This window comes from Streptomyces sp. NPDC102462 (assembly GCF_044765425.1).
In the GTDB taxonomy this organism is placed as follows: domain Bacteria; phylum Actinomycetota; class Actinomycetes; order Streptomycetales; family Streptomycetaceae; genus Streptomyces.
This window is the reverse complement of sequence record NZ_JBIWKB010000017.1, coordinates 15,140-129,064: the sequence shown is the minus strand read 5'-3', so window position 1 is coordinate 129,064 and position 113,925 is coordinate 15,140. Positions and strand designations below refer to the sequence as shown.

General features: G+C 73.0%; 104 protein-coding genes, 1 pseudogene and 1 riboswitch (1 of these 106 running past the window's edge). Of the genes and pseudogenes, 51 read left to right on the top strand and 54 right to left on the bottom strand.

The genetic code is table 11. The features are described 5' to 3' along the window. Positions 1-428, top strand: partial view of a hypothetical protein gene (locus tag ACIRFL_RS17310; RefSeq protein ID WP_404029192.1) — the end only. It extends 1,000 nt beyond the left edge of the window; only the last 428 of its 1,428 coding nucleotides appear in the window; the start codon falls outside the window, past its left edge; it ends in the stop codon at positions 426-428. A 204-nt stretch (positions 429-632) separates the two neighbouring features. Continuing rightward, the gene (locus ACIRFL_RS17305; RefSeq protein WP_404029190.1) at positions 633-2,075 is read left to right on the top strand and encodes an alkaline phosphatase PhoX; all 1,443 of its coding nucleotides are present in this window, start codon (positions 633-635) and stop codon (positions 2,073-2,075) included. Between the two features lie 134 nt (positions 2,076-2,209). Here ACIRFL_RS17305 and ACIRFL_RS17300 read toward each other — a convergent pair whose 3' ends face one another. From ACIRFL_RS17300 to ACIRFL_RS17270, 7 genes are all read right to left on the bottom strand, one after another. Then, entirely contained in the window at positions 2,210-3,394 is a 1,185-nt protein-coding gene (locus ACIRFL_RS17300) for a TerD family protein (RefSeq protein WP_404029241.1), read from the bottom strand. A gap of 188 nt (positions 3,395-3,582) precedes the next feature. Beyond that, on the bottom strand, positions 3,583-4,572 hold the full coding sequence (locus tag ACIRFL_RS17295; protein ID WP_404029188.1) for a zinc-dependent alcohol dehydrogenase family protein: 990 nt from the start codon (positions 4,570-4,572) through the stop codon (positions 3,583-3,585). After that, a complete protein-coding gene (locus ACIRFL_RS17290; protein ID WP_404029186.1) occupies positions 4,569-5,414 on the bottom strand; it encodes a carbohydrate ABC transporter permease in 846 nt (281 codons plus the stop codon). The genes ACIRFL_RS17295 and ACIRFL_RS17290 overlap by 4 nt, the downstream gene beginning before the upstream one ends. Beyond that, complete coding sequence (locus ACIRFL_RS17285) at positions 5,411-6,349, bottom strand: carbohydrate ABC transporter permease (protein ID WP_404029184.1); 939 nt, start codon at positions 6,347-6,349, stop codon at positions 5,411-5,413. The genes ACIRFL_RS17290 and ACIRFL_RS17285 overlap by 4 nt, the downstream gene beginning before the upstream one ends. Beyond that, positions 6,346-7,716 (bottom strand): ABC transporter substrate-binding protein, encoded by a 1,371-nt coding sequence (locus ACIRFL_RS17280; RefSeq protein WP_404029183.1) that lies wholly within the window; start codon positions 7,714-7,716, stop codon positions 6,346-6,348. The genes ACIRFL_RS17285 and ACIRFL_RS17280 overlap by 4 nt, the downstream gene beginning before the upstream one ends. A gap of 101 nt (positions 7,717-7,817) precedes the next feature. Then, positions 7,818-8,588 (bottom strand): DeoR/GlpR family DNA-binding transcription regulator, encoded by a 771-nt coding sequence (locus ACIRFL_RS17275; RefSeq protein WP_404029181.1) that lies wholly within the window; start codon positions 8,586-8,588, stop codon positions 7,818-7,820. 311 nt (positions 8,589-8,899) lie between these two features. After that, the gene (locus tag ACIRFL_RS17270; RefSeq protein WP_404029179.1) at positions 8,900-9,709 is read right to left on the bottom strand and encodes an NAD-dependent epimerase/dehydratase family protein; all 810 of its coding nucleotides are present in this window, start codon (positions 9,707-9,709) and stop codon (positions 8,900-8,902) included. Between the two features lie 231 nt (positions 9,710-9,940). Here ACIRFL_RS17270 and ACIRFL_RS17265 point away from each other — a divergent pair, with 231 nt between their 5' ends. Next, entirely contained in the window at positions 9,941-10,879 is a 939-nt protein-coding gene (locus ACIRFL_RS17265; RefSeq protein ID WP_404029178.1) for a 5-dehydro-4-deoxyglucarate dehydratase, read from the top strand. Further along, positions 10,876-12,039: a hypothetical protein gene (locus ACIRFL_RS17260; protein WP_404029176.1), complete on the top strand. Its 1,164-nt coding sequence runs from the start codon at positions 10,876-10,878 to the stop codon at positions 12,037-12,039. The genes ACIRFL_RS17265 and ACIRFL_RS17260 overlap by 4 nt, the downstream gene beginning before the upstream one ends. An 85-nt stretch (positions 12,040-12,124) precedes the next feature. Here ACIRFL_RS17260 and ACIRFL_RS17255 read toward each other — a convergent pair. Beyond that, positions 12,125-13,356, bottom strand: a pseudogene (locus ACIRFL_RS17255) (MFS transporter). Between the two features lie 171 nt (positions 13,357-13,527). On the opposite strand from ACIRFL_RS17255, the gene ACIRFL_RS17250 reads away from it, so the two are divergent. The 12 genes from ACIRFL_RS17250 to ACIRFL_RS17195 all read left to right on the top strand — a co-directional run bounded on the left by ACIRFL_RS17250 (position 13,528) and on the right by ACIRFL_RS17195 (position 28,138). After that, the gene (locus tag ACIRFL_RS17250; RefSeq protein WP_404029174.1) at positions 13,528-14,121 is read left to right on the top strand and encodes a TIGR03086 family metal-binding protein; all 594 of its coding nucleotides are present in this window, start codon (positions 13,528-13,530) and stop codon (positions 14,119-14,121) included. A gap of 970 nt (positions 14,122-15,091) precedes the next feature. Next, entirely contained in the window at positions 15,092-15,865 is a 774-nt protein-coding gene (locus tag ACIRFL_RS17245) for a GntR family transcriptional regulator (protein ID WP_404029173.1), read from the top strand. Beyond that, the gene (locus tag ACIRFL_RS17240; RefSeq protein ID WP_404029171.1) at positions 15,862-16,770 is read left to right on the top strand and encodes a dihydrodipicolinate synthase family protein; all 909 of its coding nucleotides are present in this window, start codon (positions 15,862-15,864) and stop codon (positions 16,768-16,770) included. Before ACIRFL_RS17245 ends, ACIRFL_RS17240 begins: the two co-directional genes overlap by 4 nt. Beyond that, complete coding sequence (araD, locus tag ACIRFL_RS17235) at positions 16,767-18,503, top strand: L-arabinonate dehydratase (protein ID WP_404029240.1); 1,737 nt, start codon at positions 16,767-16,769, stop codon at positions 18,501-18,503. Before ACIRFL_RS17240 ends, araD begins: the two co-directional genes overlap by 4 nt. Before the next feature lie 103 nt (positions 18,504-18,606). After that, complete coding sequence (locus tag ACIRFL_RS17230) at positions 18,607-19,542, top strand: carbohydrate ABC transporter permease (RefSeq protein ID WP_404029169.1); 936 nt, start codon at positions 18,607-18,609, stop codon at positions 19,540-19,542. Next, positions 19,539-20,423, top strand: coding sequence for a carbohydrate ABC transporter permease (locus tag ACIRFL_RS17225; RefSeq protein ID WP_404029167.1), 885 nt, complete (start codon positions 19,539-19,541; stop codon positions 20,421-20,423). The genes ACIRFL_RS17230 and ACIRFL_RS17225 overlap by 4 nt, the downstream gene beginning before the upstream one ends. Next, a complete protein-coding gene (locus ACIRFL_RS17220) occupies positions 20,420-21,568 on the top strand; it encodes a Gfo/Idh/MocA family protein (RefSeq protein WP_404029165.1) in 1,149 nt (382 codons plus the stop codon). The genes ACIRFL_RS17225 and ACIRFL_RS17220 overlap by 4 nt, the downstream gene beginning before the upstream one ends. Further along, positions 21,565-22,410, top strand: a complete 846-nt coding sequence (locus ACIRFL_RS17215) for a PmoA family protein (RefSeq protein WP_404029163.1) — start codon at positions 21,565-21,567, stop codon at positions 22,408-22,410. Before ACIRFL_RS17220 ends, ACIRFL_RS17215 begins: the two co-directional genes overlap by 4 nt. Continuing rightward, a complete protein-coding gene (locus ACIRFL_RS17210) occupies positions 22,407-23,969 on the top strand; it encodes a family 43 glycosylhydrolase (RefSeq protein WP_404029162.1) in 1,563 nt (520 codons plus the stop codon). The genes ACIRFL_RS17215 and ACIRFL_RS17210 overlap by 4 nt, the downstream gene beginning before the upstream one ends. A gap of 107 nt (positions 23,970-24,076) precedes the next feature. After that, positions 24,077-25,414 carry an ABC transporter substrate-binding protein gene (locus ACIRFL_RS17205; RefSeq protein WP_404029160.1) on the top strand — a complete coding sequence of 446 codons (1,338 nt, stop codon included), beginning with the start codon at positions 24,077-24,079 and terminating at the stop codon, positions 25,412-25,414. Between the two features lie 195 nt (positions 25,415-25,609). Then, positions 25,610-26,929: a polysaccharide lyase family 1 protein gene (locus ACIRFL_RS17200; protein ID WP_404029158.1), complete on the top strand. Its 1,320-nt coding sequence runs from the start codon at positions 25,610-25,612 to the stop codon at positions 26,927-26,929. Between the two features lie 75 nt (positions 26,930-27,004). Next, the gene (locus ACIRFL_RS17195) at positions 27,005-28,138 is read left to right on the top strand and encodes a pectinesterase family protein (RefSeq protein WP_404029156.1); all 1,134 of its coding nucleotides are present in this window, start codon (positions 27,005-27,007) and stop codon (positions 28,136-28,138) included. A gap of 42 nt (positions 28,139-28,180) precedes the next feature. Here the strand turns inward: ACIRFL_RS17195 and ACIRFL_RS17190 are convergent, their stop codons facing one another. The 3 genes from ACIRFL_RS17190 to ACIRFL_RS17180 all read right to left on the bottom strand — a co-directional run bounded on the left by ACIRFL_RS17190 (position 28,181) and on the right by ACIRFL_RS17180 (position 30,065). Then, positions 28,181-28,606, bottom strand: a complete 426-nt coding sequence (locus ACIRFL_RS17190) for a hypothetical protein (protein ID WP_404029154.1) — start codon at positions 28,604-28,606, stop codon at positions 28,181-28,183. A gap of 134 nt (positions 28,607-28,740) precedes the next feature. Next, a complete protein-coding gene (locus ACIRFL_RS17185) occupies positions 28,741-29,466 on the bottom strand; it encodes a hypothetical protein (protein WP_404029153.1) in 726 nt (241 codons plus the stop codon). Next, positions 29,463-30,065: a SigE family RNA polymerase sigma factor gene (locus ACIRFL_RS17180; protein ID WP_404029151.1), complete on the bottom strand. Its 603-nt coding sequence runs from the start codon at positions 30,063-30,065 to the stop codon at positions 29,463-29,465. Before ACIRFL_RS17180 ends, ACIRFL_RS17185 begins: the two co-directional genes overlap by 4 nt. Before the next feature lie 211 nt (positions 30,066-30,276). Here ACIRFL_RS17180 and ACIRFL_RS17175 point away from each other — a divergent pair, with 211 nt between their 5' ends. Next, a complete protein-coding gene (locus ACIRFL_RS17175) occupies positions 30,277-31,728 on the top strand; it encodes an NCS2 family permease (RefSeq protein WP_404029150.1) in 1,452 nt (483 codons plus the stop codon). Between the two features lie 102 nt (positions 31,729-31,830). On the opposite strand, the gene ACIRFL_RS17170 is transcribed toward ACIRFL_RS17175, so the two are convergent. The 5 genes from ACIRFL_RS17170 to ACIRFL_RS17150 all read right to left on the bottom strand — a co-directional run bounded on the left by ACIRFL_RS17170 (position 31,831) and on the right by ACIRFL_RS17150 (position 37,192). Continuing rightward, positions 31,831-33,288 (bottom strand): peptidoglycan D,D-transpeptidase FtsI family protein, encoded by a 1,458-nt coding sequence (locus ACIRFL_RS17170; RefSeq protein ID WP_404029148.1) that lies wholly within the window; start codon positions 33,286-33,288, stop codon positions 31,831-31,833. A gap of 53 nt (positions 33,289-33,341) precedes the next feature. Then, complete coding sequence (locus ACIRFL_RS17165; RefSeq protein WP_404029146.1) at positions 33,342-34,055, bottom strand: response regulator; 714 nt, start codon at positions 34,053-34,055, stop codon at positions 33,342-33,344. After that, on the bottom strand, positions 34,052-35,302 hold the full coding sequence (locus tag ACIRFL_RS17160) for a sensor histidine kinase (protein ID WP_404029145.1): 1,251 nt from the start codon (positions 35,300-35,302) through the stop codon (positions 34,052-34,054). Before ACIRFL_RS17160 ends, ACIRFL_RS17165 begins: the two co-directional genes overlap by 4 nt. After that, positions 35,299-36,330, bottom strand: a complete 1,032-nt coding sequence (locus ACIRFL_RS17155) for a hypothetical protein (RefSeq protein ID WP_404029143.1) — start codon at positions 36,328-36,330, stop codon at positions 35,299-35,301. Before ACIRFL_RS17155 ends, ACIRFL_RS17160 begins: the two co-directional genes overlap by 4 nt. An 88-nt stretch (positions 36,331-36,418) precedes the next feature. Continuing rightward, the gene (locus ACIRFL_RS17150) at positions 36,419-37,192 is read right to left on the bottom strand and encodes an IclR family transcriptional regulator (protein WP_404029141.1); all 774 of its coding nucleotides are present in this window, start codon (positions 37,190-37,192) and stop codon (positions 36,419-36,421) included. A 120-nt stretch (positions 37,193-37,312) separates the two neighbouring features. On the opposite strand from ACIRFL_RS17150, the gene ACIRFL_RS17145 reads away from it, so the two are divergent. From ACIRFL_RS17145 to ACIRFL_RS17130, 4 genes are all read left to right on the top strand, one after another. Continuing rightward, positions 37,313-38,842, top strand: coding sequence for an aldehyde dehydrogenase (NADP(+)) (locus ACIRFL_RS17145; RefSeq protein WP_404029140.1), 1,530 nt, complete (start codon positions 37,313-37,315; stop codon positions 38,840-38,842). Between the two features lie 205 nt (positions 38,843-39,047). Beyond that, on the top strand, positions 39,048-39,656 hold the full coding sequence (locus tag ACIRFL_RS17140; RefSeq protein WP_404029138.1) for a DUF1349 domain-containing protein: 609 nt from the start codon (positions 39,048-39,050) through the stop codon (positions 39,654-39,656). A gap of 144 nt (positions 39,657-39,800) precedes the next feature. Then, entirely contained in the window at positions 39,801-40,517 is a 717-nt protein-coding gene (locus tag ACIRFL_RS17135; protein WP_404029136.1) for a DsbA family oxidoreductase, read from the top strand. Between the two features lie 97 nt (positions 40,518-40,614). Then, positions 40,615-41,667, top strand: a complete 1,053-nt coding sequence (locus tag ACIRFL_RS17130) for an aminotransferase class V-fold PLP-dependent enzyme (RefSeq protein WP_404029134.1) — start codon at positions 40,615-40,617, stop codon at positions 41,665-41,667. Positions 41,668-41,692: 25 nt separating this feature from the next. Here the strand turns inward: ACIRFL_RS17130 and thpD are convergent, their stop codons facing one another. From thpD to ACIRFL_RS17105, 5 genes are all read right to left on the bottom strand, one after another. Further along, positions 41,693-42,577 carry an ectoine hydroxylase gene (thpD, locus tag ACIRFL_RS17125; RefSeq protein WP_404029132.1) on the bottom strand — a complete coding sequence of 295 codons (885 nt, stop codon included), beginning with the start codon at positions 42,575-42,577 and terminating at the stop codon, positions 41,693-41,695. Positions 42,578-42,581: 4 nt separating this feature from the next. After that, the gene (locus ACIRFL_RS17120) at positions 42,582-42,986 is read right to left on the bottom strand and encodes an ectoine synthase (RefSeq protein ID WP_404029130.1); all 405 of its coding nucleotides are present in this window, start codon (positions 42,984-42,986) and stop codon (positions 42,582-42,584) included. A gap of 98 nt (positions 42,987-43,084) precedes the next feature. Continuing rightward, positions 43,085-44,356 carry a diaminobutyrate--2-oxoglutarate transaminase gene (gene ectB / locus ACIRFL_RS17115; protein WP_404029128.1) on the bottom strand — a complete coding sequence of 424 codons (1,272 nt, stop codon included), beginning with the start codon at positions 44,354-44,356 and terminating at the stop codon, positions 43,085-43,087. A 12-nt stretch (positions 44,357-44,368) separates the two neighbouring features. Next, entirely contained in the window at positions 44,369-44,887 is a 519-nt protein-coding gene (gene ectA, locus ACIRFL_RS17110) for a diaminobutyrate acetyltransferase (protein ID WP_404029126.1), read from the bottom strand. 301 nt (positions 44,888-45,188) lie between these two features. Beyond that, complete coding sequence (locus ACIRFL_RS17105; protein ID WP_404029238.1) at positions 45,189-46,289, bottom strand: pyridoxal-phosphate-dependent aminotransferase family protein; 1,101 nt, start codon at positions 46,287-46,289, stop codon at positions 45,189-45,191. Between the two features lie 201 nt (positions 46,290-46,490). Here ACIRFL_RS17105 and ACIRFL_RS17100 point away from each other — a divergent pair, with 201 nt between their 5' ends. The 5 genes from ACIRFL_RS17100 (at position 46,491) to ACIRFL_RS17080 (ending at position 51,153) form a co-directional block, all read left to right on the top strand. Beyond that, positions 46,491-47,342, top strand: a complete 852-nt coding sequence (locus tag ACIRFL_RS17100; RefSeq protein ID WP_404029124.1) for a transporter substrate-binding domain-containing protein — start codon at positions 46,491-46,493, stop codon at positions 47,340-47,342. Next, entirely contained in the window at positions 47,339-48,175 is an 837-nt protein-coding gene (locus ACIRFL_RS17095) for an amino acid ABC transporter permease (protein ID WP_404029122.1), read from the top strand. Before ACIRFL_RS17100 ends, ACIRFL_RS17095 begins: the two co-directional genes overlap by 4 nt. Further along, complete coding sequence (locus tag ACIRFL_RS17090; RefSeq protein WP_404029121.1) at positions 48,172-48,963, top strand: amino acid ABC transporter ATP-binding protein; 792 nt, start codon at positions 48,172-48,174, stop codon at positions 48,961-48,963. Before ACIRFL_RS17095 ends, ACIRFL_RS17090 begins: the two co-directional genes overlap by 4 nt. A 21-nt stretch (positions 48,964-48,984) precedes the next feature. Continuing rightward, positions 48,985-50,076 carry an amidohydrolase family protein gene (locus ACIRFL_RS17085; RefSeq protein WP_404029119.1) on the top strand — a complete coding sequence of 364 codons (1,092 nt, stop codon included), beginning with the start codon at positions 48,985-48,987 and terminating at the stop codon, positions 50,074-50,076. A 150-nt stretch (positions 50,077-50,226) separates the two neighbouring features. Then, entirely contained in the window at positions 50,227-51,153 is a 927-nt protein-coding gene (locus ACIRFL_RS17080; protein WP_404029117.1) for an SCO1860 family LAETG-anchored protein, read from the top strand. A 216-nt stretch (positions 51,154-51,369) separates the two neighbouring features. Here ACIRFL_RS17080 and cobC read toward each other — a convergent pair whose 3' ends face one another. Genes cobC through cobM form a run of 6 tightly spaced genes read right to left on the bottom strand, consistent with a single transcriptional unit; the run spans position 51,370 to position 57,744 of the window. Then, positions 51,370-52,485 (bottom strand): Rv2231c family pyridoxal phosphate-dependent protein CobC, encoded by a 1,116-nt coding sequence (gene cobC / locus ACIRFL_RS17075; protein ID WP_404029115.1) that lies wholly within the window; start codon positions 52,483-52,485, stop codon positions 51,370-51,372. Continuing rightward, a complete protein-coding gene (locus tag ACIRFL_RS17070; RefSeq protein ID WP_404029113.1) occupies positions 52,475-53,413 on the bottom strand; it encodes a sirohydrochlorin chelatase in 939 nt (312 codons plus the stop codon). Before ACIRFL_RS17070 ends, cobC begins: the two co-directional genes overlap by 11 nt. Continuing rightward, positions 53,410-54,000, bottom strand: coding sequence for a precorrin-8X methylmutase (locus ACIRFL_RS17065; protein ID WP_404029111.1), 591 nt, complete (start codon positions 53,998-54,000; stop codon positions 53,410-53,412). The genes ACIRFL_RS17070 and ACIRFL_RS17065 overlap by 4 nt, the downstream gene beginning before the upstream one ends. After that, positions 53,997-55,691 carry a precorrin-3B C(17)-methyltransferase gene (cobJ, locus tag ACIRFL_RS17060; protein ID WP_404029109.1) on the bottom strand — a complete coding sequence of 565 codons (1,695 nt, stop codon included), beginning with the start codon at positions 55,689-55,691 and terminating at the stop codon, positions 53,997-53,999. The genes ACIRFL_RS17065 and cobJ overlap by 4 nt, the downstream gene beginning before the upstream one ends. Then, positions 55,688-56,920 (bottom strand): precorrin-6y C5,15-methyltransferase (decarboxylating) subunit CbiE, encoded by a 1,233-nt coding sequence (cbiE, locus tag ACIRFL_RS17055; RefSeq protein WP_404029236.1) that lies wholly within the window; start codon positions 56,918-56,920, stop codon positions 55,688-55,690. The genes cobJ and cbiE overlap by 4 nt, the downstream gene beginning before the upstream one ends. A 5-nt stretch (positions 56,921-56,925) precedes the next feature. Further along, positions 56,926-57,744 carry a precorrin-4 C(11)-methyltransferase gene (gene cobM, locus ACIRFL_RS17050; protein ID WP_404029108.1) on the bottom strand — a complete coding sequence of 273 codons (819 nt, stop codon included), beginning with the start codon at positions 57,742-57,744 and terminating at the stop codon, positions 56,926-56,928. Positions 57,745-57,839: 95 nt separating this feature from the next. Here cobM and ACIRFL_RS17045 point away from each other — a divergent pair, with 95 nt between their 5' ends. Continuing rightward, complete coding sequence (locus ACIRFL_RS17045) at positions 57,840-58,784, top strand: ZIP family metal transporter (protein WP_404029107.1); 945 nt, start codon at positions 57,840-57,842, stop codon at positions 58,782-58,784. Between the two features lie 17 nt (positions 58,785-58,801). Here the strand turns inward: ACIRFL_RS17045 and cobI are convergent, their stop codons facing one another. The 9 genes from cobI to ACIRFL_RS17000 all read right to left on the bottom strand — a co-directional run bounded on the left by cobI (position 58,802) and on the right by ACIRFL_RS17000 (position 71,940). Continuing rightward, positions 58,802-59,533 (bottom strand): precorrin-2 C(20)-methyltransferase, encoded by a 732-nt coding sequence (gene cobI / locus ACIRFL_RS17040; protein WP_404029105.1) that lies wholly within the window; start codon positions 59,531-59,533, stop codon positions 58,802-58,804. Next, positions 59,530-60,900: a cobyrinate a,c-diamide synthase gene (locus ACIRFL_RS17035; protein WP_404029103.1), complete on the bottom strand. Its 1,371-nt coding sequence runs from the start codon at positions 60,898-60,900 to the stop codon at positions 59,530-59,532. Before ACIRFL_RS17035 ends, cobI begins: the two co-directional genes overlap by 4 nt. Further along, complete coding sequence (cobO, locus tag ACIRFL_RS17030; protein WP_404029101.1) at positions 60,900-61,514, bottom strand: cob(I)yrinic acid a,c-diamide adenosyltransferase; 615 nt, start codon at positions 61,512-61,514, stop codon at positions 60,900-60,902. The genes ACIRFL_RS17035 and cobO overlap by 1 nt, the downstream gene beginning before the upstream one ends. Continuing rightward, positions 61,514-63,511: a putative cobaltochelatase gene (locus ACIRFL_RS17025; protein WP_404029099.1), complete on the bottom strand. Its 1,998-nt coding sequence runs from the start codon at positions 63,509-63,511 to the stop codon at positions 61,514-61,516. The genes cobO and ACIRFL_RS17025 overlap by 1 nt, the downstream gene beginning before the upstream one ends. A 169-nt stretch (positions 63,512-63,680) precedes the next feature. Then, the gene (gene cobN, locus ACIRFL_RS17020; protein ID WP_404029098.1) at positions 63,681-67,331 is read right to left on the bottom strand and encodes a cobaltochelatase subunit CobN; all 3,651 of its coding nucleotides are present in this window, start codon (positions 67,329-67,331) and stop codon (positions 63,681-63,683) included. Continuing rightward, positions 67,328-68,839, bottom strand: a complete 1,512-nt coding sequence (locus tag ACIRFL_RS17015) for a cobyric acid synthase (protein ID WP_404029096.1) — start codon at positions 68,837-68,839, stop codon at positions 67,328-67,330. The genes cobN and ACIRFL_RS17015 overlap by 4 nt, the downstream gene beginning before the upstream one ends. Then, a complete protein-coding gene (locus ACIRFL_RS17010) occupies positions 68,836-69,777 on the bottom strand; it encodes a cobalamin biosynthesis protein (protein WP_404029094.1) in 942 nt (313 codons plus the stop codon). The genes ACIRFL_RS17015 and ACIRFL_RS17010 overlap by 4 nt, the downstream gene beginning before the upstream one ends. 120 nt (positions 69,778-69,897) lie before the next feature. Further along, positions 69,898-69,971: riboswitch (cobalamin riboswitch) on the bottom strand. A 444-nt stretch (positions 69,972-70,415) separates the two neighbouring features. Next, a complete protein-coding gene (locus tag ACIRFL_RS17005; protein ID WP_404029093.1) occupies positions 70,416-70,637 on the bottom strand; it encodes a hypothetical protein in 222 nt (73 codons plus the stop codon). Between the two features lie 46 nt (positions 70,638-70,683). Beyond that, a complete protein-coding gene (locus ACIRFL_RS17000) occupies positions 70,684-71,940 on the bottom strand; it encodes an anion permease (RefSeq protein WP_404029091.1) in 1,257 nt (418 codons plus the stop codon). A gap of 160 nt (positions 71,941-72,100) precedes the next feature. On the opposite strand from ACIRFL_RS17000, the gene ACIRFL_RS16995 reads away from it, so the two are divergent. From ACIRFL_RS16995 to ACIRFL_RS16985, 3 genes are all read left to right on the top strand, one after another. Next, positions 72,101-72,748 carry a class II aldolase/adducin family protein gene (locus ACIRFL_RS16995; protein WP_404029089.1) on the top strand — a complete coding sequence of 216 codons (648 nt, stop codon included), beginning with the start codon at positions 72,101-72,103 and terminating at the stop codon, positions 72,746-72,748. 201 nt (positions 72,749-72,949) lie between these two features. Beyond that, the gene (locus tag ACIRFL_RS16990) at positions 72,950-74,077 is read left to right on the top strand and encodes an alpha/beta hydrolase (protein WP_404029087.1); all 1,128 of its coding nucleotides are present in this window, start codon (positions 72,950-72,952) and stop codon (positions 74,075-74,077) included. A 137-nt stretch (positions 74,078-74,214) separates the two neighbouring features. Continuing rightward, positions 74,215-75,654 (top strand): hypothetical protein, encoded by a 1,440-nt coding sequence (locus tag ACIRFL_RS16985; protein WP_404029085.1) that lies wholly within the window; start codon positions 74,215-74,217, stop codon positions 75,652-75,654. A gap of 16 nt (positions 75,655-75,670) precedes the next feature. Here ACIRFL_RS16985 and ACIRFL_RS16980 read toward each other — a convergent pair whose 3' ends face one another. Next, the gene (locus ACIRFL_RS16980; RefSeq protein WP_388717680.1) at positions 75,671-76,084 is read right to left on the bottom strand and encodes a VOC family protein; all 414 of its coding nucleotides are present in this window, start codon (positions 76,082-76,084) and stop codon (positions 75,671-75,673) included. A 1,156-nt stretch (positions 76,085-77,240) separates the two neighbouring features. Between ACIRFL_RS16980 and ACIRFL_RS16975 the strand changes: the two genes are divergently transcribed. From ACIRFL_RS16975 to ACIRFL_RS16960, 4 genes are all read left to right on the top strand, one after another. After that, positions 77,241-77,885 carry a hypothetical protein gene (locus ACIRFL_RS16975; protein ID WP_404029083.1) on the top strand — a complete coding sequence of 215 codons (645 nt, stop codon included), beginning with the start codon at positions 77,241-77,243 and terminating at the stop codon, positions 77,883-77,885. A gap of 92 nt (positions 77,886-77,977) precedes the next feature. Next, a complete protein-coding gene (gene abc-f / locus ACIRFL_RS16970; protein WP_404029081.1) occupies positions 77,978-79,576 on the top strand; it encodes a ribosomal protection-like ABC-F family protein in 1,599 nt (532 codons plus the stop codon). A 335-nt stretch (positions 79,577-79,911) separates the two neighbouring features. Beyond that, positions 79,912-80,133 carry a helix-turn-helix domain-containing protein gene (locus ACIRFL_RS16965; RefSeq protein WP_004002281.1) on the top strand — a complete coding sequence of 74 codons (222 nt, stop codon included), beginning with the start codon at positions 79,912-79,914 and terminating at the stop codon, positions 80,131-80,133. 163 nt (positions 80,134-80,296) lie between these two features. Then, entirely contained in the window at positions 80,297-81,100 is an 804-nt protein-coding gene (locus tag ACIRFL_RS16960) for an enoyl-CoA hydratase/isomerase family protein (RefSeq protein ID WP_404029079.1), read from the top strand. Between the two features lie 258 nt (positions 81,101-81,358). Here the strand turns inward: ACIRFL_RS16960 and ACIRFL_RS16955 are convergent, their stop codons facing one another. Next, positions 81,359-82,204, bottom strand: coding sequence for a nucleopolyhedrovirus P10 family protein (locus tag ACIRFL_RS16955; protein WP_404029077.1), 846 nt, complete (start codon positions 82,202-82,204; stop codon positions 81,359-81,361). Positions 82,205-82,291: 87 nt separating this feature from the next. On the opposite strand from ACIRFL_RS16955, the gene ACIRFL_RS16950 reads away from it, so the two are divergent. From ACIRFL_RS16950 to amaP, 5 genes are read left to right on the top strand one after another with little or no spacing between them, the layout of a single operon-like run. Continuing rightward, the gene (locus ACIRFL_RS16950) at positions 82,292-82,777 is read left to right on the top strand and encodes an Asp23/Gls24 family envelope stress response protein (RefSeq protein ID WP_404029075.1); all 486 of its coding nucleotides are present in this window, start codon (positions 82,292-82,294) and stop codon (positions 82,775-82,777) included. A gap of 50 nt (positions 82,778-82,827) precedes the next feature. Then, positions 82,828-83,022: a hypothetical protein gene (locus ACIRFL_RS16945; protein WP_404029073.1), complete on the top strand. Its 195-nt coding sequence runs from the start codon at positions 82,828-82,830 to the stop codon at positions 83,020-83,022. Continuing rightward, positions 83,019-83,450: an Asp23/Gls24 family envelope stress response protein gene (locus tag ACIRFL_RS16940; RefSeq protein ID WP_404029071.1), complete on the top strand. Its 432-nt coding sequence runs from the start codon at positions 83,019-83,021 to the stop codon at positions 83,448-83,450. The genes ACIRFL_RS16945 and ACIRFL_RS16940 overlap by 4 nt, the downstream gene beginning before the upstream one ends. After that, positions 83,447-84,124: a DUF6286 domain-containing protein gene (locus ACIRFL_RS16935; RefSeq protein ID WP_404029069.1), complete on the top strand. Its 678-nt coding sequence runs from the start codon at positions 83,447-83,449 to the stop codon at positions 84,122-84,124. Before ACIRFL_RS16940 ends, ACIRFL_RS16935 begins: the two co-directional genes overlap by 4 nt. Beyond that, positions 84,121-84,708: an alkaline shock response membrane anchor protein AmaP gene (gene amaP / locus ACIRFL_RS16930; protein ID WP_404029067.1), complete on the top strand. Its 588-nt coding sequence runs from the start codon at positions 84,121-84,123 to the stop codon at positions 84,706-84,708. Before ACIRFL_RS16935 ends, amaP begins: the two co-directional genes overlap by 4 nt. A gap of 385 nt (positions 84,709-85,093) precedes the next feature. Here the strand turns inward: amaP and ACIRFL_RS16925 are convergent, their stop codons facing one another. From ACIRFL_RS16925 to ACIRFL_RS16905, 5 genes are all read right to left on the bottom strand, one after another. After that, positions 85,094-85,849 (bottom strand): SDR family oxidoreductase, encoded by a 756-nt coding sequence (locus tag ACIRFL_RS16925; protein ID WP_404029065.1) that lies wholly within the window; start codon positions 85,847-85,849, stop codon positions 85,094-85,096. A 5-nt stretch (positions 85,850-85,854) separates the two neighbouring features. Continuing rightward, entirely contained in the window at positions 85,855-87,639 is a 1,785-nt protein-coding gene (locus ACIRFL_RS16920) for a glycoside hydrolase family 15 protein (protein ID WP_404029063.1), read from the bottom strand. A gap of 70 nt (positions 87,640-87,709) precedes the next feature. Beyond that, positions 87,710-88,501 carry an SURF1 family protein gene (locus ACIRFL_RS16915; RefSeq protein WP_404029061.1) on the bottom strand — a complete coding sequence of 264 codons (792 nt, stop codon included), beginning with the start codon at positions 88,499-88,501 and terminating at the stop codon, positions 87,710-87,712. A gap of 49 nt (positions 88,502-88,550) precedes the next feature. Further along, a complete protein-coding gene (locus ACIRFL_RS16910; protein ID WP_404029059.1) occupies positions 88,551-88,784 on the bottom strand; it encodes a hypothetical protein in 234 nt (77 codons plus the stop codon). 178 nt (positions 88,785-88,962) lie between these two features. Next, complete coding sequence (locus tag ACIRFL_RS16905; protein ID WP_404029057.1) at positions 88,963-89,949, bottom strand: DEDDh family exonuclease; 987 nt, start codon at positions 89,947-89,949, stop codon at positions 88,963-88,965. 252 nt (positions 89,950-90,201) lie between these two features. Here ACIRFL_RS16905 and ACIRFL_RS16900 point away from each other — a divergent pair, with 252 nt between their 5' ends. Beyond that, positions 90,202-90,912: a VIT family protein gene (locus ACIRFL_RS16900; protein ID WP_404029055.1), complete on the top strand. Its 711-nt coding sequence runs from the start codon at positions 90,202-90,204 to the stop codon at positions 90,910-90,912. 261 nt (positions 90,913-91,173) lie between these two features. After that, complete coding sequence (locus ACIRFL_RS16895) at positions 91,174-92,217, top strand: zinc-dependent alcohol dehydrogenase family protein (RefSeq protein WP_404029053.1); 1,044 nt, start codon at positions 91,174-91,176, stop codon at positions 92,215-92,217. Between the two features lie 39 nt (positions 92,218-92,256). Here ACIRFL_RS16895 and ACIRFL_RS16890 read toward each other — a convergent pair whose 3' ends face one another. From ACIRFL_RS16890 to ACIRFL_RS16880, 3 genes are all read right to left on the bottom strand, one after another. Then, complete coding sequence (locus tag ACIRFL_RS16890; protein WP_404029051.1) at positions 92,257-93,216, bottom strand: CopD family protein; 960 nt, start codon at positions 93,214-93,216, stop codon at positions 92,257-92,259. A 186-nt stretch (positions 93,217-93,402) separates the two neighbouring features. After that, positions 93,403-94,932: a S8 family peptidase gene (locus tag ACIRFL_RS16885; protein WP_404029049.1), complete on the bottom strand. Its 1,530-nt coding sequence runs from the start codon at positions 94,930-94,932 to the stop codon at positions 93,403-93,405. Between the two features lie 105 nt (positions 94,933-95,037). Continuing rightward, a complete protein-coding gene (locus ACIRFL_RS16880; protein ID WP_404029047.1) occupies positions 95,038-96,579 on the bottom strand; it encodes a S8 family serine peptidase in 1,542 nt (513 codons plus the stop codon). A gap of 247 nt (positions 96,580-96,826) precedes the next feature. Here ACIRFL_RS16880 and ACIRFL_RS16875 point away from each other — a divergent pair, with 247 nt between their 5' ends. From ACIRFL_RS16875 to moaA, 3 genes are all read left to right on the top strand, one after another. After that, positions 96,827-97,183 (top strand): DUF485 domain-containing protein, encoded by a 357-nt coding sequence (locus ACIRFL_RS16875; RefSeq protein ID WP_404029045.1) that lies wholly within the window; start codon positions 96,827-96,829, stop codon positions 97,181-97,183. Beyond that, positions 97,180-98,799, top strand: a complete 1,620-nt coding sequence (locus ACIRFL_RS16870) for a cation acetate symporter (RefSeq protein WP_404029043.1) — start codon at positions 97,180-97,182, stop codon at positions 98,797-98,799. The genes ACIRFL_RS16875 and ACIRFL_RS16870 overlap by 4 nt, the downstream gene beginning before the upstream one ends. Before the next feature lie 160 nt (positions 98,800-98,959). Next, complete coding sequence (gene moaA, locus ACIRFL_RS16865) at positions 98,960-99,949, top strand: GTP 3',8-cyclase MoaA (RefSeq protein ID WP_404029041.1); 990 nt, start codon at positions 98,960-98,962, stop codon at positions 99,947-99,949. Between the two features lie 80 nt (positions 99,950-100,029). On the opposite strand, the gene ACIRFL_RS16860 is transcribed toward moaA, so the two are convergent. Together ACIRFL_RS16860 and ACIRFL_RS16855 are read right to left on the bottom strand one after the other, a co-directional pair. After that, positions 100,030-100,233, bottom strand: a complete 204-nt coding sequence (locus tag ACIRFL_RS16860) for a hypothetical protein (protein ID WP_404029039.1) — start codon at positions 100,231-100,233, stop codon at positions 100,030-100,032. 213 nt (positions 100,234-100,446) lie between these two features. After that, entirely contained in the window at positions 100,447-100,845 is a 399-nt protein-coding gene (locus ACIRFL_RS16855) for a DUF3099 domain-containing protein (RefSeq protein ID WP_404029037.1), read from the bottom strand. Positions 100,846-101,107: 262 nt separating this feature from the next. Between ACIRFL_RS16855 and ACIRFL_RS16850 the strand changes: the two genes are divergently transcribed. After that, complete coding sequence (locus ACIRFL_RS16850) at positions 101,108-101,392, top strand: GlsB/YeaQ/YmgE family stress response membrane protein (RefSeq protein ID WP_404029035.1); 285 nt, start codon at positions 101,108-101,110, stop codon at positions 101,390-101,392. Between the two features lie 94 nt (positions 101,393-101,486). Here the strand turns inward: ACIRFL_RS16850 and tyrS are convergent, their stop codons facing one another. The 3 genes from tyrS to ACIRFL_RS16835 all read right to left on the bottom strand — a co-directional run bounded on the left by tyrS (position 101,487) and on the right by ACIRFL_RS16835 (position 105,770). After that, entirely contained in the window at positions 101,487-102,755 is a 1,269-nt protein-coding gene (tyrS, locus tag ACIRFL_RS16845) for a tyrosine--tRNA ligase (RefSeq protein WP_404029034.1), read from the bottom strand. A gap of 67 nt (positions 102,756-102,822) precedes the next feature. Continuing rightward, positions 102,823-104,217, bottom strand: coding sequence for a metallopeptidase TldD-related protein (locus tag ACIRFL_RS16840; protein ID WP_404029032.1), 1,395 nt, complete (start codon positions 104,215-104,217; stop codon positions 102,823-102,825). Continuing rightward, on the bottom strand, positions 104,214-105,770 hold the full coding sequence (locus tag ACIRFL_RS16835; RefSeq protein ID WP_404029030.1) for a TldD/PmbA family protein: 1,557 nt from the start codon (positions 105,768-105,770) through the stop codon (positions 104,214-104,216). Before ACIRFL_RS16835 ends, ACIRFL_RS16840 begins: the two co-directional genes overlap by 4 nt. Before the next feature lie 239 nt (positions 105,771-106,009). Between ACIRFL_RS16835 and fabG the strand changes: the two genes are divergently transcribed. Together fabG and fabI are read left to right on the top strand one after the other, a co-directional pair. After that, on the top strand, positions 106,010-106,714 hold the full coding sequence (fabG, locus tag ACIRFL_RS16830) for a 3-oxoacyl-[acyl-carrier-protein] reductase (RefSeq protein WP_404029028.1): 705 nt from the start codon (positions 106,010-106,012) through the stop codon (positions 106,712-106,714). Positions 106,715-106,719: 5 nt separating this feature from the next. Beyond that, positions 106,720-107,487: an enoyl-ACP reductase FabI gene (fabI, locus tag ACIRFL_RS16825; RefSeq protein ID WP_404029027.1), complete on the top strand. Its 768-nt coding sequence runs from the start codon at positions 106,720-106,722 to the stop codon at positions 107,485-107,487. Positions 107,488-107,617: 130 nt separating this feature from the next. Here the strand turns inward: fabI and ACIRFL_RS16820 are convergent, their stop codons facing one another. Further along, positions 107,618-108,310, bottom strand: a complete 693-nt coding sequence (locus ACIRFL_RS16820; RefSeq protein ID WP_404029025.1) for a FadR/GntR family transcriptional regulator — start codon at positions 108,308-108,310, stop codon at positions 107,618-107,620. A gap of 82 nt (positions 108,311-108,392) precedes the next feature. Here ACIRFL_RS16820 and ACIRFL_RS16815 point away from each other — a divergent pair, with 82 nt between their 5' ends. From ACIRFL_RS16815 to ACIRFL_RS16800, 4 genes are all read left to right on the top strand, one after another. Continuing rightward, on the top strand, positions 108,393-109,733 hold the full coding sequence (locus ACIRFL_RS16815; protein WP_404029023.1) for a CynX/NimT family MFS transporter: 1,341 nt from the start codon (positions 108,393-108,395) through the stop codon (positions 109,731-109,733). A gap of 657 nt (positions 109,734-110,390) precedes the next feature. Then, positions 110,391-110,507 (top strand): SGM_5486 family transporter-associated protein, encoded by a 117-nt coding sequence (locus tag ACIRFL_RS16810; RefSeq protein WP_388717775.1) that lies wholly within the window; start codon positions 110,391-110,393, stop codon positions 110,505-110,507. 168 nt (positions 110,508-110,675) lie between these two features. Further along, positions 110,676-110,882: a hypothetical protein gene (locus tag ACIRFL_RS16805; RefSeq protein ID WP_404029021.1), complete on the top strand. Its 207-nt coding sequence runs from the start codon at positions 110,676-110,678 to the stop codon at positions 110,880-110,882. Positions 110,883-110,953: 71 nt separating this feature from the next. Next, complete coding sequence (locus tag ACIRFL_RS16800; RefSeq protein ID WP_404029019.1) at positions 110,954-111,472, top strand: SixA phosphatase family protein; 519 nt, start codon at positions 110,954-110,956, stop codon at positions 111,470-111,472. 133 nt (positions 111,473-111,605) lie between these two features. On the opposite strand, the gene serB is transcribed toward ACIRFL_RS16800, so the two are convergent. Together serB and ACIRFL_RS16790 are read right to left on the bottom strand one after the other, a co-directional pair. Then, positions 111,606-112,814, bottom strand: a complete 1,209-nt coding sequence (gene serB, locus ACIRFL_RS16795; RefSeq protein ID WP_404029017.1) for a phosphoserine phosphatase SerB — start codon at positions 112,812-112,814, stop codon at positions 111,606-111,608. A 424-nt stretch (positions 112,815-113,238) separates the two neighbouring features. Then, on the bottom strand, positions 113,239-113,925 hold a 687-nt coding region (locus ACIRFL_RS16790; protein ID WP_404029015.1), incomplete at its 5' end, for a streptophobe family protein.

Sequence of the window (113,925 nt, the reverse complement as noted above, 5' to 3'; positions counted from 1 at the left end):
GCGGCGGTGACGCCGGGGCGCCGCTGCGCAGGCTGCGCTGCCAGCAGGCGCTGTCCCTGGTCGGCAGGGAAGCCGAGCCTGCGCTGCGGGAGGTCCTTGACGACGCCGAACTGGGCGGGCTGGCCCGGGTGTGGCTGAGTGAGCGTGGCATCCCCGGGGTGCCGGCGCCGTCGCAGGACCTGGTGTTCTGGCTCACCATCGACACGGTGGCCGCGCAGCTCGCCGCCGAGGGCAACTCCGAGGAGCTGCGTGGCCTGGTGGAGGGGCTTGCGGCCCAGCACAGCGGGTTCTTCGCGGCGGCATGGCGGGTGGAGCACCCGGCGACCGCGGACGTGCTGGAGGCGATGGGCCGGCTGCACCCCGACAAGAAGATCGCCAAGGAGGCCCGCAAGGCGGCCTTCAAGGCCCGTTCACAACAGGGCACCTGACCCCCTTCCCCGGGGTTTCGGGGGGTCCTTCGAGGTTGCGGGGCCTCCCGGATCGGTGCTCGGCGCGGTGAGGCTTACGGGTTCGGGGAAGCGGGGATCACGAAGTCGCCCGGTGTTCAATCGCCGTTCAGGCGGAGGCGGCAACGTTCCGCGCAGCGCGATCCGCCACCCTCCACGGCATTCCCCACCGTCACAGGAGACAGCATGTCGCTCACCCGCAGGGACTTCGCCAGGACATCCGCGATCACCGGCGCCGGTGTCGCGCTGGCGGGCAGCGTCGGCGCCCTCGCCACCGCCCCCAACGCGCTGGCCGCCACGGACACCGAGAGCGCGGAGGAGGAGAAGGCCACCGGACATCCCGGGGTCGGCTACGGACCGCTCGTCCCCGACCCGAACGGCATCCTCGCGCTGCCCGCCGGCTTCACCTACCGGATCATCACCCACAGCGGCAGGACCAAGCTGGAGTCCGGCGAGTTCACGCCCTCCAACCACGACGGCACCGCCACCTTCGACGGCCCGCGCGGCGCCACCCTCCTCGTCAACAACCACGAACTCAAGGGCCCGCGCACCAAGTGGGAGCACCCCGTCCCGCTCACCGAGGGACTGGTCTACGACCCGGCAGCCTCGGGCGGCTGCACGGTCGTCGAGGTCCGCCGCGACCACGTCGCCGAGTGGGTCGGCATCGCCGGCACCTCCACCAACTGCGCGGGCGGCAGCACGCCGTGGGGCACCTGGCTCACCTGCGAGGAGACCGAGGACAAGGCCGGCCAGAACGGCATGACCAAGGACCACGGCTATGTCTTCGAGGTGGACCCGGCCGACCGCCGCGCCAACCGCGCCCCGCAGCCGATCAAGGCGCTGGGCCGCTACGCGCACGAGGCCGTCGTCGTGGACCCCAAGCGCGGCCACCTCTATCTGACGGAGGACGCGGACGCCCCGAACGGGCTGTTCTACCGCTGGACCCCGCCGGAGGGCTTCCACCACGGCCGGGGCAGGCTGCGTACCCTCGCCGCCGACGCGGGCCGCCTGCAGGCGTTCAAGTGCTTCGACTCCGGCGGCGCGTTCGTCGACGACCTGTCCCGCGCCACGCGGATCGGCACGGTCTACGGCGTCGACTGGGTCGACGTACCCGACCGCGACGCGCGCACCACCTCCGTCCGCAAGCAGTTCAGCACCGGCCAGGTGACCCGCGCCCGCAAGCTGGAAGGCATGTGGTGGGGCGACGGCGGCGCCTACGTCGTCTCCTCCTACGCCCGTGGGGAGAGCCCCGTCCAGCACGACGGCCAGGTCTGGTTCTACGACCCGAAGCGGCGCACGCTCACCCTGAAGGTGCTGCTCGGCGTCAACCCCGACCCTTCCGCCGAGGGCGCCTTCGACGGCCCCGACAACATCACCGTCTCCCCGTACGGCGGCCTCGTCATCGCCGAGGACGGCGACGGCGTCCAGCACCTGTTCGGCGCCACCGACAGCGGCCGCACCTACCCGATCGCCCGCAACGAGCTGAACATCGGCACCGCCGAGGAGCCGGAGTACAGCGAGTTCACCGGCGTCACCTTCTCGCCCGACGGCCGGACCCTGTTCGCCAACATCCAGGAACCCGGCATCATGCTCGCCATCACCGGCCCCTGGAAGCGTCAGAAGCGGTAGTCGGTTCCCTCGCCCGCACGGGGGCGGCCGGGACATCGGCCCACTTCGGCGGCCCGGCCCGTCCTTTGAACGCCCACAGCGCGCCGGCGGGGCGCCCCCGGGGCCGGGGGCGCCCGTGCCGGTGTGTCCCCGCGCTACAGCGCCTGGGCGGCCGGCTTGACCATGTTGCGGACCGTGCGGGCCTTGACGAAGTCGCCCATCGCGGTCATCTCCCACTCGCCGGAGAACTGGCGGATGAGCTTGGCCATCATCACGCCCGTCTGCGGCTCGGCGCCGGTCAGGTCGAAGCGGACCAGTTCCTCGCCGGTCGCGGTGTCCACGAGGCGGCAGTAGGCCTTGGCGACCTCGGTGAACTTCTGGCCGGAGAAGGAGTTCACGGTGAAGACCAGGCCGGAGACCTCCTGCGGGATACGGCCGAGATCGACGACGATCACCTCGTCGTCGCCGCCGCCCTCGCCCGTGAGGTTGTCGCCGGAGTGCTTGATCGCGCCGTTGAGGATGGTCAGCTTGCCGAAGTAGCAGCTGTCGATGTGGTTGCGCTGCGGGCCGTAGGCGATGACCGAGGCGTCCAGGTCGATGTCCTTGCCGCGGAACGCGGGCTCCCAGCCGAGTCCCATCTGCACCCGGGACAGCAGCGGACGGCCGCCCTTGACGAGGGAGACCGTCTGGTTCTTCTGGAGGCTGACCCGGCCCTTGTCCAGGTTGATCTTCCCGGTGCCGGGCGCGGGGGCGGGCGGCGCGGGGGGAGCGGCGGGCATCGGGGGCGCGGCGGGCTGGGCGGCGGGCGGCGGCGGTGCGGACGGCTGGGCGGCCGGTGCCGGTGCCGGTTCCTCCACGGTGACGCCGAAGTCGGTGGCGATGCCGGCGAGTCCGTCGGCGTACCCCTGGCCGACGGCGCGGGCCTTCCACTGGCCGTTGCGCCGGTAGATCTCGACGACCACCAGGGCGGTCTCGGTGCCGAGCTGCGGGGGTGTGAAGGTCGCGAGCACGGTGTTGTCGTCGGCGTTGCGGATCGTCGCCGTCGGTTCGACGCCCTGGAAGGTCTGGCCCGCGGCGTCCGGGCTCGCGGTCACGACGATCTTCTCGATGGCGGGTGGGACGGCGCCGGTGTCGACGATGATCGCGTCGGGTGCCGCGCCGCCGCCCGAGCGGTGGGTCACGCCCGGGCCTGTGGGCTGGTTGTAGAAGATGAAGTCGTCGTCGGAGCGCACCTTGCCGTCGGCGGTGAGCAGCAGGCCCGATACGTCGAGCCGCACCGGGGCGGCGACGTCCACCGTCACACGGGCGGCGGCGAGAGGGATGTTCGAGCCGGGGGTCATAGCTGTCATGCCGGGAGTAACGAGCGAGGGCGCTTTACCGTTCCCTTACCTTGGCGCCCCGCTGGGTGGGCCGCTTTTGCGTCGTTGTTCGCCTGCGGCTCGGTGGGGGCTGGGCGCGCCCGCGCGGCGGAGCCGCACATCGATACAGCCCCGCGCCCCTTTGGGGCGCGGGAGGAGCACGGGGGGTGTCAGGGGACCACCACGATTTTGCGGCCTACTCCTGCCGCGAACTGGGTCAGGGCCTCTGGGTAGCGGGTCAGCGGGATGCGGTCGCTGATGAAGACGTCGGGGTCGAGCACGCCGTTCGCGAACAGTTCCGCCGCCCGCTCGTAGCTGTGCAGCACCGCCATCGAGCCGGTGATGGTGATCTCCTGGTTGTAGATGCGGTACGGGTCGATGGTCACGCGGGTCGCGTAGTCGGCGACCCCGAACTGCAGAAACGTGCCCGCCTTGGCCACCCGGTCCAGGCCGTCCTGGATCGCCGCCGCGTTCCCCGTCGCGTCGATCACGACGTCCCAGCCCTGCGGCCGGTCCAGTTCGTCCGCGTTCGCCGCGGACGCCGAGACACCGAGCCGGCGGGCCGTCTCCAGCCGGGCCGGGTTGAGGTCGACCACGTCCACGCTCGCCGCGCCCGTCCGCTTGGCCAGCTCCAGCATCATCAGGCCCATGGTCCCTGAGCCGTAGATCAGCACATGGGCGGCGAGCCGGGACTGCAGGATGTCGTAGCCGCGCACCGCGCAGGACAGCGGCTCGATCAGGGCCGCGTCCTGGGTGCGTACGTGCTCGGGCAGCTTCACGCAGTTCGCCACCGGCGCCACCGCGTACTGGGCCGCGCCGCCCGCGGTGGTCACGCCGATCGCGGCCCAGCGCTCGCAGAGGTTGTTGTGGCCGCTGCGGCAGTAGCGGCACTCGTAGCAGTACAGCGACGGGTCGACCGCCACCCGGTCGCCGACGGCGACCTCGGTGACCTGGGTGCCCACGCCGACCACCTGGCCCGCGAACTCATGGCCGGGCACGATCGGCAGCTTGGGCGCGAACTCGCCCTGGAGGATGTGCAGATCGGTGCCGCACAGCCCGCAGGCCGCCACCTCGACGACGACCTGGCGAGGCCCTGGCGTCGGGTCGGGGACCTCGGTGACGACGGCGCGGCCCACGGACTCGATGACGGCGGCCTTCATTTCACGGCTCCCAACGACAGGCCCTGGACCAGCTTGTCCTGGGCGGCGAACCCTGCGGCGAGCACCGGCAGGGAGATGACGAGCGACGCGGCGCACACCTTCGCCAGGAACAGGCCCTGGCTGGTGATGAAGCCGGTCAGGAAGACGGGGGCGGTCTCGGCGACCACGCCCGTGAGGACTCGGGCGAACAGCAGCTCGTTCCAGCTGAAGATGAAGCAGATCAGTGCCGTCGCGGCGATGCCGGGCAGGGCGATGGGGGCCACGATCCGGCCGAGCACCGTGGGCAGCCGGGCGCCGTCCACCCGGGCGGCCTCGATCACCGCCACCGGGACCTCGGCGAGGAACGACTGCATCATCCACACCGCGATCGGCAGGTTCATGGCCGTGTAGAGGATGACCAGGAGCCAGATGTTGTCGAGCATCCCGGCGTTCTTCGCGAACAGGTAGATCGGCAGCAGGCCCGCCACGACCGGCAGCATCTTCGTCGACAGGAAGAAGAACAGGACGTCCGTCCACTTCTTCACCGGGCGGATCGACAGCGCGTAGGCCGCCGGGAGCGCCAGCAGCAGCACGCACAGCGTCGAGACCACCGACGCCACCGTGGAGTTGATCAGCGCGGGCCACGGGCTGGCCCCGCCGCCTGTGCCGAAGAACTCGCGGTAGCCGTCCAGGGTCAGGGCGGCGGCGAACGACGGCGGATTGGTCGCCGCGTCCTGTTCGGAGTGGAAGGACGTCAGCGCCATCCAGGCGATGGGCAGGAAGAACAGGATGCCGGCGAGCCAGGCCACCAGGCCCAGGCCGACGCCCCTGCGGCGGCGGGCGGGAACGACTGCGGCGCTCATGCGCGGGACACCTCCTCGCGGAACAGCGACGACACCACGCGCAGCGCGAAGGTCGCGATGATGATCGAGCCGATGACCACCAGGACGCCCGCGGCCGAGGCGAGGCCGTTCTCGTGGGCCTGGTAGAAGCTCTGGTACACGGTGTAGGGCAGGTTGGCGGTGCCCAGGCCGCCGGACGTGATCGTGAAGACCGCGTCGAAGTTCTGGACGATGTAGATCGAGCCCAGCAGGGCGCCGAGTTCGAGGTAGCGGCGCAGATGGGGCAGGGTCAGATGGCGGAAGATCTGCCAGTCGCTCGCCCCGTCCACCCGGGCGGCCTCGATCTGCTGCTGGTCGCGGCTCTGCAGGCCGGCGAGCAGGATCAGCATCATGAACGGCGTCCACTGCCAGACCAGGGCCGCCTCGACGGCGAGCAGCGGGGTGTTGGAGATCCAGTCGGGCTGTGGCCCGCCCACATAGTGCAGCAACCCGTTGAAAAGACCGTATTCAGGGTTGTAGAGCACATGTTTCCAGAGCAGGGCGGCGGCCACGGGCACCACGAGGAACGGTGCGATCAGCAGGGTGCGGACCACACCCCGGCCGCGGAAGCGCCGGTCCAGGAGCAGCGCGAGCGCCAGTCCGAGCACCAGGCTGGCCAGCACCACCGCCACCGTGAGCAGCACGGTCGTCCACACCGAGTGGCGCAGGTCGGCGTCGGTGAGCACCTGCCGGTAGTTGTCGACGCCGGTGAAGTGGCGGGCCTTGGGGTAGAGGGCGTTCCAGTCGAAGAAGGAGATCACCAGCGTGGCCACGAAGGGCAGCTGGGTCACCGCGATCATGAAGATCAGGGCGGGGAGCAGCGGGGCCCGGGTCGCCCAGGCGCGCAGCCGGGCGGGCGGCGGCGCGGCGGCGCGTACGGGTGTCGCTGACATCGGTGCTGTCGTCGTGGCGGTCATCGTCCCTCGTACTCCTTGGCGATCTTCTCGGCGAGTTGCTGGGACTTCTTCAGGGCCGCGTCGACGGACTGGCGTCCGGCGATGGCCGCGCTGATCTCCTGGGAGACCTTGGTGCCGAGGTCGGTGAACTCGGGGATGCCGACGAACTGGATGCCGGGTGCGGGACGCGGCTGCACACCGGGGTCGTTCGGCCGGGCGCTCTCGATGGCGTCCTTCGTCATGTCCTGGAAGGCGGCGGCCTCCTGCCGGTAGGCCGGGTTGGTGTAGGTCGAGGCGCGCTTGCCGGCCGGCACGTTGGACCAGCCGATGGTGTCGCCGACCAGCTGCTCGTACCCCTTGCCGGAGGCCCAGGAGACGAACTTCCAGGCCTTGTCGGGGTTGCGGGAGGCGTTCTGGATGCCCCAGGCCCAGGTGTAGAGCCAGCCGGCGGACTCGGTCTTCTCCACCGGGGCGGGTGCGTAGCCGAGCTTGCCCTTGACCGGGGACTTGTTCGCCTCCAGGAGTCCGGCCGCGGAGGTGGCGTCGTACCACATGGCGACCTTGCCCTGGGTCATGTTGTTCAGGCACTCGGCGAACCCGGACTGGGCGGCGCCGGACTCGCCGTGCTCGCGCACCAGGTCGACATAGAACTTCGTCGCCTTCACGAACTCGGGGGAGTCGAGGTGTGCCTTCCAGTCCTTGTCGAACCAGGTCCCGCCGAAGGTGTTCACCACCGTGGTGAGCGGCGCCATCAGCTCGCCCCAGCCGGGCAGTCCGCGCAGGCAGATGCCCTTCATGCCGGGCCGGGCGCCGTCGGCCTTGGCGGCGAGGTCGGCCACCTGGGTCCAGGTCGGGTGCTCGGGCATCGTCAGGCCCTTCTCGGCGAACACGTCCTTGCGGTACATGAGGAAGGACGACTCGCCGTAGAAGGGCTGACCGTAGAGTTTGCCGTCGTCGCCGGTCAGGGACTGGCGCATCGGCTTGAGGACGTCCTGCTCGTCGTAGGCCGGGTCGTCGGCGACGTAGGAGTCCATCGTGTGCAGCCAGCCGTTGCGGGCGTAGATGGGGATCTCGTAGTTGCTCAGCGTCGCCACGTCGTACTGGCCGGCCTGGTTGGCGAAGTCCTGGCTGATCTTGTCGCGGACGTCGTTCTCGGGCAGCACCGTGAAGTTCACCTTGATGCCGGTCTCCTTGGTGAAGTGCGCGGCGGTGAGCTTCTGCAACTCGGTCATCTGGGGGTTGTTGACCATCAGTACGTTGATGGAGTTGCCGCCGGAACCGGACCCGCCCGCGCCGACCCAGCAGCCGGAGAGCAGCGGGGCGAGCAGCGTCCCTGCGGCGGCCATGGCGAGCGTGACTCGCGGCCTCCGTCGGCTCTGGGTGCGCATGGATCGCTCCTGTGAAGAGGTGGGGACCAAAGAAGACAGGGAGATGCAAGGGGCACCGCCGGGTGCGCGGAATCCCTGGGTAACGCCTGGACATATGTGGTTCAGACCCGGATGACCTGCGGCCCCAGCAGTGAGTACCGGTGGGCCTCGGTCGCCGGGAGCAGGGTGCTCGTCACGATCGCCTCCAGCGTGCCGACATCGGCGAACCGGCAGAAGCTGACCGCGCCGAACTTGGTGTGCGTGCCCGCGAAGACGGTGCGCCGGGCGGCCCGGATCGCCTGCGTCTTGACCTCGCTGACCGCCGGGTCGGGGGTGGTCAGACCGTGCTCGCGGGAGATGCCGTTGGCGCCGATGAAGGCGAGGTCGACCACGAATCCGCTGAGCATCTTCGTGGTCCAGTGGTCGACGGTCGCCAGTGTGCCGGGCCGGACCCGGCCGCCGAGCAGCAGCACCGAGACGTTCTCGGCCTCGGCCAGCGCGCCGGCGACCGGCAGGGAGGCGGTGACCACGGTCAGCGGCCGGTCCACGGGCAGCGACTCGGCGATGAGCTGCGGGGTGAAGCCCTCGTCGACGAACACCGTCTCCGCGTCCCCGAGCAGTTCGGCCGCCGCGGCGGCGATCCGGCGCTTCTCGGGCACATGGCTGGTGGCCCGGAAGGCGAGCGTCGTCTCGAACCCGGCGCTCTCCACGGGATAGGCGCCCCCATGGGTGCGGCGCACCAGGCCGTGGTCCTCCAGGGCGCGCAGATCGCGCCGGATGGTCTCCTTGGCCACGCCCAGCTCGGTGGCGAGCACGGTGACGTCGACGGAGCCTGCCGCCCGAGCGGCCCGCACGATCTCCCGCTGGCGCTCTTCGGCCGTCCTGGCGCTCATCGCTTCACCTGCCTCCACGCTGAGGTGTGCCCGTTCGGGCCCGGTGCGACCCATGGGGGAAGTTGTACAGCGGGTGTGCGGCGCTGACCAGGTCTGTTGCGGGCCCGATGCTGCCCGTGTGTGCCCGATCTCCCTGCGGAGTGCCCGCCGCGGACCTGCGCGGCTGCGCGGGCAGGGGTGAGAACGGGCAGGGTGCCTGCCCGAATGCGCGGGCGGGCGGGCCCGATCGGTGCCCGCCCGCCCGCGTGAACGACGTTTTTCCGCCGCCGCCGGTCCGCTGCCGGTGGCCGCCCCGGCCGCCGCCGGTACCGTCAGTACGGCCAGATCGGCGGGTCGTTCACGAAGTGTCCGCCGAGGTGGGTGTGGGCCGGATCGTCCGGGTCCAGTTCCCCCTGTGCGGCGATCAGCTCGGCGGCGTACGGCTCCGAGTCGTCCTGCGGTGCGTAGCCGAGCGCACGCGCGGACGTCAGGTCCCACCACAGGCGGGTGTTGGCGGACGAGCCGTGCACCACGGTGTGCCCGACGTGCTCGGCGGTCAGGGCCGCGTGCAGCAGCCGTGCCCCGTCGGCCGGGCTCATCCACACCGAGAGCATCCGCACGCTGGTCGGCTCGGGGAAGCAGGAGCCGATGCGGATGGAGACGGTCTCCAGGCCGTGCTTGTCCCAGTAGAGCTGCGCCAGGTCCTCGCCGAAGCACTTGGACAGGCCGTAGAAGGTGTCGGGGCGGCGCGGGGTGTCCACCGGGATCAGCGGGTCGTCGCCGCGCGGGGCGGGCGTGAAACCGACCGCGTGGTTGGAGGAGGCGAACACGATCCGGGGCACGCCCGCCTCGCGGGCCGCCTCGTACAGGTGGTAGGTGCCCTCGATGTTCGCCTTCAGGACCTTCTCGAAGGTCGATTCCAGGGAGATGCCCGCGAGATGGATGATCGCGTCGACGCCCCGCACGGCCTCGCGCAGCGCCTCGGTGTCCGAGAGGTCCGCGGTGATCGCGTCCGGCTCGCCCTCGATCGGGCGCACGTCGAACAGTCGCAGTTCGTAGCCGTAGGCCGGGAGCAACTCCCGCATCAGGGTGCCGAGCCCGCCGGCGGCGCCGGTGAGCAGAACGGTGCGGGGAGCGGGCATCCTCGGTCTCCTCGGGTCAACGTGACTCAACAGCCGCATTCATGGCCAGCATTCACATTCGTGGACACGCTAGGGAGCGGCGGTCCGGCTCGTCAAGTGTGGTGTGTCGTGCGGAAATCCGCTCTCGTGTTGCGGGTTTGCCCGCTTGACCGGCCCCGAGTGCGGCCCTTAGCGTGGATGCGTTCAGAAATATAGACGCTGATCATAAGCATGCACCGTCAGGGAGCGCCCGTGACGTCAGCCCCTCTCGCCGCTCGACTCCGCAACCCCAGTGGGCCGCTGTTCTTCCCCGTCACCCCGTACGGCGCCGACGGCTCCGTGGACCTCGACGTCTACCGCGCGCATGTGCGCCGGGGCGTCCAGGCCGGCGCCGCCGCCGTGTTCGCCTGCTGCGGCACCGGGGAGTTCCACGCGCTGCTGCCCGAGGAGTTCGAGTCCTGCGTACGCGCCGCCGTCGAGGCGGCCGGCGGACGGGTGCCGGTGGTCGCGGGCGCCGGCTACGGCACCGCGCTCGCCACACGGTACGCGCGGCTCGCCCGGGACGCCGGGGCCGACGGGCTGCTCGCCATGCCGCCGTACCTCGTCGTCGCCGGACAGCAGGGCCTGCTGCGGCACTACCGGGAGGTCGCCGCCGCCACCGAACTGCCCCTGATCGTCTACCAGCGCGACAACGCGGTGTTCACCCCGCCCACGGTGGCCGAACTCGCCCGCACGGAGGGCATCATCGGCTTAAAGGACGGCCTCGGCGACCTGGACCTGATGCAGCGCATCGTCAGCACCGTACGCACCGAGGCCCCCGGCGACTTCCTGTACTTCAACGGCCTGCCGACCGCCGAGCAGACCCAGCTCGCCTACCGCGCCCTCGGCATCACCCTCTACTCCTCGGCCGTCTTCTGCTTCGCACCCGAGATCGCCCTCGCCTTCCACCGGGCGCTGCGCGACGGCGACGAGAGCACCGCGCACCGGCTCCTGGACGGCTTCTACCGCCCCTTCGTGGACCTGCGCGCCCAGGGCCGCGGCTACGCCGTCGCCCTCGTCAAGGCGGGCGTGCGGCTGCGCGGCCTCGACGTCGGAGAGGTCCGGCCGCCGCTGCAGGAGCCGAGCGAGGACCACGTCAAACAGCTCGCCCAGGTGATCGAGCGCGGGTACGCGCTGCTGGAGGGCGCATGAAGACCTCGGCGTTCGTCTACCCCTGGGACGTCAACGGCGACCCGGAGGCGCCCGCGCGGCTCGCCCGGCTCGGCGCGGCCCAGGTCACCCTCGCCGCCGCCTACCACTCCACGCGCGCGCTGACCCCCCGCCATCCGCGCCACCGCGTCATCACCGCCGAACACGCCGCCGTGCTCTACCCGCCCGGCGACCGCTGGGCAGGCCGCTCCCCGCGCCCTCACCCGGCCGGCGACTGGGCGCCCGGCGACGCCTACGGCGAGGCCGCCGAGGCGCTGGCCGCGGCCGGCCTGGAGGTGCACACCTGGGTCGTCCTCGCGCACAACTCCCGCCTGGGCGCCGAGCATCCGGACACCTCCGTCGTCAACGCCTACGGCGACCGCTACCCGTGGGCGCCCTGCATCGCACAGCCCGCCACGCGCGCGTACCTCGTCGACCTGGCGGCCGAGGCCGCCGTGCGCCCCGGCGCGCGCGGCACCGAACTGGAGTCCCTGGGCTGGTACGGGCTCGCCCATCTGCACGCCCACGACAAGATCGGCGGGGTGGGGTTCGGCGAGGCCGGGCAGTACCTGATGTCGCTGTGCTTCTGCCCCGACTGCCGCACGGGATACGGCGAACGGGGCCTCGACCCCGACGACCTGGCCGCCCGTGTGCGCACGGCGCTGGAGCCGCTGTGGCGGGGCGCGCCCGACGACGGCGGCTGGGCGGGCGTGGCGAAGCTCCTCGGCGAACTGCGGGCCGCCGCCACGCGCGCGTGGCGCGACGAGACCGCCCGCACGCTCCAGGAGGCGGCCGTCGCCGCCGTCCGCGCCGCCGCGCCCGAGGGCTTCCAGGTGCTGCTGCACGCGGACCCGGTGTCGTACCACTGCGGCGCCAACGCGGGCGTGGACCCCGCGCACATCCTGACCGTCGCGGACGGGGTCGTCGTGCCCTGCACGGGCGGCCCGGGGCTGCTCACGCCCTTCGCGGACCAGCGGCGCACGGACGCCGTGCTCGCGGCCAACTTCACCGTGGTCTCCGGCATGGGCGGCAGCCCCGGCACCCTGGCGACGGACGCGGCCCGCGCCCGAGCGGCAGGCGCCACCGAACTGCGCCTGTACCACGCCGGGTTGGCATCCGACGACGACCTGGCGGCGGTACGGGAGGCGCTGGCGGGGCGGTGAGTGAGCGGCGGGGGCGTCTGGGGCCGCTTCGGGCCGTCGGCGGGGGATGTGGCTCGGGTGGGCGGGTCCGGGAACTGCGGGCGCATCACGCAGGGTTGGTGTCGGACGGGGACTTGGGGCGGTGCGGGAGGCGGTTGCCGGGCGGTGGGCGAGTGACAGGGCCGTCAGGAGCAGCGCCCCGCCGAACAGCGGCAACAGCAGCCGGTGGTCGGCCAGTTCGACCAGGGCGGCACCGGCGGCCAGCCCGATCACATTCGGCGCGAACATCACGGTGTTGGCGGTCGCGGCCGCCCGGCCCAGCAGCGGGCCGGGCGTCGCACGCTGCACCGCGGTGAGCGCGGCGATCAGCACGCACGGCAGCCCCACCCCGGTAGCCACGCTGCTGACCAGTGCCAGCGGCTCGTCGGGCACCGCCCGGGCGGCCACCGCAGGCGCCAGCAGGGCGATGCCGGCCGCCGCGAACCCGCGCTCGCCGAGCCGGCGCAGCGCCGCCCCCGAGACCAGCCCGACCGCCACCGAGCCGGCGCCCTGCGCGGCGTACAGCACGCCCGCGTAGGCGGGGGAGCGGCCGAGGCCGTCCACGACGGCGTACGTCATCGCGCCGGTCAGGGCGGCGAAGAGCATCGTCACGCCGCCCGCACCGACCAGCGCGCGCAGCGCCGGGTGCGCCCACAGGTGCCGCACACCCTCCGCGGTCTGCCCGCGCCAGCCGGCGGCGGGTCGGCCGGGCCGCTGCTCGCCGACGCGCAGCAGGACGCACAGCCCCGCGGCCAGCACGAAGGTGACCGCGTCCAGCAGGGCCACGGCCGCCCCGCCGTACGCCGCGTAGAGACCGGCCCCGGCCAGCGGGGCCACCAGCTTCATGCCCTCGTTTGCGGTCATCCGCAGCCCGTTGAAGTCGCCGAGCAGATCCGGGGCGACGGCCGCGGCGACGAGCGCCGACTCGGCGGCGTCGTGTACGACGCCCGCGGCGCCGTACACGAACAACACCGCGAACAGCAGCCACAGGCCGTCCGGGGAGTCGACGGTGAACAGGGTCAGCAGCAGGCCGGCCAGGAACAGGTTCACGGCGATGAGCAGCGGCTTGCGGCGCACCCGGTCGGCGAGCGTGCCGAGCGCCGGACCCGCAAGGGCCGGCGCCCACATCGCCAGCATGCACAGCGCGGCCAGCCCGTTCGAACCGGTGAGGTCCTTGACCCACACGCCCGACGCCAGCCACAGCGAGGACGTGCCGAAGCCCGACACCACCACCCCCGCCAGATACAGCCCCGCGTTGCGGTCCCGCAGGACGCGCGCCACCGCCCAAGAAGTCTCCATGCTCGTCATGCCTGGCCATCGTGGGTCCAAGGCGGGGGCGCGGGCATCGGGCGGATGCCTTAGAAACCGTGGGCCCGCGGTGTTCGTACGGTTCCGGGGCGTGCGATGAGTTCCGCGGCCGGCGCCGGTCTGCCCTCCGAGTGACCCTTACGCACGACGGGAGAAACCGGCATGACCGGCACGATGGTGGACCTCGGCCCGCAGACGCGCATCCTGGCGCGGCTCGCCGAGGGGGTGACCGACGAACAGCTTTCGGCGCCGACGCCGTGCCCGGACTACACGGTCCGTGACCTGCTCGGGCATGTGCTGGGGCTGGCCACGGCGTTTCGCGACGCGGCCGGCAAGCGGCTCGGCGCCACCACCGACACCGCCCCGGACGCGGCCGTGCCGGACCTCGGCCCCGACTGGCGCACGGAGCTGCCCAAGGCGCTCGCGGAACTCGCCGGGGCCTGGCGCGATCCGGAGGCCTGGACCGGTATGACACGGGCGGGCGGGGTGAACCTGCCCGGCGCCATCGCGGGCGCGGTGGCCGCGGACGAGTTGGTGATCCACGGCTGGGACCTGGCCAGGACCACCGGTCAGCCCTACGCGCCCGACCCGGCCGCACTCCAGGCGTCGTACGGCTTCCTGCTCGCCGCGGCCGAGCACCCGGCCGGGGACAGGGGGCCGTTCGGCCCGGTCGTCCCCGTCCCGGCCGACGCGCCCCTGCTGGACCGAACGGTGGGCCTGAGCGGCCGGGACCCGCACTGGACCCTCCGGGGGTGAAGCGGGGGGCCTGTCCGGCGGTTCCTTCACGGAACCGCCGGTGCGGCCCCGGCACCCGAGGAAGACCCACCCCGCCACCAACCGCGGTGGTGTAGTCGGTTGGGCTGATGAGAGCCGGGGAGCCGGGGGGTCGGTGGGTGCGGGACGCGGCTGCGCCACTCGCCGCGGCGTCGGCGTCGGCGGCGGTGGCCGGGGGCGGTCGTTCACGTGTCGGTTGAGCCGACGCGAGCCGCTGAGCTGTGCGGGCGGTGGGTGCTCGACGCGGCTGTGCCCCACGGCGTGGCGTGAGACCCCTCCTGTGCGTCCGGTGTCGGGGCCGGCCACGGCGGCCGTCCTGGCGCCGCTCACCCATGCCCTCGGTGAGGCGCACACCGCGCCCGACGCGCCGCGTGCCGCACACCTGGACGGCAGGGGTGGCCGGGTGTGCGCCGGACGGGTTGCCGCGAGCCGCCGAGCGGGGAGGCCGGTGGGTGCCGGGCCCGGTGGCTGGTGAGTGAGGCGTGAGGGTGGTAATGGGGGCGAACGCTCCGCGTTTCCGGGCCGGTTGAAGGGGCCGGTCGCCGGTGCTTCTCGGGTGGCGGTGCGTCGTTCGACGGGACGTGGGCCGCGTTCGCTCGGCCCAGTCCGAAGCGGTGCGTGCCGGGGCCGCGTCGGCGGTGTCACGGGCGTCGGGTTCCGCCGGGGTGGGGCGGGTGAACCGACCGTGGCCGGCCCGGAGGCGTGACCAGCCGGCGGTCGGTCGGGTCGTCATCGGCGGGACGGTGTCGCCCTGTATGTGCAGGGTTCGTCGGCCCGCCGGAGGCGTGGTCCCCGGGCGTCGAAAAGTATCGAAAACTCGTCGCGCCGGCCTTCTTCTGTGCGAAGCATTGACGAACCCTGCGCCCCCTCTTACCTTCATCGCGTCGTACTTCGTACGTCATATATGAGACGCGATATGCGAGATCACATACGCGAGATCCGAGAGGCGCGCATGACCTCTGTGCCCATGCCGATCCCGTCCCGTACGCAGTTCGTGCTGGACGCGATCAAACACCGCATCCTCACCGGGCAGTTGACGCCCGGTCAGGCCCTGGTGGAGACCGAGTTGGCCGCGCAGTTCGGGGTGTCCAAGACCCCGGTGCGCGAGGCGCTCAAGACCCTGGCCGGGACCGGACTGGTCGTGATGAGCCAGTACAAGGGCGTCACGGTGCGCATGGTGGACGCGGACATGGCGCGCGAGGTCTACGACGTGCGGCTGCTTCTCGAACCCGAGGCGCTGCGCCGGGCGGTGCGCCGCGGTGCCTCCCTTGAGGAGGCGCGGGACGCCCTGACCCGGGCCGACCGCGCCACGGACACCGCCGAACGCTCCCTCGCCAACCGGGAGTTCCACCGCGCGCTGTACCTGCCGTGCGGCAACCCGCTGCTCGGCCGGATGCTGGACGAGGTCCGCGACCAGGCCGCTCTGGTCTCCGCCGTCGCCTGGGCCACCGACCCCTCCTGGGAGCGGGAGGCGGGCGAGCACCGGGAGATCCTGCGGCTCGCCCTGGCGGGCGACGCGGACGGCGCGGCGGACGCCCTGCGCGCCCATATCGCGTCGTTCGTGCGGCGCGCGTACCCCGACGCGGAGCAGGAACCGACGCAGCACCAGCCACAGGCACGTCAGCGGCAAGAGCCACAGCAACAGGAGACACAGCAACAGGCACGGCAACAACAAGAGCAGGCACGGCAACAGCAACAGGCACGGCAAGAGGAAGGGCAGGAATGAGCGCGAGGTTCGAGGCCCAGCGAGCCGCCCTGGCCGACGTGGTGGCCATCCCGGTGACCCCGTTCGCCGAGGACGGCACCGTCGACCGGGACACCCACCGGGCCCTGCTGCGCCGGCTGCTCGACGGCGGCGTCGTCACCCTGACCCCCAACGGCAACACCGGCGAGTTCTACGCCCTCACCCCCGAAGAGCGCCGCCTGGTCACGCAGTTGACCGTGGACGAGGTCGGCGACCGGGCCGAGATCCTGGTCGGCGTCGGCCATGACGTGCCCTCCGCCGTCGCCTCAGCCCGCGAGGCCCGTGTGCTCGGCGCCTCGATGGTGATGGTCCACCAGCCCGTCCACCCGTATGTGTCGCAGCGCGGCTGGATCGACTACCACCGTGCCATCGCGGAGGCCGTCCCCGAGCTGGGCGTCGTCCCCTACATCCGCAACGCCCAGCTGACCGGCGCCCGGCTCGCCGAACTCGCCGACGCCTGCCCGAACGTGATCGGCGTCAAGTACGCCGTCCCGGACGCCGCCCGCTTCGCCGCCTTCGCCCGGGACGCGGGCCTCGACCGCTTCGTGTGGGTGGCCGGACTCGCCGAGCCCTACGCCCCCTCCTACTTCTCCGCGGGCGCCACCGGCTTCACCTCCGGCCTGGTGAACGTCGCCCCGGCCGTGTCACGGAACATGATCGAAGCGCTGCGCTCGGGGGACTACCCGGCGGCGATGAAGGTGTGGGAGCAGATCCGCCGGTTCGAGGAGTTGCGCGCGGCGAACGGCTCCGCCAACAACGTCACCGTCGTCAAGGAGGCCCTTGCCTCGCTCGGCCTGTGCCGCCGCGACGTCCGCCCGCCCAGCCGGCCGCTGCCCGAGGACGAGCGGGCCGAGGTCGCCGCGATCGTCGCCGGATGGTCGATATGACCGCCGCCCCGCGCAAGGCTCCCGAGGAACTGCGCAGCCACCAGTGGTACGGCACCGACGGGCTGCGCTCCTTCAGCCACCGTGCCCGCACCCGTCAGCTCGGCTATCTGCCCGAGGAGCACCTGGGCAAGCCGGTCATCGCGATCCTCAACACCTGGTCCGACATCAACCCCTGCCATGTGCATCTGCGCGACCGCGCGCAGGCCGTCAAGCGCGGGGTGTGGCAGGCGGGCGGCTTCCCGCTGGAGTTCCCGGTCGCCACCCTGAGCGAGACCTTCCAGAAGCCGACCCCGATGCTGTACCGCAATCTGCTCGCCATGGAGACCGAGGAGCTGCTGCGCTCCTACCCGGTCGACGGCGCGGTGCTGCTGGGCGGCTGCGACAAGTCCACGCCCGCGCTGCTCATGGGCGCCGCGAGCGTCGACCTGCCGACGGTGTTCGTGCCGGCCGGGCCGATGCTGCCCGGTCACTGGCGGGGTGAGGTGCTGGGCTCCGGCACCGACATGTGGAAGTACTGGGACGACAAGCGGGCCGGGCTGATCGGCGACTGCGAGATGTCCGAGCTGGAGAGCGGCCTCGCCCGCTCGCCCGGCCACTGCATGACCATGGGGACGGCGTCCACGCTGACCGCTGCGGCCGAGGCGCTCGGGGTGACGGTGCCGGGCGCGTCCAGCATCCCGGCCGTGGACTCAGGGCACGACCGGATGGCCGCGGCGTCCGGGCTGCGCATCGTCGAACTGGTCCACCGGGACCGCCGGTTGTCGCAGATCCTCACCCGTGCGGCCTTCGAGGACGCGGTCACCACCGTGCTCGGCCTCGGCGGCTCGACCAACGCCGTCATCCATCTGATCGCCATGGCGGGCCGGGCGGGCGTGCGGCTCACCCTGGACGACTTCGACCGCATCGCCCGCACGGTCCCGGTGCTGGCCAACGTGCGGCCCGGCGGACGGACGTACCTCATGGAGGACTTCCACTTCGCGGGCGGGCTGCCCGGCTTCCTCTCCCGCATCCCCGACCTGCTGCACCTGGACCGGCCGACGGTCGCGCACGACACCCTGCGCGCGCAGCTCGCCGGTGCCCGGGTGCACGACGACGACGTGATCAGGCCGCGCGACAACCCGGTCGCGCACGAGGGCGGGGTGGCCGTGCTGCGCGGCAACCTGTGCCCGGACGGTGCCGTCATCAAGCACATCGCCGCCGAGCCGCACCTGCTCAAGCACACCGGTCCCGCGGTCGTCTTCGACGACTACAAGGCCATGCAGCGCACCATCAACGACCCGGCCCTCGGCATCACCGCGGACAGTGTGCTGGTGCTGCGCAACGCGGGGCCCAAGGGCGGCCCCGGGATGCCCGAGTACGGGATGCTGCCCATCCCCGACCACCTGCTCAAGCAGGGGGTGCGGGACATGGTGCGGATCTCCGACGCCCGGATGAGCGGCACGAGTTACGGCGCGTGCGTGCTGCACGTGGCCCCCGAGTCGTATGTCGGCGGTCCGCTGGCGCTGGTGCGTACCGGGGACTCCATCACGCTGGACGTCGAGGCCCGCACCCTGCGGCTCCATGTGTCCGACGAGGAGCTGGAGCGGCGCAGGGCGCGGTGGACACCGCCGCCCGTGCGCTACGAGCGCGGCTACGGCGCGCTCTACAGCGAGCAGATCACCCAGGCCGACACCGGCTGCGACTTCGAGTTCCTGGCCCGAGAGGGCCGGGTGCAGGACCCCTACGCGGGCTAGCCCCGCCCCGCCGCGGTCGCCCGCGGTCCGGACAGCCGAACACCCGGATGGAAAGCGCTTCACCCGAACGCACGTACGAGCCGTACCAGATCGGAGAACAGTCATGGCCCAAGCCGCAGCCGTGGCGAAACCGCCCGCGCCACCCCGGCGGCGCCGTGCCTCCGCGACACCGCGCAGGCTGCCGTACCTGCTGATCGCCCCCGCGGCCCTGCTCATGCTGGGCTTCATCGCCTACCCGGTGATCAGCGTCTTCTACTACAGCCTGCAGAACTACAACCCCACCAAGCCGTGGCGGAACGGTTATGCGGGCTTCGACAACTTCGTCCACGCCTTCACCGACGACCCGCAGTTCTGGCAGACGCTGACCTTCAGCGCCAAGTGGGTCGTCGTGGAGGTCGGGCTCCAACTCCTGTTCGGCCTCGCGCTCGCCCTCATCGTCAACCAGACCTTCGTGGGCCGCTCCCTCGGCCGCGCGCTGGTCTTCTCCCCGTGGGCCGTCTCCGGGGTGCTGACCTCCGCGATCTGGGTGCTGCTCTACAACTCCCAGACGGGCATCACCCGTTACCTCGCCGACCTGGGCATCGGCTCCTACGGCACCAGCTGGCTCTCGGACACCTCGACCGTCTTCCCGGCGGCGGTGATCGCCGACCTGTGGCGCGGCGTCCCCTTCTTCGCGATCCTCATCCTCGCCGACCTCCAGTCCGTCTCGAGGGACCTGTACGAGGCCGCCGAGGTCGACGGCGCGAGCCGGCTCAAGCAGTTCTGGCACATCACCCTGCCGCACCTGAAGGACGCGATCGTCCTGTCCACGCTGCTGCGCGCGGTGTGGGAGTTCAACAACGTCGACCTGCTCTACACCCTCACCGGCGGCGGCCCGGCAGGCGAGACCACCACCCTGCCCCTGTACATCGCCAACACCAGCGTCGACGCCCACAACTTCGGCTACGCGTCCGCCCTCACCACCGTGGCGTTCGTGATCCTGCTCTTCTGCTCGATCGTCTATCTGCGACTGAGCAAGTTCGGAGGTGAGACCAAGTGATCACCGAGATCGCCCCGGCACCCGAACGGGTGGCCGCCGAGCCCGCCAGGCCGCACCGCAGGCGCCGCGCCTGGGACGAGGTCCCGCGCTGGCAGATCTACCTGCCGCTGTCCATATACCTCCTGTTCACCCTGATCCCCTTCTACTGGATCCTGCTGTTCGCCCTGCGCCCGGCCGGCTCGACCTCGCTGGTGCCCTGGCCGATGACCTTCGACCACTTCCAGAAGGTGTGGACCGAGCGCAGCTTCGGCACCTACTTCGCCAACAGCGTGTACGTCGGCATCGCCACCCTGCTGCTGACCACCGTCGTCGCGCTGGCCGGCGGCTACGCCCTCGCCCGGTTCGACTTCCGCCTCAAGCGCGGTTTCATGCTGGCCCTGCTGTGCTCGCAGTTTGTGCCCGGCGCGCTGCTGCTGGTCCCGCTCTTCCAGATCTTCGCCGAGCTGAAGATGATCAACTCACTCGGCAGCGTCATCATCGCCGAGACCGTCTTCCAGCTGCCCCTGTCGATGATCCTGATCAGCGGCTTCATCAGAAACGTGCCGTACTCCCTGGAGGAGGCCGCCTGGGTCGACGGCTGCGGCCGGCTGACCGCCTTCCGGATCGTCGTCCTGCCGCTGCTGCGCCCCGGGCTGATCGCCGTCGGCTCCTTCGCCTTCGTGCACGCCTGGAACCACTTCCTGTTCGCCCTGATGTTCCTGTCCGACCAGGGCAAGCAGACCATCCCCGTCGGCCTCAACACCCTGATGAGCGCGGACAGCGTCGACCTCGGCGCGCTCGCCGCGGGCGGCATCGTCGCCGCCGTCCCCGTCGTCGTCGTGTTCGCGTTCATCCAGAAGTGGCTGATCACGGGCTTCAGCGCGGGGGCGGTGAAGGGATGAGCACGGCCCTGCCGGTGGTCCTGGCGGGCGCCCGCGGCCACGGCCGTCGGCACCTGGACAACATCCGCGGGCTCCAGCAGCGGGGGCTGGTACGGCTGGTGGGCATCTGCGAGTTGACCCCGCTCGCGCCGCACGAGATCCCGGACGGGCTCGGCGCCCCGGCCCAGTCGTCCGACCTCGGCGCCCTGCTCGACGCCACCGGCGCCCGGATCGCCGTCATCTGCACCCCGATCCCCACCCACACGGACCTCGCCCTCACCGCGGCCGTGCGGGGCGTGCACATCCTGCTGGAGAAGCCGCCCGCCCCCTCCTACGCCGAGTTCCGGCGGCTGTCCGACGGGGTCGCCGCGGCCGGGGTCACCTGCCAGATCGGCTTCCAGTCGCTGGGTTCGCTCGCGCTGCCCGCGATCCGCAAGCTGATCGCCGAGGGCGCCGTCGGGGAGGTCGTCGGCGTCGGCGGGGCCGGGGCCTGGGCGCGCGACGAGGCGTACTTCAGGCGGGTGCCCTGGTCCGGCAAGCGGCGCCTGAACGGCGTCGACGTGGCCGACGGCGTGCTCACCAACCCGCTGGCCCATGCCGTGGCCACCGCGCTCGCCCTGCTCGGCACCACGCGCGCCGACGACGTCACCGGCGTCGAGACCGAACTGCTGCGCGCCAACGACATCGAGTCCGACGACACCTCCTGCGTTCGCGTCCGCACCCGGCGCGGCCCGGTCGCCGTGGCCGCGACCCTGTGCGCCGAGCGGCCCGGCGAGCCGTACGTCATGGTGCACGGCGAGCGCGGCCGGATCACCTTCTGGTACAAGCAGGACCGGGTGCTGCTGCAACGGGCGGGCCACGGCCCCGAGGAGACCGAGTACGGCCGCACGGACCTGCTGGAGAACCTCGTCGCCCACCTCACCACCGGGCAGGAGCCGCTGGTCCCGCCGGCCGCGACGGGCGCTTTCATGGAGGTCGTCGAGGCGATCCGGCGGGCCCCCGAACCGGTCGCGCTGCCCGCCGGGGCCTGGCGGTTGCTGCCGGGCGAGAACCGCAGGGTGGTGCCCGGCATCGACGGGCTCGTCGCGGCCTGTGCCGACACCCTCGCCCTCTACTCCGAGCTGGGCGCCCCCTGGGCCCCACCGAAACAGGTGAGCACCCGATGACGACCGACGACACCCTGGTGCTGCGCGTCGCGGGCCGCCCGGTCGGCCGCTACCTCACCCGGCCCGAACTCCCGGCCCGGCTCTCCCCGCGCCCCTTCCTGCACCCCGTCACCACCCTGGCCGGCACGGCGGTCACCGAGCTGAGCCCCGCCGACCACCTCCACCACCTCGGCGTCGGTGTCGCCGTTCCCGACGTCGAGGGGCACAACTTCTGGGGCGGCCGCACCTTCGTCCGCGACCGCGGCCCCACCGAACTCGACAACCACGGCGCCCAGCGCCACATCTCCTTCCAGTTGCGCGACCCCGACGGCTTCGTGGAGGAGCTGCGCTGGGTGGCCGCCGGACGCGAGCTGCTGCGCGAGCGGCGCACCGTCGCCGCCACCGAACTCACGGCCGCCGCCTGGGCGCTGGACTTCACCTTCTCCCTCACCAACGTCACCGCGGACCCGCTGTCCATCGGCAGCCCCGCCACCAACGGACGGCCCGGCGCGGCCTACGGCGGCTTCTTCTGGCGGGCCCGCGCGGCGGACCGCGCGCCCGAGGTCTTCACCGCCGACCGCGTGGGCGAGCCCGAGGTGCACGGCAGGACCGCCGACTGGCTGGCCCTTGCGGGCGAGGACTGGACGCTGGTGTTCGCCGGGGCCACCGCGGACACCCGGCGCGACCCGTGGTTCGTGCGCACCGCCCAGTACCCGGGCGTGGGCTCCTCGCTGGCGCACGCCGAACGGCTGCACGTGCCGCCCGGCGGCACCGCCGTACGGCGCGTCGTCACCGTCGTCGCCGACGGCCGCCTCGGCCGGGACGAGGCCGCGGCACTGGTGCGCAAGGCGGTGAGCCCATGAGCCTGCGCGGCGCCGACCTCGGCGACGGGACCTACCGCAACCCGGTCCTCGACGCCGACTGGTCCGACCCGGACGTCGTCCGCGTCGGCGACGACTACTACCTCACCGCCTCCAGCTTCGGCCGCGCCCCCGGACTGCCGCTGCTGCACTCCCGCGACCTGGTCAACTGGACGCTGGTCGGCCATGCGCTGCCCGCCCTGGAACCGGCCGCGCGGTTCGCCGTGCCGCGCCACGACTGCGGGGTGTGGGCGCCGTCGCTGCGCCACCACGACGACCGCTTCTGGATCTTCTGGGGCGACCCCGACCAGGGCATCTTCCAGGTCAACGCGCCCGAGATCCGCGGCCCCTGGACCGCGCCGCACCTCCTGAAGGAGGGCAAGGGACTGATCGACCCCTGCCCGCTGTGGGACGAGGAGAGCGGCGAGGCCTATCTCGTGCACGCCTGGGCCAGGTCCCGCTCCGGCGTCAAGAACCGGCTCACCGGCCACCGCATGCACCCCGACGGCACCGGCCTGATGGACGAGGGCGAGGTGATCGTCGACGGCGACCGGATCCCCGGCTGGTTCACCTTGGAGGGTCCCAAGCTCTACCGGCACGACGGCTGGTTCTGGATCTTCGCGCCCGCCGGGGGAGTGGCGACGGGCTGGCAGGGCGTCTTCCGGTCCCGCGCGTTCTTCGGGCCGTACGAGGAGCGGTCCGTGCTGGAGCAGGGGGACACCGACGTCAACGGGCCGCACCAGGGCGGCTGGGTGCGCACCCCGTCGGGCGAGGACTGGTTCCTGCACTTCCAGCAGCGCGGCGCGTACGGCCGGGTCGTCCACCTCCAGCCGATGCGCTGGGCCGCCGACGGCTGGCCGGTGCTCGGGGACGACGGCAGCCCGGTCGCCGTCCACCGCAAACCCGCACTGCCGCCCCAGCCGGCCGCCGTGCCCGCCACCGACGACGACTTCCCCGGCGGACGGTACGGGCGGCAGTGGCAGTGGACGGCCAATCCGCGGGACGGCTGGGCCACCCAGCACTCCGGGGACGGGCTCAGGCTGGCCTGTGTCCGCTCGGCCGGCCCGCACGACCTGCGCGCGGTGCCGAACGTCCTCACCCAGCGGCTGCCCGGCTCGCCGTGCGCGGCCGAGGTCGAACTGCGGCTGGACGGCGCGGAGGCGGGCGCGCGGGCCGGACTCGCGGTGCTCGGGGACGCCTACGCCTGGATCGGCCTCGAACGGGACGCGGACGGCACGGCCTGGCTCGTGCACCGGTTCGCCGAGCCGGCCGCGGCGGCGGCACCGGGAACGTTCCCGGCGCGGCGGGAAGGCGAGCGGGACGCCGCCCGGCCGGTCCCGGTGCCCGCGGGACGGGTCCGGCTGCGGATCGAGGCCGGCCCCGGAGCGCGCTGCCGCTTCGTCTACGACGCCGGGGACGGGCCGCGCACCTGGGGGCCCGTGTTCGCCGCCACCCCCTGGCGCTGGGTCGGCGCCCTGCTCGGCCTGTTCGCCCTGGCGCCCGAGGGACCGGGCCCCGCCGGGGCGGCCGTCTTCACGCACTTCCGCATCACCCCGTCCTGAGCCCGTCCGGGCCGGGACACGGCACGACGACCGCCGGCGGCCGCGCGAGCGGACACCCGCCCCGCACCGTCACATCCCCGTTGGATCCAGAAGAAGAGAGCCGATCGATGAAGAAGAGCATCCGCAGAAGCAGGCGCGCCGCCACGGCCGTCGCCCTGGGTTCCGTGCTCGTGCTGACCGCCACCGCCTGCGGCGACGACGGTAGCGGCAGCGCGGGGGACAAGGGCGGTGAGGGCTCGGGCAAGGGCACGATCACCTTCTGGGACAACAACGGCGGTGTGCGCACCGACATCTGGAAGCAGGTCATCGCCGACTTCGAGAAGAAGTACCCGGACATCAAGGTCGAGTACGTGGGCATCCCGGCCGCGAGCGCCCAGTCGAAGTACGACACCGCCATCCAGGGCGGCGGGCTGCCCGACGTCGGCGGGGTGGGCACGGCGATGCTCGCCGAGGTCGCGGTGCAGGGCGCGCTGGAGCCGCTCGACGACCGGATCGCGAAGAGCCCGCTGAACGGCAAGCTGAACGAGGGCCTGCTGGCGATCTCCACGTCGGCGGGCGGCGGTGACACCCTCTACCAGGTGCCGACCTCGGCGAACAACGGCACCCTGTGGTACCGCACCGACCTGTTCGAGCAGGCCGGCCTCGACGCGCCGACCACCTGGTCGAAGTTCTACGACGCGGCGGACAAGCTCACCGACAAGGCCAAGAACCGGTTCGGCTTCACCATCCGCGGCGGCGAGGGCGCCATCGCGCCGGCCCTGGACGCGGTGTACGGCCAGACCGGCATCACCTCGTTCTGGAAGGGCGACAAGACCACCGTCAACGATCCGCGCAACGTGGCCGCCCTGGAGAAGTACGTCGCCCTGTACAAGAAGGTCACCCCGGCCGCCGACGTCAACAACGACTTCACCAAGATGGTCGCCCAGTGGGACAGCGGCACGATCGGCATGCTGAGCCACAACCTGGGCTCCTACCAGGACCATCTCAAGGCGCTGGGCGAGGGGAAGTTCCGCGGCATCCCGAACCCGACGCTGGAGGACGGCACCCGGGTGCAGGTGTCCAACCCGGTCGACGGGCTGAGCCTGTTCAAGTCGAGCAAGAACAAGGCGGCGGCCTGGAAGTTCATCGAGTTCGCGGTGTCGCACGAGGAGAACTCCAAGTTCAACCGGTCCGCGGGCCAGGTCCCGGCGAACACCGACGCGGCCCAGGACGCCTGGATCCAGCAGTCCGAGCCCACGAAGCTGGCGGCGGAGGCGCTGAACGGAACCAACACCAAGATCGTGCAGCTGCCGTACTACCTGCCCGACTGGAACACCATCTCGAAGGCCGACAACGAGCCGAACTTCCAGAAGCTGCTGCTCGGGAAGATGACCGCGAAGGACTTCCTGGACACCCTGGCCGACCAGCTCGACTCGGCGCAGGCCGACTGGAAGCAGAACCACTGAGGTCCCGGTGAATCCCGGCGGCGGGGAGCCGCCGGCGTCCGGCGCGGGCCGGGGCGCGCGGCTCCCCGTGCGCCCCGGCCTTTGCGGCCGGCGACTCCACCGCAGCACCGAAGACCGCCGCCGAGGCCCCGGACACCGGCTGGGACCCGGCGCTCACCCGGCCCGCATCGGACCCGTCACCGAGGAGAACCCACCGTGCGTCACATATGTCATGAACGTGCCATCCGGGCGGCCGTCGCCGTGACCTGCGCCGGCCTCGTGCTCACCGTCACCGGCCCCGCCGCCGCACAGCCCGCCCACCGCGCCGACGCCTCCCGTCAGGTGCTGCCCGCGAACGACGGCTGGGGCGCCCACGGCACCGGCACCACCGGCGGCGCCGCCGCCGACCGCGCACACGTCTACACCGTCACCACCTGGGAGGAGTTCAAGGCCGCCCTGGCCGACGGCGGCAGCGCGCCCAGGATCGTCAAGGTCAAGGGCACCATCGACGCCGACGGCCCGGACTGCACCTCCTTCCAGGCGCCCGGCTACGACCTCGCCACCTACCTGGACACCTACTCCCCGCAGAACTGGGGCCGCGACAGAACCCTGGACGACGAGCCCGCCGACAGCCCCGAGGGGCTGCGCCGCGCCTCCGCCGCCCGCCAGGACGCCTACATCAAGGCGTTCGTCCCGGCCGACACGACCATCGTCGGCATCGGCAAGAACGCCGGCTTCAAGGGCGCCAGCCTGCAGATCAAGGACGTCGACAACGTCATCGTCCGCAATCTGACCTTCGAGAGCCCTCTCGACTGCTTCCCGCAGTGGGACCCCACCGACACCGCCGACGGCAACTGGAACTCCGAGTACGACAGCGCGGTGATCTACGGCTCGACCCATGTGTGGATCGACCACAACACCTTCACCGACGGCGACCACCCCGACAGCACCCACCCGTACTACTACGGCCGGATCTACGAACAGCACGACGGCGAACTGGACATCGTCAAGGGCGCCGACTACGTCACGGCCTCCTGGAACGTCTTCAGGGACCACGACAAGACGATCCTGATCGGCAACAGCGACAGCGCCTCGACCGCCGCGGTCGACCGCGGCCACCTCAAGGTGACCTTCCACCACAACCTGTTCGCGAACCTGGTCGAGCGCGCGCCCCGGGTCCGCTTCGGACAGGTCGACTCCTACAACAACCACTTCGTCGCCGAGGCGGGCTACGGCTACACCTACGGCATCGGCATGGAATCCCAACTCGTCGCCGAACACAACGCGTTCACCCTGGCCGACGGGGTCACGGCGGGGTCCGTCCTGAAGAAGTGGAAGGAGGCGCCGGTCACCGCCGAGGACAACTACGTCAACGGCGTACGGACCGACCTGATCGCCGTCCACAACGCCGAGGTCCCCGGGGAGACCCTGCAGCGCGGCGCGGGCTGGACACCCACCCTGCGCACCGGGATCGACCCGGCCCGGGCCGTGCCCGGCATCGTCGGCCACCGAGCGGGCGCCGGCCGGCTCGGCTGACCCGCAGCGCACGGGCCGGGGCCCCACCGCCCCGGCCCGCCCCGATCAACCGCCGCACCGCGAAGGAGCATCCGCATGCCCTCGCCCCACCCCCCGCCCCCGCTGACCAGAAGGGGCTTCCTGGCCGCCGGAGCCGCGGCGGGCGCGGCGCTCGGCCTCGCCCCGGCACCCGCCCGGGCCGCCGCCGCGCCCCGCCCGTTCGGCCGCCACGGCTCCCCCCGGCACCGCCTCACGCCCCGCACCCTCTACGTCGAGCCGCACGGCCGCGGCGACGTCACCACCGTCAGGGACGCCGTGGCCGCCGCGAGCGGCGACGGCTGGACGCTGGTCATCGCCCCCGGCGTCTACCGCGAGACGGTCACCCTCGACGCCGGCCGCACCGGCGCGACCTGGATCGGCGCCTCGGAGGACCCCCGGGACGTCGTGATCGTCTACGACAACGCGGCCGGCATGCCCAAGCCCGGCGGCGGCACCCACGGCACCACCGGCTCGGCCACCACGACCCTGCAGGCGGACGGCTTCACCGCCCGCTGGATCACCTTCGCCAACGACTGGCTGCGCGCCGAGCACCCGGACATCACCGGGACCCAGGCGGTGGCCGTCAAGGTGCAGGGCGACCGCAGCGCCTTCCTGCACTGCCGCTTCCTCGGCCACCAGGACACCCTGTACGCCGACTCGACGGCGCTCGCCGCCTTCGCCCGCCAGTACTACCGCCACTGCTACATCGAGGGCGACGTGGACTTCGTCTTCGGCCGGGCCACCGCCGTCTACGAGGACTGCCACTTCCGCACCCTGGTCCGCACCGACCTGGCCTCGGCCCCGTACGGCTTCGTCTTCGCGCCGTCCACGGCGGGCGCCAACCCGCGCGGCTTCCTGGTCACCCGCTGCCGGGTCAGCAGCGCGGCACCGGACGGCGCCTACAAACTGGCCCGCCCCTGGGTGCCCAGCTCGGACGTCACCGCCCGCCCGATGCTCACCGTGCGCGACACCCGGCTCGGCCCCGGCATCGACGCGACCGCGCCCTACGCCAGCATGTCGGACGCCTTCCCGTGGCAGGAGCAGCGGTTCGCCGAGTACCGCAACACCGGCCCCGGCGCCGCGGTCGTCGTCCCCGGCAACCGGCCCCAGCTCAGCGACGCCGAGGCCGAGTCGCACACCCCGGCGGGGTATCTCGGCGACTGGCGGCCCTGGGCCGTCCGCCCGCTGTGAACCGGCACGGCCGGCCGCGCACCCTCGAAGCGGCGGACGCGGTCAGGAACCCGGGCCGAACCGGATTCCGCCGTGCACGTCACGGCTCTGCACGAGCGAGGTGACCGTTCCGCTGTTGCTGTTGTGCACGGACCCGGCGGGCGCGCCGAGTTCGCGGACGAGCCCGAGGAGTTCGGGCCGCTCGGCGACGGCGGCCAGCAGGAAGGCGGTCCAGCGGGCGGTGACCCGGTCCCGCGTCTCGCCGTCGTCCGGCCCCTGGCCGTTGTCCGGCCCCTGGCCGTCGTCCGGGTCACCGTCGGCCGTGTGCCGGTGCGCGTCGTCCAGCCGCCGCTCGATCTCGTCCGCCGGCTCGCCGGTCCGCCCGCTCCACCGGGCCGCGAGCCAGGTGCGCACCCGCTCCCATCCGTCGGTCATGATCGCGGCGACCAGCGCCTGGGCCCCCGGTGCCACGATCGGCGTCAGATCCATCGCGGTGTCCCCCTCCGTCCGCTCGGCGGCTCGACGGTCACCGTCGGCGACGGCTCCCGCCAGTGATGGTGTCCGCCGTCCGCAGCCGCCAATCGTGGGACGCTTCTGAGATGCGGCCGTGGCCCGGCGGCTGCCTACGGCCGCGCACGCCCCGGCGCGGCGAAGCCGCCCGTCACGGTCGCGCGGCGCCCGTCGTCCGCCGTGCCGGTGACGGTGTAGCGGTCCCGCCCGGCGTCCCGGCCGCCGCGGTCGTGGTCGTACTGCCCGGCGAAGACCCATGCGCCCGCCGGGACCGTACGCCCCCGTCGGAGCGTCCAGGTGAAGACGAGGAAGCCGTCCCGCTCATGTGCCGTCAGCTCGAAGTCGTCCTCGGGCAGGGTGCGCCAGGCACCGGTGGAGGTCACCCCGCCGGTCTGGGCGACCGCCAGCCGCACGCTGAGGGAGGTCAGCGGCCGCGATGTCCTCAAGGTCACCTCGCTCTGCGCCCAGAACGCGTTGCTGTGCGGGTCGACCGCGCCCTCCGACGACAGCGGGCCGTCCCGCTCGCCGCGCGCCGTGGGCGCCGGGGTCCGCGGGCCCGGGTCCTGCGAGGCCGCGACGGTCCGCCGCGCGGGCGGGGCCTCCCCGGCGAGGGACACCACCCCGTACCCGCACAGGGCGAGCACCCCGGCGACCCCCACGGCGGCACCGACCACCCACCCCCAACCCCCCGCCCGCACCCCGCGGCCCACCGTCTGTGCCCTGCCCCGTTCGATGCGGGCCAGGATGCGTGCGCGGTCCGGGTGATGTGCCTCGGCCGCCGCGCGCAGCCGGGCGCGCACCTCACGCTGCGCCTCCTCGGGCACCTCCCGTCCCGTCATCGGCGCCGTCCTCCGCTCCCGCCGCCGGGCACCCGCAGGGCCGCGGCCGTCTCCGCCCGTGGCGCCGCCCCCAGCGCCGCGGGCATCGCCCGCGGCAACTCCCTCGAGCCCAGCCGCCGCTGGAGTTCGGCCATGCCCTTCGACGTCTGGCTCTTCACCGTACCCACGGAGATGCCGAGGGCGAGCGCGGTCTCCCGCTCCGACAGGTCGAAGGCATGCCGCAGCACCACACACGCCCGTTTCCGGAACGGCAGCCCGCGCAGCGCCTCTTGCACATCGACCACGCCCGGCACGTCCGGGTTCTCGGTGCGCTCCTCGCGGTGCGGCCAGAACAGCGCGATCCGGCGCCGCTCACGGACCGCGCTGCGAATCCGGGTGCGGGCCAGATTGGCGACCACGCCCCGCGCGTACGCCACCGGGTGGTCGGCCGCGCGCACCCGGTCCCAGCGGTGCCACAGCGCGAGCAGCGCATCCGCGGCCAGATCGTCGGCGGCGTCCGGCTCTCCGGTCAACAGGTGGGCCAGACGGGAGAGTTCGGCGTAGTGGCGTTCGAAGAATGCATGGAACTCCGCGGCGTCGTCGTCCGCGACTTGACCCACGGGTCTGTCTCCTCGCAGCGCTTCCCGGCGCCGAACGGCCGTGCGCCGGACGGGACCGGGAACTGTAGCAGCGGTCGTGCGATTCCTCGAACAACGTATGGGCGGCCGAACCCGATTTCCTTAACACGGCGAAAACCTGAGACCGCATCGACGCGGGAACAATCCAGCCAGCATCCGCGCACCGATCACTCAGTCATCGAGGAGCCCGACCATGCCCGAGACGCAGAAGGCGGCCGACCGGTCACCCGCCCCGCCCCCCGGAACCGGCGGCGTCGACCGGTACTTCAGGATCACCGCCCGGGGCTCCACCCTGGGCCGGGAGATACGCGGCGGCTTCGCCACGTTCTTCACCATGGCCTACATCCTCGTGCTGAACCCGATCATCCTGGGCAGCGCCAAGGACAAGTTCGGCCATCAGCTCGACACCGGCCAACTCGTCACCGCCACCGCCCTGGTGGCCTGTGTGATGACCATCGTCATGGGGGTCGGCGGCAACCTCCCGCTCGCCATCGCCGCCGGGCTCGGCCTGAACGCCGTCGTCGCCTTCCAGCTCGCCCCGCTGATGAGCTGGGACGACGCGATGGGTCTCGTCGTCATCGAAGGCGTCGTGATCTGCGTCCTGGTGCTCACCGGACTCCGGGAAGCGATCATGAACGCGATCCCGCAGCAGCTCAAGCAGGCGATCGGCGTCGGCATCGGCCTGTTCATCGCCTTCATCGGCTTCGTCGACGCCGGGTTCGTCAGCCGCGTCCCGGACGTCGCGAACACCACCGTGCCGGTGCAACTGGGCTCCGTCGGGCGGCTGACCGGCTGGCCCGTCCTCGTGTTCTGTCTCGGCGTGCTGCTGACCATCGCGCTGCTCGCGCGCGGGGTGAAGGGCGCGATCCTCATCAGCATCGTCACGATGACCGTCGTCGCGATCGTCATCGACGCCGTCGCCGACATCAAGAGCTGGGGCCTGACCACCCCCAAGGTGCCCGACGAGATCGTCGCCGCCCCCGACTTCGGGCTCTTCGGTCACTTCAGCCTGTTCGGCGGCTTCGCCGAGGCCGGCGTCCTCACCGCCGTACTGCTCGTCTTCACCCTGATCCTGTCGGACTTCTTCGACGCCATGGGCACCATCGTCGGCGTCAGCGCGGAGGCCGGGCTGCTCGACGAGCGGGGCCAGGTGCCGGACATCGGCCGTGTGCTGTTCATCGACGGCGCCGCCGCGGTCGCCGGCGGGATCGGCTCCGCCTCCTCCAACACCGCCTACATCGAGTCGGCGGCGGGCGTCGGTGAGGGCGCCCGCACCGGCTTCGCCAACCTGGTCACCGGCGGACTCTTCGGTCTCGCGCTGTTCCTGACCCCGCTGCTGACCATCGTCCCGCTCCAGGCGGCGGCGCCCGCGCTGATCGCGGTGGGCTTCCTGATGATGACCCACGTCAAGCACATCGAGTGGGACAGGTACGAGATCGCCGTCCCGGCCTTCCTCACCATCGCCGCGATGCCGTTCACGTACTCCATCACCGACGGCATCGGCGCCGGGTTCCTGTCCTACGTCGTCATCAAGACGGTGCTGGGCAGGGCCAGGGAGGTCAACTGGCTGCTGTGGGCCGTCTCCGCACTGTTCCTGGTGTACTTCGCGATCGACCCGGTGGAACAGCTCCTCGGCGTGAAGTGACGCCGGGTACCTCGCGCCCCGCGAGGGGCGCGGGGAACTGCGCGACCAGCCCCCACCGGCCGGCGCCGAACCGACGACCGGACCTCGGCGGCACCACCGCGGTCACCCCTTCAACGCGGCCCGCATCATGGCCTTCGCAACAGGCGCGGCCAACCCGTTGCCGCTGACCTCCGACCGCGCCGCGTCCGACTGCTCGACCATCACCGCGACGGCGACCTGTTTGCCCGATGTGTCGGACATGCCGTAGGAGGTGAACCAGGCGTACGGCGTCTTGCTGTTGTTCTCGCCGTGCTGCGCGGTGCCGGTCTTGCCGCCGACGGTGACGCCCGGTATCCGCGCGTTGGTGCCGGTGCCCTGTTCGACCACCGTCCGCATCGCCGACTGGAGTTGCCCGGCGGTCGCGGAGCTGACGATCCGGGTGCCGTGGGCGCCTTCGTCATAGTTGCGCACCACATCACCGCCGCTGTCGGTGATGCGCGACACCATATGGGGCGAGACCAGTACCCCGTCGTTGGCTATGGCCGCCGACACCATCGCCATCTGCAGCGGGGTCGCGGTCACATCGAACTGGCCGATGCCCGACAGGGCGGTCTGCGCGTCGTCCATGCCAGACGGGTAGACGCTGGTGTAGGCCCGTACCGGCACGTCCAGCCTGTCGTCGTCGAAGCCGAACTTGTCGGCCATCGCCTTCACCTTGTCCTGGCCGAGGTCGACGGCCATCTTCGCGAAGACGTTGTTGCAGGAGTACCGCAGGGCGGTGCGGATCGAGGCGTTCTCGCAGGGCGCTGAGGTGTTCTCGTTGGCGAGGTCCCGTGTGGTGCCGGGCAGCCGGTACGGGTCCGGGCTGTCGGTCGGTTCGTCCACGTTCGCGTACCGCCCGTCCTCCAGCGCCGCCGCCGCGACGACCAGCTTGAACGTCGAGCCCGGCGGCAGCGGCTGGCGCAGCCCGCGGTTGGTCAGCGGCTTGTCGGGGTCGGCGTTGAGCCGTTTCCAGGCGGACCCGGCGGTGTTGGCGTCCGTGAGCGTGCTCGGGTCGTACGACGGGGTCGACACGACCGCGAGGATCCGGCCGGTCTTGGGGTCGATCGCGACGGCGCCGCCCTTCTTGCCGCCGAGCGCATCGTACGCCGCCTTCTGCACGTCCGGGTCGATCGTCGTGACCACGTCGCCCGGGTCGGCCCGCTTGCCCGTGATCGTGTCCATGACGGTCTTGAGCCGGGTGTCGGTGCCGTTGAGCAGGTCCTGGTAGATGCCCTCCAGCTGGGTGGGCGCATAGCTCTGCGAGGCGTAGCCGGTCACCGCGGCGTACAGCGCGCCGTCCTTGTAGGTGCGCTTGTACGCGAGGTCGCCCCCCGAGGTGCGCGCCGAACCGGTGACCGACTCCCCGGCCACGGCGATGTTCCCGAGCGGTGCCGCGTACGTCTGGATCGCGTTGCGCCGGTTGTTCTTGTCGTCCGCGAGGGCCTTGCCGTCGTAGAACTGCACCCAGGTCGCCCGCAGGAGCAGGGCGAGCACGAGCAGCAGCGCGAAGACGGACGCCCGCCTGATCGTCTTGTTCATCCCGGTGACAAGGACGAGGCAACGGTGGGAAACGTTCCCGTTGGCCCGTTTTCTCATCCTGCGCTCAGAAAACCCGCCTCGTACGCGGCGATCACCGCCTGGGTGCGGTCCCGGGTCCCCGTCTTCGCCAGGACCGCCGCCACATGTGTCTTCACCGTGGCGGGCCCCACCCGCATCCGGCGCGCGATCTCCGCGTTGGTCAGCCCGTCGGCCAGATGCCGCAGCACCTCGCGCTCGCGGCCCGTGAGCCTGGCCGCCCAGGCCGGGGGAGCCGGATACGCGCGCGCGTGCTGTGCGGCGAGGCTCCGTACGGCGGACGGGAACAGCAGGCAGTCACTGCGCGCGACCAGCCGCACCGCCTGGACGAGGGTGTCGGCGTCGGCCCGCTTCAGCAGGAACCCGGCGGCCCCGACGCGCAGCGCGTCGTACACATACGCGTCGTTCTCGAAGGTGGTCACGACCACGACGCGAGGCGGCGCGTCGAGCGTGGCCAGGATCCGCTCGGTGGCCCGGATCCCGTCCGTCTCGGGCATCCGCACATCCATCAGCACCACGTCGGGCCGCAGCTCCCGCACCACCGACACGGCCTCGGCGCCGGTCGCCGCCTCGCCGACCACCACCAGGTCCGGTTCGGCGGCGAGGATGGCGCGCAGGGCGGTGCGCACCATGTGCTCGTCGTCCGCGACGACGATACGGATCGACGGCGGTGCGGGCGGCGGTGCCGGCGCGGATGCCGGCGGTGTCGGCGGTGTCGGCGGCGGTGTCATGCGGGTCCCTTCCACGGCAGTCGTACGTGCAGCCGCCACGTCCCGCCGGACGCGCCCGCCCGGCACTCCCCGCCGAGCAGCCGCACCCGGTCGGCGATGCCGCGCAGACCGTGGCCGCCGCCGGGACGGGAGACGCCGGCGGCGCCCAGCGGGTTCTCCACGGTGATCTCCAGCCGTCCGCCGGCGCAGCCGATGCGCACGGCGACCGGTTCCCCCGCCGCATGCCTGAGCGCGTTGCTCAGCCCCTCCTGCACGATCCGGTACGCCTCGCGGGAGACGAGCGGCGGCAGGGCGGCGGGGTCGGTGGTGACGGTGGCCGTCACCCGCTGTCCGCCGGCCCGGGTGCGGCGCACCAGCCCGTCGAGGTCGGCCGCGAGGGTCGGCGCGGGCGCCGTGCCGGGAGTATCGCCGTCCCGCAGCAAACCGAGCACGGCGTCGAGTTCGCCGACGGTGCGCCGGGTGGTGTCCTCGATGGCGGCCAGCGCCTCGCGGACGAACTCCGGGTCGGAGTCCAGGACCCGGCGGGCCGCGCCCGCCTGGAGGGTGACCGCGCTCAGCGCGTGCCCGACGGAGTCGTGCAGCTCGCGCGCGAGCCGGTTGCGCACGGCGAGGTCGGCGGCGCGCGCCTCGGCCGCCGCGAGCCGGTCCTCGGGCGTCGGCCCGAGCAGCGCGGGCGCCCACCGGGCGAGCAGCGTGCCGCACCCGGCGGCGCAGCCCGCGAGCGCGAGCAGCAGGGCGGCACCGGCCGGCGGGCACAGCGGCAACGCCCAGGGCCTGCCGAGGACTTCGGGCAGCCCGAGCCGCGCGTCGCCCAGCACCGCGGGGACGGGCAGCACGATGAGCACCAGCGCCAGCGGCGGCACGGCGAGGGACATCCCGGCGACGATGCCGCCGAACCCGAGGTGCAGCGTGAACCAGGCCGCCGTGCGCCCGCGCGCGGCCGGGGTCCGGGCGGGGCCCTGGTCCAGCGCGTCGGGGGCGAGCCCGCACAGGGCGCGCGCGGCGGCGGCCTCCAGCGGCCGGGCGAGCGGGAACAGCAGCGCGGTGAGCGCGGCGAGCGGCAGCCCCAGCGCGAAGGAGGCGAGCTGCAGCGGCAGTTCGGAGAACACCTGGCGCGAGCCGGTGAGCGGTCCGACGACCACCGCGCCGACGAGGACGTACGGCATGGCGAGCGCGCCGCCCAGGATCAGATGGATCCAGCGGCGGCGCGCGGTTCGGCCGAACACCGACCGGGCGAACTCCCTCACGCCGGTGGCCGCTTCAGGGCCTCGGCGTACCGCTCGGCGCAGAAGTGGGCGCCGAGGGCCGCGACCAGGACGCCGGTGACGAGCTGGCCGGCGTAGGTGAGGTTCATCAGCTGCGTCGGCGGGTCGCCGAGGTCGCCGCCGTCGCCGAGCGGGGCCAGCGACAGCCAGCCGCCCCAGCAGGCCGTGCCGCCCGAACCGAGCCAGGCCAGGGCCAGCGCCGCCGCGACCGGCAGCCTCCGGCCGTGCCGGAAGCCGAGCAGCCGGCCGCCGGTGACGGCGGCGAGCAGAAAGCCGATGGCCACGGCCTCCATCACGAAGAAGTCACTGGTGCGGTGTGCGGCACGGCCGGGGCCGAGCCCCGCGGTGCCGCCCAGCATCCAGAGGAGATGAGTGCCGAGGGGCAGCAGCGCGGCGAGCGCGGCACCCCCGGCGCAGGCCCGCTGCGCCGCCCGGGTGGTCCCGGCCGGCAGGTCGCCCATCCTGCCCCGCCACACCCGGCCCCACCGGTCGCGGGCGTACAGCGCGAACAGCGCGCCCAGCGCGAGCCCCTGCACGATGAACCCGGTGTAGACGACGGCGAAGACCCATGCGTCGAGGAAGGGCCGGCGCCCGGGATCCGCGGGCCCCGCGCCGCCCCCGGCGAGCGCGCCGACGACCAGCTGGAGCGGATAGCCGGCCGTGATCGGCGCGAGCAGTCCGGTGCCGACCCAGACGGGGAACACCGCGGCCCAGGCGGGTGCCGTCCGGGCCCGCGGCCGGGTCAGCACCACCGCGAGCACGATCACGGCCGCGTCCAGCAGCACGCTCAGCGCGTTGGCCACCGCCATGGTGGTGCGGTGCTCCGGCAGCGGGCTCCCCTGCGGTATCCCGGCCCGGCTGCCCGCGAGCCAGGCGGCCTTCAGACCGATGTACGGCACACAGGCCACGATCGCGACGGACCGCAGCAGCCGGCGGCGCGGATCGAGCCGGGGCAGGGTGGCGCGCGGCGCGGGTACGGGCGTGGCGGCGGACGCCGGGGGCGGTGTCATGCGTCCACGCTCCCGCGCGCACCGGTTGCGGCACCTCCTGCGCCGTGACGATCCGCCTCCGCCGCGCGGGGGAGCGGGCCCTCGTCCGTCACAGCCTGCGCGTGGCCAGCGTCAGCCGGTCGCGGGCGTCGAACAGGGCGTCCTTGACCATCTGTTCATGGGCCGGGGTCAGCCGGGCCACCGGCACCGAGCAGCTGATCGCGTCGCGGGCCGGCGTGCGGTAGGGGATGGCGACGCCGAAGCAGCGCAGCCCGAGCGTGTTCTCCTCCCGGTCGACGGCGAAGCCCTGCTCCCGGACCTGGTGCAGCTCCTCGATGAGCTTCTCCCGGTCGGTGAGGGTGTGCTCGGTCAGGGCGGGCAGCGTCTCCGGGAGCAGCTTGCGCACCTGCTCGTCGGTGTGGGTGGCGAGCAGCGCCTTGCCGAGGGACGTGGAGTGCGCGGGCAGCCGGCGGCCCACGCGGGTGAAGGGGCGCAGATAGTGCTGCGACTGACGGGTGGCCAGGTAGACGACGTTCGTGCCGTCGAGACGGGCCAGGTGGATGGTCTCCGTGGTGTCGTCCGACAGGCGGTCCAGCGTGGGGCGGGCCGCGGCCACCACCTCGTCGCCGTCGATGTACGACGTCCCCACGAGCAGGGCCCGCACCCCGATGCCGTAGCGCGTGCCCGTGGCGTCCGTCTCCACCCAGCCCAGCTCCACGAGGGTGCGCAGCAGCATGTACAGGCTGGACTTGGGGTACCCGACGGCCTCCTGGACGGACGCGAGGGAGTGCATACCGGGCCGGCCGGCGAAGTACTCGAGCAATTCAACGGTCCGCACCGCGGACTTGACCTGCGCCCCGCCACCTGTCTCGCCTGCCGACATCGCCCTTGACCCCTTCGTTGGACGGGAAATAGTCTCCAACAGCATATTCATCACCTGAGACGGCGTTCAGTATATCGAACGGCCTGGTGGATGACCCAGATCTTTGTGGAGGGACCCGCGGTGGCAGCAGCACCAGTCTGGAGTGTCGACCCGCGTACCGGGAAGCAGCGTGAACAGGTTGCGGTGGAGGCCACGGCCGAGGAGATCGACGCCGCGGTACGCGCAGCCCACGCGGCGCGCGGCTCCCTGGCCGACCGCACGGTCCGCGCGGCCTTCCTGCGCTCGGCCGCGGCGGGCCTGGACGCGGCCCGGGACCGGCTCGTCGAGGCCGCCGACGCGGAGACCGCGCTCGGCCCGGTCCGGCTGACCGGCGAACTCGCCCGCACCACCTACCAGCTGCGCGCCTTCGCGAAGCTCGTCGACGAGGGCGCCTTCCTCGACGTCATCATCGACCACCCCGACGACACCGCCACCCCGCCCGTGCCGGACCTGCGCCGCATCAAGGTCCCGCTCGGCGTCGTCGCCGTCTACTCGGCGTCCAACTTCCCCTTCGCCTTCTCCGTCGCGGGTGGTGACACCGCGAGCGCGCTGGCCGCGGGCAACCCGGTGGTCGTCAAGGCCCACCCCGACCACCCGGCCCTGTCCGAACTGGTCGCCGACACGCTGCGGCGCGCCGCAGCCGAGCACGGCATCCCGGCGGGCGCCGTCGGCCTGGTGCACGGCTTCGAGGCGGGCATCGAACTGATCAAGCACCCGCTGGTCGCCGCGGCCGGGTTCACCGGTTCGGTGCGCGGCGGCCGTGCCCTGTTCGACGCGGCGGCCGCCCGGCCGGTCCCGATCCCCTTCCACGGCGAGCTGGGCTCCCTGAACCCGGTCGTCGTCACCGAGGCCGCCGCCGCCGAGCGCGCCGAGGCGATCGGCGCCGGCCTCGCCGGTTCCATGACCCTCGGCGTCGGCCAGTTCTGCGTGAAGCCGGGCCTGGTGCTCGCGCCGTCGGGCGCGGCCGGCGACCAGCTGGTGAAGTCCCTGACCGACGCGGTCAGCGACACCGAGGCCGGGGTCCTGCTCGACCACCGCATGCGGGACAACTTCATCGCCGGGGTCGCCGAACGCGCCGGGCTGGACGGCGTGGACTCCCCGGTCACCCCGGGCGCGGGCGGCGCGCACACGGTGAGCGCGGGCTTCCTCACGGTGCCGGCCGCGAAGCTGGCCGAGGCGGGCGCGTACGACCTGCTCCTGGAGGAGTGCTTCGGCCCGGTGACGGTCGTGGCCCGCTACGACGACGAGGCCGAGGTCGGCGCGGTGCTGTCCCGGCTGCCCGGCAACCTCACCGCGACCGTGCAGCTGTCCGCCGAGGAGGCGGCGGGCGCCGGGCGGGGCGCCGAGATCCTGGCCGAGCTGACCCCGCTGGCCGGCCGTGTCCTGGTCAACGGCTGGCCGACGGGGGTCGCGGTGGCGCCCGCCCAGCACCATGGCGGCCCGTACCCGGCGACGACCTCCACCTCGACCTCCGTGGGCGGCACGGCGATCGAGCGCTGGCTGCGGCCGGTCGTCTACCAGAACACCCCCGAGGCCCTGCTCCCGCCGGAGCTGCGGGACGACAACCCGCTGGGGCTGCCCCGCCGGTTCAACGGCGTCCTGGAGCGGTAGCGCTCCGCTGGGTGCGCGGGGGATGTGCCGTGGGTTGTCTGCGGCGCCGTCGTGGCTGAGCGCGCAGTTCCCCGCGCCCCTTCGGGGCGCTGTCGAACTGCGCGAGGAGGCAGTTCCCCCTGCCCCTTCGGGGGCGCGGTCGAGCCGCAGCGTACTTTCCGTGCCTCTGGGGGGAGTGCGGGTGGGGGCCTGCGAGAATTGGGTGATGGACGTGGAACTTCCCGAACTGCCCTTCCCGCTGCGCACCTATGGACCCGACGGGCACTGGTCCTATGAGGACGGCGTGCTCACCGGGTGGGCCGGTCCCCGGCAGGACCGCTTTGTGCCGCCGACCGGGGAGGCCCTGGACCCGGCCTCCGACGCGCCCCGGCTGCTCGGGGCGCCGGAGGGTGACTTCCAGCTGATCGCCCGGGTCACCGTGGGGTTCCGGGCCGCCTTCGACGCCGGTGTGCTCTACGTCCACGTCGGCGACCGGGCCTGGGCCAAGCTCTGCCTGGAGTACTCCCCGGACCTGCCCACCGTCTGCACGGTGGTCACCCGGGGCCACTCCGACGACGCCAACTCCTTCACCGTGGACGGCAGTTCCGTCTGGCTGCGGATCAGCCGCACCGGTCGCGCCTTCGCCTTCCACGCCTCGCGCGACGGCGACCGCTGGACCTTCGTACGGCTGTTCACGCTGGACGGCGAGAAGGAGACGGGCGCCGCCCTGGTCGGCTTTCTGACCCAGTCGCCGATGGGGGAGGGATGCGTCGTGACCTACGACCACATCGAGTTCAGGCCCGCCTGGCCGAGCGACCTGAGGGACGGCAGCTGACGCACGGGCCCGCCCCCGCCCGCACCCGGCCCGGCGGGCTCCGGCCCCGGCCGCCGAGCCGGGGAATGAACCGGACTGCTTGAACGTTCACCCACGGCGCGGGGACCGCCCCCGTGCCGTGGGGACCTGGAGAGAGCCGAGAACATGCGCGTCGAAATCTGGAGCGACATCGCCTGCCCCTGGTGCTACGTGGGCAAGGCCCGCTTCGAGAAGGCGCTCGCGGCCTTCCCGCACCGCGACGGCGTCGAGGTGGTGCACCGCTCCTTCGAGCTGGACCCCGGCCGCGCCAAGGACGACGTCCAGCCCGTGCTGACGATGCTCACCCGCAAGTACGGCATGAGCGAGGCGCAGGCCCAGGCCGGCGAGGACAACCTCGCCGCGCAGGCCGCCGCCGAGGGCCTGGACTACCGCACCCGGGGCCGCGACCACGGCAACACCTTCGACATGCACCGCCTGCTGCACTTCGCCAAGGAGCACGGCCGCCAGGACGAACTGATCCAGATCCTGTACCGGGCCAACTTCGCCGAGGAGCGCTCCCTCTTCAGCGAGGGCGACGAACGGCTGGTGCAGCTGGCCGCCGAGGCCGGACTCGACGCCGACGCGGTCCGCACGGTCCTCGCCGACCCCGACGCCTACGCCGACGAGGTCAGGGCCGACGAACGCGAGGCCGCACAGCTCGGCGCGAACGGGGTGCCGTTCTTCGTCCTCGACCGCAAGTACGGTGTCTCCGGCGCCCAGCCCGCCGAGGTCTTCACCCAGGCGCTCACCCAGGCGTGGGGCGAGCGCTCCCCGCTGAAACTGATCGACCAGGGTGCCGCGGACGCCTGCGGCCCGGACGGGTGCGCGGTGCCGCAGAACTGAGAAACCGCAGGTCGGGGCGGACGTATAAGCGTCGCTAAGGGGAACTGCGTAACCATCCGCAATGGACGGTGACTTCACCGGGCCGCACAGTGGACCCATGGAGACCTTCGAGAGCGTCGTCCGCGCCGAGTTCGCCCCGGGGAACACCTTCCTGAACACCGCGAGCAGCGGGCTGCTGCCGGCCCGGTCCGTCGCCGCGCTGCAGGAGGCGGTGGCGCTCCGGGCCGCGGGCGCCCCGCTTGAGCAGCTGTTCGAGGACGTCGAGCGGGCCCGGGCGTCCTTCGCCCGGCTGGCAGGCGTCCCGGCCCGCCGGGTGGCGGCGGGTCCCTCCGTGGCCGCGCACACCGGCCTCGTCGCCGCCTCGCTGCCCGCCGGTGCCGAAGTCCTCACCGCCGAGGCCGACTTCACCTCCGTGGTGAACCCGTTCCATATGCGCGCCGACCTCAAGGTGCGGACCGTCCCGCTGGAGCGGCTCGCCGACTCCGTCCGGCCGGGCACCGCACTGGTCGCGGTGAGCGCCGCGCAGTCCGCGGACGGCCGGGTCGCCGACCTGCCCGCGCTGCGCGCCGCCGCGGCCACCCACGGCGCCCGCACCTACGTCGACTTCTCGCAGGCGGCCGGCTGGCTGCCGATGGACGCCGACGCGTCCGACTTCACCGTCGCCACCACGTACAAGTGGCTGCTCGGCCCGCACGGCGTGGCCTTCCTCGTCGTACCCGAGGACTTCGGCGCGCTGACGCCGGTGCTGGCCGGCTGGGTCGCGGGGGAGAAACCCTGGGAGAGCTGCTACGGGCCGATCGAGGAACTGGCCCACTCCGCCCGGCGGTTCGACGTGAGCCCGGCCCTGTTCAGCCATGCCGGGCTGCGCGCCTCGCTCGCGCTGATCGAGGAGATCGGCGTGGCCGCCGTGCACGCCCACGACCTGGCCCTCGCCGACCGCTTCCGCGCCGGACTCGCCGGGCTCGGCCGCGAAGCCCTGCCCGCGCCCGGCTCGGCGATCGTCTCCGTGCCGGGGCTCGGCCACCGCCGTGCCGAGCTGGCCCGCGCGGGCATCGAGGTCTCCGACCGCGCGGGCCATCTGCGGGCCTCCTTCCACCTGTACAACACCCCCGCGGACGTCGACCGCCTGCTGGACGTGCTGTCCGGCTGACCCGGCGACCGCCGCCGCGGGCCGCTCAGCGGACCGGGGTGAAGTCCCGGGCGCCGATGAACTCCGGGCGTCGTACGGGCGCCGCGAACGGTTCGACCGCCGTGTTCTCCACGCTGTTGAACACGATGAACACGTTGCTGCGCGGGAACGGGGTGATGTTGTCGCCCGAGCCGTGCATGCAGTTGCAGTCGAACCAGGTCGCGGAGCCCGGCCGGCCCGTGAACAGCCGGATGCCGTGCTCGCCCGCCAGGGCGGTCAGCGCCTCGTCGGACGGGGTGCCCGCGTCCTGCATCTGCAGCGACTTCTTGTAGTTGTCCTCGGGTGTGGCTCCCGCACAGCCGAGGAACGTGCGGTGCGAGCCCGGCATGATCATGAGCCCGCCGTTGGTGTCGTGGTTCTCGGTCAGCGCGATCGACACGGACACCGTCCGCATGCGCGGCAGCCCGTCCTCCGCGTGCCAGGTCTCGAAGTCCGAGTGCCAGTAGAAGCCGCTGGCCCCGAAGCCCGGCTTCACGTTGATCCGGGACTGGTGGACGTACACGTCCGAGCCGAGGATCTGCCGGGCCCGGCCGACCACCCGCTCGTCGCGCACGAGGCCCGCGAACACCTCGCTGATCCGGTGGACCTCGAAGACGGAGCGGATCTCCTTCGACTTCGGTTCCACGATCGAGCGCTCGTCGGCGCGGACCGCCGGGTCGGCGACCAGCCGGTCCAGCTCCCGCCGGTAGCGGGCGACCTCGTCCGCCTCGATCAGCTGCTCGACTGCGAGGAAGCCGTCGCGGTCGTACGCCTGGAGCTCGGCGGCCGAGACGGGACCCGGCGTGTCGGGGGAGCCCCAGACAACGGGGTCCTGGCGGGGTACGGACACCTCGGTGGCGCCGCGGCTGGGGTAGAGGTCGGTGACGGTCATGTGCTCAGACCTCCTCGGGCTCGGTGAGCAGGGGGTAGACGCCGTTCTCGTCGTGGTCCTCCCGCCCGGTCACCGGCGGGTTGAACACGCAGATGCAGCGGAAGTCCTCCTGGACACGGAGCGTGTGCCGCTCGTGCCCGTCGAGGAGGTACATGGTGCCGGGAGTGATCGAGTACGTCTTCCCGGTCTCGTGGTCGGTGAGTTCGGCCGCGCCCTCCACACAGACGACGGCCTCGATGTGGTTGGCGTACCACATCGACGTCTCGGTGCCCGCGTACAGGACGGTCTCGTGGACGGAGAAGCCGACCCGCTCCCGGGCGAGCACGATCCGCTTGCTCTCCCAGGTGCCGGATGCCGACTTCACATGCCGGTCGGTGCCTTCGATCTCCTTGAACGAACGGACGATCACGGTGGTGCACAGCCTCCTTGGTGGATGTGTCGTGGTGCGACGGCGCCGGACGGCGGCGCCGGCCCGTGCCGGGCGGCGCCGTCCGATGCCGGTCGTGGTCAGGCGGTCTCCCGGACGGCACGGGCGAGGATGCTCAGCCCCTCGTCCAGTTCGTCCGGGGTGACGGTGAGCGCGGGCAGCAGCTTGACGACCTCGCTCTCCGGGCCGGACGTCTCGATGAGCAGCCCGAGTTCGAAGGCGCGCCGGGCGACCCGTTCCGCGCGCCCCTTGTCGTGGAACTCCAGGCCCCACACGAGGCCCCGCCCCCGGTGCTCCTTCACATCGGCGCGGTTCTCCTCGGTGACGGCGACCAGCTCCCGCTCGATCCGCTCGCCCCGGGCCCGGGTCTGTTTCTCCATGGCGGAGCCGTCGGCCCAGTAGGTCTCCAGTGCCGCGGTCGCGGTGACGAACGCCGGGTTGTTGCCGCGGAACGTGCCGTTGTGCTCGCCCGGCTCCCAGATGTCCAGCTCGGGCTTGAACAGGCACAGCGCCATCGGCAGTCCATAGCCGCCGATGGACTTCGACACGGTGACGATGTCGGGCACGATGCCGGCCTCCTCGAAGGAGAAGAAGGCGCCGGTGCGGCCGCAGCCCATCTGGATGTCGTCGACGATCAGCAGCATGTCACGACGCGCGCACAACTCGGCCAGCGCGCGCAGCCATTCGGGCCGGGCGACGTTGATGCCGCCCTCGCCCTGCACGGTCTCGACGATCACCGCGGCGGGCTGGTTGAGCCCGGAACCCTGGTCGCCGAGCAGCCGCTCGAACCAGAGGAAGTCGGGGACCTGCCCGTCCAGGTAGTGGTCGAAGGGCATCGGCGTGCCGTGCACCAGCGGGACACCGGCACCGGCCCGTTTGAAGGCGTTGCCGGTGACGGCCAGCGAGCCGAGGGACATGCCGTGGAAGGCGTTGGTGAACGACACGATCGCCTCGCGTCCCTTCACCTTCCGCGCCAGCTTCAGCGCGGACTCGACCGCGTTGGTGCCGGTCGGGCCGGGGAACATGACCTTGTACGGCAGATCCCGCGGGCGCAGTACCAGGTCCTGGAAGGTCTGCAGGAAGGACCGTTTGGCCGTAGTGGACATGTCGAGGCCGTGGGTGACGCCGTCCCGCATCAGATAGTCGATCAACGCCCGTTTGAGTACGGGGTTGTTGTGGCCGTAGTTGAGTGAGCCCGCGCCGGCGAAGAAGTCGAGGTACCGGTGCCCGTCCTCGTCGTACATCAGGCTGCCCTGGGCACGGTCGAAGACGGTGGGCCAGCCGCGGCAGTAGCTGCGCACCTCGGACTCCAGGGTCTCGAAGACGCTCAGGTCGGGCTGGGTGATGGTCACGGTGATCGCTCCTCAGTGCGACGAGTGGGGGGTCAGCGGGCCGATCTGGTACAGGACTTCCGGCTGGTGGGGGCCGTCGGGGAACAGCCCGGAGTCGAACAGCACCTCGCGGGTGACCTGGGCGCCGTGCCGTGCGGCGTACGAGGTGAACAGGCGCTCGGAGGCGGTGTTGCCCGGGGTGATGGTCGTTTCGACGTGGGCGATCCCGTGCCCGGCGCCGAGCCGCGCGGTCAGCCCGTCGAGCAGCGCGGCGGCCACGCCGTGGCCGCGGTGGGCCGCGTCCACCGCGACCTGCCACACGAGCAGGGTCCGCGGGCGCTCCGGCCGCACGTATCCGGTGACGAAGCCGACGGGCGCCCCGTCCGTTCCGCGGGCCACCGCCGAGGTGCCCGCGAAGTCGCGGCACCACAGCAGATAGCTGTACGAGGAGTTCAGATCGAGGGTTCCGGAGTCCTTGGCAATACGCCAGAGAGCGGCTCCGTCCGTCACCGTCGGACGGTCGATGAGCAGGTCTGCTTGTGCGGCAGTCATGCGTATTGAATTTAGCGAGGTGAATTCAGAAATGCACGGTTACGGGTGTGCATCGATTCACAAGCTGGTCCGGTATGGACCGGTTTGACCTGCAACAAAAGGTGCAAATCGCCCCTCGATGTGGAGTGCGTCACACGGACGAAACCTGGACGAAAATCTTCTTGTTTAGCCTTGGAAAAAGCGGGCAGAAGAACTCGGGAAAGCTATCCGAAATAAAGAAACTGAATTGTCTGGATTGTTGAGAATTTCAAACCCCGGCCATATCGCCGACAAGCGCCCGCGGGGCGCCGCCGCGACGGCGTCATCCGCGGGCGGATTCGACGGCGTCCCGGGCGGCCGCCAGATCGACGGTCAGTCCCCGCTCCGCCAGGGCCGCGCCCAGCGCCGCGAGGGAGCCGTGCACCGCCGCCACCGTCGCGTCCGCCCCGTAGTGGTTGACCCGGATCATCTCCTTGGCCAGCGCGCCGCCCCCCGCGGCCAGCGGCAGCGCGGGATCGCTCGCCAGCGCCCGGGCCACCAGCTCGGAGGCGACCACGCCCGGCGGCACCCGCAGGGTCGTGGCCACCGGCGCCGCGTCCGCGGCCTCGTGGACGAACGGCTCCAGGCCTCCGCCCAGCGCCGCAGCCCCCGCCCGCACGGCCCGCGCGGCACCGCGGTGCCGGGCCATCACCGTGTCCAGGCCCACGCTCTCGATCCGCTCCAGACACGCCTGGAGCGCCAGCATCTCCAACTGCGCCGGCGCGTGCGGCAGCGCGGTACGGCCCGCGTCGATCCAGCGCTCCTTCCAGTCGAGCAGGGACAGATAGGAGCGGCGCGGGGCGCCGGGGTTCGCCGCCATCCGGGCCCAGGCCCGCTCGCTCACCGACACCGCCGACACACCCGCCGGGCCGCCCATCGCCTTCTGCGCGCCGATCACGCACAGGTCCACGCCCCAGGCGTCCGGCAGCACCGGTTCGGCCCCGACGGAGGCCACCGCGTCCAGGTAGAACAGCGCGCCGTGCGCCCGGACCACCTCGCCGATCTCCGCGACCGGGTTGGTGTTCCCGGTCGCCGCCTCCGCGTGCACCAGCGAGACGAAGTCGATCTCGGGGTGCTCGGCGAGGGCCGCACGGACCCCGTCCGCGGTGGCCGCCGCGTGGAACGGCGCCGACAGGTCGACCACCTTCGCGCCGCAGTCCCGCAGCCAGTTCCCGAAGGTCTGCCCGTACGGTCCGGTGATCACGTTCAGCGCGGTGGTGCCGGGACCCGCCGTCCCCCGGATCGCGCCCTCCAGCGGCAGCAGCGCCTCGCCCTGCATGATCACGACGTCCTGCCGGGTGCCGAGCAGCCGGGCCACCCGGTCCTCGACGGCGGCGAACCGCGCGGCGGTCAGCGGGGGCAGATCGAGGAAGGGGTGTGTCACGGCGGCGCTCTCTTCGCTCATGGGGGGACCGACCCGACGAGCGTAACCGGCCCCTTTCCAAGAGCGACGACCGGTGACTTCTTAGGTCAAATGCCCCCGCAACCATGGGATCAATTTGGGAGACCCCAAGATATCCTTATAATCAGAAGTCGTCATCGGAAGTCGTATTCCGGAAGTCACACTCCCCCCACAGGAGGTCCCGTGATCACGCTCCCTCGGCGCCGGACCCGCGCCCTGGCCGCCACCGCCGTCGCGGCCGGACTGGCCCTCGTGGCCGGCTGCTCGTCGGGCGACGGCTCCGGCGGCGCGGCCAAGACCGCCGCCGGCGGGGTCGAACTGGTCAAGGCCGGGCAGCTCACCACCTGCACCCGTCTGCCCTACCCGCCCTTCCAGTCCGAGATCGACGGCAAGGTGCAGGGCTTTGACGTCTCCCTGATCGACCTGGTCGCCAAGGACCTGGGCGTCCGCCAGCAGATCCTCGACACGCCCTTCGAGAACTTCAAGACCGGGGCCTTCCTCAACTCCGGGCAGTGCGACCTGGCCGCCGCCGGCATGACCATCACCGCGGAGCGCAAGAAGAACGTCGACTTCTCGGACCCGTACTTCGACGCCACCCAGGCCGTCCTCGTCGACAAGAAGAGCGGCATCACCTCCTTCGCCGACATCAGGGCCAAGGGCGCCAAGCTCGGCGCCCAGGCCCAGACCACCGGCGAGGACTACGCGAAGGGCAAGGGCTACGACCCGGTCTCCTTCGAGTCCTCCGACGCCGTACTCAACGGCCTGCGCACCGGCCAGGTCCGGGCCGTGGTCATCGACTACCCGGTCGTCCAGGGCTGGCTGAAGGACAAGGCCAACGCCGACGCGTTCCAGGTGGTCGACAACCTCGACACCGGCGAGCAGTACGGCTTCACCGTGAAGAAGGGCAACGCCAAGCTGCTCGCCGCCGTCGACAAGGCCATCGCCGACGCCAAGGCGGACGGCACGTACAAGAAGCTGTACGAGCGGTGGATCGGCCCCTACGACGCCTCCGCCGCCTCGCCCGCCGCCTCATGACCGGCCCGGAGCACACCAAGGCCGCACCCCGCAGAAAGGGGCTGACCCGCCGTCAGAAGCGCGGGCTGTCACGGGGCGTCCAGTACGCCGTGTTCACCGCCGCGGTCATCGCCCTCGCGGCCGGCGCCGACTGGGGTCGGCTGCGGAACCAGTTCGCGCAGGCGGACATCGCCCGGCAGATGTTCCCCGACGTCATCACCCTGGCGCTGAAGAACACCGTGCTCTACACCCTGTCCGGCTTCGTCTTCGGACTGGTGCTCGGCATGGTGATCGCCCTCATGCGGCTGTCGTCCGTGGGCCCCTACCGCTGGCTCGCGAGCGTCTACATCGAAGTCTTCCGCGGCCTGCCCGCCCTGCTCATCTTCATCTTCGTCGGCGTCGCCGTGCCGCTCGCCTTCCCCGGCACCGAGATCCCCGGCGGGACGTACGGCAAGGTCGCCCTCGCGCTCGGCCTGGTGTCGGCCGCCTACATGGCGGAGACCATCAGGGCCGGCATCCAGGCCGTGCCCAAGGGACAGATGGAGGCGGCCCGTTCGCTGGGCTTCACGCCCACGCGGGCCATGGTCTCGGTCGTCGTACCGCAGGCGTTCCGCATCATCCTGCCGCCGCTCACCAACGAACTGGTGCTGCTGTTCAAGGACTCCTCACTGGTGCTGTTCCTCGGCGTCACCCTGGAGGAGCGCGAACTGTCCAAGTTCGGCCGGGACCTGGCCAGCCAGACCGCCAACTCGACGCCCATCCTGGTGGCCGGCCTGTGCTACCTGCTCGTCACCATCCCCCTCAGCCTCGTCGTCCGCCGCATGGAATCCAAGGCCCAGGAGGCCGTCCGATGAGCCGGCCCGAGATCCGCCTGCGCGGCCTGCACAAGTCCTTCGGCGACGACGAGGTGCTGCGCGGCATCGACCTGGAGGTCGGCCGGGGCGAGGTCGTCTGCGTCATCGGCCCCTCCGGCTCCGGCAAGTCGACCCTGCTGCGGTGCGTCAACCTGCTGGAGGAGCCGACCCGGGGCCAGGTGTTCGTCGGCGACGTCGAACTCACCGACCCCGACGTCGACATCGACGCCGTGCGCCGCCGTATCGGCATGGTCTTCCAGCAGTTCAACCTGTTCCCGCACCTGACGGTGACCCAGAACCTCACCCTGCCGCAGCGCCGCGTGCTGCGCCGGGACCGGGCGCAGGCCGCGCGAGTCGCCGCCCGGAACCTGGCCAGGGTCGGCCTGTCCGAGAAGGCGGACGCCTACCCCGCGGCCCTCTCCGGCGGCCAGCAGCAGCGCGTCGCCATCGCCCGCGCGCTCGCCATGGGCCCCGAGGTCATGCTGTTCGACGAGCCGACCTCGGCGCTCGACCCGGAACTCGTCGGGGACGTCCTCGCCGTGATGCGCATGCTCGCCGACGACGGCATGACCATGATGGTCGTCACCCACGAGATGACCTTCGCCCGGGAGGTCGCCGACCGGGTCGTCTTCATGGACGGCGGGGTGATCGTCGAGGACGGCACCCCCGACCAGGTCATCGGCGCCCCGCGCCATGAGCGCACCCGCCACTTCCTCGCCCGCCTCCTCGACCCGGCGAGGGCGGACGTCGAACAGGAGCCCCCCGACCGGGTGAGCCACACGGACTGACGGCTCACTAAGGTGCCGTACATGAGCGATGGTGCGGTGCTGCACGTGAAGGGGCGCGTTCTCGTCGGACCGGACGAGGTCCGCGACGAGGTGTGGGTGGTCGGCGGGCGGATCTGCTACGACCGTCCGGCCGGCGCCCGCGAGGTGACGAGCGTGACCGGGTGGGCGCTGCCCGGTCTGGTCGACGCCCACTGCCACGTCGGCCTCGGTACGCGCGGCCCGGTCGACGCGGACGCCGCCGAGAAGCAGGCGCTGACCGACCGGGAGGCCGGCACCCTGCTGGTCCGCGACGCGGGTTCGCCCTCGGACACCCGCTGGATCGACGACCGCGAGGACCTGCCGAGGATCATCAGGGCCGGCCGGCACATCGCCCGCACCCGCCGCTACATCCGCGACTTCGCCCACGAGATCGAGCCGGACGAACTCGTCGCCTACGTCGCCCAGGAGGCGATGCGCGGCGACGGCTGGGTCAAGCTGGTCGGCGACTGGATCGACCGTGACCTCGGCGACCTGGCCGCCTGCTGGCCGCGCGAGGCCGTCGCAGGGGCGATCGCCGAGGCCCACCGCCTCGGCGCCCGGGTCACCGCGCACTGCTTCGCCACCAGTTCCCTGCGCGACCTGGTCGAGGCGGGCATCGACTGCATCGAGCACGCCACCGGGCTGACCGAGGACCTGATCCCGCTGTTCGCCGAGCGCGGCGTGGCGATCGTCCCGACCCTCGTCAACATCGCGACGTTCCCGCAGCTCGCCGCCGGCGGCGAGAGCAAGTACCCCCGCTGGTCGGCGCACATGCGGCGGCTCCACGAGCGGCGCTACGACACGGTGCGCGGCGCCCACGACGCGGGCATCCCGGTGTACGTCGGCACGGACGCCGGCGGTTCGCTGGCGCACGGCCTGGTCGCGGCCGAGGTCGCCGAACTGGTCGCCGCGGGCATCCCGCCCGTCGACGCGCTGTCGGCGACCACATGGGGCGCCCGCGCCTGGCTCGGCCGGCCGGGACTGGCCGAGGGCGCGCCCGCCGACCTGGTCGTGTACGAGGCGGATCCACGGGCGGACGTACGGGTGCTGGCGGCTCCGCGGCGGGTGGTGCTGCGGGGACGGATCGTGGGCTAGGTGAAGGCGGCGAACGCCTGTGTCCTGGGATTCGAATAGCTTCGCGAAAACACCACGAACGGGTGAAGTAACTCAGGATCGCTGACGGTTCACCCACAGTACGTAATTCTGGCCGGGTCCCAAGCTCATCCCAGTGGGGGTCCCACCGCCTTGAACAGCAATGATTTCCGTATGCCCGCACGCCGTCTGGCCGCCGTCGCCGCGGCCACGGCCCTCGCCGCGGGCCCGGCGGCGCTGGCCGGCGCGAGCGCCGCGCACGCGACCACCGACAAGGGGCGCGCCAGTGCCGTCGTCCTGCGTACCGGGCTCGACGTGTCCCTGCTCAACAAGACCGTGAACGTCCCGCTCGCGGTCTCCCTCAACGAGGTGCAGGCACCGCAGAGCGCCGACAAGACGGCGCTGTCCGCCCGGCTCGACGGCGTGGACGGCGGCAAGCCGTTCACCGTGCTCGGCGCGGACGTGGCCTCCGCCAAGGCCACCGTGGCCGACGGCCGCGCCGAGGGTTCCGTCGAACTCGCCCACGCCAAGCTGCACGTGCCCGGCCTGCCCCTGCTCTCCGTCGTCGAGATCGACGCGGTCACCTCCAAGGCGACCTGCGAGGCCGGGAAGCAGCCCACCGCCACCGCCAATGTGCTGGGCGCGGTGACGGTCCTCGGCAAGCGGGTCACGCTCAGCGCGGGCGGCCCGACCAACGTCGAGGTACCCGGGGTCGGCGCGGTACGCCTCGACCTGTCGAAGCGGGAGACCACCTCCCGCACCGCGGCCGCCACCGCGCTCGAACTGAAGGTGTCCGTCAACCCGTTGAACCTGAACGTGGCCGAGGTCGAGGGGACCGTCACCCTCGCCAAGGCGACCTGCGAGGCACCCGACGCACCGGCCAAGCCGAGCGACCCGGCCAAGCCCGCCGACCCGGCGGACCCGGCCAAGCCCGCGTCGGACGTCAAGCCCCAGGGCGCCGCCGAGGCCGACCTCGCGGAGACCGGCGGCAACTCCGCGACGCCGTACATCGCGGGCGGCGCCCTCGCGCTCGTCCTCGCGGGCGGCGGCGCAGTGGCCTTGGCCCGCCGCCGGAACTGACCGTTCGGCGCGCCCGGGGGCCGGCCCGCCTCGGGGCGCACGCGGTACGGCCGATCCCGTCCCGGGCCGGCGGCGACTGCCGCCGCGCGGACGACCGAACCGGCACCACCGAACCGGGACGGGAACCCGAACCGGAGCCGGCCGCCGGGCCCGCCCTCTCGGCGGTCCCGTGAGGGGAGGGGCGGGTCCCGAGGGGGCGGTGCGGGGTCGGTCCGGTCAGTGCGAGGCCGGTGCGGCCAAGTGCGGGGCCGGTCTGGTCGGGCTGTCGGCCGGGGCGGGCAGGGCCGAGTGCAGGGCGCGTAGCAGGCCGTCCGTCGTGGTCCGGTCGCGCACCGCCACCCGGACCCAGTCCGCGCCGAGCCCCGGGAACGTGTCCCCGCGGCGCACGGCGTAGCCGAGGTCGCGCAGCCGCCGCCGTACCCCCGCCGCATCCGCGATGCGGACCAGGACGAACGGGCCCTCGGCCGGCTCGGCCACCCGCACCCCGCGCGCGGCGAACGCGGACAGGCCCGCCACCAGGTGGGCCCGGTCGGCCGCGATGCGATGGGCCGCGTGCGCCGCCTCCGCCAGCGCCCGCGGCGTCACACACGCCCGTGCCGCCGCCAGGGCCGGCGTGGACACCGGCCACAGCGGCTGGGCCCGCGCCAGCTCGGCGACGGTCTCCTCAGCCGCCAGGAGGTAGCCGATGCGCAGCCCGGCCAGGCCCCAGGTCTTCGTCAGGCTGCGCAGCACGACAAGGCCGGGCACATCCGTCCGGCCGGCCAGCGCCTCCCGCTCGCCCGGCACCGCGTCCATGAACGCCTCGTCCACCACCAGCGTCCGCCCGCGACGGGCGAGCCGGACGAGCGTCGCGGCCGGGTGCAGCACCGAGGTGGGATTCGTCGGATTGCCGATCACCACCAGGTCGGCCTCCTCGGGGACGGCCGCCGCGTCCAGCCGGAAACCGTCCTCGGCGCGCAGCAGCACCCGGTCCACCGAGTGCCCCGCGTCCCGCAGTGCCGCCTCCGGCTCCGTGAACTGCGGATGCACCACCACCGGCCGGCGCACCTTCAGGGCGCGGGCGAGCAGCACGAACGCCTCCGCCGCCCCCGCCGTCAGCAGCACCCGGTCCGCCCCGACCCCGTGCCGCGCCGCCACCGCCGCCCGCGCCGCCCGCCCGTCCGGGTAGGCCGCGAGCGCGGTCAGCGACTCGGCGATCCGCTCCCGCAGCCAGTCCGGCGGGGTACCGGTACGGACGTTGACCGCGAGGTCTACCAGCGCCGACCCGTCGTCGCGGACCTCCGCGTCGCCGTGGTGGCGCAGATCGGCTCCGGCGCCGTCCTCAGTGGGCATGGGCGGGCCCGCCGTGATGGTGCCCGCCGTGGTGGTGGCCGCCGTGGTGGTGGCCGTCGTCGTCCGGGTGGAAGTGCGGCTGCTGCGGCAGGCCCACCTTGTCCGCGAAGCCCGGCAGCGCGATCCGGTACACGCACGCGTCGCAGTTCATCCGCACATCGCCCTTGACGGCCTCCGCGTACCGCTCCATCACCAGGTCGAGCAGTTCCGGCTCGGGCCCGATGACATCGGCGCAGCGCACGTCCAGCTCCGGGTGCGCGGCGGCCCAGCCCTCGGCCTGCTGCCGCACCCGCTCCGGCAGGACACCGGTGAACAGGAAGTACGGCAGCACCACGATGCGGCGCGCCCCCAGCCGGGCACACCGGTCGAGGCCGCTCGGCACGTCCGGCGCCGCCAGCGACACGAACGCCGTCTCCACACCCGCGTACCCGCGCCCCTCCCACAGCAGCCGCGCCGCCTTGAACACCTCGGCGTTGGCGTCCGGGTCGGTGGAGCCACGGCCGACCAGCAGCACGGTCACATCGGCCCGGTCGGCGGGCGTGCGGGCGGCGCCGCCGAGCACGTCGTCGAGCCGCCGCTCCAGGACGTCAAGCAGCGCCGGATGCGGGCCCAGCGGGCGGCCGTAGACGTACGAGACACCGGGATGCCGCTCCTTCTCCCGGGCCAGCGCCGCCGGTATGTCGCCCTTGGCGTGTCCCGCGGACACCAGCATCAGCGGCACGGCGGCGAACCGGCGCACGCCCCGCTCCACCAGCGCGGTCACGGCCTCGCCCAGCGGCGGCGGGGACAGCTCGATGAAGCCGCCCGCCACGGGCAGTTCGGGGTGGCGGCGGCCCAACTCCCGCACGAAGGACCGGAACGCCTCGGCTCCGGCCGCGTCCCGGGTGCCGTGGCCGGCGATGAGCAGAGCGGGCGGCGGGGTGGTCACTGATTCTCCTCGGTCGGTGAAGTCGGGTGGTACAGAAGTGCGTTGAGGGCGGCGGCGGCCACCGCGGAACCGCCCTTCTCGGAGACGTTGCTGACGGCGGGCAGCCCGCTCGCGCGCAGCGCGGCCTTGGACTCGGCCGCGCCGACGAAGCCGACGGGCAGACCGATGACGAGCGCGGGGGAGGCGTCCAGCGTCAGCAACTCCTCCAGGGCGGTCGGCGCACAGCCGATCACCCAGAGCGCCCCGGGTCCCACGTCCTCGTAGGCGAGCCGTACCGCGTGCGCCGAACGGGTCAGTCCGGGCCCGGACGCGGCGTCCCGCAGCCGGCAGACGGTCTCGCGGCGGGTGATGCCGGCCGCGACCATCTCCACGTCCACGACGACGGGCGCCCCGGCGTGCAGCGCGGCGTGCGCCCGCACCAGGTCGTCCTCCGCCATGACGAGGTCGTGCGCGTAGTCCAGGTCGGCGGCGGAGTGGATGACCCGCTCCACCACGGCCCGGGTCAGCGGCGCGAAGCGCGAGGTGTCAAGACGGGCCCGCAGCCGCCGGAAGGACTCCTGCTCGATCGGGTGGATCACACGGTTCACCGGGCCTCCTCCTGCCGGGTGTCCTGCCAGCGGTAGCCGCGCGGGGTCACCATGCGTCCCGCGATCTCACGGGTCGCCGTGTTGCCCACCGTCACGACCGTCATCATGTCCACCCACGCCGCATCGAGCGCCCCCAGGGTGGTCAGCCTGCTCGACTCGTCGGCCCGCGAGGCGTTGCGCACGACACCGACCGGGGTGGCCGGCGCGCGGTGCTCGGCGAGGATCGCCAGCGCCGCGGGCAGCTGCCAGGCGCGGCCCCTGGAACGCGGGTTGTAGAACGTCACCACGAGGTCCGCAGCGGCGGCCGCCCGCACCCGCCGCTCGATCACCTCCCACGGCGTGTGCAGGTCGGACAGGCTGATCGACACATGGTCGTGGCCCAGCGGCGCACCGAGGACCGCCGCGCCGGCCAGCGCCGCGGTCACGCCCGGCACGCCGACCACGTCGATGTCGTCGGACGCCTCGGCGAGCGCGGGCGACGCCATCGCGTACACGCCGGCGTCCCCGCTCCCGATCAGCGCGACCGCATGGCCCGCACGGGCCTCGGCGACCGCCGTCCTGGCCCGCTCCTCCTCGGCGCCCAGGCCCGACTCCAGGACCCGGGTGCCCGGCCGCAGCAGGTCACGGATCTGGTCGACGTACTGATCCAGACCGACGACCACCGAGGCGCGCCGCAGTTCGGCCCCGGCGCGTGGTGTGAGCAGATCACGGGCGCCGGGTCCGAGCCCGACGACCGCGAGCCGTCCGCGTGCGGGCCGCCGCGCCACGGCGCAGGTCGCCATGGCGGGCCGCCCGGCCGACTTCCGCTTGGGCACGAGGAGTTGGCCGCCGCGCAGCACGGCGGCGGCCTCCGCGACGGACGGGGTGCCGACGGCGGCGAGCGGTGCGGCGGACGGGTTCGGCACGTCGACGCCCGCCAACTCCTCGGCGGAGCAGGCCACCAGGGGTACGCCGAGCCGTGCGGCGGCGGCCACGACGCCCGGCTCCGCGGACTTGGCGTCCACGGTGGCGAGTTCGGCGACGGACGCGGCCGAAAGACCGGCGTCCCGCAGCGCGCCCGTGATCAGCTCCAGCACCTCATCGGCCGGGGCGCCGCGGGAAGCGCCGACACCGACCACCAGCGTCGGCGGGCGCACCACCACCTCGCGCGGTCCGGGCTCGACGTCCCGGTCGGTCACCCGGATCGTGTACGCGCCCTCGGCGGCGACCGGCAGCGGCGGCAGCGGCCAGGTCACCTCGGCCTCCAGGGCGACCGGCGCGCCGTCCAGCAGCGCCCGGGAGACGGCCGCGACGGCGCCCTCCACGGGCAGCCCGAGGGTGTCGAGGCCGGGCACGCCCACCGCGTCCGTCGCCGTCGTCACCACCGGTGTCGCCGCCAGCAACCCGCCCACCTCGCGGGCGAGTTCGTTGGCCCCGCCGCCGTGCCCGCCGACCAGCGACACGGCGAACCGGCCGCCCTCGTCCACGCACACCACGCCCGGATCGGCCGCCTTGTCGCCGAGCAGCGGGGCGATCAGCCGGACCACCGCCCCCGTCGCCAGGAAGCACACCAGCTGCTCGCACTCCGCGAACGCGGCCCGTACGGCGTCCTTGACCGGGCCTTCGTACACCCGGGTGCGGTCCGGCCAGGCCGCGGCCAGCCGGTCGCGCGCCGCCGCCCCCGCGGCCGTGGCGGAAATCAGGCCGATCACTGAACAACTCCTTCGACACGCGCGCGGGGCCGCTCGCCCCACAGCAGGAACACGGGATTGGTCGCGGCCAGCCGGGTCACATCCCCCGGCAGCGGTGCGAGCCGCGACGACTGCAGCAGCACGCCGTCGCAGGAGAACCCGGCATCGGTGAGCGCCGCGCGCGCCGCCGGCACCCGGTCCAGGGCGGCCACGGCGACCACCACCGCCCGCCGGGCCCGCCGGGCGCACTGGGTGACGACGGCGGACAGCTCCCGGCCGCCGCCGCCGACGAACACGGCATCGGGATCGGGCAGTGCGGACAGTACGGCAGGCGCCGTCCCGTGCACCGCCCGTACGTCGACGCCGTGCGCCGCCGCGTTGGCACGGATCCGCTCGATGCCGTCCGCGCTCTTCTCGACGGCCACCGCGGCGGCACCGAGCCGCGCGCACTCCACGGCCACCGAACCGGAGCCCGCGCCGACGTCCCACACCAGGTCGCCCAGGCGGGGCCCGAGCCGGGCCAGGGCCAGCGCCCGCACCTCGAACTTGGTGATCATCGAGTCGCGGTGGGCGAACTCGGTCTCCTCCAGGGCCCACCGGGACGGCCCGGCGCCCGGCCCGGCCACCGTGCGCACCGTCCCCGGCGCCCGTGACTCGTCCAGGCAGACGACCACGTTCACCGCGGTGCCCCAGTCCCGGGCGGCGGCCTCGGCCGGCGTGACCCGCTCCACCCGCTCACGGGCCGGGTCGCCGAGCGCGCTCGCCACGACGAGCACCCGGCCCGCGTCGAGCGCGGCCCCCAGCTCGGCGGGGCCCGCGCCAGGACCGGTCAGCACGGCAACCTTGGGATGCGCCCGGCACACGTTGACGGCGGTGCGCAGGGCCCGCCCGTGCGCGCTGACCACGACCGCGTCGTCCCAGGACAGCCCGAGGCGCGCGAACGCCGTCGCGACCGACGAGACACCGGGCCGCACATCGAGCAGCCCGGACCCGAACCGCTCGGCCAGCGCCCGCACGATCCCGAAGAACCCCGGGTCCCCGGAGGCCAGCACCACGACCGGCCGGGCCGCCCCGACGTACCCGGCGATGGTGTCGAGGGCGGGTCCGAGCGGGCCCAGCACCAGCCGTTCGGCCCCCTCGGGCAGCGGTACGGCGTCCAGATGCCGGCGCGCGCCCACGACCAGAGCGGCACCGGCCAGGACGTCCTGCCGGACCGCCGCCCCGGTGCCCGTGCCGACGACGGTGATCAACGGCGTCACGGTCTCGCGCCCCGCTCGCGCAGCGCCCTGCGGGCCTCGGGGTCGGCCCTGCGGAAACCGTGGAAGTGACCGGGGTGGTAGAGGTGTGAACGGGTGCCGTGCGCGCCCAGGGCCGGGCCGACCAGGAACAGCGTGTGCTTCCACAGCCGGTGCTCCTTGACCGTCTCCTCCAGCATGCCGATCGTGCAGCGCACCACCAGCTCGTCGGGCCAGGTCGCCCGGTACGCGACCACCACCGGGGTGCCGGTCGGATAGCCGCCCTCCAGCAACTCCCGCACCAGCTGTCCGCTGCGCGCGGCAGACAGGAACACCGCCATGGTCGTGCCGTGCCGGGCGAACTCGCGCACCTCCTCACCGGGCGGCATCGGTGTCTTGCCCCCGCCGAGCCGGGTGAGCACGACGGACTGCGCCACCTCGGGAACGGTCAGCTCGCGCCGGGCGAGCGCGGCGACCGCGGAGAACGCGGAGACCCCGGGCACCACCTCCGTCTCGATCCCGATCTCCGCGCACCGGTCGAGCTGTTCCTGGGTGCCGCCCCACAGGGCCGGGTCACCGGAGTGCACCCGCGCGACCCGCAGCCCCTCGGCGTGCGCCTGCCGGTACACGGCGACGACGTCCTCCAGCGCCATGGTCGCCGAGTCCAGGATCCGCGCGCCCTCGCGGGCGTGGTCGAGGACTTCCCTCTGGACCAGGCTGGCCGCCCAGATCACCACGTCGGCCTCGGCGATGGCGCGCGCGGCACGGAACGTCAGCAGATCGGCGGCGCCGGGGCCGGCACCGACGAACGTCACCTTGCCGGTGGGGGCATCGGCCATGGGAAGGGGTCCTCTCGTACGAAATGTCATGGTTGGTGCGGTGGGTGCGCGGGCCGGATGTGCGCGGTCGGCGGCTGATCGGATAGCAAGGGCCCATGGCTGTCTTCGTCGCGCTCGGCGCGTTCCTGATGACGCTGGCCGGCGGCTGGACGGCACAGCGGGTGACCGACCGCCGCCACCTGGTCCTCGGCCTGGCCGGCGGCCTGATGCTGGGCGTGGTCGGCTTCGATCTGCTCCCGGAGGCGCTGGCAGTGGCCGGCCGGGAGGTGTTCGGTGTGCCGGCCGCCCTGCTGCTGTTCGTGGCCGGCTTCCTCCTGGCCCATCTGGTGGAACGCCTCCTGGCGGCCCGCCGCGCGGCCCACGGCGCCACGGAACGCCCGGCCCCCGCCGCGGCCCGGCCGAACGGCCGCACCCGGCCCCACGGCCCCACGGACTCCCCGACACCCGCCCCCACGCCGGACGGGGAGAGCGACGACGCCGGGCCCCCGGGCCGGTCGGGCGCGCCCGCGGCGGACCGGGCGGGTGGCGACGTCCAGCCGCTCGGGCCCGTGTCCGGCGTGTCCTCGCAGACCGTTGCGCCGCCGCACTCCCACGACCACCGCTCGCCCGAGGTGGGGCTCACCGCGGCCGGCGCGATGGTCGGGCACAGCGCCATGGACGGCGTGGCCATCGGCGCCGCCTTCCAGGTCGACAGCGGCATGGGCGTGGCCGTCGCGCTCGCGGTGATCGCCCACGACTTCGCGGACGGCTTCAACACGTTCACCCTCACCAGCCTGTACGGCAACGCCCGCCGCAGGGCGCTCGCGATGCTGTTCGCCGACGCCTGCGCCCCGCTGGTCGGCGCCCTGTCGACGGCGCTCTTCACCATCCCCGAGCAGGCACTCGGCGGCTATCTCGGCCTCTTCGGCGGGGTACTGCTGTACCTCGCCGCGGCCGAGATCCTGCCCGAGGCGCACCACCAGCACCCCGCACGCTCGACCGTGCTGTGCACCGTCGCGGGCGCCGCGTTCATCTGGCTGGTGGTGGGCGTCGCCGGCTGAGGGCGCCCCGACGACGCTCACAGCTTGCCGCCCCGCGAGCCGTCGCGCCGGGCCGGCGCGATGAGCGTGGACAGATACGGCAGCGGCGCCCCGTCCAGGTCGGCGGCGGGCCGGACCGACTCCTCCGGCAGGCCGAGCGCCGAACCCCACACGGCGTCCTGGAGCCGTCCGGTCTCCCGCAGCGCCTCGGCCACCTCCCCGGCCTGCCGCCCGAACTTGTACGCGACGACCGTGCCGGGCCCGGCCAGCGCGTCCTTGAGCGCGGACGCCCCGGCGGTCACCGGCACCAGCGTCAGCGGCTCGGTGCCCTCCGTCAGCACGGCGCCCGACCGGGCCGCCAGGTCCTGCATCGCGGTGATCCCCGGCACGGTCTGCACGACGGTCCCCGGCACCAGCCGTGCGACGGTCTGGGCGAGATAGGTGAACGTGGAGTACACGTTCGGGTCGCCGATGGTCGCGAAGGCGACGGTCCGCGCCCCTCGCAGCAACTCCGCGACCCGCTCCCCGGCCGCGTCCCAGGCGGCCTCCCGCCGGGCCCGGTCCGTGCGTTCGTTGAGCGCGAACACCACCCGGACCACCTTCGTCGCGGGCACGTAGTGCAGCACGGTCGCCTCCGCGCGCCCGCGCTCCCCGGTGTCCATCACCGGTACGACCACGACCTCGGCGGCGCGCAGCGCGTTCACGCCCTTCACGGTCACCAGCTCCGGGTCGCCCGGACCGACCCCGACCCCGATCAGCCTGCTGCTCATGACGTCCGGCACCTCTCCACGAACCGACGGGACACGCCGGGCCGCGCGGCCCAGTGCGTATGCAGATAACTCGCGTGCACCCCGTGCTGCACAAAACCCTCGACGCGCCGCTCCGGGCCCCGCACGCCCCACGCCGGGGCCGCCCCCGCGCCCGGCGTGACGACGGTCCGGTGGAACTCGTGCCCCCGCATCCGGGTGCCCGCCCCGGCCAGCACGCTGTCGCTGATGGCGACCGCGTCCCGGTAGCCGAGGGTGAGCCGCTCCGTCATCCGCGCGGTGGCGTCCAGCACCCCGCACATGGGCCGGCCGTCCAACTCCCGGCACAGATACAGCAGTCCGGCGCACTCCGCGGCGAGCGGGGCACCCCGCCGTGCCAGTTCGGCGATGGCCCGGCGCAGCGGCTCGTTGGCGGACAGCTCGGCGCCGTACACCTCGGGAAAACCGCCACCGATGACCAACCCGGCCGTGTCCTCGGGCAGTTGCTCGTCCCGGAGCGGATCGAACGTCACGACGTCGGCGCCGGCGGCGGTGAGCAGTTCGGTGTGCTCCGCATAGGAGAACGTGAACGCGGGGCCACCGGCGACGGCGACGGCCGGCGCCGGCCGCCCGGCCGGCGGCCGCGAACCGGCGACGGCGGAGGCGGGGTCCCAGGGGGCCGAGCCCTCCGGAAGCGGACCGGCCGTACGGGCGAGCGCCGCCAGCGCGCTCACATCGCACCCCTCGGACACCAGCGCCGCCATCGACCGCACCGCGTCGACCGCCGCGGACCGCCGCTCCGCGACCGGCACAAGACCCAGATGCCGGGACGGCGTCGCCACGGCGGCCGCCCGCCGCAGCACACCAAGCACCGGCACCCCCACCGACTCCAACGCCTCCCGCAGCAGCTCCTCGTGCCGGTCGGACGCCACCTTGTTCAGGATCACCCCGCCGATCCGCACCTGCGGATCCCAGGACGCGAACCCGTGCACCAGCGCCGCCACCGACCGCGACTGCGCGGACGCGTCGACCACCAGCACGACCGGCGCCCGCAGCAGCTTCGCCACCTGCGCCGTGGACCCCAGCTCGCCCTCCCCGGCGGCACCGTCGTACAGCCCCATCACGCCCTCCACGACGGCGATGTCGCAGCCGCGCGCCGCGTGCAGGAACAGCGGGCCGACCAGCTCGGGACCGCACAGATACGCGTCGAGGTTGCGGCCCGCGCGCCGGGTGGCCAGCGCGTGGTACCCGGGATCGATGTAGTCGGGGCCGACCTTGTGCGGGGACACGGCGAGCCCCCGCCCGGCCAGCGCCGCCATCAACCCGGTGGCCACCGTGGTCTTGCCGCTGCCCGACGCGGGCGCTGCGATGACCAGACGGGGTACGGACATCACCACTCGATGCCCCGCTGGCCCTTCTGGCCCACGTCCATGGGGTGCTTGACCTTCGACATGTCGGTGACGAGATCGGCGAAGTCCACGAGCCCCGCGGGCGCGTGCCGCCCGGTGATCACCACGTGCTGTGTGCCCGGCCGGTCGCGCAGCACCGCGATCACCTCGTCCGTGTCCACCCAGCCCCAGTGCATCGGGTACGCGAACTCGTCGAGCACATACAGCCGGTACGTCTGCTCCGCCAGGTCACGCTTGACCTGCTCCCAGCCCTCCCGGGCCTTCTCCGCGTTGCCCAGGTTGTCCAGGTCGTCCAGTGTGTCCCGCTGCACCCAGGACCAGCCCTCGCCCATCTTGTGCCAGACGACGGACCCGCCCTCGCCGGAATCCCCGAGCACCCGCAGCGCCCGCTCCTCGCCGACCCTCCACTTGGCCGACTTGACGAACTGGAACACCCCGATCGGCCAGCCCTGGTTCCAGGCGCGCAGCGCAAGACCGAAGGCGGCCGTGGACTTGCCCTTGCCCACACCCGTGTGGACCACGACGAGCGGACGGTTGCGCCGCTGACGCGTCGTCAGCCCGTCGTCCGGCACCACACTCGGCTTGCCCTGCGGCATTACGCGGCCCTCCTCGACGTCCCCCGCACATCCCTGACCAGACCGGCGATCGCATCGGCACGCAAGGCGTCCAGCGTGACGGCCGTACCGCCCAGCTCGTCCGCGAGCCGCCCGGCGAGCCCGAGCCGCACCGGCCCCGACTCGCAGTCCACGACCACCGAGGCGATCTGCTCGGCCGCGAACAGCCGCGCCGCACGACCGGCGAGGGCGACCGGATCGGGGCCGCCGGTGGCGCGCCCGTCGGTCACCACCACGACCAGCGCCCGGCGCGCCGGATCCCGCAGCCGCTCCACCCGCAGCACCTCGTGCGCCTTGACCAGCCCGGCCGCCAGCGGCGTACGGCCGCCGGTCGGCAGCGACTCCAGCCGGGCCGCCGCCGCGTCCACGGACGAGGTCGGCGGCAGCGCAACCTCCGCGGCCGACCCCCGGAAGGTCACCAGACCCACCTTGTCCCGCCGCTGATAGGCGTCCAGCAGCAGCGACAGCACGGCACCCTTCACGGCGCCCATCCGCTGCCGGGCCGCCATCGAACCGGAGGCGTCCACGACGAAGAGAACGAGGTTCCCCTCGCGACCTTCCCGCGTCGCCTGCCGCAGATCGTCCCGCCGGATCACCAGCCCCGGCCCGGACCGTCCGCGCGCCCGCTGGTACGGGGCGGCGGCCCGCACGGTGGCGGCCAGGTGCAGCCTGGTCAGCGCGCCCCGGGGCCGCCGGGCCCCGGTCGTCCGCCCGTGCTCGGTACGCGCCCGAGACCGCCGCCCGGCGGCACCCTCACCGATCCCGGGCACGCTCAGCGCCTTGGTGCGAAACGGCTCGCCGGCCCGTACGGCCGACTGCTCCTGAGCGCCGGACGCCTGCGGTTCCGCGCCCTCACCGGCCTCGGGCCGCGCGGCGGTGTCCCCGCCGCCCTGCGGGCCGCTGTCGGGCGCCGGCTGCCCACCGCCGCCGGGCCCATCGGGATCGGGATCGTCGTCGTCCTCGTCCTGCCCGGAGAACTCATCAAGCGTGTCGTCCAGCCTGTCCTCGTCCAAGCCGGGCGCGTCGAACGGATTGCGTCGGCGCCGGTGCGGCAGCGCCAGCAGCGCCGCCTGCCGTACGTCCTCGGCGAGCACGTCGGTCCGGCCCGCCCAGGCCGCCAGCGCGGTCGCCGTGCGCGCCATCACGATGTCGGCGCGCATGCCGTCCACCTCGAACGCGCTGCACACCGCCGCGATCTGCCGCAGCGCGCCATCGCCCAGCTGCACCTGCGGCAGCAGTTCCCGAGCCGCGACGATCCGTTGCCGTACGGCGGCCTCTTCGCCTGCCCAGCGCGCGGCGAAACCGACGGGGTCGTCGTCGTGGGCGAGCCTGCGCCGCACGACCTCCACCCGTTGCTCCGGCTCCCGCGAGGCGGCCACCTCCACGGTCAGCCCGAACCGGTCCAGCAACTGCGGGCGCAGTTCGCCCTCTTCGGGGTTCATGGTGCCGACCAGCAGAAAGCGCGCGGCATGCCGTACGGAGACCCCCTCGCGCTCGACGTAGGAGGCACCCATCGCGGCGGCGTCCAGCAGCAGGTCGACGAGGTGGTCGTGGAGGAGGTTGACCTCGTCGACGTAGAGGATGCCGCGGTGCGCCTGCGCCAGGAGGCCCGGCTCGAAGCTCTTCACGCCTTCGGCCAGCGCGCGTTCGATGTCCAGCGCGCCGACGAGCCGGTCCTCGGAGGCACCGACGGGCAGCTCGACCATGCGCGCGGGGCGAACGACGCCGTTGCCCGCCTCGTGCGGCCCGTCCGGGCACGCCGGATCCGGTGCCGCCGGGTCGCAGGAGAATCGGCATCCGGGGACGACCGCCACCTGCGGCAGCAGCGCGGACAGGGCGCGTACGGCCGTGCTCTTCGCGGTCCCTTTCTCCCCTCGGACCAGCACTCCGCCCACGGCAGGGCTCACTGCATTGAGGAGCAGGGCCAGCCGCAGATCGTTCTGCCCGACGACGGCAGTGAACGGATAGGGGACACTCACGCCGAGATCACTCCTTTGAGTGGCTGGTGCGATGACCGTGCGTCGCAGGCCGTTGCAGCTGACAGGGGGTGGGCATGTTCCCCGCCGGCGCGGGGGTGATCCGGGCACCGCCAAATCGACGGCCGTCCGTGCGCTGTTGTCCCCGCCGACGCGGGGGTGCGGAGCGCGTTCATTCGCCGCCCTCCAGATCTCCCTCAAGTTCGAGGTAGGTGTCCCGGAGCCGGTCCAGGGTCTCCTGGTCCGGCTCCGCCCACAGCCCACGGTCCGCCGCCTCCAGCAGCCGCTCGGTGATGCCGCGCAGCGCCCATGGGTTGGACTTCTTCATGAACTCCCGGTTCTCCGGGGCGAAGACGTACTCGGCGGCCAGCTTCTCGTACATCCAGTCGTCGACCACGCCCGCCGTGGCGTCGTAGCCGAACAGGTAGTCCACGGTCGCGGCCATCTCGAAGGCACCCTTGTAGCCGTGCCGCCGCATCGCCGCCATCCAGCGCGGGTTGACGACCCGCGCCCGGAACACCCGGTGCGTCTCCTCGCCGAGCGTCCGCGTCCGCACCTGGTCGGGTACGGCCGAGTCGCCGACATACGCCTCCGGTGAGGACCCGGTGAGGTGCCGCACCATGGCGACCATGCCGCCGTGGTACTGGAAGTAGTCGTCCGCGTCGGCGATGTCATGCTCTCTCGTGTCGACATTCTTCGCCGCCACCGCGATCCGCCGGAACGCCGTCTCCATGTCGCCGCGCGCCGCCCGCCCGTCGAGTCCGCGCCCGTACGCGTAGCCGCCCCACACCGCGTACACCTCGGCCAGGTCGGCATCGGAGCGCCAGTTGCGGGCGTCGATCAGCGGCAGCAGACCCGCGCCGTACGCGCCCGGCTTCGAGCCGAAGACGCGGGCCGTCGCGCGCCGCCGGTCACCGTGCTCGGCCGCATCCTGCTCCACATGCGCACGCACGTAGTTGGACTCGGCGGGCTCGTCCCGTTCCGCGACTGCCCGTACCGCGTCGTCGATCAGAGCGACCACGTGTGGGAACGCGTCCCGGAAGAAGCCGGAGATACGGACCGTGACGTCGATACGGGGCCTGCCGAGTTCGGCGAGCGGCACGATCTCGAAGCCGGTCACCCGGCGCGAGGCATCGTCCCAGACCGGGCGGCAGCCCAGCAGCGCCAAGATCTCCGCGATGTCGTCGCCCTGGGTGCGCATCGCGGACGTGCCCCAGACCGTCAGACCGACGGACTTCGGATACTCACCGGTGTCGCTGAGATACCGCTGCACCAGCGAGTCCGCGAGCGACTGGCCGACCTCCCAACTCAGCCGGGACGGAATGGCCTTGGGGTCGACCGAGTAGAAGTTCCGGCCGGTCGGCAGGACGTTGACCAGCCCACGGGTGGGGGAGCCCGACGGGCCCGCCGGGACATAGCCGCCGTCCAGCGCGTGGAGGATGTGCCCGATCTCGTCGCCGGTGCGGGCCAGCCGCGGTACGACCTCGGTGCAGGCGAAGTCCAACACCGCGACGGCATCAGGGAGTTCCATGCCGAGCGCGTCACTGAGGACGGCGGGCACGGCCGTGCGGTCCCAGGCCCGCTCCTCCATGCCCTCCGCGATCCGCCGGCACAGCCGCTCCAGCAGGTCGATCGCGTCGGCGGCCGTACGGGACGGGCCCTCCACCAGGTCCGTCAGCTCCACCGGCACCTTCACCGGAGCGCCGGGCTCGGCCAGCAACTCCTTCTCGACCAGCCCGAAACGGGCGGCGAGGCACGCCCTGAGCCCCGGCAGGGCGTTTGCCTGCCCGCCCCACACCTGGGAGGCGCGCAGCACGGCCAGCACCAGGTTCACGCGCGGCTCACCGACCGGGCCACCACCCAGGACGTGCAGACCGTCCCGGATCTGCACGTCCTTGATCTCGCACAGATAGCCGTCGATGTGCATGACGAACTCGTCGAAGTCGTCGTCCCGCGGCTGCTCGTCCACATGCAGGTCGTGGTGGAGTTCGGCTGCCCGAACGAGCGTCCAGATCTGGCTGCGCACCGCTGGTGCCTTCGCCGGGTCCAGATCGGAGACGAGCGCGTACTCGTCCAGCAGCTGTTCCAGCTTGGCCAGGTCGCCGTAGGTGTCGGCGCGGGCCATCGGCGGCACGAGGTGGTCGACGACGGTGGCGTGGCCGCGCCGCTTGGCCTGGGTCCCCTCGCCGGGGTCGTTGACGATGAACGGGTAGACGAGGGGCAGCTCGCCGAGGACGGCGTCCGGGGCGCAGCCGGCGCTCAGTCCGAGGCCCTTGCCCGGCAGCCACTCCATCGTGCCGTGCTTGCCCATGTGCACGACCGCGTCGGCGCCGAAGCTGTTCTCCAGCCAGCGGTAGGCCGCCAGATAGTGGTGGGACGGCGGCATGTCGGGGTCGTGGTAGATCGCGATGGGGTTCTCGCCGAAGCCGCGCGGCGGCTGGATCATCACGACGACGTTCCCGAACCGTAGGCAGGCCAGCACGATGTCCTCGCCGTCCACGTAGAGGTTGCCCGGCGGCTCGCCCCACGCCTCCAGCATGGCGCCGCGCAGCTGCGGGTCGAGGGTGTCGAACCACGCCCGGTAGTCGGCGAGCGGCACCCGCGCGGGCGCTGCGGCCAGCTGTTCCTCCGTCAGCCACTCGACGTCATGCCCGCCGGCCGCGATCAGCCGGTGGATCAACTCGTCGCCTCCCGCGGGGTATTCGGTGAGCGAGTAGCCCGCCTCGCGCAGCGCGTCCAGCACCCGGACCGCCGACGCGGGCGTGTCAAGACCGACCGCGTTGCCGACCCGGGAGTGCTTCGTCGGGTACGCGGTGAACACCAGCCCGATCTTCTTCTCGGCGTTCGGCTTGTGCCGCAACCGGGCGTGCCGCACGGCGATCGAGGCGACCCGCCCGGCCCGCTCCGGGTCGGCGACGTACACGGGCACGTCGTCAGGACCCCGCTCCTTGAACGAGAACGGCACCGTGATCAGCCGCCCGTCGAACTCCGGGATGGCGACCTGCATCGCCGCGTCCATGGGGGAGAGCGCCGCGTCCGACGCCTCCCACGCCTGCCGCGACGAGGTCAGGCACAGCCCCTGCAGCACGGGGACGTCGAGGTCGGCGAGCGCCCCGACGTCCCAGCTCTCCTCGTCGCCGCCGGCCGACGCCTGCGAGGCGTGGGTGCCGCCCGCGGCCAGCACGGTCGCCACCAGCGCGTCCGCCCGGCCGAGCAGCCGGTACAGCCCGGCGTCCGCGCCGCGCAGCGAACCGCAGTACACGGGAAGGGCGTTGGCGCCGCGCGCCTCGATCGCGTCGCACAGGGTGTCCACGAAGGCGGTGTTGCCGCTCAGTTCGTGGGCCCGGTAGAAGAGCACACCGACGGTGGGGCGGTCCGCGACCAGGGCGCGTTCGCCGTGCACGCCGTACTCCGGCATCGACCGCGCCTCTTCGAAGCCCTCGCCGGTCAGCAGCACCGTGTCGGACAGGAACCGGGCGAGTTCGCCGAGGTTGGCGGGTCCGCCCTCCACCAGATAGCGCAGCGCCTGGGCCACGACACCCGCGGGCACGGACGACTCGGCCATCAACTCGGCGTCCGGTACGGCCTCGCCGCCGAGCAGCACGGCCGGCACACCGGACGCCCGCACCGCGGCCAGCCCGTCCTCCCAGGCCCGCTTGCCGCCCAGCAGCCGGACGACCACGAGGTCGGCGCGCCGCAGCAGCGCCGGCAGCTCCTCGGCGACGTCGAGCCGGGTCGGATTGCCGATCAGATAGGACGCGTCGGCGGCACGCGCCGCCAGCAGATCGGTGTCGGCCGTCGACAACAACAACACTGTGCTCATGCGGGCGCTCCCGGTGGAATGAAGGGCAGTCCTCGTGGCGCGCCCGACTCGATGAGCCGCCACAGCGCGTCCGTGTCCGCGTGCTGTTCGATCAGATCGCCGAGCCGGTCGAGCCGTTGCTCGCGCAGCGCGGCGAAGCAGGTGCCGTCGGCCGGTACGAAGCGGCGGCCCGCGGCGGCCGCCACCTCGCGCAGGAAGGCCCGCCGGAAACCGTCCGACTCCAGCGCGCCGTGCCAGTGCGTGCCCCAGGTCCGGCCGACCCGGCAGCCGTCAAGGAAGGGCTCGCCGCCCGTGACGTCGGCGACTCCGTGGTGGATCTCGTAGCCCTCGACATGCTCGCCGAGGGCCGAACCGGTGGGCCGGGCGAGGGTCTTCTCGCGGGCGAACCGCACCCGCACCGGCAGCAGGCCGAGCCCCGGCACCCGCCCGGCCCGTGACTCGACCTCGTCCTCGATGTGCTCGCCGAGGATCTGGAAGCCGCCGCAGATGCCGAGGACCGGGCGGCCCTCGCCGGCCCGGCGGCGCAGCGCCCGGGCCAGGCCGCGCTCCCGCAGCCACTCCAGGGCCCGGACGGTGCCCCGGGTCCCCGGGACGACGACGAGGTCGGCGTCGGCCATCTCCTCGGGACGGTCCACGAACCGCACCAGCACGCCCGGTTCGGCGGCCAGCGCGTCCACGTCGGTGAAGTTGGACATGAGCGGCACGGCGCACACGGCGACGCGCAGCACGTCCTCACCGACGGGTTCCGCCGCGGCCGACTCCCGCACCAAGCCGCGCGACGAGACCGCAAGGCCGTCCTCCTCGTCGATGCCGAGTCCGTGCCGGAACGGCAGGACACCGTAGGCGGGCCGCCCCGTCAGGGCGTGCAGCATGTCGAGGCCCGGCTCCAACAGGCCCACGTCCCCGCGGAACTTGTTGACGAGGAACCCGGCGACCAGTTCCTGGTCCTCGCGTGACAGCAGTGCCACGGTCCCGAAGAACGACGCGAAGACGCCCCCGCGGTCGATGTCACCGACCACCAGCACGGGCAGCCGCGCGCCCCGCGCGATGCCCATGTTCACGATGTCGGTGCGCCGCAGGTTGATCTCCGCCGGGCTGCCCGCCCCCTCGCAGATCACGGCGTCGTACGTGGAGCGCAGCGTGGCAAGACAGTCGAGGACGGTGCCCAGCAGCCGCTGCTGGCGCCCGCCGTGGTAGCCGCGCGCGCTCAGTTCGCCCACGGGCCTGCCCAGCAGCACGACCTGACTGCTCTGTTCCCCGCCGGGCTTGAGCAGCACCGGGTTCATCAGCGCGGTCGGCTCGATCCGGCACGCCTGCGCCTGCATGGCCTGGGCCCGCCCGATCTCGGCGCCCTCCCGGGTGACGAACGAGTTCAGCGACATGTTCTGCGCCTTGAACGGCGCGACCTTGACCCCCTGCCGCACCAGCCACCGGCAGATCCCCGCGGTGACGACGCTCTTGCCGGCGTCGGAGGTGGTGCCGGCGACGAGCAGACCCCCACCGGTCATGACCCGTGTCCCTTCACGGTCAGGCGCGCGGCGGCCACGACGCCGAACGCGAGCAGGCCGACCCGGCGGGAGAGCCGTACGGCACGTTCGATGTCCGGGGCGGCGACGGCACGGCCGCCGCCGTTGAGCACGGGCCGGTGCTCGATACGCCCCCCGTACGACAGGGTCCCGCCCAGCCGCACGCCCAGCGCCCCCGCGAAAGACGCCTCCACGGGACCGGCGTTGGGGCTCGGATGCCGGCGGGCGTCGGCCCGCCACGACCGTACGGCGCCCCGCGCACCGGGCCCGCAGACGGCGGCGAGCACGGCGGTGAGCCGGGCCCCCGGCCAGCCGGCGACGTCGTCGAGCCGTGCCGCGGCCCAGCCGAACCGGCGGTGGCGCGGCGAGCGGTGCCCGACCATCGCGTCGAGGGTGTTCACGGCGCGGAACCCGACGAGCCCGGGCACCCCGGCCAACGCCCCCCACACCAGGGCCCCGACGACCGCGTCGGAGGTGTTCTCGGCCACGGACTCCACGACCGCCCGGGCGATCCCGTCGGCGTCCAGGGCCTCGGGGTCCCGCCCGCACAGATGCGGCAGCCGTGCCCGGGCCGCCGCGACGTCCCCCTTCTCCAGGGCCCGCCCGATCGTCCGGGCCTCCCGGGCGAGCGAAGTGGCGCCCACCACCGCCCAGGTGGCGGCCCCGGTGAGCGCTACGGAGGCGGCGGGGCAGGGGCGTACGGCCCGCTGGGCCACGGCCGCGAGGGACGCGGCGCCGCCGACGCACACGGCGGTGTGCAGGGCACCCCACCCGCGGTGATCCCGCCACAGCGCCCGCTCCGCCGCGCCTGCGGCACGCCCGAACACGGCGACCGGATGACCGCGGCGCGGATCGCCGACGAGCAGGTCACCGAGGAGGCCGAGGGCGGCGCCGTACGCGAAGACGCGCTCGGCACGCAACGGCTCAGCCGGCCGTGGGGTCGGGAAGCGACCTGGTGCTGTACCTCAATCCGCAGCCGAGCATGGCGATATGTCCTCACTCAGGGTGTCCACGCCCTGGTTCGACGAGACCGGCGGTGAGAGTTCCTGGCTCCCGGGGAGTTCTTCCCCGGTGACAGTGGCGGGACCGCGCCGGATTCACACCGGCTTCCTCTCGTGCCGCCGTACATGGCCCGGGCAGTCCACCACGCCCCCGGAAGCCCCGTCAACTCACCCCTGACCTGCAAGGGGAGAGTGTGCCGAGACTCATATCGGTACGTGCGGCAGCGCCCCATAGGGGCGCGGGGCTGTGTCGATTTGCGGCTGCGCCGCGCGGGCGCGCCCAGCCACGACGGTTTCGGCCTAAGCAGGTCCGCCGAAGTCCGCTACGGCAGGGCAGCGCCCCAAAGGGGCGCGGGGAACTGCGCGACCAGCCACGACGAAGCCGCAGACAACCGACGGCAGAGCGCGGCACACCCAGCGGAGCGCGCACGCTGCGAAGCACGTGTACGCGGCGGTCAGCGCGAGACCGGCGGATCCGCCACGACGGCGCGGGCGCGACCAGCCACGACGAAGCCGCAGACGACCGACGGCACAACGCGGCCCACCCAGCGGAGCGCTTACGCCGTGATCAGATGGATCCCGTACGCCACCGCCGCGGCGCACGCCGCGAAGCACGTGTACGCGGCCGTCAGCGCGAGACCGGCGGATCCGCCCCGGGCGACGGCCCGTTCGCGGCGCGACAGGCCGGCCACGCCGAGGGTGAACAGGGCCACCAGCCCCACGGTGACCGCGAGGCTGACGCCGAAGACGGAGCCGAGGGCCGCCCAGTCGATCTTCATGGTGATGCTTCCTTGAGTACTGGAGGGAGGGGAGGCGACCGGACGGTCAGACGGCCGCGGCCGGCGGCACGGCCGGGTCGGCGGCGGCCGGGGCCGCGGACACCGGCGGGGACGGGATCGTGGCCGTCAGGTCCTCGGCCGGGGTGCCCGCCGCCGGAGGCGTCACGGCGGCGATCGCGGCGGTCACCACACCGGCCGGCTCGCCGGTGTCGTTGACGTTGCTGTGGTCGACGACCTCGCGCCGGGAGATCTTCCAGATCGCGGCGGCGGCGACGACCAGGAAGACGGCCACGCACCCGGTGCCCCAGTCGCCGAGGTCCGTGACGGTCTCCGCGAGCGCGCCGACCAGCGCGGCGGCCGGCAGCGTCAGTGCCCAGGCGACGACCATCCGGGTCGCCGTGGACCAGCGGACCACGCCGCCCCTGCGGCCCAGGCCCGCGCCCATCACGGAACCGGAGACGACATGCGTGGTGGACAGGGAGAAGCCGAGGTGCGAGGAGGCCAGGATGGCGGTCGCCGCGCTGGTCTGGGCGGCGAAGCCCTGCTGCGGCTGGAGGTCGGTCAGGCCCTTGCCCATCGTGCGGATGATGCGCCAGCCGCCGAGGTAGGTGCCGAGGGCGATGGCGAGGCCGGCGGAGAGTATGACCCAGGTGGGAGGGTTGGAACCGGGGGCGAGGGCGCCGCCGGCGATCAGCGCCAGGGTGATGATGCCCATCGTCTTCTGGGCGTCGTTCGTGCCGTGGGCCAGGGAGACCAGGCCCGCGGAGGCGATCTGGCCGGCCCGGTAGCCCTTCTCGGCGGCCCTGCCGTCCGCCTTCGCGCCGAGCCGGTACGACAGGCGGGTGGCGAGCAGTGCCGCCACGCCCGCGACGACCGGCGCGGCGAGCGCCGGGATGAGGACCTTGGTGACGAGCGCGTCGCCGTGCACGGCGCCGGCGCCCGCGGAGGCGACGGTGGCGCCGATCAGGCCGCCCATCAGGGCGTGCGAGGAACTGGAGGGCAGGCCCACCAGCCAGGTCAGCAGGTTCCAGAGGATCGCGCCCACCAGGGCGGCGAAGATGACCTCGGGACGGATGCCGGTCTCGTCGACGAGACCTTTGGAGATCGTGTTGGCGACCTCCACGGAGAGGAAGGCGCCCACCAGGTTGAGTGCGGCGGACATGGCCACCGCGACCTTGGGCTTGAGCGCACCGGTCGAGATGGTCGTGGCCATCGCGTTGGCGGTGTCGTGGAAACCGTTCGTGAAATCGAACGCGAGTGCGGTAATCACCACAATCGCGAGGATCAGCGAGAAGCTTTCCATTTACCCAGGCAATCGTTCGAAGTCATTGGCCGGTTGAACGTAGGCAACCTTGATGAACGGAAGGTGAACTGAGGAGGGATTCATGGTGTCGTGAACGGCGTGCCCGCGGTGTCCGCCGCGACCCGTTGAAGAGATCTGCGTCACCCGCCAGGATCAGGGCATGACGGAACAGGTTGCGCATGCCTGGGAGGCGCTGGTCGGCACGGCCCGCCGCAGTGTGTCCGACGGGCTGGTCGTCGGCACCTCCGGGAACGTCTCGGTGCGCGTCGGCGACACCGTGCTGGTCACGCCCTCGGGCGTGCCGTACGACCGGCTCACGCCGGACGACGTGACCGGCGTGGACCTCGACGGCCGGCAGGTGCTCGGCACGCTGGTGCCCACCAGCGAACTGCCCATGCACCTCGCCGTCTACCGCGCCACGGACGCGCGGGCCGTCGTCCACACCCACGCCGTGCATGCCACGGCCGTCTCCACGCTGGTCCTGGAACTGCCCGCGATCCACTACATGACGGCGGCGCTCGGCGGCCCCGTCCGCGTCGCACCGTATGCCACGTACGGCACCGAGGAACTGGCCCGGAACATGCTCCGCGCCCTCGCCGGCCGCTCCGGCTGCCTGCTGCGCAACCACGGCACCCTCACCTACGGCGTCACCCTCGACCAGGCATACGACCGCACCGCCCAACTGGAGTGGATGTGCCGCCTGTGGCTGACGGCATCCTCAGTACCGGGCCACACCCCCACCCTCCTGACCCCCGCCCAGCTGACAGAAACAGCAACCCGCCTCACCACCTACGGCCAACATCCCTGACCCGCGCTTCCCCGGGGCCGCTGGGAACGGCGCGCCAAGCCACACACGACCCGCACTCACCGACAACGGCACCCCCCTTCCCCAGGGGCGCGGGGAACTGCGCAACAAACCACAGACAACCCGCACCGAAAACACCACCCGCACCCACCCCCCGGCCCGCGGAGAACTGCGCAACCCGGCCGAACCCAGCACACTGGTTCCGTGCGCACTGTCACAGCGACTGCCGCCGCCCTCACCGCGGCCCTGGCAGCCGGCGCGGCCGGCGTGGCCGCCGGACGGCTGGCCAGCGACGCCGCGCTCAAGGCGCCCGCCGGCCGGCCCCTGCCCACCGAACCCCGCCTCACCGTGCACGGCACGGCCGCGGGACAGATCACCCTCACCCGCGACCTGGCCTCCCTGCGCCCCGGCACCTACGGCCTCGCGGGCGACGGCTCGCACGCCGTCGTCGGACCCGTCCTGGAGTCCGTCCGGAGCACCGCCGACACCGTCGTGCGCCGCCTGCAAGGCGTCACCCACGGCACCCTCGAGGCCGGCGACAAGGTCTGGCTGACCCCGAACGTGCACGTCGGCAACCCGGCCTCCGCCCTCGACCTGGACCACGCCGACATCGACGTACCCGGCGAACTCGGCCCGCTGCCCGCCTGGTTCGTGCCCGGCCACCGGGACATCTGGGTGATCGCCGTGCACGGCCTGGGCACCACCCGTGAACAGACCCTGAACGTCATGGGCTTCCTGCACCACAGGCGCCTGCCGGTGCTCGCCCTCGCCTACCGCGGCGACCTCGGCGCACCCCGCAGTCCCGACGGCCTGAACCACTTCGGCGAGACCGAGTGGCGCGACCTGGACGCCGCCATCCGCTACGCCGTCCGGCACGGCGCCGGCCGCGTGATCCTGCTCGGCTGGTCCACCGGCGCCACCATGGCCCTGCACGCCGCCGCCCGGTCACCCGAGCGGGACCGTATCGCCGGGCTCGTCCTGGACTCACCCGTGCTGGACTGGCCGGCCACGCTGCGCGCCCTGGCATCGGCCCGCCATATGCCGGACGCCGTGCTGCCGCTCGCCGTGCGCGCCGCGCAGGGGCGCACCGGTCTGCACCCCGACGGCCTCGCCGACGCCGCCGACCCCGCCCGGCTCGACGTGCCCACCCTGCTCATCCACGGCCCGGGCGACACCGTGGCCCCCTGGGTGCACTCCCGGCGCCTCGCCGACCGCCGCCCGGACCGCGTCGCCCTGCACACCGTCCCGGACGCCCCGCACGCGGCCATGTGGAACGCCGACCCCGAGGCGTACGAGGAACAGCTGCGCCGGTTCCTCACTCCGCTCATGTAATCCATTCCGTTTAACTCCGTACCCGTGGCCTGATCATGGCCCCTCCGCCCCAGCCGGACACCGTGCCTTGGCCACCCCCGTCGCCCGCCGTGACATTCCGTTTGGGTTTTCGGACCGTCAACCGGAAGACTGCCCCCGTGACGTCCCGTATCCCGCGCGACTCCAGGCTTCGACTCGTCCGACCGCGACCCCTGGCCGCCGCCCCCAGAGCTGTGAACCAGCGGCGCCCACGCCGCCCCGCACCCCGGCCGCCGGAGGGCACGCCCGCCCCCGCGGAGCTGGCCAGAATGGCGCGCTCCGGCCTGGCGGGCGCGGCCCGCGTCGCCCACTGGGCCGACGCCGCCCTCGGCCCCGGCCGCGCCGGGGCCACCGAGGACGGCAAGGCCACCCTCTCCGACGCGGCCGCCGAACGCGCGGCCGCGGATCTGCATCTGACCGTGGCCCAGGTACGGGCCGACTGGGACACCGCCCGCCTCGCCGGCCTGGTCGAGGTGCACGGCGACAGCGCCCGCCCCGGCTGGCGGCTGCGCGCCTGGGACCGGGACGACAGCGCCGTACTGCGCGGCTGGGTCGCCCTCTTCGACGCCTGGTCGCTGGCCCATCCGGAACCCGCCGAGCACGAGCACGCGGTCGTCGCGGACGTGGTCTCGGCCATGCCTCAGGTGCTCTCCTTCCTCCAGTTGTCCGCCGGCCCGGTCCCGGTCGAGCAGCTTCTCGACCTGCTCAGGCAGCGGGTGACCGAACTGCGCACCGAGCGCTGCGAAGTCCCCTACGAGCCCGGTCCGGGCGACGCCCCGGGCGCCGCGCTCCCGACGGCCGACGCGCCCGCCGCCCCGCCGCCCGCGCCCGCCGAGGACATCCTCCTCGCCCCGATCCTCGACTGGGCCCTGCACGCCCTGGCCTCCGTCGGCGCCCTCACCTACGGCGACGGCCAGGCCACCCTCACCCCGCTCGGCAGCTGGGCGGTGTGGGTCAAGCTGGAGCAGATCTGCGTGGCCGCGCAGAGCCCGGCCGGGAACATCGAACAGTCCGCCGAGGACATGCTCCGCGGCTGCGCCCAGCTCCGCCCCAACGCCGCCCGCGCCGAGTACCGCGCCTGGCTCGCCGCCCGCCCCGTCGGCAGCGCCGTCACCGAACTGATCGAGGCCGCCCGTGGCGACGACGCGCTGCTGCGCGGCCTCGCCTTCGAGGCGTTGCGGGTCGTCGGCGCCCCCGCCGAGCCCGACGTACGCGGTGTCGTCGACGAGCCCACGCTGCGGCCCTACGCCCTGCTGTGGCTCGCCGAGCACGACGGCGCCGACCCGGAGGACGCCCACGAGGTCCTCACCCGCGAAGAGGCCACCTGGCTGTGGGTCGACACCGCCGCAGCCGTCGCCGACCACGGCGAGGCGCCGATGCTCGTGCGTCACCTGGAGTCCGCGGTGCAGCCCACCGTCCCCCGGCTGCTCGACGAGGTGCGCGCCGTCGGGCACCCGCGCACGGTTCAGGTCCTGGTCGCGCTCGCTGCCGCGCACCCCGACCCCGCCCTGGCCAAGGCGGTGCGCCGGGCCGCCTTCCAGGTGCACACCGGCGGATAGCGCGCGTCGGAGCGGGTCAGATCCCTATCTCGGGGGCGTATGTCCCGAAGCTCCAGATGTTGCCCTCGGCGTCCCGGGCTGTGTAGTCCCGCGAGCCGTAGTCCTGGTCCGTCGGGGGCATCACGATCTCCGCACCGTGGTCCACGGCGCGCTGGTGGTGCGCGTCGACGTCGTCCACCACGATGTAGACCCCCGCCGGGCCCGCGTCCCTCATCAGCGTGTCGAAGACACCGCCGCGGCCCTTGGAGCCCAGCATCACCGCGCCGTTGCCCTGCACCAGCTCGGCGTGCAGCACCGAGCCGTCCTCTCCCTCGTACACCGACAGCTCGGTGAATCCGAAGGCCTCCGTGAGCTGCTTGATCGCCGCCTTCGCGTCCGCGTACAGCAGCGTCGGATAGATGCTCGGACGCCCTCCGCCCGTCCCTGCCATGCCGATCACTCCTTTGTGAACATGCCTCACCTGTGTCCGTCGACGGTCCCGTCGGTCCCGTGGATCCGATCTGCCGCCCAGTCTTGCACCCGGCACTGACAACGCCCGGCGGCAATCGACCCCCGCTTCACCGGAACGTGTCGCACCGGTCCATGCCCCCGACCTGCCACCCTGCGGCCGAACGGGGGACGGCCCGACGCCCGCTCGCGTTGTCGCCCCGGCGCGCCCGGTCGGTACGGCCCCGAGGGACCGGGTGGCCCGGGGCCGGATCTGCTGGGCGGACCAGCGAAGAACCCGTTGGCATGGAAGCACGGCGGACCGGAGGGGCGGGGTGGTAGAGGGACTGGGCGAACGGGGAGGTCTGGATACGCCATAGGAACCGGCCGTACCCGTACGACCGGGCGGACTGGCGAAACCGGACGAACGGGAAGCACAGGAGGGCCCATTGGGGCGGGGCGCACCAGACGGACCGGTCGACCCGCAGCGACCGACCGACCCGGAGGGACCCGGCGCCCCGGAGGGCCCGACCGGCTCGGTGGGCCCGGCGGGACTGCGTGCCCTAGAGGGACTGGGCGAACCCGGGGAACCGGAAGAGCCCGAGGCGCCGGAAGGGCCCGGTGGACCAGAGGGGCCCGAGGGACCGGGAGGGTCGGTCCGCTCGGTGGGCACGGCCGGACTGAGTGGCCCAGAGGGACCGGAAGAGCTGGGTGGATCGGATGAGCCGGAAGGGCCCGGGGGAACGGTACGGCTCGGTGGATCGGGTGGTGCGGATGCGGCCGGGGGGCCGGGCGGCTCGGTGGGCCGGGTCGGGCTGAGTGGCCCAGAGGGGCTGGGTGAGCCGGTGGGGCTGGGAGAGCCGGATGGATCGGATGAGCCGGAAGGGCCCGGGGGAACGGTACGGCTCGGTGGATCGGGTGGTGCGGATGCGGCCGAGGGACCGGGCGGCTCGGTGGGCCGGGTCGGGCTGAGTGGCCCAGAGGGGCCGGAAGAGCCCAGCGGACCGGTTGGCGCAGAAGAGCCCGAGGGACCGGAAGGGTCCCCGGAGAGGCGGGGTGGACCCGGGGGAGCGGAACGGTCGGAGGGAGCGGTGCGGGGCCGCAGCCGCAGCCGGGGCCGGAGAGGGGTGGGGCGGGGGGTTGGGGTTGGCGGGGCTTTCGTGGGGGTGCTTCTCGTCGTCGCCCTTCAGGTGCGTCCCGTCGCCCCCTACGGGGACCGGCTCACCCCGCACGGACCCGAGGAGCGGGCCGCGACGGCGGTCCGCGCACGGGGTGCGGCCGTGGAGGCGTACGACCCGGCCCACGGCGAGCGGCGCTGGCGCTACGCGCGCGAGGGCCGCCGCCCGCTGGACGTACTCCCCGCGCGCGGGCACGCGATCGCCCTCTGGGACGACGGACTCGTGACCGCCACCGACGGCCGCTCCGTGCGCTGGCACCGCGCCCTGCCCGCCGTATCCGGCTGGCTCGCCGCGCACGGCGCCGCTGGCGTCCTGCGCCCGCTGCCCCGGGGCATGCTCGCCGTGGTCACTCCGCGCCGCATCACCGCGTACCGCACCGCCGACGGCGACCTGCGCTGGGTGCTGCCCGCACGTGAGCGCTGCGCGTTCCGTCCCGACCGCGCCGTGCGGCACGGCCCGAACCTGCTCGTGGCCCAGCCCTGCGCGCGGGGTGCCTGGACCGATCAGCTCGTCGCCGTGGACGACCTCGGGCCCGTCGCCCCGGACCGCTCGCCCCTCGGCAACGAGATGCCGGGCCGCACGGCGGGACACCCGGACCCGGGAAAACCGCTTGCACCGCCCCGTTAGACTGACCCCCATGGCCATTCTCCTCGCGCATTAGACGGCGGGAACGTCCTCAGCCGCCCATCCCGCCAACGACTTCGCCCTGGAGTCTGTCCGTGATCTCCGCCTCCGGTATCGAGCTGCGCGCCGGTGCCCGCATCCTCATCGAGAACGCCACGTTCCGCGTCGCCAAGGGCGACCGCATCGGTCTAGTCGGCCGCAACGGCGCCGGCAAGACCACTCTTACCAAGGTCCTGGCCGGCGAGGGCATCCCCGCCGCCGGCACCGTCACCCGCTCCGGCGAGGTCGGCTATCTGCCGCAGGACCCGCGCACCGGCGACCTGGACGTCCTCGCCCGTGACCGCGTCCTGTCCGCACGGGGCCTCGACGTGCTGATCCGCAAGATGCGCGAGAACGAGCAGCGCATCGCCACCGGTCAGGGCGCCACCCGCGAGAAGGCGCTGAAGCAGTACGAGCGCCAGGAGACCGAGTTCCTCACCAAGGGCGGGTACGCCGCCGAGGCCGAGGCCGCCACCATCGCCGCCGCGCTCAACCTGCCCGACCGGGTGCTCGGCCAGCCGCTGCACACGCTCTCCGGCGGTCAGCGCCGCCGCATCGAGCTGGCCCGGATCCTGTTCTCGGACGCGGACACGCTGCTGCTCGACGAGCCCACCAACCACCTCGACGCCGACTCCATCGCCTGGCTTCGCGACTACCTGAGGACGTACCGCGGTGGCTTCATCGTCATCTCGCACGACGTCGACCTGGTCGAGACGGTCGTGAACAAGGTCTTCTACCTGGACGCCAACCGTTCGATGATCGACGTCTACAACATGGGCTGGAAGCTCTACCAGCAGCAGCGCGAGGCCGACGAGAAGCGCCGCAGGCGCGAGCGGCAGAACGCCGAGAAGAAGGCCGCCGCGCTCAACGCCCAGGCCGACAAGATGCGGGCCAAGGCCACCAAGACCGTCGCCGCGCAGAACATGGCGCGCCGCGCCGAGAAGCTGCTGTCCGGCCTCGAAGCGGTCCGTCAGTCCGACAAGGTCGCCAAGCTCCGCTTCCCGGAGCCCGCGCCCTGCGGCAAGACCCCGCTGATGGCCGAGGGCCTGTCGAAGTCGTACGGCTCGCTGGAGATCTTCACCGACGTCGACCTGGCCATCGACAAGGGCTCGCGGGTCGTCATCCTGGGCCTCAACGGCGCGGGCAAGACCACCCTGCTGCGGCTGCTCGCGGGCGTCGAACAGCCGGACACCGGCATGGTCGTCCCCGGCCACGGCCTCAAGCTCGGCTACTACGCGCAGGAGCACGAGACCCTGGACGCCGACCGCACGGTCCTGGAGAACATGCGCTCGGCCGCTCCCGACATGGATCTGGTCGAGGTCCGCAAGGTCCTGGGTTCGTTCCTGTTCTCCGGCGACGACGTCGACAAGCCCGCCGGCGTCCTGTCCGGCGGCGAGAAGACCCGCCTCGCGCTCGCCACGCTCGTCGTCTCGTCGGCGAACGTGCTGCTCCTGGACGAGCCGACCAACAACCTCGACCCGGCGAGCCGGGAGGAGATCCTGGGCGCGCTGCGCACCTACGCCGGCGCGGTCGTCCTGGTCACCCACGACGAGGGCGCGGTGGAGGCGCTTCAGCCGGAGCGGATCATCCTGCTGCCGGACGGCGTGGAGGACCTGTGGGGCACCGACTACGCGGACCTCGTCGCGCTGGCTTGATCGAAAGAATGATCCACGGGCTATGGATCATTCGGCCCATCGGTGATCCATCATCTGTGTGAGATCTCCTGGTATCCGGGTGTGTCCTACACCCATAGAGCGGCCGATCCCTCCATCGGTGAGGGGTCGGCCGTCGTGCGTCTCTGACCTGGCACTTCGCGAATGAACCCGTTCGGCGGTACGGACGGCATGCGCCGGAATAAGTAATTCCGCTTGTGGGGATGTGCTCCTGTCGTCAAAACCGTGTCTTACGGACCTTGCCGAATGGGTGGCCATCGGGCCCGGGAGGGGTGATCATGAGGAGACCAGAGCGCACTTCCCATGAGGAGGCACGGGTGGCCGAGACTCTGAAGAAGGGCAGCCGGGTGACCGGCGCCGCGCGCGACAAGCTCGCGGCAGACCTGAAGAAGAAGTACGACTCCGGTGCGAGCATCCGGGCGCTGGCCGAGGAGACCGGCCGCTCGTATGGCTTCGTACACCGGATGCTCAGCGAGTCGGGCGTCACGCTCCGCGGGCGTGGCGGGGCGACCCGGGGCAAGAAGGCCGCATCGTCCTGACCCCGGGCGGCCCATCGGCTTCGATGGTGGCCACCCGGCCGGTCCTCCCACAGCGCCCCTGAGGGGGCCTGGGGGCACCTCAGATCGGCCGGGTGGTTACTGTGCAGTCACTTAGCATGCCGTCACGGCACGGCGTGTCGACCGCACTCATCGGAGGCGCCCCATGGCTTCGCCCGACCAGGACCTTGCTCCCGCACTCGACAAGGACGGCGTACGGCTCACCGTCGACGACGCGCTCGCCACGGTGACCCTGACCAACCCGGCCAAGCGCAACGCCCAGGGCCCCGCACTGTGGCGGGCGTTGGCCGAGGCCGGGCGGTCGCTGCCGGGCACCGTGCGAGTCGTCGTGCTGCGCGGCGAGGGCAAGTCCTTCTCCGCCGGCCTCGACCGGCGGATGTTCGCCCCGGACGGCATTCCGGACGAGCCGACGCTCACCGATGTCGCACGCCGCGACGATGCCGAACTGGACGCGACCATCGCCGCCTTCCAGGAGGCATTCACATGGTGGCGGCGGAACGACCTCGTCTCCGTCGCCGCCGTCCAGGGGCATGCCATCGGTGCCGGCTTCCAACTCGCCCTCGCCTGTGACCTGCGCGTCGTCGCGGACGACGTGCAGTTCGCGATGCGTGAGACCAGCCTCGGGCTCGTGCCCGATCTGACCGGCACTCATCCGCTGGTCGGCCTGGTCGGATACGCCCGCGCGCTGGAGATCTGCGTGACCGGGCGGTTCGTCGGCGCCGAGGAGGCGGTGAGCTGTGGGCTCGCCAACCTCGCGGTGCCCGTCGGCGAACTCGACGCCGCCGTACGCGACCTGACCGGGGCGATCCTGGCCGCGCCACGGGACGCCGTGGTGGAGACCAAGGCACTGCTGCGCGGTGCGGGCGGACGCACGTACGAGGAGCAGTGCGCCGCCGAACGGGCCGCCCAGGCGCGGCGGCTGCGGGATCTGGCCGGCGTCGGCGACTGAGCCGCGCACGGGCCCGGCGGCACCTGGCCGAGGACGCGCCCCCGGCGCTGCGCCCGGGCGGCACGGTCCCCGGCCGCCCACTGGCCGCCCTCAGGCGCCGGCGTCCGGGCGGCCGGGTGTTCCGCTGCGACCCCGGGAGGCCGCGCGCGTCTCGGCCGTGCCCCGGCGCGCCGGCCGGCCGCCCGGCGGCGCCCGAGCGGCCACCCCGGCCATGGCCGGGGTGGCTCGGCCGGCCACCGCCGGCCGTCGACGTGGCGCTCAGCCCACCGCCGTGACCAGCACCGCCACCGTCGCACGCCCCTCCAGCGCCGCCGCCACGGCGGTACGCACCTGGCGGACCACGTCCCGCGGCCGGTGCCCCGCCGCCACCGCCAGCTCCACCCGGACATGGCGGCGCGGCGACGCGCCCGGCCCAGGCCGGCGTACCTCGCAGTGCACACCCCGGCCGAGACCGCCGAGGCTGCCGGTCAGCCGGACCACGCCCGGCACGGACAGGGCCGCCGTCGCCGCGCGGATCTCGTCGGGGCCCGTGCCCTCCCGGGCCGGGGCCGGCTGCGGCGCCCGCGCCGCCGGGGGGTCCGCGGGCCCGTCCAGCAGTTCGGTGATCCGCAGGTCCACCTCCGTGACCGTCAGCCCGAGCCGCTGGTCCGCGGCCGTGGCCAGGGACAGCCGGAGCCGGGACGCGGTCTCCGGCAGCGGCGCGGCGGCCGTGGCCGCGAAGTCCGCCGCCACCCGCAGCGGTCCCGGGGGCAGCGCGCTCGGCGGCGCCGGTACGACGGCCTCCTCAGCCCCCTCGGCTTCTTCGGCCCGGTCGGTCTCCTTGGTCTCACCAGCTTCACTGGCCCCCTCAGCCTCACCGGCCGCTGCCTCGCCGGTCCCCTCGATGCCGCCCGCCCCGCCCGCCCCGTCCGTCTCGTCGGGCTCGGCGAGTGTGATCCGCAGCCTGCCCAGGCACACGCCCGGCACCTCCGCTGCGGCGCCCCGCAGCACCGCCTCGGCCGCCGCCTCCGTGATCCACCCGCCGTCCCGCGCACCGCCGAGCGGCAGCAGCCTGCCGAGCCCCACCTGCTGCCGCACCACTCGGGTCCATGGGTCCGCCGTCATTCCTCCAGCCTGCCCCATTCCCGGCGCGCGATCCCGCCACCGCACATACGGTGGTCGCAGGAGGACGACCGGAAGGGACGCACGGCGATGACCGACATGACGGAGCAGAACCGGACGACGGGCCCCGAGGCCGAGGCCGAGACACCGGTGCAGACCCGCAAGGCCACCAAACGCGGCGGTGGGGACCCGGCGAGCCGCGGCCGGACCACCATCGCCGACGGGGTCGTGGAGAAGATCGCCGGGCTCGCCGCGCGCGACGTGCTGGGCGTGCACGCGATGGGCAGCGGACTGAGCCGGACCTTCGGCGCCGTGCGCGACCGGGTGCCGGGCGGTTCGAAGTCGGTGACCCGCGGGGTGAAGGCCGAGGTCGGCGAGGTGCAGACCGCGCTCGACCTGGAGATCGTCGTGGACTACGGGGTGTCCATCGGCGACGTGGCCCGCGACGTCCGGGAGAACGTGATCGCCGCCGTGGAGCGGATGACCGGACTCGAGGTCGTGGAAGTCAACATCGCGGTGAGTGATGTCAAGCTCCCCGAGGAAGAAGAAGAGGAGCTGGAGCCGCGGATCCAGTGATGCCCCGGGCGGCGACCGGACCACGCGGCTGAGGAGCGGAGGAGGGCAGCATGAACATGGCCGTGATCGGCATGATCGCCGGAATGGCGCTGGGCTTCGCCGGATACTTCGGCGGATTCGGCGCGTTCCTGCTGGTGGCGGCCCTGGGCGCGATCGGGTTCGTCGTCGGCCGGTTCCTGGAGGGTGACCTGGAACCAGGTGACTTCTTCCGTACCCGCGACGGCAAGCGCGACCGGCGCCGATGACGACCGCCGGTGAGTCCCTGAGCGGCGGGCCGGGCGCGGCACGCGGAGCCGTGACCGCCGTCGCGCCGGGCGCGCGCGGCGCCACCCGGATCGCCGACCGGGTCGTCGCGAAGATCGCCGCGCAGGCCGCGCGGGAGGCCGTCGGCCCGCTCCCGAAGGACGCCGCGCCCCCGCACGCGACCGTCGTCGTGCGCCCCCCGGCCGCCGAATCCGCCAGGACCCGGGGCACCGCCACCGCCTCGGCCCGGGTCCGCGTCCACCTCGAACTCGACTACCCGACCGACATCGGCGCCCGCTGTGCGGCCGTGCGTCGTCATGTGACCGAGCGGGTAGGCGCGTTGGTGGACATGGAGGTGCCGGAGGTCGCCGTGGAGGTGGAGCGGCTGCATCTGGCACCGGGGCACGGCGCGGACGGGAGGACGCGATGAGCGAGCCCCAGGGCATGGAGACCGGCACCCGGCCCCTGCCGGTCGTGGAGAAACCGGCCGGTCCCGCACTCGACCAGTCCGCCTCGGCGGCGGACTACGATCCACCGCGCGCCGCGGACGGCCCGGACGGCCGGGACGGCCGCTTCTGGTCCGTGCGCCGGGTCCCGGCCGGCATCGTCGCGCTGCTCCTTCTGCTCGGCGCGGGTGTCTTCCTGTACGACGTCGCCGCCGTACGGGCCGACCGGCCCGCCATGCACTGGCGCCGCGCCCTGGCCCATCAGCTCGCGCACCGGCCCCTCGACGACATCTGGGTGCTGATCGGCGCAGGCGTCGCCACGGTCCTCGGCCTGTGGCTGATCGCGCTCGCCGTCACCCCCGGCCTGCGGAGCCTGCTGCCGATGCGGCGCGGCCACCCCGACGTACGGGCCGGACTCCAGCGGCGGGCCGCCGCCCAGGTGCTGCGCGACCGGGCCATGGAGGTCTCGGGCGTGCGGTCGGTGCGGGTGCGGATGCGGCGGCGGAAGGCCGACGTCCGCGCGGTCTCGCACTTCCGCGAACTCGACGAGGTACGCGCCGATCTGGACCTCACGCTCGCCGAGGCGGTCCGGGGACTGGGCCTGTGCCGGCCGCCCACCCTGTCGGTGCGTGTGGCGCGGCCCGGACGGAAGGGGTGACGGCGGTGCTCCGGATCGTCAACCGGGTGCTGATCGGGATCATCGGTCTGCTGCTGGTCGCCGTCGGCGGGCCGGTGCTGGCCGTGGGCCTGGGCGCGCGACCGCCGTCCTGGTGGATCCACGGCGGGCCGCACGACGTGCTGCTCAGCGACGCCCAGCGGAGCCGGTGGCGGGACGCCGGCTGGTGGTGGCCCGCGGTGATCGCCGGGCTCGCCGTGCTGGTCCTGCTCGGGCTGTGGTGGCTGACCGCGGTGCTGCGCCGGCGCCGGCTGGCCGAGGTGGTCGTCGACACGGGCGACGGCGCGGGCGCGCTGCTGCGCGGCCGGGCCCTGGAGACCGTGCTGGTGGGGGACGCGGCCCGTCTTGACGGGGTGGCCCACGCCCAGGCGACGCTCACCGGCCGCCGCACCGCCCCGCAGGCCCGGGTCTGGCTCCAACTGGAGCCGGACGTGGACCCCGGCACGGCCCTGCACCACCTCGCCACCGGGTCCCTGACCCGCGCCCGCGACTCAGCGCGGCTGCCGGCACTGCCGGCGGAGGTGTTCCTACGCGCCGTCAAGCACCGCGCGGAACGGGTGACTTGACAAAGCCCACGGTCGTGCCGCGCCGGGCCGTCACCGGGAGCCGGTGCGCTGCGCGACGCTCGCGGGCGGTGGTGGGTCGGCGTTGTGCACGGCGACCCTGATCGTGCCGGGGCCCGGTGCGGTCGCCGTGGGGGCGGCTCGCTGGTCGTTCTGTCCCAGGAGTGCCGCGGTGGGCTGCGGGGTGGTGCCGGGGTGGCCGTGCCGCTTCCGCTCACCAGATCCGGCCGGTGGCCGCCGGCCGGACTCGCCCTGGTCTTCGGCATCGAGGGGGACCCGCGGAAGCACCGACCACGGCCGGCAGACGACCCCGAAGCAGGTGCCGCGCGTTCCGGGACACCGGCCAAGGCGCGGGGGGAGCCCAGCCGACGAGTCCCGGGCCGTGGGTTCAGAAGCCGTGGCGCATTCCGCCGTCGATTGGGATCATGATGCCCGTCAGGTAGGAGGCGGCGGGGGACAGCACGAACGCGGCCACCCGGCCGAACTCCGCCGGTGTGCCGTACCGGCGCAGCGGGATGCGGGCCTCGTTCGCGGCCCGGGTGACCGCCGGGTCCGCGGACAGCGCGTCCAGCTCGCGCACGCGGTCCGTGTCGATGCGCGCCGGCAGCAGCCCCACGACCCGGATCCCGCGCGGCCCCAGCTCGTCCGCGATCGACTTGGCCAAGCCGGCCAGTCCGGGCCGCAGCCCGTTGGAGATCGTCAGCCCGGGGATCGGCTCGTGCACCGACCCGGACAGCACGAACCCGATGACACCGCCCTCCGTCAGCTCCTCCGCCGCCGCGCGAGCGACCCGCACCGCGCCCAGGAACACCGACTCGAAGCCCGCCCGCCACTGTTCGTCCGTGTTGTCGGCGACGAACCCGGGCGGCGGTCCGCCGACGCTGACGAGCACGCCGTCGAACCGGCCGAACCGCTCGCGCGCGGTCGCGATCAGCCGTGCGGGGGCGTCCGGGTCGGCGTTGTCCACGGCGATGCCGACCGCGCCGGGCCCCAGTTCGGCCGCCGCGTCGGCGACCCGTTGCTCGTCCCGCCCGGTGATGACCACCTTCGCCCCGTCGGCGACCAGTTCGCGCGCGGCGGCGTTGCCGAGCCCGCGGGTGGCCCCCGTGACGACGTACACCCGGTCCTTCAGTCCAAGATCCATGGCCCCTATCCTGCCCCGTCGCCCCCGAACAGCACGAGGGCGGTGTTCACCAGCGCGATATGGCTGAACGCCTGCGGGAAGTTGCCCAGCTGGCGCCCGGCCACCGGGTCGTACTCCTCGGACAGCAGCCCCACGTCGTTGGCGATCCCCACCAGCCGCTCGAAAAGCCGCCGCGCCTCGCCCGTACGGCCCGTCAGATGCAGCGCGTCCGCGAGCCAGAACGAGCAGGCCAAGAAGACGCCCTCGCGTCCGGGCAGCCCGTCGATGCCGTCGCCGGTACCGGCGTAGCGCTGCACGAATCCGTCGCACCCCAGCTCCGCGCGGACCGCGTCCACCGTGCCGATCACCCGCGGATCGTCCGGCGGCAGAAACCCGGCGCGGGGAATGAGCAGCAGGGCGGCGTCCAGCTCCTGTGAGCCGTAGTACTGGGTGAAGGTGTTACGGTCCGGGTCGTAGCCCTTCTCGCACACCTCGCGGTGCACCTCGTCCCGCAGCGCCCGCCAGCCCGCCTTGTCCCCGGGGAGTTCGGGGTACTCCTCCAGGGTGCGCACCGCCCGGTCGGCGGCCACCCACACCATCACCTTCGAGTGCACGAAGTGCCGGCGTCCGCCGCGCACCTCCCACAGCCCCTCGTCCGGCTGCCGCCAGTGGGCGCGCAGCCACTCCAGCAGGATGTTCTGCATCGACCACATGTGCGGCTTGGGTGAAAGACCGGAACGCCGGGCCAGCCAGAGCGAGTCCATGACCTCGCCGTACACGTCGAGCTGCAACTGGTTGACGGCGCCGTTGCCGATCCGCACCGGCGCCGACCCGGCGAACCCGGACAGCCACGGCACCTCGAACTCGGGCAGCCGCCGCTCACCGGCCACGCCGTACATGATCTGCAGGTCCGCCGGGTCGCCCGCGACCGCGCGCAGCAGCCAGTCGCGCCAGGCTCCGGCCTCCTTGTGGTATCCGGCGGACAGCAGGGCGCCGAGGGTGAGGGTGGAGTCGCGCAGCCAGCAGTAGCGGTAGTCCCAGTTGCGCACGCCGCCCAGCTCCTCGGGCAGCGATGTGGTGGCCGCGGCGACGATGCCGCCGGTCGGACGGTAGGTGAGGGCCTTGAGGGTGATCAGGGAGCGTACGACGGCGTCCCGGTAGGGGCCGTCGTAGCGGCAGCGGGCCGCCCAGCGCCGCCAGTCCCGCACGCTGGAGCTGAGCGCTTCGTACGGATCGACCAGGCCGGGGCGCGGCTCGTGCGAGGGGTGCCAGGTGAGGACGAAGGCGATCTTCTCGCCCTCCGCGACGGAGAACTCGGAGTGTGTGCCGAAGTCCTTGCCCCATGTCCGCACCTCGGGTTCGCTGCGCAGCCACACCGAGTCCGGTCCGGCGACGGCGACCCGGTGGCCGCCGGAGCGGCGCATCCACGGGATGATCGAGCCGTAGTCGAAGCGGAGGCGGAGCGTGCTGTGCACGGTGACGCGTCCGCTGACGCCCTCCACGATCCGGATCAGTTCGGGGGCGCGCTCGCGCTGCGGCATCAGGTCGGTGACCCGGACCGTTCCCTGCGGGGTGTCCCACTCGGTGTCGAGGACCAGGGTGTCGGGACGGTAGCCGCGGCGGGTGCAGCGGTCCGCGTCCACGGGTGCGATCCTCCAGTGCCCGTTCTCCTCGTCGCCCAGGAGCCTCGCGAAGCAGGCGCCGGAGTCGAAGCGGGGCAGACACAGCCAGTCGACGGAGCCGTCCGTGCCGACCAGGGCAGCGGTCTGCTCATCGCTGATGAGGGCGTAGTCCTCGATGCGGGGGTGCACGCTGATGCGGGTTCCCGGTGTGCCGACGGGACAATCCGGGTCGCGGCCGGGTGGGTGACCCGCCCGGCGGTCACACGGCGGCCGGCTCCGCCTGCGGCGTCGTCTCGCCGTCCGTCGCGCGGGCCCGCTCGCGTGCCTCCCGACGAGCCAGGACGCCCCAGCCGACCGGGACCGCGGCGGCGAACAGCCACCACTGGATCATGTACGCGTAGTTCAGCGGGGCGTCTTCCTTGCCCGGGTCGGAGATCTGCTGCGGGGTGTCGCCCTTCGGCTCGGGGGCCGTCTGCTCGATGTAGCCGCCGAGCACCTCGGCGCCGAGCCGCCGCGCCTCCTCCTCGCTGTTGATCAGCATGATCTGGCGGTCCGGCAGCCCCTCGACGTTCTTGATGCCGCTCGCCGCGGTCGTCTCGTCCGCCTTCAGCCGCCCCGTGACGGTGGTGCGGCCCGCGGGCGGCGCGGGGATCTTCGGGAAGGCGGTCTGGGAGCCGGTCGCCGGGATCCAGCCGCGGTTGACCAGCAGCACCTTGCCGTCGGTCAGCACGAGCGGGGTCAGGACGTGGAAGCCGACCTCGTCGCCGGAGTTGACCCGGCGGCGCACCACGACCTCATGGCCGGGGTCGAAGGTGCCCGTCGCGGTGACGCTGCGGTACCGCTCGGTGCGGGTCACCGTGTGTCCGGGCGAGGTCAGCTGCTCCACCGGTACGGGCTCGGCGGACAGCGCGTCGGTGACCAACTGGTTCCGGGCGCTGCGCTCTTCGTACCGGTGCTTCTGCCAGAAGCCCAGCTCGATCATCACGGGGATCAGGAGCAGGGCGATCAGGGTGAGGATCACCCACTGCCGGGTCAACAGGAAGCGGTACACCCGTCGACCGTACAACTTGGACGTCGGGTGCATTCAGTGGGGTACCGGTTCACACCCGGTCCACGATTCCCGTCTTGCCCGCGGCCCGGGCACAGTGGGCACCGCAGAACCACTGGCCCTCGGCCTCCACGCCCTGGCCGATGATCGAGACACGGCAGTGCTCGCACACCGGGGCCATGCGGTGGATCGCGCAGGAGAAGCAGTCGAAGACATGGACCGCGCCCTGGGCGTGCACCTCGAACGTCATTCCGTAGTCATTGCCGCAAACTTCGCATTTCGCCATGGGCTCAGGGTGAGCGGTCACCGTCCCCCGGTCGAGCGATCACCGCGCGAGTCGCCCCCAATCACCCGACCGCCCGGCAGCGCACGACCGCCCCGCCCAAGCCCCGGCACCACCCGGCGCCACCGGCCCACCGGCTCAGCCCCGCCCAAGGCCCGCAGGCCGCCCCCGTAGCGTGCGGTCAGCATTGGGGGGTCGCTGGTTCCACGTCTCTCAGTAGGTGGCCGAACGCCGCCTCGTCGATCACCGGAGTGCCGTGCTGCCGTGCCTTGACCGCCTTCGAGGTGCCCGAGTCCGGGTCGTTCGTGACCAGCAGACTGGTCAGCCGGGACAGGCTCGTCGACACATGCAGCCCCGCCTCGGTCGCCCGGTCCTCCAGCAGCTCGCGGTCGACCGACGTGTCCCCGGAGAACGCGACCCGCATGCCCTGCTTGAGCCGTCCGCCCTGCTCCCAGCGCCCCGGGTTGGGGTAGGGACACGCGGGACGCCTGCGGGCGGGGCGCCAACCGGACGGCCCGTAGCCGCCCGCCTGCCGGCCGATCCGCGGTACGGGCGTGTCGTTCCACTCGGTCAGCGGCCGGCACTCCAGCAGCGGCAGCCGCACCTCGTCCCGCGCCGCGGCCCGCAGGCTGGGCCGGAAGGCCTCCGCGAGCACGCGCGCGTCGTCCAGCGCGTGGTGCGCCTGCCGCTGTACGACGCCGAAGTGCGCCGCCAGCGACTCCAGCTTGTGGTTGGGCAGCGGCAGCCCCAGTTCCTTGGACAGCGCGATGGTGCACAGCCGCTGACGCACCGGTGCCTCGCGTTTCGCGCGCGCGTACTCGCGTGCGATCATCTGCCAGTCGAAGACGGCGTTGTGCGCGACGAGCACCCGGTCCGCCAGCCGGGCGGCGAACTCCTCGGCGATGTCCGCGAAGAGCGGCGCCCCCGCCAGCACCTCGCTCGTCAGACCGTGGATCCACACCGGGCCGGGATCGCGCTCCGGGTTGACCAGCGTGTACCAGTGGTCCTCGACCTCGCCGCGCGCGTCCAGCCGGTAGACGGCCGCGGAGATGATCCGGTCGTCCCGGGCCAGCCCGGTGGTCTCCACGTCAACGACCGCGTATCCCTGCGGATACGCGGCCGGCCACCGGGTGGGGGAGGACACTGCGGTCGTACGGTCTTCGAGCATGGTCACTGAGGATACGGGCCGGTACCGACAGTCCCGCCCCCAGGCTCCCGGCGCCCCGCGTCCTGTCCGAGCCGACGTCAATTCCCCGCACACCGCACGCGTTTCGGTCCCGGTACGCCGGCGGCCCGGCAAGGCGGGCCCGCAGCACGACCGTTGTGCGTTGCGGCCGGTGCGCGTCCCGTTCGGTGCGCGGCCGGCGCCCGGGAGCGTCGCTGCGGGCGCCGCCGAGCGCGAGCTGCGATCCTCCGTCCTGTGACGGAACCGACGCGCCCCCCACACGACGAGCCGCACGGCGGCGGGCTCGGCCTGCGGCTGAACTGGTTGCGGGCGGCGGTCCTCGGGGCGAACGACGGCATCGTGTCCACGGCCGGACTCGTCGTCGGTGTGGCCGGGGCGACGAGCGACCGTGCCGCCCTGCTCACCGCCGGACTCGCCGGGCTGCTGGCCGGTTCGATGTCGATGGCCGCGGGCGAGTACGTGTCCGTGTCGACCCAGCGTGACTCGGAGATGGCCGCCCTGGCGGTGGAGAAGCGGGAGTTGACGGAGCAGCCGCAGGCCGAACTGGCCGGCCTGCTGGAGGAGCGCGGGCTGTCCCGTGAGGTGGCGCGGGAGGCGGCGGAGCAGTACACCGCGCGGGACGCGCTGCGGGCCCACGCGCGCGTGGAACTGGGAATCGACCCGGACGAGCTGACCAATCCCTGGCACGCGGCATGGGCGAGCTTCCTGGCCTTCACCGTCGGCGCGCTGCTGCCCCTGCTCGCCATCGTGCTGCCGCCCGCGGACCGGCGGCTCCCGGTCACCGTGGTGTCCGTCCTGGCCGCACTGGTGCTGACCGGCTGGAGCAGCGCCCGGCTGGGCGCGGCGGCCCCCGGCCGGGCGGTGCTGCGGAACGTGGCCGGCGGAGCCCTGGCGATGGGGATCACCTACGCGGTCGGCACCCTGCTGGGCGCGGTCGGGGTCTGACCGGTCCGCGGTCCGACGCGCGGGTCCGTCCGACGGCGGTCGGGCGCGCGGACGACGTACCGTGAAGTGGGCTCGACCACCCCGGGCGCCCCGCACACACGCACGCACCACCCTGCGGCCACGCCCCCACCACCAGGCCCCCACCACCAAGCGCACCGCCGTACGCACACCGCCCGAGACACGAGGCACCGCCGCACGCACACCGCACGAGGCAGCTCCGCACCCACACCGCACGGATACCGCACGAGAAAGACCCCTGCCATGCGCGCCACCACCATCCACGCCCCGTACGACATCCGTGTGGAGACCGTGCCCGACCCGGTCGTGCGGCTGCCCACCGACGCGGTGGTGCGCGTCCTGCGCGCCTGCATCTGCGGCAGCGACCTGTGGGCGTACCGCGGCGCGGCGCCCCGGCAGCCGGGGCAGCGGATCGGACACGAGTTCCTGGGCGTCGTCGAGGAGATCGGCTCCGAGGTGGACGGTGTGCGCCGCGGCGATCTCGTCGTGGCGCCCTTCAAGTGGTCCGACGGCGTCTGCGACTACTGCCGTGAGGGCCTGACCACCTCCTGCGAGCACGGCGGCTTCTGGGGGTCCGTCGGCTACGACGGCGGCCAGGGCGAGGCCGTGCGCGTGCCGTTCGCCGACGGCACCCTAGTGACGCTGCCCAAGGAGGCGGCCGGCGACGACCGTCTGCTGTCCGCCCTGCTGACCCTCTCGGACGTCCTCGGCACCGGCCATCACGCCGCCCTCGGCGCCGGTGTCCGCCCCGGTGCCGGCGTCGCCGTCGTCGGGGACGGCGCCGTCGGCCTGTGCGCCGTGCTGGCGGCCCGTCGGCTGGGCGCCGAGCGGATCATCGCGCTGGGCCGGCACCGGGTCCGTACGGACCTCGCGCGCCGCTTCGGCGCCACCGACGTCGTCGCCGAACGCGGGGAGGCGGCCGTGGAGGCGGTCCGCGCGCTCACCCGGGGCCAGGGCGCGCACGCCGTCGTCGAAGCGGTCGGCACCGAGCAGTCGATGACCACGGCCGTGCGCATCGCCCGGGACGGTGGGGCCATCGGCTACGTCGGCGTGCCGCACGGCAGCGGCACCGGCCTCGACCTGGGCGTCATGTTCGACCGGAACATCGCCCTGCGCGGCGGCGTCGCGCCGGTCCGCGCGTACATCCCGGAGCTGCTGCCGGACGTCCTCGACGGCACCGTCGACCCCTCGCCCCTCTTCGATCTGACGGTCGGCCTGGAGGGCGTACCGGACGGCTACAAGGCGATGGACGAGCGTTCCGCCCTGAAGGTGCTCGTCACCACCTGAGAGGGCGCCAGGTCGGTCCCGGGCCGCCTGCGGACCGGGTCACCAGCGGATCGGCAGGGGCAGCGCGGTCAGCAGCCCCGACACCGCGACCACCACCCCGAGGACGATCACCTCGCCCCGCGCGGGTACGCACGCGGTGAGCGGGTCGGGCGCGCGGCGCAGCCGGATCCGCGCCCACAGGGCGAGCAGGGCGACGGCGGCCACCAGGATCACCTTGGCCAGCAGGGTGCGCCCGTAGGCCGTCTCCGTCAGCTGGCGCAGCACCGTGTCCGCGGGCATCCGGCGCAGGGTGCTGCACAGGCCCGTGGCGGTGATCGCCGCGAGGAGTACGGCGGCCACGCGCGCGTAGAGCCCCAGCAGCCCGGCGCCCGCCGGGCCGGCGCCGGACCGGCGCCACAGCCGCAGGGTGCGCAGCGCGTGCAGCAGGCCGCCGGTCCACAGCGCGGCGCACGCCAGGTGAACGAGCGTCAGCGCCGTACCGATCAGCGGGCTGTGCTCGGTCGTGGGGTGGGCGCGCAGCGCCTCCGCGCAGACGACCGCGGCCGCCGGCCAGAGCTGGAGGCCGGGACGGCGGCCGAGCGCGCACAGTCCGGCCAGGATGAACGCGTTGACCTCCAGCAGGGCGAGCGCGCCGTCACGGGTGCCGTAGAGGCCGCCGATGTCGATCTGGGAGGGGCTGTGCGGCACCAGGTTGCCGGTCGCCACGACCGAGGCGAGCCCCAGCGCGGCGAGGAAACCGGCTCCGGCCGCGTACGGCGCCCAGCTGCGGGGCGTGCCGGACGGTGCGCCGGGCAGCCCACGAGCCAGCCGGTTCACGAACAGCTCGCCCAGCGGTACGCACGGCGCCGCGAACAGCACCGTGCGCAGCAGGGCTATGCCGCCGACGCCCGGGGCGGCGGCCTCCCCGGTGCCGTGCAGGGCGGCGGACGGCCCGAGCAGGGGTATCAGAGCGGCCAGCGCCACCAGGGCCAGGACGGCGGTCGGTCGTATCAAGGTCACCCCCGGATCTTCGCCAGCCGTCGCGAACGGCAGCAAGCCGGGGAAGGCGACCACAGGTCCGCAACCACAGCTCCACCGCCGACCGTTCGGCCAGCTCGGCCCGCCGCGCCCCCGGAGGTGACCGGACAGCGGAACAGGCGGGCGGCCCGGACGGGTGTCCCGGGCGCCGCCCGCCTGTCCTCGGTGTTACTTGGTCACGGCCGCCAGGGCGTTCGCCGTGCCCCAGCCGTAGAAGCCGTTGTAGTTCTTCGAGCCCTCGCACACCGCGTCGATCTTGCCGTCGCCGTTGATGTCGTACGGGTCGGTGCACGGCGTGGCCGTGGCGCCCGCGTACAGCAGCGCCTTGACGAGGGCCGGCGAGGCGTGCGGGTGGGTGGACTTGATCAATGCGGCGACACCCGCGACGTGCGGGCTGGCCATCGAGGTGCCGGCCATGTAGCCCCACTTGCCGCCGGGCAGCGGGCCCAGGATCAGACCGCTGGTCGCCGGTGGCTGCGGCGTCTGGTAGGCGGTCGAGTCGCCGCCGGGCGCGGCGATGTCGATGACTCCGAGGCCGTGGTTGGAGAAGGACGACTTGACGCCCTTCGCGCCGGTGGCCGCGACGGTCACCACACCCGGCAACTGGGTCGGTATATCATAGCACTTCGACGGGTCGATCACCCGGTCGGACGGGGTGCCGTCGTTGGGCGAGACCGGGTCGGTGATCGAGTCGGCCGCGAGGTCGTAGTTCTCGTTGCCGGCCGCGGCGACGTTGACCGCGCCCTTCTTCTCGGCGTACCGGGAGGCCCGGGTGACGGCCTCGACCAGCGCCTTCTGGTCGGGGTCGTTCTTGCAGTTGAAGTACCACGGGTCGGTGTAATAGCTGTTGTTGGTCACGTCGACGCCGTGCTCGGCCGCCCACACGAAGCCGCAGACCACGGCCTCCGTGTAGAAGTAGCCGTCCGGGTTGGAGACCTTGATGCCGGCCACCTTGACGCCCGGCGCCACGCCCGTCATGCCCACGCCGTTCTTGGCGCCCGCGATCTCGCCGGCCACGTGCGTGCCGTGCGGGCTCTCGGACGCGGCGGGCCGCCAGGCGCCGTCGGCCGTGTCCGGCTTGCCCGTCACACAGTTGACGGAGGCCTTCCGGTCGAAGTTGGGCGCGATGTCGGGGTGGGTGTCGTCCACGCCGGTGTCGATGACGGCGACGGTCACCTTCGGGCTGCCGAGGGTCTTCTCGTGCGCCTTGTCCGCCTTGATGGCGGGCAGGTCCCACTGCAGGGGCTCCAACGGGTCCTGCCCGTTCACCGCCTGCGCCGCGGCGACCTGCTCGGCGCTGAGCGCCTTCGGGGTGCCGACGTCCGTGGTCGACTGCGCGGGCAGCGGCGCGTTGCGCGTGGCACCGGCCGACTCGACGCCGCGCACCGTGCGGATGGTCTTGGCGAAGTCCGGGTTCGACGAGTGGACGACGATCACGCCGATCTGGTCGTACGAGGTCACCACCGTGCCGCCGGCCCGGCCGATGGCCTTCTGCACCTGCTTCGAAGTGCCGGGGCCGGGGCGGACGTTGACGACGTAGCTGAGCGAGGTCGCATCCCCGGAGGCGGGCGCCGTGGCCGTGGTCGTGGCGTCCGCGGCGGACGCGGTGACGTTCGGCAGGAACGCGAGGGCCGTGGCCATGGCCATCCCGACCGGGATCGACAGGGCGCGGAGGTGGCGCGGCTGAGGCGCGGTCATGTGTCTGTGTCTCCAGTTCGTTGGCTTGCCGTGCATGCCGTGCATGCCGTGCGGGATTCCTGGCGTGGGGGGAGACTGCGACGTGGGGCGCAGAGGGAGCGGGCGTCAGCGCACCGCGCGGAGCGCGTTGACGATGCCGGACCCGTAGAAGCCGTTGACGCGCTTGCCGCCGACGCAGGTCGCGTCCACGACGCCGTCGCCGTCCCCGTCGTACGGGTCCGTCGGGCAGCCGGGGTTGTCCGCCTGGGCCTTGAGCAGCGCCTGAAGCCGGGCCGGGGTCGCGTGCGGGTGGGTGGACTTCAGCAGCGCCGCCACCGCGGCCACGTGCGGGGAGGCCATCGAGGTGCCCTGCAGGAAGCCGTACTGGCCGTTCGGCAGCGTGGACAGGATGCGGCCGTTCTGCGACGGCGTGTCCGGGATCTGGTACCGGTCGCCGCCCGGACCTGCCACGTCGACCACGCCCTTGCCGTAGCTGGAGTAGTACGACTTGGCGCCCTTGACGCCGGTCGCGCTGACGGTGACCACGCCCGGCAGCTGGGTCGGCACGTCGAAGCACTTGTGCGGGTCGACGGTGCGGGTCACCGGGGTCGAGTCGTCGGGGCTCGAGTCGTCGACGAGGGCGCGCGCGTCCAGGTCGTCGTTGGAGTTGCCGGCCGAGGCGACATTGAGCGTCCCCTTGCGCTGTGCATACAGCTGGGCCCTGTTGACCGCGTCCACGATGGCACGTTGATCGGGGTCGTCCATGCAGTTGTACAGCCACGGATCAACGTAGTAGCTGTTGTTGGTGATCTCCACGCCGTGGTCGGCGGCGAAGACGAAGGCGCAGACGACGCTCTCCGGGTAGAACAGCTGCGTCGAGTCGGGCTGTGCGACGGTGATGCTCGCGACCTTCACGCCGGGCGCGACGCCCGCGACGCCCGTGCCGTTGCGGGCCGCGGCTATCTCGCCCGCCACGTGTGTGCCGTGGTAGTGGTCGGCGTCCACCGGCCGCCAGGCGCCGTACGTCGTGTCCGCCTTGCCGCTGACACAGTTCGCGGACTGGGCGGCCGAGAAGTTGGGGGCGATGTCCGGGTGCGTGTCGTCGACGCCCGTGTCGATGACGCCCACGGTCACCGACCTGCTGCCCGGGTTGATCCGCGCGGCCTTGTCGGCGCCGATCGCCCGCAGGTCCCACTGGTCGGCCTCCAGGGGCTCCTGGCCCGAGGCCGAGCGCTGCGCGAGCTTCGCGGCCTGCGCCTTCGACAGGACCTGTACGGCGCCCTCGTCCGTGGTGCTCGCGGCGGCCAGCGGCGCGGTGCGGGTGGCGCCCGCCGACTGCACCCCGCGCACGGCGCGCATCGCCCGGCCGAAGCCGGGGTTCGACGAGTGGACGACGAGCACGCCGATCCGGTCGTACGTCGCGACGACGCTGCCGCCGTTCGCGGTCACCGCCTTCCGCACCGACGCGATGGTGCGATGGTCGGTCGCGGTGTTGACGACATAGGCCAGCGCCGGAGAGTCCGCCGCCGGGGCCGTCGCCGCCGTGGAGGCCGTCGCCGCCGCGGGGGCCGCCGACGCCGCGGACGGCAGGAAGCCCAGTGAGGCGGTCAGCGACAGCACGACCGGCACGGCGAGGCCGAGCCGGCGTCTGGAACGCAGATGAAGCATGGGGTCTCCACATCATCCGAAAACGAAACCGCCCGAGACACAGGTGCTGCCCGGGCAGGTACATGACGGGTGGTGCAGGGCGAAACTATCTCCCCGCCTCGCTGGCCAGCAATGATTTGGGGGGACGACTTCGGAAAGAACTCGTAGGACTTGAACCCGCCCTCGCGTGGCGCCGTGGACCTTCGACAGGGAGCACGAGCACGATCGAGCCCCCGTCCGCGATCCACCCGCAACCCGAGGAGACTCCGTGGCTACCGAGACACCGCCCCACTCTGAACCCCATCACCGACTCCCCTCCACCGAGGAGTTCGTCGCGGTGCAGGAGAGCGCGGAGTTCGGTGAACTGCGCCGCTCCTACCGCTCCTTCGCGTTTCCGCTGACCGTCGCGTTCATCGTCTGGTACCTGCTGTACGTGCTGCTGTCCAACTACGCGGGCGGCTTCATGGGCACCGAAGTGATCGGCAACATCAACGTGGCCCTCGTCTTCGGCCTCGCCCAGTTCCTCACCACGTTCCTCATCGCCTGGTGGTACGCGCGGCACGCCGCCGCGAAGCTGGACCCCAAGGCCGAGGCCATCAAGTCCCGGACGGAGGGCGGCGCATGAGCCCCGCGATCACCCTGGCCGCAGGCGAGGCCAGCGAGCACCGGACGCTGATCATCACCCTGTTCGCGGTGTTCGTCGCCGCGACCCTCGTCATCACGGTCTGGGCGGGCCGGCAGACCAAGGACGCCAGCGACTTCTACGCCGGCGGACGGCAGTTCACCGGCTTCCAGAACGGCCTCGCCGTCTCCGGCGACTACATGTCCGCGGCGTCCTTCCTCGGCATCGCGGGTGCCATCGCCCTGTTCGGCTACGACGGCTTCCTGTACTCCATCGGCTTCCTGGTCGCCTGGCTCGTCGCACTGCTCCTGGTCGCCGAGCCGCTGCGCAACTCCGGCCGCTACACCATGGGCGACGTGCTCGCCTACCGGATGCGCCAGCGCCCCGTCCGCACCGCGGCCGGCACCTCCACCATCGTCGTGTCGATCTTCTACCTGCTGGCCCAGATGGCAGGCGCGGGCGTCCTCGTCTCCCTGCTGCTCGGCATCACCAGCGACGGCGGCAAGATCGCCATCGTCGCCCTGGTCGGCGTCCTGATGATCGTCTACGTCACGATCGGCGGTATGAAGGGCACCACCTGGGTGCAGATGGTCAAGGCCGTGCTGCTCATCCTGGGCGCCCTGCTGCTGACCTTCCTCGTCCTGCTGAAGTTCAACTTCAACATCTCCGACCTGCTGGGCTCGGCCGCCGACAACAGCGCCAAGGGCAGCGCCTTCCTGGAACCCGGCCTCAAGTACGGCGCGACGGGCACCACCAAGCTGGACTTCCTCTCGCTCGGCATCGCCCTGGTCCTGGGCACCGCCGGCCTGCCGCACATCCTGATCCGCTTCTACACGGTGCCCACAGCCAAGGCCGCCCGTAAGTCGGTGATCTGGGCGATCGGCCTGATCGGCGCCTTCTACCTGATGACCCTCGCCCTCGGCTTCGGCGCCGCCGCGCTGATCAAACCGGACGAGATCATCGCCTCCAACAAGGCGGGCAACACGGCCGCGCCCCTGCTCGCCCTGCACCTCGGCGGAGTCGACTCCAACTGGGGCGCCATCCTGCTCGCCACCATCTCCGCGGTCGCCTTCGCCACCATCCTCGCGGTGGTCGCCGGCCTGACCCTGGCCTCGTCCTCCTCCTTCGCCCACGACATCTACGCCAACGTCATCAAGAAGGGTGAGGCCACCGAGAAGCAGGAGCTGCGCGCGGCCCGCTGGGCCACGGTCGGCATCGGCGCCGTCTCCATCGTCCTGGGCGCCCTCGCCCGCGACCTGAACGTCGCCGGTCTGGTGGCCCTCGCCTTCGCGGTCGCCGCCTCCGCGAATCTGCCGACGATCCTCTACAGCCTGTTCTGGAAGCGGTTCACCACCAGCGGCGCGCTGTGGTCGATCTACGGCGGACTGATCACCGCGGTCGGCCTGGTGCTGTTCTCGCCGGTGGTCTCCGGCAAGGAGACGTCGATGTTCCCCGACGTCGACTTCCACTGGTTCCCGCTGGAGAACCCGGGCATCATCTCCATCCCGGTCGGCTTCCTGCTGGGCGTCGTCGGCACGCTCCTGTCGAAGGAGACCCCGGACGCCGGCAAGTACGCGGAACTGGAGGTACGGTCCCTGACCGGCACCGGAGCCCACTGAACGAGCCGCGGACGGCCGCGTCGCGGATCTCCGCGGCGTGGCCGTCCGCGCTGCCCCGCCGGGCGGGCTCTCGGCCGATGTCGGCGCCGTCGCGTAGGCTCGCAAGTGACGGAAGACGACTGAGGGAAGAAGCGTGTCAGGGACGAGGGAGGGGGCCCACGTGCTCATCGACACCTACGGCCGGGTGGCCACCGACCTGAGGGTCTCGCTGACCGACCGGTGCAATCTGCGCTGCACCTACTGCATGCCCGAGGAGGGCCTGCAGTGGCTGGGCAAGCCCGACCTGCTCACCGACGACGAGATCGTCCGGCTGATCGATGTCGCGGTCACCTCCCTCGGCATCCGCGAGGTCCGCTTCACCGGCGGGGAGCCCCTGCTGCGCCCCGGCCTGGTCGGCATCGTGGAGCGGGCCGCGGCCCTGCAGCCGCGCCCCCGGCTGTCCCTCACCACCAACGGCATCGGCCTGAAGCGCACGGCCGCGGCCCTGAAGGCGGCCGGCCTCGACCGGGTCAACGTCTCCCTCGACACGCTCCGCCCGGACGTCTTCAAGGCCCTCACCCGCCGCAACCGCCACCAGGACGTGCTGGACGGCCTCGACGCCGCCCGGGCCGCGGGCCTCACCCCGGTCAAGGTCAACACCGTCCTGATGCCGGGCCTGAACGAGGACGAGGCCCCGGACCTCCTCGCCTGGGCGCTGGAGCACGGCTACGAACTGCGTTTCATCGAGCAGATGCCCCTGGACGCCCAGCACGGCTGGAAGCGCGAGGGCATGGTCACCGCCGCCGACATCCTGGCCGCCCTGCGCACCCGCTTCGAACTGACCCCGGAGGACGCCGGGGAGCGCGGCTCGGCCCCGGCGGAACGCTGGCTGGTGAACGGCGGCCCGCAGCGCGTCGGCGTCATCGCCTCCGTCACCCGCCCGTTCTGCGCGGCCTGCGACCGCACCCGGCTGACCGCCGACGGCCAGATACGCACCTGTCTGTTCGCCCGCGAGGAGACCGATCTGCGCGGCGCGCTCCGCTCCGGTGCGCCCGACGAGGAGATCGCCCGTATCTGGCGGCTCGCGATGTGGGGAAAGAAGGCCGGATCCGGTCTGGACGATCCGTCGTTCCTCCAGCCGGAGCGGCCCATGTCGGCGATCGGCGGCTGAGGCGCCCGACCGGGGCGCGGACCGGGCAGGCTGTCGCCGCGGACGAGGGACGGCCCGTCACGGGCCGTCCGGCGGAGCGCTCAGTGCTCCTCCCACTCCCGCAGCGGCACGACGTCCTTCAGGAATCCCCGCACCCCGAGGAACTGCGACAGGTGCTCCCGGTGCTCCTCGCAGGCCACCCACGTCTTGCGCCGCTCGGGCGGATGGATCTTCGGGTTGTTCCAGGCCAGCACCCATGCGGCGGCGGCCCGGCACCCCTTGGCTGAACAGATAGCGTCACTCACCGGTTCGTCTCACAAAGGCCCCGCACACAAGGCGACGCCGAGCAGCCACGGGGGGAGCTGCCCGGCGTCGGTCCGTCGCTCCGACGGGGGATGCGGAGCGCGTAGGAAGTATGTCACGGGTGACCGGCCGCCCGGCACCGGAACAACATGATTGATCTGAGCATTTCTGCGCCGCCCATGCGCCGGACGCACGCTTCCCGCCATCCGCAGAGGTCATGCCGGGTCGGCCCGCTCACCGCCCACCCCCGTCGGCGGATCGGCCCGCGTCTGCTCAGGGCCGGGCTGCGTCCGGTCGTCCGGCGCAGGCGACGGCGTGATCACCGGCCGCAGCGGCGCGGTCACGAAGGTCGACGGCAGCGACGGCGGCCGCTCCCGGCCCGCGTTGGCGATCACCACCGCGACATAGGGCAGCACCGCGCCGAGCACCAACGCCACGATGGCGACGGGCCGTTCGACGTTCCACAGCGAGACCGCGAGGATCACCGAGACGGTACGGATGGACATCGAGATGACATACCGGCGCTGCCGGCCCCGCACGTCCTCGGCCAGGCCCGTCCGGGCTCCGGTGATCCGGAACACCTGGACGTTGCCGCCGCCGTGCTGCTTCCGCATCACATTCCACCATCCGCCCGCTTCGGGACTCTCCCCGGCCCGTGCCCGGCCCGCATCAGGTGCGGCGCACCGGACCAGGACAGCATCCACGTTACGCCGCCGCTGCGCCGCCTTCGAGACCGGGTCGCCTCCCGCTTGGGCGAACGCCGTGCGCCGTATCGCGTACCGCGCGTGCACCACACGGCCGTACCCGACATGCGCCGTTCGGCGGACCGGCCGACACTGGGCGTAATGCTCACGTCGAGCCGACGAGGAGGCAGCCATGGGCTGGTTGTGGGCGATCATCGTGGGGTTCGTGCTGGGTGTGATCGCCAAGGCGGTCATCCCGGGCAAGCAGCACAGCCCGCTCTGGCTGACCACCATCTTCGGCATGCTCGGCGCCATCGTGGGCAACGCGGTCGCCCGCGCCGCCGGCGTCGCCTCGACCCCGGGCGTCGACTGGACCCGGCACCTCTTCCAGCTCATCGCCGCGATCATCATCGTCTTTCTCGGGGACATGGCGTACATGGCGCTGTGGGGCAGGAGGAAGCAGGAGCGGCGGGTCTGAGACAGGCGGCGGACACGACGAGGGGCGGCGGGCCCCGGGCGCGGGGCCGCCCCTCGTCGCTCTGTGTCGCGCTGTGTCGCTCTGGGGTCCCGGCTCAGCCGGAGGTGACCTCCACCGCCGCCAGGTTCTTCTTGCCCCGGCGCAGCACCAGCCAGCGGCCGTGCAGCAGGTCCTCCGTGGCGGGGACCGCGTCCTCGGCGGTGACCTTCACGTTGTTCACGTAGGCGCCGCCCTCCTTGACCGTCCGCCGAGCGGCCGACTTGCTGGGCACCAGGCCGACCTCGGCGAACAGATCGGTCACCTGTCCCAGCTCGGTGACCCGGACGTGCGGCACCTCCGACAGGGCGGCCGTCAGCGTCCGCTCGTCGAGCCGGTCCAGCTCGCCCTGGCCGAACAGTGCCTTGGACGCGGCGATCACCGCGGTCGTCTGGTCGGCGCCGTGCACCAGCGTCGTCAGCTCCTCGGCCAGCGCGCGCTGCGCCGCCCGGGCCTGCGGACGCTCCTCGGTCTGCCGCTCCAACTCCTCAAGTTCCGTACGGGACTTGAAGGACAGGATCCGCATGTACGGGGAGATGTCCCGGTCGTCCACGTTCAGCCAGAACTGGTAGAACGCGTACGGCGACGTCATCTCCGGGTCGAGCCAGACCGCGCCGCCCTCGGTCTTGCCGAACTTGGTGCCGTCCGCCTTCGTCATCAGCGGCGTCGCCAGCGCGTGCACGCTCGCGTGCGGCTCCAGCCGGTGGATCAGGTCCAGACCGGCCGTGAGGTTGCCCCACTGGTCGCTGCCGCCCTGCTGGAGCGTGCAGCCGTACCTCCGGTACAGCTGCAGGAAGTCCATGCCCTGAAGGATCTGGTAGCTGAACTCCGTGTAGCTGATGCCCTGGTCGGACTCCAGACGGCGGGCCACGGAGTCCTTCGTCAGCATCTTGTTGACCCGGAAGTGCTTGCCGATGTCCCGCAGGAACTCGATCGCGGACAGCCCCTCGGTCCAGTCCAGGTTGTTGACCATGACCGCCGCGTTCGGCCCCTCGAAGGACAGGAACGGCTCGATCTGGCCCCGCAGCCGGTGCACCCAGCCGGCCACCGTCTCCGGGTCGTTCAGCGTGCGCTCCGCGGTCGGGCGCGGGTCACCGATCAACCCCGTCGCGCCGCCCACCAGCGCCAGCGGCCGGTGCCCGGCCTGCTGGAGCCGGCGCACGGTCAGCACCTGCACCAGATGCCCCACGTGCAGCGACGGCGCGGTCGGGTCGAAACCGCAATAGAACGTGACGGGACCGTCCGCGAGCGCCTTGCGCAAAGCGTCCTCGTCGGTGGACAGGGCGAACAGCCCGCGCCACTTCAGCTCGTCGACGATGTCCGTCACGGTTCTCGTGTCTCCTCGGATGATCTTCGGCCGGCCGGCTGACGGCCGACCGGGAACGCCTACGAGGTTATACGCCCTGGCTGACCGAGCTCATATTGAAATCGGGGACGCGCAGCGCCGGCATCGCGGCCCGGGTGAACCAGTCGCTCCACTCGCGCGGCAGCGTCTTCTCGGTCCGCCCGGCCTGTGTGGCCCGCCCCAGCAGATCCACCGGCGACTCGTTGAACCGGAAGTTGTTGACCTGCCCGGTCACCTCCCCGTTCTCCACGAGGTACACGCCGTCCCGGGTCAGCCCCGTCAGCAGCAGCGTCGCCGGGTCGACCTCGCGGATGTACCACAGACAGGTCAGCAGCAGCCCGCGCTCGGTGTCCGCGACCATCTCGTCCAGCGAGCGGTCCTCGCCCCCGTCCAGGATCAGGTTCCCGATCGCCGGGGCCACCGGGAGACCGGTCAGGGCCGCGCTGTGCCGGGTGGTCGTCAGGTGCTTCAGCTCACCGTCGCCGATCCAGTCCGTGGTGCGCACCGGCAGCCCGTTGTCGAACACCGACTGGTCGCCCCCGGAGGAGTGCGCGACCACGAACGGGGCGCTCTCCAGACCCGGCTCGTCCGGGTCGCTGCGCAGGGTCAGCGGCAGCTCGGTGAGCTTTTCGCCGAGGCGGGTGCCGCCGCCCGGCCTGGAGAACACCGTCCGGCCCTCGGCCGCGTCCCGGCCCGACGCCGACCACAGCTGGTAGATCAGCAGGTCCGCCACCGCGGTCGGCGGCAGCAGCGTCTCGTAGCGGCCCGCAGGCAGCTCCACCCGCCGCTCGGCCCAGCCGAGCCGGACGGCCAGCTCGGCGTCGAGCGCGCCCGGGTCGACGTCCTTGAAGTCCCGCGTCGAGCGTCCCGCCCAGGCCGAGCGGACACGGTCCGGGGACTTCGCGTTCAGCTCCAGCGTGCCGGTGGGCTGGTCGTGCCGCAGCCGCAGCCCGGTGGACGTCCCCAGATACGTGGAGACCAGTTCGTGGTTGGCGAAGCCGTACAGTTCCCGGCCGCCCGCACGCGCGCGTGCGAACGCCTCGCCGAGCGCGGGGGCGAAGTCCGCGAACACCGCCGACGAGGTCTCGGCGGGCGCGTCCGTGAAGTCCGGCGCCTCCGGCACGCCCGTGACCAGCGGCTGGGCGTCCTCGGCGGGTCCGGCGCCGCGCGCGGCGGCCTCGGCGGCCCGCACCAGGGGCTCCAGCTCCTCGGCGGTCACGGCCGAGCGGGAGACCACCCCGGAGGCCGTGCCCTCCTTGCCGTCGACGGTGGCGACGACGGTCAGCGTCCGTCCCCGGGTGACGCCGTTGGTGGTCAGCGCGTTACCCGCCCAGCGCAGATTGGCGGTCGAGTGCTCGTCGGCGATCACCACGCAGCCGTCGGCCCGGGACAGCGCGAGCGCCTGCTCGACGACCTCGTGCGGCTTGTTGCTACGGGCACTCATCGACCGGCCTCCTGGGTCGTGTTGAGGATGTTGACGCCCTTGAAGAGGGCGGAGGGGCAGCCGTGGGACACCGCGGCCACCTGTCCCGGCTGGGCCTTGCCGCAGTTGAAGGCGCCGCCCAGGACATATGTCTGCGGGCCGCCGACGGCCGCCATGGAACCCCAGAAGTCGGTGGTCGTGGCCTGGTAGGCGACGTCCCGCAGCTGGCCGGTGATCCGCCCGTTCTCGATCCGGAAGAACCGCTGCCCGGTGAACTGGAAGTTGTAGCGCTGCATGTCGATGGACCAGGACCGGTCGCCGACGACATAGATCCCGCGGTCGACGCCGCCGATCAGATCCTCCGTGGACAGCCCCGCCGGGTCCGGCTGGAGCGACACGTTGGCCATGCGCTGCACGGGCACATGCCCGGGCGAGTCGGCGTACGCGCACCCGTTGGACCGGTCGAAGCCGGTCAGCCTCGCGATCCGCCGGTCCAGCTGGTAGCCGACCAGGGTGCCGTCCTTGACCAGGTCCCAGGACTGGGCCGCGACGCCCTCGTCGTCGTACCCGATGGTGGCCAGGCCGTGCTCGGCGGTGCGGTCACCGGTGACGTTCATCAGCTCGGAGCCGTACCTGAGCTTGCCCAACTGGTCGAAGGTGGCGAAGGAGGTGCCCGCGTAGGCGGCCTCGTAGCCGAGGGCACGGTCCAGCTCGGTGGCATGGCCGATGGACTCGTGAATGGTCAGCCACAGGTTGGACGGGTCGACGACCAGGTCGTACGGGCCTGGCTCCACGCTCGGCGCCCGCATCTTCTCTGCGAGCAGCTCGGGGATGCGGGCCAGCTCGCCGTCCCAGTCCCAGCCGGTGCCGGTCAGGTACTCCCAGCCGCGGCCCACCGGCGGGGCGAGGGTGCGCATCGAGTCGAACTCGCCGCTGGACTCGTCGACCGACACCGCGGTCAGCTGCGGATGCAGCCGCACCCGCTGCTGCGTGGTCACGGTCCCCGCGGTGTCGGCGTAGAACTTGTTCTCGTGCACGGTGAGCAGCGAGGCGTCCACGTGGTTGACGCCGTCCGCCGCGAGCAGCCGGGCGCTCCAGTCGGCAAGCAGCGCCGACTTCTCCTCGTCGGGCACCGAGAACGGGTCGATCTCGTACGACGAGATCCACGTCCGGTCGGCGTGCACCGGCTCATCGGCCAGCTCCACCATCCCCCACTGCCCGAAAGGCGTGGGAGGTGCCCCCACCTCCGACCCGGCGGCCCTGATCACCTCGGCGGACAGCTTCGCCATCGCCACGGCCTGTGAGGCGACCTTGGCGGCGGCGTCCAGGGTCAGGTCGACCCCCGACGCGAAGCCCCACGTGCCGCCGTGCACGACCCGTACCGCGTACCCGAGGTCGGTGGTGTCGGACGACCCGGCCGGCTTGGCGTCGCGCAGCCGCCAGGACGCGCTGCGCACCCGTTCGAACCGGAAGTCCGCGTGCTCGGCCCCCAACGCACGCGCGCGTGCCAGCGCGGCGTCGGCGAGGGCCCGTAGCGGAAGCGCCGTGAAGGCTTCGTCGATGGAATGAGGCACCGAGGTCTCCCTGCTGTCGTGGCCTGTCGGCTCCGATGATGTCGCGCGACCGGGCCCGCGGACCACACGTTTCCGCGTGACGGCGACCCTTTCTGTAGGGATCCGACAGTGACCCGCGTGCGCCACTGTCGGTGCCCGAATGCCCGCAGGCGTTCCGCTACCGATAGGTTTTCGACGAAGCCGCCTGTCATCCAGGTGTTCGGGCGGATGTGTCAGACCGCTATCGAAAGGGTGATCCGTTGAGCCGCTCGGTTCTCGTCACCGGAGGCAACCGGGGCATCGGCCTCGCCATCGCCCGCGCTTTCGCCGACGCCGGCGACAAGGTCGCGATCACGTACCGCTCGGGCGAGCCGCCGTCCGGTTTCCTGGCCGTCAAGTGCGACATCACCGACCCCGAACAGGTGGAGCAGGCCTACAAGGAGATCGAGGCCGAGCACGGCCCGGTCGAGGTGCTGATCGCCAACGCCGGCGTCACCCGGGACCAGCTCCTGATGCGCATGTCCGAGGAGGACTTCACCTCCGTCCTCGACACCAACCTGACCGGTACCTTCCGGGTGGTCAAGCGCGCCAACCGTGGCATGCTGCGCGCCCGGAAGGGCCGGGTCGTCCTGATCTCGTCGGTGGTCGGACTGCTGGGCTCGGCGGGGCAGGCGAACTACGCCGCCTCCAAGGCCGGGCTCGTCGGCTTCGCGCGCTCTCTCGCCCGTGAGCTGGGCTCGCGCAACATCACCTTCAACGTCGTCGCGCCCGGTTTCGTGGACACCGACATGACGCGGGCGCTCACCGAAGAGCAGCGCGCGGACATCGTCGCGCAGGTACCGCTCGGGCGTTACGCGCAGGTGGAGGAGATCGCCGCGGCGGTCCGCTTCCTCGCCTCGGACGATGCCTCGTACATCACTGGAGCCGTCATTCCCGTTGACGGCGGACTGGGAATGGGTCACTGATCACCATGAGCGGAATTCTCGACGGCAAGCGCATCCTGATCACCGGTGTGCTCACGGAGTCCTCCATCGCCTTCCACGCGGCCAAGCTGGCCCAGGAGCAGGGCGCCGAGATCATCCTGACCGCGTTCCCGCGGCCCACCCTGACCGAGCGTGTCGCCAAGAAGCTGCCGAAGCCCACCAAGGTCATCGAGCTGGACGTCACCAACGACGAGCACCTGGCCCGGCTGGCCGACATCGTCGGCGAGGAGCTGGGCGGCCTCGACGGCGTGGTGCACTCCATCGGCTTCGCGCCGCAGGACGCGCTCGGCGGCAACTTCCTCAACACGCCGTTCGAGTCCGTGGCCACCGCCATGCACGTCTCGGCGTACTCGCTGAAGTCGCTGACCGTGGCCTGCCTGCCGCTGATGCAGAACGGCGGCTCGGTCGTCGGCCTCACCTTCGACGCCCAGTACGCCTGGCCGCAGTACGACTGGATGGGCCCGGCCAAGGCCGCCCTGGAGGCGACCAGCCGCTACATGGCGCGCGACCTGGGCAAGCAGAACATCCGCTGCAACCTCGTCTCCGCGGGCCCGCTCGGCTCCATGGCCGCGAAGTCGATCCCGGGCTTCAGCGAACTGGCGTCCGTCTGGGACTCCCGCTCCCCGCTGGAGTGGGACCTGAAGGACCCCGAGCCGGCCGGCCGCGGCATCGTCGCCCTGCTGAGCGACTGGTTCCCGAAGACCACCGGCGAGATCATCCACGTCGACGGCGGCCTGCACGCCATCGGCGCCTGATCGCCCCACACCCGCCGCACCACCGAGGCCCCCACCCCGCGGTGGAGGCCTCGGCCCGTCCCGGCCTCAGCCGTTCGGCTCACCGGCCGGCTGACGGGCCGCTGCTGGAAGAATCCCGGCTCGGTATGGATCAGCCACCAGAAGGCGCACCGAGCCGGCCCGGGCGGCACAGGAACGGATAGCTCGCCGCCTCCCGCCCGGCCGCCTCCGCGTCGCCGGTACGGATCGCGTCGACCAGGCGTGAGTGGTCCATGTGCGTCTCGGGCGTCAGATCGGCGCCCACGTCGGCGCGCAGCCAGTCCCGCAGCACCTCGCCCAGGTCGGCGGACATGGCGGTCATGACGTCGTTGTGGGAGGCGGCCACCACCGCCAGATGGAAGGTGGCGTCCGCGGTCACGAAGGCCTCCGCGTCGCCCGACTCCCATGCCTCCTCGCGCCGCACGAGCAGGGCGTCCAGCTGCTTGAGGTCCTTCTCGGTGCGCCGCCGCGCCGCCAGCGCCGCCGCGGCCGACTCCAGCGTGGAGCGCAGTTCGGCGATGTGCCGCGGGTCGGCGTCGGCGAAGCGCCGCTGCATCACACCCGCCAGCTCGCTGGTCGCCACGACATAGGTGCCGGAGCCCTGGCGGATGTCCAGCAGGCCGTTGTGGGCGAGCGCACGGACGGCCTCACGGACCGTGTTGCGGGCGACGCCGAGCTGCTCGACCAGCTCGGGCTCGGTCGGGATGCGGGCGCCGACCGGCCATTCGCCGGTCGCGATCTGGTTCCGCAGCTCCGCGATGACCTGCTCGGACAGCGCCGAGCGGCGGGGGTGGCTCAGAGGCATGGCACACCTTCGCACGGGAGGGCCGGGTGGCGGCGACCCGGGAATGGACAACCAATCATCCCATGATTCTATGATGTCTCCCATGGCACGCGAGGAAACCCACCCGACAGACACGGCGACGCGATCCACGGACGCGCCGCCCACCGCGGCAACCGCCGAAGCCGGCCAGGACGCGCACAACAAGACGCACGGCACCGCGACCGCCGAGGCGGGCGCCACGCGCGCGTGGACGACGCGTCTGGTCGTCGTCGGCATCGTGCTCGCCGCGCTGAACCTCCGCCCCGCCATCACCAGCCTCGGCGCCCTCCTGGAGGAGGTCCGCGACGGCCTCGGCATGAGCGGCAGCGTGGCCGGGCTGCTCACCTCCGTACCCCCGCTCTGCTTCGCCGTCTTCGGCGTCACGGCCCCGCGGCTCGCCCGCCGCTTCGGGCCCGGCGCGGTGGTGTGCGCCGGCATGGCCGCGATCACCGCGGGCCTGGTCATCCGCCCCTACATCGGGGGCACCGCCGGATTCCTGGCCGCCAGCGCCCTCGCGCTCATGGGCATCGCGGTCAGCAACGTCCTCATGCCGGTCATCGTCAAGCGCTGGTTCCCGGACCGGGTGGGCTCCATGACCGGCCTGTACTCGATGGCCCTCGCCCTCGGCACCTCGCTGGCCGCCGCGGTCACCGTGCCCATGACCGACGCGCTCGGCGGCAACTGGCGCACCGGCCTCGGCGTGTGGGCCGTGCTCGCCGCGGCGGCCGTCCTGCCGTGGCTGCCACTGGTCCGGGACCGGCGGAGCGCCCCCGCGCGGGCGGCCATGCCCGCGGCGGATCAGCGGCCCGCCGCGGCGCCGCTGCGGATCACCCGCAGCCGTACGGCCTGGGCACTCGCCGTCTTCTTCGGGCTCCAGGCCACCGCCGCCTACATCACCATGGGCTGGATGGCGCAGATCTTCCGCGACGCGGGCGTCGCCGCGGGCACGGCGGGACTGCTGCTCGCCGTCACCATGGTCATGGGCGTACCACTGGCCTTCGTGATCCCGCGCCTGGCCACCCGGCTGCCCCACCAGGGGCCGATCGTGGTGGCGCTCGGCACCTGCGGCCTGGCCGGCTACGCGGGCCTGTACCTGGCTCCGGCCGGCGGCGCCTGGGCGTGGGCGCTGCTGATCGGCATCGCCAACTGCGCCTTCCCGCTGGCCCTCACCATGGTCGGCATGCGGGCCAGGACCGGCGCGGGCGTCGCCCAGCTCTCCGCGTTCGCACAGAGCACCGGCTATCTGATCTCCATCCCCGGGCCGCTGCTGGTCGGGGTGCTCTACCAGCACAGCGGCGGCTGGGGCCTGCCCATCGCCCTCATGGCTGGCCTCATGGTCCCGCAGATGGCGGTGGGCATCCTGGCGGGCCGCCCCCGAACCATCGAAGACGAAGCCACCCGCTGACCCCCGACCCGCCGAACCCCTTCCGTCCGCGAATCGGCCAGAGCCGCCAACGGCCCGCCGAACCGGCCAGGGTCCCCCGGGGCCGCCACCGCGCCTCGGGGACCCACCGACCGCGTCCCCCAGCCCGGCCCGGTCCAGCCCCGGCCGGGCTGTTGACCGGCCCTGGGGCACGCCCGGACGCTGACTGGGTACTGGGGCGCGGCATCCTCTCGCCCGTCTCACCGGGCGGTCAGCCGCCCCGGGGCGTTGACCGGTCCCGGTCCTGCCTGCGCCCGGTCTTTGACCTGCTGGTCCGGCCTCGGGGTGCGGCCTCCCGCCACTCGCCCCACCGGCGGCCGGGCGCCGCCCGGCCCGTTGACCGGCTTTGGGTCGCGCCCGTCCCCGGGTCCCTGGTCCGCTGACCGGTCCTGGGCCCGCCTTCCTGCCGTACGCCGACCGCCGGGGCCCAGGGGTCCGCTTGGGCACCGTCCGGTTCCGAGCCTGCCGCGCACGCCTGTCTGCTGATGTATCCACCCCGCTGCCGCCCGCCCCGCCGGCGGTCAGGGCCCCGCCCGTGCCCCGTCGGCCCCGGGCCGGTGAGCCGGGATGCGAGCCGTCGGGGTGGATTCGCCGGGGCCGGGGGGTTGGGCGTGGGGGTGGGGTGCGAGACTGGGCCGCATGCCCGTGCTCGATCCGAACCCCCAGAACGGCCAGAAGAAGATGCTGATCGTCTTCGGCTCGTTCTTCGCCATCTTCGTGCTCATCGCCATCATCGCGACCCTCGCCTCCCCCTGACCCCACCGCCGCGGCCGATGGTGGGGCCAGCCCCACCATCCCCTAGGGGGTGAGTGTCAGGGTGAACTGGGTGGATCACCGGATGGGGCGGCGCCCGCGGATTGCCTACCTTCGAGATGTGACCGCGAAAGGCGGTCACCGACCACTCGGAGACCAGCGGAGGCGATCATGTCGGCCCGTACGCACCCCCGGCCCCACCCGGCGACCACGGGCGGCGTCGACATCCGGCTGCCCTGGTGGGCGCTGGCCCTGCCCGTGCTCGCCTTCGTCTCCCTGCTGGTGCTGCTCCTCAACCCCTCGGACGCCCAGGCGGCCACGGGCCAGCCGGCCGTCGCCCAGTTCCTCGAACGCGCCCAGCACCTGCTGACCCGCTGACCCCGGGGGCGGCCCGGTCGGGTGTCAACTCCCCTGCGCCCCCTGGCCTGTTTCATGCGAAGCTGGATCTCATGAGCGTCGCAGAACCCCGCAGGATCGTCCTCTTCCGGCATGCGAAAGCCGACTGGCCTCAGGTGACCGACCACGAGCGGCCGCTCGCCGAGCGGGGCCGCATGGACGCGGCAGTGGCCGGCCGCAGACTGGCCGACAGCGGTATCTCCTTCGACCTGGCCCTGTGCTCCACCGCGGTGCGGACCCGCGAGACCTGGAAGCTCGCCGTGCAGGAGCTGCCGCACCGGCCGAAGACCGTCTACGAGGAGCGGCTCTACGAGGCATCGCCCGGCGAGATCATCGCCGTGCTCAACGAGGTGCCCGACGACGCGCGCAACCTGGTCCTGGTCGGCCACAACCCGGGCGTGCACGGCCTGGCCGAGATCCTTTCCGGTTCCGCCGACGGCGACGCGGGCGAGCGGATGCAACGCCGTGGCTTCCCCGCCGCCGCCTTCGCCCTGCTGACCTTCGACGGCTCGTGGAAGGGCCTGGAGCCCGGCGCCGCGGCGCTCGCGGACTACTGGGCGCCGTCCGACTGACCGCCGTACGACCCGTACGAGACCCGTAGGACCGTACGACGACCGCGTACCGCGTGTACGGCCGCTGCGACCCCGACGGGGCCCGCTGCCGCGGCGGCGCCGGCCCCGTCGGCAGGGGGGGCGTGCCGGTGGCTCAGCCCTCGTCGTGGGCGTCCGCCGCCTCCACCTCTTCGCGGGTGATGCCCAGCAGATACAGCACCGTGTCCAGGAAGGGCACGTTCACCGCGGTGTGCGCGGCCTCGCGGACCACCGGCTTGGCGTTGAAGGCGACGCCGAGACCGGCCGCGTTCAGCATGTCCAGGTCGTTGGCGCCGTCGCCGATCGCCACCGTCTGGGAGAGCGGGACGCCGGCCTCGGCGGCGAACCGGCGCAGCAGCCGTGCCTTGCCCGCGCGGTCGACGACATCCCCTATGACCCGGCCCGTCAGCTTCCCGTCGACGATCTCCAGGGTGTTGGCGTGGGCGAAGTCCAGCCCAAGCCGCTCCTTGAGATCGTCGGTGACCTGGGTGAACCCGCCGGAGACCACGCCGACTTGGTAGCCGAGTCGTTTCAGCGTGCGGATCAACGTACGCGCGCCCGGCGTCAGCCGCACCTCACCGCGCACCTTGTGCACGACCGAGGCGTCCAGCCCCGCGAGCAGCGCCACGCGCGCGTGCAGCGACTGCTCGAAGTCCAGCTCCCCGCGCATGGCGGCGGCGGTCACCTCGGCGACCTGCTCCTCGCAGCCGGCGTGCGCGGCGAAGAGTTCGATCACCTCGTCCTGGATGAGGGTCGAGTCGACGTCCATGACGACCAGCCGCTGCGCCCGCCGGTGCAGGCCCGCGGCGACGACGGCTATGTCGACGCCGAGCGCCGCCGCGTCGGCCACCAGGGAGGTGCGCAGCGGCTCGGTCTCCACACCGGACACCGCGAACTCGACCGCGGTCACCGGGTACTTGGCGAGGCGGAAGATCCGGTCGATGTTGCCGCCGACCTTCGCGATCCGGGCGGCGACGGCGGCCGTCGACTCGGCGGTGAGCGGGTGGCCGAGGACGGTCACCAGGGAGCGGCCGAGGCCGCGCGGACGGTTGTCGCCGCGCCCGGAGATGATCTCCGCCTGCATCTTCATCGAGTCGGCCCAGCTGTGCACCGTGGCCCGCAGATCACCCTCAAGACCGGCGGTGGGCTGGGTCACGAGCGCGCAGAGCACCAGCCGACCGCGGGTGACGACCTGTTCGATGTCGACCACGTCGACGGAGAAGGAGGCAAGGGTGTCGAAGAGACCGGCCGTGATGCCCGGCCTGTCCTTGCCGAAGATCTTGACGAGGAGGGTGGGGACCTCGGAAGTCTGCGAAGCGCTCATGGTGCATCCACCGTATCCGGCACCCCGTGCCCCACGCCGCCGAGGTCCGCCTGGCGGACACGGAACAACAGATGTCGGGTCGGTGTCCGACGCCTTGCGGCAGCACCACGACCGTGCCGCCGGCGGCCGGGCCCGGGCGGCTGACCAGCGCCGCCGTGGGTTCCGCCCGCGTCGCCGGGGGGCCGTCGCACCCGGCTCCGCCGCGCCGCGGGACACCCCCTCGCGTCCGGGCCCGCCCGTACGGCGCCCTCGCCCGACACCACCGAAGCGGTCACCGCGTGCCGCCCCCATGAACCCCTTGTCCGTGACCGACCGTCACCCGTGCGGCACGGCTCAGTGCCTCCGGTCCGGCTGCCCTGGGTGGTGGCTCGATTACCCCCCCGGCCGCACTGGCGTCGCCGCGGGCCGTGGTGGCCGTGGTGGCTCAGTGCGCTCCGCCTGGCCGTCCTGGCGGCGCCGTGGGTGGGGGACCGTCGTCGAGGGGGTCGGCGGGGTGGTCCGTGGTGTGCGGTTCGGGGTGGTGCCGGGGCCGCGGTGGTGGGGCCGGTGGGCGGGCCACGGTGGTGGCGTCGTACACATCGCCGGGCGGCGGCGGGCCGGCCGGCGGTCGCGGCTGCTCGGCATCGTGCGGCCCGGAGGCCCCGGCGTCCCGCAGTTCGTCGGGCAGCCGGAGGTAGGGGTTCGTCGCGGGGTTGGGCGGTCGGTACGGCACCCGAGGCGTGTACGGCCCGCTGCCGCCGATGTCGGCCGGCCGGCCGGTACCGCCCGCCGACCCGCCCAGGGCCAACGGCGCCGCCTGCCGGCCCGCGGCCCCGCACACCCGGGCGAGCACCGCGCCCACGGCTCCCGCCCCGGCGCCCCAGGCGGCCCCGAGGAGCAGCGCCGTACCGAGACGCCCGTGCAGTTCGACCCCGGCGCCCAACGCGTCGAGGCCCAGCACGGACAGCGAGGCGTCCACGGAGACGTCGGCCAGCCAGGCGAGCAGGGGCAGCGCAAGCGCGGTCACGGCCCCCAGCCGCAGCGCACAGCACCCCGCGAACCCGAGAACCCTCGAACCCCGTGCACCGACACCTCCCGCGCCCAGCAGCCCCACTCCACCCGCCGCCCCGGG

Coding starts and splice junctions, on each gene's coding strand:
- ACIRFL_RS17305 (WP_404029190.1), top strand. CDS start 633: ATGTCGCTCACCCGCAGGGACTTCGCCAGGACATCCGCGATCACCGGC.
- ACIRFL_RS17300 (WP_404029241.1), bottom strand. CDS start 3,394: ATGACCCCCGGCTCGAACATCCCTCTCGCCGCCGCCCGTGTGACGGTG.
- ACIRFL_RS17295 (WP_404029188.1), bottom strand. CDS start 4,572: ATGAAGGCCGCCGTCATCGAGTCCGTGGGCCGCGCCGTCGTCACCGAG.
- ACIRFL_RS17290 (WP_404029186.1), bottom strand. CDS start 5,414: ATGAGCGCCGCAGTCGTTCCCGCCCGCCGCCGCAGGGGCGTCGGCCTG.
- ACIRFL_RS17285 (WP_404029184.1), bottom strand. CDS start 6,349: ATGACCGCCACGACGACAGCACCGATGTCAGCGACACCCGTACGCGCC.
- ACIRFL_RS17280 (WP_404029183.1), bottom strand. CDS start 7,716: ATGCGCACCCAGAGCCGACGGAGGCCGCGAGTCACGCTCGCCATGGCC.
- ACIRFL_RS17275 (WP_404029181.1), bottom strand. CDS start 8,588: ATGAGCGCCAGGACGGCCGAAGAGCGCCAGCGGGAGATCGTGCGGGCC.
- ACIRFL_RS17270 (WP_404029179.1), bottom strand. CDS start 9,709: ATGCCCGCTCCCCGCACCGTTCTGCTCACCGGCGCCGCCGGCGGGCTC.
- ACIRFL_RS17260 (WP_404029176.1), top strand. CDS start 10,876: ATGAAGACCTCGGCGTTCGTCTACCCCTGGGACGTCAACGGCGACCCG.
- ACIRFL_RS17250 (WP_404029174.1), top strand. CDS start 13,528: ATGACCGGCACGATGGTGGACCTCGGCCCGCAGACGCGCATCCTGGCG.
- ACIRFL_RS17245 (WP_404029173.1), top strand. CDS start 15,092: ATGACCTCTGTGCCCATGCCGATCCCGTCCCGTACGCAGTTCGTGCTG.
- ACIRFL_RS17240 (WP_404029171.1), top strand. CDS start 15,862: ATGAGCGCGAGGTTCGAGGCCCAGCGAGCCGCCCTGGCCGACGTGGTG.
- araD (WP_404029240.1), top strand. CDS start 16,767: ATGACCGCCGCCCCGCGCAAGGCTCCCGAGGAACTGCGCAGCCACCAG.
- ACIRFL_RS17230 (WP_404029169.1), top strand. CDS start 18,607: ATGGCCCAAGCCGCAGCCGTGGCGAAACCGCCCGCGCCACCCCGGCGG.
- ACIRFL_RS17220 (WP_404029165.1), top strand. CDS start 20,420: ATGAGCACGGCCCTGCCGGTGGTCCTGGCGGGCGCCCGCGGCCACGGC.
- ACIRFL_RS17215 (WP_404029163.1), top strand. CDS start 21,565: ATGACGACCGACGACACCCTGGTGCTGCGCGTCGCGGGCCGCCCGGTC.
- ACIRFL_RS17210 (WP_404029162.1), top strand. CDS start 22,407: ATGAGCCTGCGCGGCGCCGACCTCGGCGACGGGACCTACCGCAACCCG.
- ACIRFL_RS17205 (WP_404029160.1), top strand. CDS start 24,077: ATGAAGAAGAGCATCCGCAGAAGCAGGCGCGCCGCCACGGCCGTCGCC.
- ACIRFL_RS17195 (WP_404029156.1), top strand. CDS start 27,005: ATGCCCTCGCCCCACCCCCCGCCCCCGCTGACCAGAAGGGGCTTCCTG.
- ACIRFL_RS17190 (WP_404029154.1), bottom strand. CDS start 28,606: ATGGATCTGACGCCGATCGTGGCACCGGGGGCCCAGGCGCTGGTCGCC.
- ACIRFL_RS17185 (WP_404029153.1), bottom strand. CDS start 29,466: ATGACGGGACGGGAGGTGCCCGAGGAGGCGCAGCGTGAGGTGCGCGCC.
- ACIRFL_RS17175 (WP_404029150.1), top strand. CDS start 30,277: ATGCCCGAGACGCAGAAGGCGGCCGACCGGTCACCCGCCCCGCCCCCC.
- ACIRFL_RS17170 (WP_404029148.1), bottom strand. CDS start 33,288: ATGAACAAGACGATCAGGCGGGCGTCCGTCTTCGCGCTGCTGCTCGTG.
- ACIRFL_RS17165 (WP_404029146.1), bottom strand. CDS start 34,055: ATGACACCGCCGCCGACACCGCCGACACCGCCGGCATCCGCGCCGGCA.
- ACIRFL_RS17155 (WP_404029143.1), bottom strand. CDS start 36,330: ATGACACCGCCCCCGGCGTCCGCCGCCACGCCCGTACCCGCGCCGCGC.
- ACIRFL_RS17150 (WP_404029141.1), bottom strand. CDS start 37,192: ATGTCGGCAGGCGAGACAGGTGGCGGGGCGCAGGTCAAGTCCGCGGTG.
- ACIRFL_RS17140 (WP_404029138.1), top strand. CDS start 39,048: ATGGACGTGGAACTTCCCGAACTGCCCTTCCCGCTGCGCACCTATGGA.
- ACIRFL_RS17135 (WP_404029136.1), top strand. CDS start 39,801: ATGCGCGTCGAAATCTGGAGCGACATCGCCTGCCCCTGGTGCTACGTG.
- ACIRFL_RS17130 (WP_404029134.1), top strand. CDS start 40,615: ATGGAGACCTTCGAGAGCGTCGTCCGCGCCGAGTTCGCCCCGGGGAAC.
- thpD (WP_404029132.1), bottom strand. CDS start 42,577: ATGACCGTCACCGACCTCTACCCCAGCCGCGGCGCCACCGAGGTGTCC.
- ectA (WP_404029126.1), bottom strand. CDS start 44,887: ATGACTGCCGCACAAGCAGACCTGCTCATCGACCGTCCGACGGTGACG.
- ACIRFL_RS17095 (WP_404029122.1), top strand. CDS start 47,339: ATGACCGGCCCGGAGCACACCAAGGCCGCACCCCGCAGAAAGGGGCTG.
- ACIRFL_RS17090 (WP_404029121.1), top strand. CDS start 48,172: ATGAGCCGGCCCGAGATCCGCCTGCGCGGCCTGCACAAGTCCTTCGGC.
- ACIRFL_RS17085 (WP_404029119.1), top strand. CDS start 48,985: ATGAGCGATGGTGCGGTGCTGCACGTGAAGGGGCGCGTTCTCGTCGGA.
- cobC (WP_404029115.1), bottom strand. CDS start 52,485: ATGCCCACTGAGGACGGCGCCGGAGCCGATCTGCGCCACCACGGCGAC.
- cobM (WP_404029108.1), bottom strand. CDS start 57,744: ATGGCCGATGCCCCCACCGGCAAGGTGACGTTCGTCGGTGCCGGCCCC.
- ACIRFL_RS17045 (WP_404029107.1), top strand. CDS start 57,840: ATGGCTGTCTTCGTCGCGCTCGGCGCGTTCCTGATGACGCTGGCCGGC.
- cobI (WP_404029105.1), bottom strand. CDS start 59,533: ATGAGCAGCAGGCTGATCGGGGTCGGGGTCGGTCCGGGCGACCCGGAG.
- ACIRFL_RS17035 (WP_404029103.1), bottom strand. CDS start 60,900: ATGTCCGTACCCCGTCTGGTCATCGCAGCGCCCGCGTCGGGCAGCGGC.
- cobO (WP_404029101.1), bottom strand. CDS start 61,514: ATGCCGCAGGGCAAGCCGAGTGTGGTGCCGGACGACGGGCTGACGACG.
- cobN (WP_404029098.1), bottom strand. CDS start 67,331: ATGAGCACAGTGTTGTTGTTGTCGACGGCCGACACCGATCTGCTGGCG.
- ACIRFL_RS17015 (WP_404029096.1), bottom strand. CDS start 68,839: ATGACCGGTGGGGGTCTGCTCGTCGCCGGCACCACCTCCGACGCCGGC.
- ACIRFL_RS17005 (WP_404029093.1), bottom strand. CDS start 70,637: ATGAAGATCGACTGGGCGGCCCTCGGCTCCGTCTTCGGCGTCAGCCTC.
- ACIRFL_RS17000 (WP_404029091.1), bottom strand. CDS start 71,940: ATGGAAAGCTTCTCGCTGATCCTCGCGATTGTGGTGATTACCGCACTC.
- ACIRFL_RS16995 (WP_404029089.1), top strand. CDS start 72,101: ATGACGGAACAGGTTGCGCATGCCTGGGAGGCGCTGGTCGGCACGGCC.
- ACIRFL_RS16980 (WP_388717680.1), bottom strand. CDS start 76,084: ATGGCAGGGACGGGCGGAGGGCGTCCGAGCATCTATCCGACGCTGCTG.
- ACIRFL_RS16960 (WP_404029079.1), top strand. CDS start 80,297: ATGGCTTCGCCCGACCAGGACCTTGCTCCCGCACTCGACAAGGACGGC.
- ACIRFL_RS16955 (WP_404029077.1), bottom strand. CDS start 82,204: ATGACGGCGGACCCATGGACCCGAGTGGTGCGGCAGCAGGTGGGGCTC.
- ACIRFL_RS16950 (WP_404029075.1), top strand. CDS start 82,292: ATGACCGACATGACGGAGCAGAACCGGACGACGGGCCCCGAGGCCGAG.
- ACIRFL_RS16945 (WP_404029073.1), top strand. CDS start 82,828: ATGAACATGGCCGTGATCGGCATGATCGCCGGAATGGCGCTGGGCTTC.
- ACIRFL_RS16940 (WP_404029071.1), top strand. CDS start 83,019: ATGACGACCGCCGGTGAGTCCCTGAGCGGCGGGCCGGGCGCGGCACGC.
- ACIRFL_RS16935 (WP_404029069.1), top strand. CDS start 83,447: ATGAGCGAGCCCCAGGGCATGGAGACCGGCACCCGGCCCCTGCCGGTC.
- ACIRFL_RS16925 (WP_404029065.1), bottom strand. CDS start 85,849: ATGGATCTTGGACTGAAGGACCGGGTGTACGTCGTCACGGGGGCCACC.
- ACIRFL_RS16910 (WP_404029059.1), bottom strand. CDS start 88,784: ATGGCGAAATGCGAAGTTTGCGGCAATGACTACGGAATGACGTTCGAG.
- ACIRFL_RS16905 (WP_404029057.1), bottom strand. CDS start 89,949: ATGCTCGAAGACCGTACGACCGCAGTGTCCTCCCCCACCCGGTGGCCG.
- ACIRFL_RS16895 (WP_404029053.1), top strand. CDS start 91,174: ATGCGCGCCACCACCATCCACGCCCCGTACGACATCCGTGTGGAGACC.
- ACIRFL_RS16885 (WP_404029049.1), bottom strand. CDS start 94,932: ATGACCGCGCCTCAGCCGCGCCACCTCCGCGCCCTGTCGATCCCGGTC.
- ACIRFL_RS16880 (WP_404029047.1), bottom strand. CDS start 96,579: ATGCTTCATCTGCGTTCCAGACGCCGGCTCGGCCTCGCCGTGCCGGTC.
- ACIRFL_RS16870 (WP_404029043.1), top strand. CDS start 97,180: ATGAGCCCCGCGATCACCCTGGCCGCAGGCGAGGCCAGCGAGCACCGG.
- ACIRFL_RS16855 (WP_404029037.1), bottom strand. CDS start 100,845: ATGCGGAAGCAGCACGGCGGCGGCAACGTCCAGGTGTTCCGGATCACC.
- ACIRFL_RS16850 (WP_404029035.1), top strand. CDS start 101,108: ATGGGCTGGTTGTGGGCGATCATCGTGGGGTTCGTGCTGGGTGTGATC.
- ACIRFL_RS16840 (WP_404029032.1), bottom strand. CDS start 104,217: ATGAGTGCCCGTAGCAACAAGCCGCACGAGGTCGTCGAGCAGGCGCTC.
- fabI (WP_404029027.1), top strand. CDS start 106,720: ATGAGCGGAATTCTCGACGGCAAGCGCATCCTGATCACCGGTGTGCTC.
- ACIRFL_RS16820 (WP_404029025.1), bottom strand. CDS start 108,310: ATGCCTCTGAGCCACCCCCGCCGCTCGGCGCTGTCCGAGCAGGTCATC.
- ACIRFL_RS16815 (WP_404029023.1), top strand. CDS start 108,393: ATGGCACGCGAGGAAACCCACCCGACAGACACGGCGACGCGATCCACG.
- ACIRFL_RS16810 (WP_388717775.1), top strand. CDS start 110,391: ATGCCCGTGCTCGATCCGAACCCCCAGAACGGCCAGAAGAAGATGCTG.
- ACIRFL_RS16805 (WP_404029021.1), top strand. CDS start 110,676: ATGTCGGCCCGTACGCACCCCCGGCCCCACCCGGCGACCACGGGCGGC.
- ACIRFL_RS16800 (WP_404029019.1), top strand. CDS start 110,954: ATGAGCGTCGCAGAACCCCGCAGGATCGTCCTCTTCCGGCATGCGAAA.
- serB (WP_404029017.1), bottom strand. CDS start 112,814: ATGAGCGCTTCGCAGACTTCCGAGGTCCCCACCCTCCTCGTCAAGATC.